Origin of the sequence: Rathayibacter tritici (genome assembly GCF_002932875.1) — a bacterium.
Taxonomy (GTDB): domain Bacteria; phylum Actinomycetota; class Actinomycetes; order Actinomycetales; family Microbacteriaceae; genus Rathayibacter; species Rathayibacter tritici.
In genome coordinates, this window is record NZ_PSWS01000053.1 from 1 (window position 1) to 115,343 (window position 115,343).

Here is a 115,343-nt window from a genome sequence, read left to right on the forward strand (position 1 = left end):
TCCGCCCTCGGCTTCCGCAACCTCACCAACTACATCGCCCGCAGCCTGCTCGAAACTGGCGGCTTCAGACCCCGACTACACCCTCAATTACGATGAGCCCCATAAGCGTCTGATGCCTTTCTTGGTGACAGTGTTGCGAGCACTTGCGGACACACATCCTCGAGGCAGCTCCTACGGTTACGTTTCGCAGTATTCGAGTCGTGAAGCACTGATGGAGCTCGTCACTGAGGATGGCCGCGACAGTATTCGATCACAGGTGCGTGGGCAGCGCGAGTTGCTCGCGACAGCTGCCTGGGATGAAAAGTACCAAAGGCAGCTCATCCATTCCCGATTGGCCTTCATTTTAGGACAGATGCTTGGAGATCCTGGGGCATGGGACGTTCCGGATGGAATATTCATTCCGGAAATGATCTCTCGCTTTCATGCATTCAAGGTCGTTCCTTCCTCAATATTGGCACGACGCCCTGGTTTCAGGCTTACAGAAAACTCAGTGATCTTGTCTACAACTATGTGTTCTGGCTCTGTGGGGTAAGTCTTGTCGAGAGGATAGCCATACTCGAGACGACCCTGTTTGCAGCGCATGAAGACGGTTGGAGGCTGGCTTCACTCATCGACGACAAGTCGGCGCCGCCTGCATGATTCGTTGAGCTGTTCGCCCATCGTGGAGGGTCAATGATAGAGGAATTCGAACGTATTGTGGTGCTTCGATGGAACCCCGTCCCACAGCGCTCGCTCGCAAGCCCCGAATGGAAAGCCAAGCTGAGGCGACGTGAAGCGAGTTGGTCGAGATTCCGCCGCCTGCGAGTCGACACCGCGTGTTTGCTAGAGGAAATGATCGGTGCGGACGCGGAGTCCACGAAGGGTGGGCGGTCGCGGGAGCTACTAAACATCGCACGGAAGGTTCGACGATCCCGGATGGCGGCGTTGAACGCCTATCACCAGTATCGGACCACTGAGCGTGGGTCCGTTTTCGCGGCATGGGATGGGGTAGTCGAGGCGCTGCAGGATCTCGGGGACGATCTCGCGCGATCCGAGGCGGATGAGCTTCGTCGGGAGAGGAGTGCTCTGCGAGATGTCCTGCGGCTTGACTGCGTGCAGTTGCACGTGTCTTTGAGATCTCCCGACCTGTATGACGGCATTTCCCGTCTTCTCGAGGAGGACCCGAGAGCCGGTTGCGCCGTGATCCCCAAGGATGAACGGCATTTCCTTGATCTCGCGTATCGAGCCATGTACCGAACCAGCCCGCTGGGGCGACTGACGGCTGTCACCATCGGTCTGGCTTCTGAGCGCGGTCTGGCCGCTGAGGACGGCCCGGTCGGATCGCTTTGTAGTCCCTCGTCTTTGATCACGTCCACTCCGTTGGTGGTGAGCGCACGCGTCTATGCCGATCTGTCCGCTCGATCCATCGACGCGTCATCGGGTGGTGACGTATCTAGCGCGCTGACTCTGAACCCGTCTCTGCGGCTGGCCGCGGAGAGAGTCGTCTTCGTGCGGAGCGTCGCCGGGGCGGCGGAGCGGGTGCCAGTCCGGGTCACACCCCTGCTGGACCACGTCGTCCAGCTCGTCCAGAATGTGAGCCTGACCCGCACCGAGCTGGCCGACGAACTCGCTGCGAGGTTCTACGACGGAAATTCGGAGGCATCCACGGCCTTTGTCGAATCAATGATCCGAGAGCGTCTTCTGGTCACGTCGCTTCCCGGACCGACGATCTTCGGAGAGAACCGTCTCGACACCTTTCCGGTGTCGGCGCTCGACACGTCTATCGAGGACCTCGCGACATCGGAGCCTCACAGACGACGTGTGCGCGTCGAGGGCATCAAGTCCGACCTGCGTCGTCGGCTCGCTCGCGAGGGGGTGGTCACCGAGCCGGTGCTCTACGAGGACCTCGGCGGCGTCGCTGCATTCGGGTCGGTAGAGCCTCTTCGGCGGGCGATCGCGCCGGGTCTCCGGCTGCTTGCTGCATTCGACACCAACCTCGACCTCGCGCTCATCTCGACGGACGTGTTCCACCGGCGCTTCGGGAACTCGACGCAGAATCTCATCGATTGCGGGGTGGCGCTCAACAGGGAGACGCGCGCCTCGTATGAGCATTTCCTCCAGCGACCGTCGCTCGATGTCGCGGAGCAGTTGGGCCTGCGTCGATTCGCACAGCTCGTTCGGGCGCGAGCTGAGGTGACGGACGCAGTCGACGCCATGTGGGAGAACAAGACGCTGGACTTCGACATCCGTTCGGATCAGCTGGCAGCGTTGAACGACTCTCTGATCGAGAGCGGCACGTCGAGATCGCCTCGTGCCTACTCCGTCTTCGCGCAGGGCCAAGGCGGTGACTGGGTCGTCAATGACGCGCTCGGGGGAGGGGGTGCCCTTTGGGCCCGGTACCTGCCGAGCCCGGACGCCGGTCGCTCGGGGTCGGACCTCTGGGACTATCTCCGCAAAGAAGCCGCGTCGCGTAAGATGGAATCGGTGCAGGATACCTCGTTGCACGGGGTCTCGATCTCGAATTCCCCGCTGATCTCTCCCCGATCGGCGCGATGGGAGGACTGGCGGGGCATCAGCGTGCACTTGGATCCCGCGTCGGGGGGGCTCCTGCGATTCAACAGCGCCTTCTCGGACAGGGATGTTCCCGACTACCTCGGCGCTGGGGCGCCATGGCTCTTGGGGCCCTTCACGGGCCTCCTTCACTGGCACCGTGCTGGTGGCCGGCTGGGCGCTTCGCGGTTGCTGCTGGATGCTTATGGGGAAAGCGCACCAGGATGCGGCAGGTTGCGGATGAACGGCATCATCTTCCACCGTCGAAGCTGGAGCGTCCCCGAACTGAGCGTCAAACTCGGCAACGCGATGACCCGCTCTTTTGTGGAGATGTTCGATTTCTGGGTCGATGAAGGGCTCCCCTTTCAGGGGTTCTTCAAGCATCGGGACGGCGGCCGGGGAGCGAAGCGCGCCAAGCCGGTGTACTTCGACGCGAGCAGTGTCGCCTCGATGGTGACGCTCGGGCGTCGCCTGGGTGAACTCGAACGATACGGACTCCTTCAGGAGGCGTTTCCGGTTCCGGTCGACGGCGAGCGCGCGATGGAAATCATGTTGAATGCGAAGGTGTAGGAGCAATCGTGGAGTATGTGATGCGGCCGGGTGCGACGATGGCTTTTCTACCGGAGAAGGGGGTCTATTTCGGTTCCTCTGAGAAGGCGGTGGTCATTCCGGGTGGAAGGCCGCTCTTCGAGTACTTATCTGATCGTGAGGAGGAGCTGCGCGAGGGCCTTCCCGTCAGCGAGCTGGCCAGTCGTTTTCCCCAGATATCCGCAGGGGCCTTATCTGGTCTGATGGACCGGCTCCTCGCTGCAGGTCTCGTCCGTCAGCGAACCTTCCCGGACCGTGACCTTCGAGAAGGGCTCTCCGAGCTCATCCGCTCTGTGCCCGGGCTGATGGCTGAAATCGAAGATCTCGTCGACCGTCCTGAGTACCTGTTGTCCCGATTCGTGTCCGATGAGAGACCAGTGATCTCGGGTTCCAGGGACCTGGTTGAGGCGGTCGAGAGCGAATTCGTGCGCATGCGAGTCCGTGCCTCGCGTGACGATCATGTCACCCGGATTCGCGAGGCAGTCGATTCGTCGGGCGGACTGGGGCACGCGCTCTGCCTCGTCCTTCGTTCCACGCGCATCGTCTCGTACGTCGTGTCCGGTGCGACCGGCGCGTTCTTGTTCAGTACGGATCGAAGCTCATCGGCTGTCGGCGAGTTGGCGGTACTCAGTCGATGTGTGGGTGAACCTGTGGAGGGTGGGCCGGAGGCGCATCTTTATGAACTACCGCTACGCAGAAGCTTACCGGGCATGACCGTGTCGAGTCACGTTCGTCAGTCGGTGCTCGACGCGGGTTTCGAGATATTCGAGTTGCGGTTCGAACCTCCTTTTCTTCGGCGTCGTGATGGGCGTCAAGAGTTCGCCCGCACGGGCAAGCCGAAGGGCACGTCCTCGGAATCCGAGGAGTCTCGCCTTTCGCGGGAATGGCTGAAGCCGTTCACCAGCGTCGGAATGACGATCATGCTGGTCGACCTCGACGAGGTTGACCAGCTGCCCACGTACTTCCAGGCCGCAGAGACCCGGTCGACCGCGCGGAGTCGTATTCTCGCCTGGAGCCCCAAGAGCCTAACGGATGCCTCCAAGTGCGCAGTTCTTGCCGCGTGCCGCGACTACGCGAGTTCTGTGGGCTCTCGTGGCTCGGGTCGGGGCGTCGGCGTGGCAGGAACGTCGGTCGACAGACGTTTCGTCGATGCCGCTCTGCGGCTGTCCGCGGTGGAGGAGCATTCCCTTGTGGCGTTGAGCGAGAGCGAATTGGACTTCTCTCCCGTGTCCGCCACGCTGGTCCGTGAGTTGGAGCAGTTTCTCGAGTTCTCCGTGCATCTCGGGAAGGTGTCGGGTACAGCTGTACACGTTGCCTGTGTTCTGACGGGTGGACGTACTTTCACCACGTACGAGGCGGATCCACAACTGGCCATCGTCCACTCCCTGGTGCGGCTCAAGGCGGTGACTCAGCTGAACAGAGGTGGCGACGTCTACCGGGTCGAGGAGATCGATACGTCCTTCCTCGAGCGTCTGGATAATCGCGCCCTCGGCGAACTCGTCGCGGGTCTCAGCCGGAAACCTCTTGTCGGTGATGTGGTGGAGGTGTCGAATCGGTTCGTCGATGCGGGGCAGTGCGTCATGGGGGTCTCGTACAGGGTCGGTGCGCGTTGAGCGCGGAGACGGCAGTGGCGATCGTCGAGGGGGTGTCTTACCGCGATCTGCATCAGAGGGCATCACTCGCTGCTCTCCGAGCGCCAGCCGTGGTTCCCATCTACACGCGCGGTGGCGATGTCCTCGTCGGACCGGTTTACGTAGCGGGGGCGTCCGACATGCCCTGTCTGGGCTGCCTCGAGTACCAGCTCACGAACTTCGACTCGCATGCGGGCCTTGCCGTCTCTCGCGCCGCTGCGGGCGCTCGCATCGGAGCATCGCACGGTCTCGACATCCGTGAGGCGCGCGACCTTCTCGTCGACGTCGTCTTCCGGTCTGGCGGGGACCGATCCGGTGGTCGGGCTGTCGTCGGGACACTGTCGGGCGAGTGCGTGGGCGTGGGGAATCTGACGATCTCTCCGCTCTGTCGCCTGGGCGGCCACGTCGCTACTTGTGTGGGCGTCGAAGGGCCACGAGCGGCCGGAGGCGATGCGGATCTGCTGGTGCCCGGATTGCGCGGAGGGCGCTTCGCGTCGGCGCAGAGCAGACGAGACATGATCGCCATGTCCTGCGATTCTCTTTTCGGGCCGGTCGTCGGACCACGGAGATTTGAATCGATCTCGCCAGGAGTGTTGTCGGGTTCCGTTGTTCCTCCGGTGAAGAACGCAGGCTGGGGCCGCAAGAGGACGTCGCTGGATGCGGATTTCGTGGGGGTCCTGGAGGCTCTGGAGAGAATGTCGAGCCTCCCGTACCATGACAACGCGGTGGTGCGTCAGATCGACGGTGACGAGCGGTGCCTCGGTCCTGCTGATCTCGGGGGCTATCACGAGGACCAGTACACGCATTCGTCGAGTCGGATCAGTGCGGATGCTCCCGAGGAGTGGGTAGCGGGATGGGGGATGGACGGCGCTCGTGTCTGGGTCCCGGCGGAAGTAGGCTTCTACAGCTACTTCCCTGAGTACGGTATCGCCGACATGGCTTCTGTGTTCGATGCGGAGCGCACTCCTCTTCGACGTTACGAGGAGTCGTCGAGTGGGAGTGCGACGGGTGCGACATACGGCGAGGCCTGTACGCACGCATTGCTGGAGGTGGTGGAACGGCATGCGTTCATGAGCTTCTGGTACTCCAGCGTCCTGTTGCCCCGTATTCCGAGTGAGGTCCTGTCGGGGTTCGCTCGCGAGGTGGAGCAGTGGATCTCGAACCGCGGGCACGAGGTGTCTCTCCTCTTGTTGTCGAGCCCGTATCCGATCATCTCGGTGGCCTGCGTTTCGTTCAACGCTCGTGGTGAGTATCCTGCGGTGATTCTGAGCGCAGCGAGCGGTCTGGACTTCGACGCGGTGTGCGAGACAGCCCTCTGGGAAATGACGAACATGGTCGGCGGAGAACGCACTCTCTCGGAGAGCGAGGCGCGCGCCAGATTGATCTCCAAGTGGGATGTTATGGAGGCGGAGGACCACATCGCTTTCTGGGCTCTGCCGGAGCGAGCTCCCTTCATCCGCGCGAAGTGCCGTGGCAGTCTTCTGTCCGAGGGCGAGGTCGAGAAGCTTCGTGGTCGTCGTGGGGCGGGGAGCCGTCTGGATGCGTTGTCGGCGCTCAGCTACTTAATATCGGAGTTCCCCTCCCATGATCTGGGCGCGCCGGTCTTCGTCGATCAGACCAACGTGACGATCGGCGCCCTGGGAGTCAGCTGCGTGAAGTGCATCGTCCCGGGCGCGCTCGGCGTGTCCTTCGGCTTCGCTCACCAGCGCGTGGCGGAACTGCGTGTCCTCGAACGGTTGGGTAGAAGCGACCTGTTGGCTTCCACAGACGACCTCCTGCCCCATCCTTTTCCGTAAAACCCGACTTCGAAGTGGATTCGCAGTGATGACTGAGGCATTCGACTATTTTACGTTATGGCAAGTCGGTCCGGGCAAGCGGCTGAGGGCGGACTACCGCGGGAACGATCTCGATGACGAGTCGGGTCGCGCGAGCGGGGCGATCGTTCGTCGTGCTGACGTCGCTTCCGCGTACGTGTTGTTCGATCAAGTATCGGTGCAGACGGATTCAGTGACGGAGGGGCCTCCGAATGTGGGGATTGCCGATCTGCTGGCGTGCGCCCTCGCCGTCATCAGAATCGAGCCGTCCAGCACCTACGCACTGCATCCGCCTTATCCCTCGGTTCGGGCGAAGATCCCGGTACGTCTGGTCGACGTGCAAGAGCGCACGTCCTTCGATCCATGGCGTTGGGTCTGGCGCAGTTGGACCGAGGCTCCGGCGGAGATCGGGCCGGTAGACCGGTCGATGTTCCGGCTCGAGATCATCCCCGAGTATCTGCCCACGTTCTACGGCGAGCTGCGCCCGATCATCTGCTGGACCGAAATCGGGCTCGTCCTGCGGGTGATGACCATCATTGCGAACAGCCTGGGATACCGCCTCACCGTGGAGTATGTGGCGTCAGAGGGAGTGCATTTTTCGGTGATGCGCGAGCATTCGGCGTATGAGAGTCCGCGAGGATCCAGCAGCGCAGACACCTCCCTCGGCATGCTCTTCCGCGAACGGCAGTCCGGGCGTTTGGGCGGGGGGCTGTTCGGCACATATCTGCGCGACCCTGTGGGTTTCGACGCGGACCCGTTCCTGTCGTGCTTCGACGCGAAGCAGGGTCTTCCGTTCGACGGCAAAGCTCATCTTGACGTGCGCACTCTGTATCTGACGCGAAGCGGGCGCTGGAAGTCGGGTGATGTTGAGATCGCTGGCGTCGACAAGGTGCTGAAGCCGCTGTCGGGTACGACGAGCCTACGCGGAGGAAATCGACGCGCACGCGCCGAGATGCTGTTCTTCGTTACTGCCGACCTCTCGGCGGTGGTCAGCGAGGAGGGCGAGGTCGGGGTCATCAAGAGTTTCATCGGCGCCGGCTGGCACGGCTACGAGCAGTGCGCGAGCGCCACGTTGGCAGGTCGTGTCCTGCGGCCCGTCCGGGAGTTCGATGACTTCGAGGTGGCCGAGCTGCTGGATCTGCCGCGCGCGACGCATGTCCTGCTCGCGGGATTCGGCGGCCTCGCTCGTGAGTTCGGAGCGGTTCACAACCTTGTCTGACGGGATCACCCGGGCGGTGATTAGATGCGGATGCGATTGCAGCCCTCGTCATCCGGCAGCCGGAGGTTCGCCCGCGAGAAATCCGCCTCTCGCAGGATCCGGAAATCATGCTTCAGTGTGCTCGACGTCGCCTCGTAGCCGGTCATCGAGCCTGTCATCGAGCCTGTCATCGAGCCTGTCAAGTTGTGTGTAAGCGCGTGGTCGTCGGGGGTTCAGAGGCAGTGGTGGACTCGTTCGGGGAATGCGATGGAGAGTTGCTCTACGGCCTTTCTCTAGTTCGTGAAAACTTGTCCTTCGACGAGGCGTCCCTCGGCTCCATGTTCCGCGGCGGGGCGTCCTCGGTCGCGGGTTCGTTTGTCTTCGATGTCGCGGATCGCGAGCCAGAGGAGCTTGATCACGGCGTCGTCGTTGGGGAAGTTTCCGCGGTTATTCGTGACTTCGCGGAGCTGAAGGTTCAGCGACTCGATCGCGTTGGTCGTGCAGATCACTCGGTGGGCGTCGGGCAGCAACGCGAGGAAATGGTGTGGGCCGCTCCCAGGCGCTCTCGGACGCCGCTGCCGCGTTGCGGGTTCTCGCGCCCCGACTCCGACGCCGTGAACGCCTCAATCGCCGTCCTGGCTGCGTCCGCGGTCGGTGCTTACTAGACCGGCTTCAGCGCGGCGGAGACGGCCTTGTGCTCCGCGCGGTTTTGCGAGCCGGGAGTGGTCGTGCGAGCAGGAGTGGCGGGGCGCCGACGACGCCGACGGAACGGCCCAGCCGGGGACCTGATGAAGCTATGGGCGTCCGTCACGATCGGCGACCCGAGCAAGTCCGGGGAACGAGCGTGTTGGCGTCCCTGGGAGCGGGACAGAGTGGATGAGAGACTCATTGCATGGAGCAAACGGTGCCGCTGATCCTCATCACTCGTCGCCTCGACATCACGCGCTTCGACCACGGCGACCTGGATGACCGTCTCGCATACCAGTCGCGTGAGGACGTCGCCCGCTACCTCTACCGCGAGCCGCTGAGCCGGGACGCCTGCGCGGCGGGCATCGAGCGGGCCATCGCGACGACGGCGCTCGAGGCCGACGGCGACACTCTGGTATTCGCGGTCCGGGTGCACGGGGAGCGGCGCGTCATCGGGGAGGTCGTCCTCACCCTGTCGGATCGTCGGGCCTCGCAGCTCGAGATCGGCTGGGTCTTCAATCCCGAGGACGCTGGCAGGGGATATGCCACCGAGGCTGCGCGGGCGATCGCCGAACTCGCGTTCTCGGAGTATGGCGCGCATCGGCTGTTCGCCCGGCTCGATGCTGAGAACGAGCGTTCGGTGCTCCTGTGTCGACGGCTGGGCTTCCGACCTGAGGCGCACCTCATCGAGAACGATCGACGCCTGTCGGGGGCGTGGGGGAGCGAGTTCGTCTATGCGGCGCTCAAAGGGGATCTCTTCCGTGACGACACACCGCGGCGATAGTTGCGCGGCCTCAGCCACTGATGTCGCCCGAGTACGGCTGACGCCTGCGCCGATCGGGGACGCCGTCCTCGGCCGGAGGGCGTTGGGTGCGACCAGGTGTTGTGTCACGCGGGCGGGGCACCTCTGTGTCGGCCGCGAAAGCGGAGCGGATCGATGAGCGTCGCAGCGAGCGCCTCCTCGTGCGATCAGAAGCGGCCGACCGGTACCGTGGGGCGCGGCGGGACGGCCATAAGCGGACAGCACGGGGAACAGGATGAGCAGTATCGACAGCGTGGACTTCACGAATTGGGATTGGCTTCCCCGTGCGGCGGAGGAGGTGGAGGGCTATGTGCAGCGGTTGCTCGCCGAGTCGAGTATTCAGCCGCATGCCGTGTCGGCGCGAGCGAAATCGATAGCGTCTTTTCAGCGGAAGCAGCGGGCGAAGAAGTACGCGGATCCGATGGGAGAGATTACCGACATCGTCGCGATCCGCATCATCACCTACTCGAATACGGATCGGGACCGGGTCGGCGAGCTGATCCGCTCCCGATTCGCGGTGCTGCCCGGGGAGGACCGGAACCCTGGAGAGGAGAAGCCGAAGCGCCTGCGCGGATACGACTGTCTGCACATCGTCGTGTCGGGAGAAGTCCACGGCCATGATTCAGACTGGGTCGTCTCCGGCGGAGAACTCGAGCGCTATTTCACGACGTTCGGAGGGCTGGAGATCCAGATCCGCACAGTGGCCGGACACGCGTGGGCCGAATTCGAGCATGCACGACGATACAAAGGCGCGCAGTACGAGGCGGTCGGCGAGCAGGACAGAGTCACGATTGACCAGCTCTTCGGAGCGGCATCCGACGCTCGTCGTGCGCTCGATGAGACGTTTGTGGCGATCGACCGGATTCTCGCGCGGCCGTCGTTCGACGAGGAAAGCCGGCGCGACCAGGTCCGTGTCGAGCGGGAGGCCGGTCCGGGGGACACCACCGCGTCGACTCCTCTGGACGTCCGGGCGCTCTGCGAGTTCCTGGAGTCGAGGTTCCCCGACGACACGGACGGCAGCGCGAAGGGGATCGAATTCGGAATCGAGCTTGCACGATGCTGCGGGATCGACACGGTCGACCAGCTGGAATCGGCCTTGGAGGACGTCGACAGCGAGCAGGTGCGGGCGCTGATGGAATCGGGTGGTCCGGTCACTCGGGTCCGGCGTCTCGACGACGAGCTGCTCGCGCGCTTCGGGCAGGACTACATCGAGAAAACCACGAACACGGGGACCGCTCGCCATCGCGGCCGGCAGCTCGAATGGCGTTACGACCGGTTGCGAGGAAAAACACGGTATCGGAGCTATCTCCTGCTGAGCCGTTCAGCTCGGACGGAGTTCGACGCCGGGCCGTACACGGCAATCGGTGCTCTGCGGGAAGTCGCGCGAATCATCGCGAGCAAATGCGGGAGGGAGGCCGTCGCTCTTCCGGGAGTCGTCTCCTTAGAACCCGATCTGCCCCCGAGGACGAGGGCCAAGAGGGTCTCGGTCGACGACGACTCGGACGTCTGGGTGATCTCGAATCTCGGTCGCGAGGCGGTGGAGGGCGTCATGGCGGACCTGCTCTCCCGGGTCTGCCCCTTCGACCTCCGGGTTGTGCGCGGCGATGTCGTGGTCGCCGACGGCCGGAGCGATCGCCCCGAGCGCGCGGCGGACGACACCGAGCGCGATCTGCGCCGGTGATGCGATCCGATCGACGGTGCTCTTGGTCGTGCCGATCCGCGCCTACGCACCCGTCTAGGCTCGCCACATGACTCGTCTCGACGGTGCCGTCGTCCTCGTTCTCGGAGCCTCGGGCGGCCTCGGCCGCCTCCTGGCGGATGCGCTGGACGCGCGCGGAGCCGTCGCAGTGCGCTCGGGGCGCACCCGGGCCGCCCTCGGCGACGCTCCGCTCGTCGCCGACCTGCGCGGGGAGGACGAGCCGCGCCGTCTGATCGCTGAGGTGCTGAAGCGGCACGGGCGCCTGGACGGCGTGGTCGTGGCGGCGGGCGTGGTGGCGTTCGGTCCGTCCGCCGAACTCGATCCGGCCGTGCTGGAGGAGCTGGTCGAGGTGAACGCGCTCGCGCCGATCCGCGTTCTGACCGCGGCCCTGCCGTCGCTCGTCACCTCGGCGGGCAAGGGGGGCGAGCCGTTCGCGCTGACCATCAGCGGAGTGGTGGCGGAGGCGCCGACCGCCGGTCTCGCGGCGTACTCCGCCTCGAAGGCAGCACTGCACGCCTTCGTGAAGGCCTCGGCGCGTGAGTACAAGCGGGCCGGCGTGCTGCTGCTTGACGCGCGGCCCGGGCACACCGAGACGGAGCTGTCCCGGCATCCGCTCGCGGGCGACGCTCCGCGCTTCGGTGCGGGGCTTGCTCCGCAGGCCGTCGTCGACCGTCTCGTCGCCGGCCTGGAGAGCGGTGAGGCCGACCTGCCTCCGGCCGTCTTCAGGGGCTGAGCACGTTCGCCCTCGAGGTCGAGAGCGCCGAGCGGGTGGCGACGGCCCCGTTCGGCGGGTCGATCGCAGCGCTGGTTCGCTGCCTTCAAGGGATGACGTCTGCACAACGAAGGTTGGGGCGCTCGAACGGGCGCCAGAGGGCCGCTGGTTGGCTTCCAGCCTTCGTTGTGCAGGCGCGGGCCCGCCGCCGGTCACCGCGCGTTCACCGGCGCGTCGCCCGGGCGCACTACGGTCCCTTCGTGCCCGACGACGCCCCCGAGACTGCCCACGACGCCCTCCGTCCCACTGCCGAGCTGCTCCGCTCGCTCGCACCCGACGACGCGCGGGACCTCGTCGTGCTCGACGAGGACGACGACGACCCGGTGCTGCTGCGCCGGGACGGCACGCAGATCGACACCTGGCGCGAGGGCTACCCGTACGACGAGCGGATATCGCGTGAGGAGTACGAGGCGGGCAAGCGGCTCCTCCAGATCGAGCTGCTGAAGCTGCAGAACTGGATCAAGAAGCACGGTCGGCGGCTCGTGGTCGTGTTCGAGGGGCGCGACGCGGCGGGCAAGGGCGGCACGATCAAGCGCTTCACCGAGCACCTCAACCCGCGCGGAGCCCGCGTCGTCGCGCTCGAGAAGCCGACCGAGCGCGAAGCCGGACAGTGGTACTTCCAGCGCTACGTCTCGCACCTGCCGGCCGCCGGTGAGATCGTCCTGTTCGACCGCTCCTGGTACAACCGGGCCGGCGTGGAGCGGGTGATGGGCTTCTGCACGCCCGCGCAGTACGACGAGTTCATCCGTCAGACGCCGCTGTTCGAGCGGATGCTGGTGGGCGAGGGCATCGATCTGGTGAAGCTGTGGTTCTCGGTGTCGGCGGAGGAGCAGCGCACGCGGTTCACGATGCGGATGATCGACCCCGTGCGGCAGTGGAAGCTCTCGCCGATGGATTTCGCCTCGCTCGACAAGTGGGGCGACTACACGGCGGCGAAGGAGGCGATGATGGCGGCGACCGACACCGACGATGCTCCGTGGACCATCGTGAAGAGCAACGACAAGAAGCGCGCGCGGCTCGAGGCCATGCGCTACGTGCTGAGCCTCTACGACTATGACGGACGGGACGAGGAGGTCGTCGGGCCGCGGGGTCCGGACCCCCTGATCGTCGGGTCGGCCGCCGACGTCTACGAGCGCGGCGAGCACGCCGCGACGAGCTGATCGGGGGACGGGAGATGAGGGAGTCGGGGATCGGCGCGGAGCTGCCGGGGGTGCATCTGCGCTGGCTGGCGCTGGACGAGCAAACCCTGGATGCGCGACGGCTGCTGCCGCTGCTGAGCGCGCCGGAGCGGGAGCGCTACGTCGGTACGGTCGCCGCAACGACGGCGGAGCGGTTCGTCTTCGGCCGAGTGCTGCTGCGGATGCTCGCCGCCGAACTCACGGGCACGCGCGCATCGGAGGTCCGGGTCGTCGCCCGCTGCGCGCGCTGCGGAGGAGCGCACGGCCGGCCTCGCCTGGAGGGGCGGGAGGGCGCGCTGGAGCTGCTCTCGGTGAGCATCGCGCACTGCGCGGGAGCGGTGGTCGTCGCGGCGAGCAGCGCCGGAGTGGTCGGTATCGACGTCGAGCCGTCCCTTGGGACACCGGAGCGCGATGAACGGATCACGCGGATTGCGGGGGCGCCGTTCGCAACGGGCGGCATACGCCCCGCAGACCCCGTCCTGCACTGGACCCGGATCGAGGCCGCGCTGAAGGCGGACGGCCGCGGGCTCGAGCTTGACCCGCGCCGCGTGCACGTGCACGAGTCGCGGCACGCGGCGGAGGCGCGGATCGACAAGGTCCGTTTCCGGCTGGCCGAGCCGCGGCTCGATCCGACGCTGCGGGTCAGCGTCGCTCTGGGGCCGATGGGGGACTCGGGTGCCGGGCCGATCATCGGCTGGCGGCGCGAGCACGGCGACGCGCTCGCGGACTCGTTGGTCTCAGCGGGCGGGCGGTAGCGGCGGCAGCTCCTCGTCGAGGAGCCAGGCGTCGAGCAGGTCGTCCACGCCGTCGCCGAGCAGCTCGGTGCAGAGGTCGCGGAACTCCTCGTCGGTGACGGCGGCGAAGGCGTAGCGGGAGGTCCAGGCGTGCAGAAGCCCGAGGAAGGGCTCGTCGCCGACGGTGAGCCGCAGCGCGTGCAGGGTGAGCGCGCCGCGTTTGTAGACGCGGTCATCGAACAGCGCGACCGGGCCGGGGTCGGCGAGCACCAGATCCTGCGCCGCAGCCCGGAGCACTGCATGGTGGCGGCGGGCGCAGGCGTCGGTGGAGGCGTGGCCCGACTCCTCGGACCACAACCACTCCGCGTAGCAGGCGAAGCCCTCGTTGAGCCAGATGTGCCGCCAGCGGGCGATACCGACGCTGTTGCCGAACCACTGGTGCGCGAGTTCGTGCGCGATCAGGCGCTCCGACCCGCCGCGGCCGTCGACGTGGTTCGCTCCGAAAATGGCCATCGCCTGCGCTTCAAGCGGGATCTCGAGCTCGTCCGCGGTGACGACCACGCAGTAGCGGGCGAAGGGATACGGCCCGAAGAGCCGCGTGAACAGGGCGAGCATGCGCTCGAGCGGAGCGAAGTCACGGGCAACCCGCGCGGCCAGGGCGGCGGGGCGGGCGAGGGTCACCGTGACTCCGGCGAGCACACGCTCCTCGAGCACGTACCGGCCGATCTGCACCGAGGCGAGATACGCGGCAGTGGGCTCGCGCTGCTCGTAGAGCCAGGTGCGGCGGCCCGAGCGGGCGCTCGAGTCGAGGAGTATCCCGTTCGCGAGCACGGCGTAGCCCTCCTCGGCCGTGATGCGGAAGCGGTAGGGCGCCTTGTCGGCGACGTCGTCGTTGCAGGGGAACCAGGTGGAGGAGCCGGAGGGCTGCGAGGCGACGAGCACGCCATCCTCCAACTCCTCCCAGCCCAACTCGCCCCAGTGGCTCGCGCGCGGGGCGGGGTAGCCGCTGTACTCGATCTCGACGACGATGCGCTCGCCGGTGACCAGGGGTTCGGCCGGGGTGACCCGCAGCTTGTGCGGTGCCTGCTCGTGGCGGGCGCGGCGCCCGTCGATGCGCACCCGGGCGACGCGGAGTCGGGAGAGGTCGAGGGAGAAGCGCCGCAGCGGCTGGAGGGCGACGATGCGCAGCACCGCCCGGCCGGTCAGCCGGTTCGAGGCGACGCGGTAGTCGAGGTCGAGGTCGTACGACTCGACGCGGTAGCCGGTATTCCCGATGCCGGGGACATCGGGGTCGCCGGCCGTCTCGAGTCCGGTCCGGGTCGGGCTCACGCGACGGGCGTGTGGTAGTCGGCGACGCGCACCTCGCGCCACGGGCCGATCGGGTTCCCGCTCCACCGGCTGCCCGCAGGCACCAGCTCGCCGCGCATGACGAGGGAGGCGGGGCCGACTGTGCCGTGCTCGGCGATTCGCGCGGCGGGAAGGATCACGCTGTGCGGGCCGAGGGTGGCGCCGGAATCCAGGCTCACGACATCCATGCTCATGATTCGATCATGGAACAGGTGAGTCTGCACGACGCAGCCCCGATTCACGGTCGCGCCGTCGCCGAGGGAGATCAGATCCGCCTCGGGGAGCCAGTAGCTCTCGCACCAGACGCCGCGGCCGATCCGGGCGCCGAGGCTCCGCAGCCACCAGATCAGAGCGGGGGTCCCTGTGGCCGCGTGGGCGAACCAGAAAGCGGCAACCATTTCGGTGAAGGTGTCGGCCAGTTCGCTCCGCCAGACGAAGGAGGACCACAGCGGCTGCTCGCTCGGCTCGACCCGCTGGATCAGGAGCCACTTCGCGGCGGTGGAGACGGTGGCGGCGACCGCCCCGGCCGCCAGCAGCACCACGCCTCCGATGAGCGCGGCGAGCACGGCGCCGAGCGCCAGGATCAGCGCCAGCAGGCCCACGACGACCCCGAGGCCGATCGCGACCGAGACGACCACCGGGACGAAGCGGCTGAGCTCCCAGGCGATGCGGGCCGCGCGGAGCCGTCGCGCCGGGCGGAAGGTGCGCGCCGACTCCGCCTCCACGACCGTGCGCCGCAGCCGAACCGGTGGCGACCCCAGCCAGGACGAGCCCGGTTTCGACGTCCGTGGCGCGGAGGAGAGCACGGCCACCAGTCCGCCGGCGGGCACCGTGTGGCCGGGAGCCGCCATGCCGGAGTTGCCGAGGAACGCGCGCTCGCCGATCTCGGCGCGGGCGAGCCGCATCCACCCGCCGCCGAGGGCGTAGGAGGCGACGAGTGTGTCGTCGGCGAGGAATGCGCCGTCGCGGATGGTCGTCATCGCGGGCAGGAGCAGCACGGTCGAGGCTTCGACGTCGCGACCGACCCTCGCGCCGAGCAGCCGCAGCCAGACCGGAGTGAACAGGCCGGAGTACAGCGGAAAGAGGAGGACCCGCGCGGAGTCCAGCAGCCGCTCCGTCGACCACACCTGCCAGCCGATCCGACCGTGCACCGGATGCGTGCCCGGCTCGACTCCCCGGCCGAGCAGGCGCACGAGGACGACCACCAGGGCGGCGAGGACGACTCCGGAGACGACGACGGCGGGCACGAGTGCCGCGAGAGCCGGCCCGAGTGCGGCGCCGAGGTCGGCCGAGCCCTGTGCAGCCGCGGCGACGACGGCGAGCCCGGCCGCGAGGGCGAGCACCGGGATCGCCGCGAGGCCAACCGCCGACACGGCGTAGGCCCAGACCCACCCCGGACTGCGTGCCGGACGCTCCGCAGGGAACCCGGTGTTCGCCCGGCCGAGCCGCTGGGCGGGGGAGCCGCCCCAGCGCTGCCCGGCCGGCACCCGCCCGAAGACGGCCGAACCGGGCTCGATCTGCGCATGCTTGCCGATCCGAGCGCCGGGGAGCAGTGTGCTGCGTGCTCCGACCGTGCTGCCGGCCCCGACCCGGACCGCGCCGACGCGCAGGACGTCGCCGTCGATCCAATACCCGGAGAGGTCGACCTCGGGCTCGATCGCGGCGCCGCGGCCGAGCGTGAGCATGCCGGTCAGCGGCGGGAGCGAGTGCAGGTCGACGTCGTCGGCGATGCGGGCGCCGAGCGCGCGGGCGTAGTAGGCGACCCAGGGCGCTCCGGCGAGGCTCACGGCCTTCAGCTGAAACGCGATCTGCTCGGCCAGCCACAGCCGCAGGTGCACGCTGCCGCCGCGCGGATGATCGCCCGCGCGGATCCCGCGCAGCAGCGTGCGCGCGGCGAGGACGGTGAGCCCCATCCGCCCGAAGGGCGTGAGGAAGAGCGCGAACGCGGGGATCAGGGCGGCGAGCGGAGCGGTGGGCAGCCAGCTGAAGCCGGGCACCAGGTCGAGCACGGCGGTGGCGGTGAGGATCGCCGTGACCCAGCGGGCGCTACCGAGCACGAGCAGCGGTGCGCCGAGGAGGGTCTGTAACACGCGCATCCGGAGGGGGACCGGGGCGATCCGGTGTGCGGAGACCGCCTGGGTGCCGGGTGCGCGGTTCTGGATCTCGGCGGACATCGCGGCCAGGCGCGGGTGGGCGTAGACGTCGGCCACCGTGAACTCGGGGTCGCGCTCGCGGATCCGCGCGACGAGCTGAGCGGCGGCGAGGGAGCCGCCGCCGAGGTCGAAGAAGTTCGCGCGCTCATCGACCGGCACGCCGAGCACGTCGCGCCAGAGACCGGCGAGCCAGGCCTCCTCGGGCTTCAGGGACGCGTCCTCGGTGACGCTGTCGGCGAGCGGCCAGGGGAGCGCGGCGCGGTCGACCTTGCCGGAGACGCGCGTCGGGAGTTCGTCGACGACGGCCAGCAGCGGCACCAGGGAGGCGGGCAGTTCCTCGCGCAGGCGCGTCAGCGCGACGTCGCGGTCGAGCGCGCGCCCGTCGGCCAGGGCGAGGTAGCCGACGAGGACCTGATGCCCCGCCGCGGTGGTGCGGACTGCGGCGGCCGCCCCCGAGACTCCGGGGAGCGCCTGGAGCGCTGCCTCGACCTCGCCGAGCTCGATCCTGCGTCCGCCGAGCTTCACCTGGTCGTCGGCGCGTCCCTGGAAAACGAGGCCGGCGCTCTCGAAGCGCACGAGGTCGCCGGAGCGGTAGGCGCGATCCCAGCCCAGGAGCGGCGCGGGCGCATACTTCTCGGCGTCCTTCACCGGGTCGAGGTAGCGTGCGAGCCCGACCCCGCCGATGACCAGCTCCCCGACCTCGCCCTCTCGGACGCGTCGTCCGTCCGCGTCGACGACGGCGAGTCTCCAGCCGTCCAGCGGCAAACCGATGCGCACCGGAGCGGGCCCGCCGAGCGGGGCGGCGCAGGCGACGACGGTGGCCTCGGTCGGGCCGTAGGTGTTCCACACCTCGCGGCCCTGGACAGCGAGGCGTTCGCCGAGTTCGGGCGGGCAGGCCTCGCCGCCGAAGATCAGCAGGCGGACGTTCTCGAGCGACTCCGCGGGCCAGAGCGCGGCGAGCGTCGGCACCGTCGAGACCACGGTGATGCCGTGCGTGGTCAGCCACGGGCCCAGGTCCATGCCGCTGCGCACGAGCGAGCGCGGCGCAGGGACGAGACAGGCGCCGTGCCGCCAGGCGAGCCACATCTCCTCGCAGGAAGCATCGAAGGCGACGGACAGACCGGCGAGTACCCGGTCGCCGGGGCCGAGCGGCTCCTCCTGGAGGAACAGGCGGGCTTCGGCGTCGACGAAGGCGGCGGCGGAGCGGTGGCTGACCGCCACGCCCTTCGGGGTGCCGGTGGAGCCGGACGTGAAGATGATCCAGGCGTCGTCCTCGAGCGAGGGCGGCTGCAGCAGCGGGATCGACGCGGTGCTCGGGTGCGGCGCGCTCGCGGTGAACAGGCGCGCGGCCGGCTCCTCGGCGCCGCTGCGCTCGAAGCGTCCGGGGCCGGTGATCACGCCGCGGACGGCGGCCTCGCCGAAGACGAGGCGGGCGCGCTCCTCGGGGTCGTCGGCGTCGACCGGGACGTAGGCGCCTCCCGCGGCGAGGACGGCCAGGATCGCGAGATACAGCTCCCGCGAGCCGCTGGGCATGCGGACCCCGACACGGTCGCCCCGACGGACGCCGGCGGCGGTGAGTTCCCCGGCGAGCTGCACCGTGCGGGCCAGCAGCTCTCGGTAGCTCAGCGCGCCGGCCGGGTCCTCGAGAGCGGAGGCGTCGGGGTGGCGCTCGGCGGTGTCGCGGAGGACGTCGACCAGCGTGCGCGCTGGAGTCGTCGCGGCTCCGGCGTCGAGCACGTCCTGCGCGCCGTCCGTCTCAGTCACGTCTCGTCTCCGTCCCGGCCGCGCGTCCCGGAGCGCGGCGGCCGGGGCGACACCGTAGGGAGGCGGGGTGTCGCGGAGGTGAACACGCGGGGCGGCTCGCCCTGCTCAGTGCGCCATCGGCAGCGGCGCGTCCGACTCGGCCGGGCGGCGGACGAAGAACGCGGCGACGATCGCAACGGTCGCGATGGAGGCGCCCCACAGGAAAGCGGAGTGGATGCCCCCGGCGTAGGAGGCCGCCTGGTCGGCGCCACCCTGCGCGAGTTCCGCCGAGCGAATCGAGAGGACGGTGACGAACAGCGCCGTTCCCGCCGCCCCGCCCAGCTGCTGCACCGTACCGATGATCGCGCTGCCGTGCGAGTAGAGGGAGGGGCGGACCGAGCCGAGTCCGGCCGTGAACAGCGGCGTGAAGACGAAGGCCAGCCCGAGGCTCAGGGTCACATGCAGCGAGAGCACGAACCAGGGCGACGAGTCCGCCGCGAGCAGGGTGTACCCCCAGAGCGCGCCGGCGACCACGATCGATCCGGGCACGAGCAGTACCCGCGGGCCGAAGCGGTCGTACCCGCGGCCGACGAACGGCGCGAGCAGACCCATGAGCAGCCCGCCCGGGAGCAGCAGCAGCCCGGTCTCGAGCGGCGTGAGCCCCAGCACGTTCTGCGTGTAGAGGGGCAGCAGGATCAGCGTGCCGAACAGCGCCGACATGCTCACGGCCATCATCGCGATGACGATGGTGAAGTTCGTGGAGGAGAAGGTGCGCAGATCGAGCAGGGCGCGGTCGGTGCGCTGAAGGAGCAGCTGGCGCGCGATGAAGCCCGCGAGGCCCAGCCCCGCGACGACGAAGGGGATCCACGGCCCGAGGACCGCGGCTCCGCCCTCGCCCAGGCTCGACAGGCCGTAGACCAGACCGCCGAAGCCGAACACCGAGAGGACCACCGAGAGCGAGTCGATCGGGATCGAGCGCGGCTCCGTGACGTTCTCGACCTTGCGCAGGCCCAGCAGCAGCGCGCCGATCGCGATCGGCAGCACGATCCAGAACATCCAGCGCCAGCCGAGGAAGTTGAGGATGACACCCGAGATCGTGGGCCCGACGGCCGGCGCCACGGAGATCACGATCGAGATGTTGCCCATCATCCGGCCGCGGATCGCCGGCGGCACCAGCGTCATCACGGTCGTCATCAGCAGCGGCATCATGATCGCCGTGCCGCCGGCCTGCACCACGCGGGCGGCGAGGAGGACGGCGAAGGTCGGTGCGAGCGCGGCGCTGAGCGTGCCGAGGCTGAACAGGACCATCGCGGCGGCGAAGAGCGTGCGGGTGTGCAGCCGCTGGATCAGGTATCCGGTAATCGGGATGACGACGGCCATCGTCAGCATGAACGCGGTCGAGAGCCACTGGCCGACGTGCGCCTCGACGCCGAAGTCGCGCATGAGGTCCGGCAGTGCCACGCTCATGATCGTCTCGTTGAGGATCACGACGAACGCCGAGACCAGCAGGAGGCTGATAACCAGGCGGCTGCGCGGCTCGAGGGTCGTGGCGGCGGCGGGCGTGGCGGGCCGTGTCGCGGGAAGGGTGCTGCGCTCGGTCACAGGGGTTCTCCGGTCGTCGGGGGGATCGGCGTGAGGGGCGCATCGACGGCTCGATTCGCGGTCGCGGATGCGGGGTACGGACGGGAGAACAGTGCCGGACACCTCCGACATTCCCGATCGGCGAGGATCCGCTGCGAAAGGACTCAGGCGAGGACTGCGGCGAACGCGGAGGAGGCGGCCTGCGCCTCCTGAAGCGTGGCGCCCTCGCCGAAGCTGAACCGCACGGCTGTCTGGGCGAGCTCGGGGGCGAGCCCCAGGGCGAGCAGCGCAGGCGAAGGCTCGTCGCGCCCGGCCGCGCAGGCCGAGCCGCTGGAGACCACCACGCCGCGCTCCTCCAGCGCGAGGAGGGTCGACTCACCGCTGCGTCCGGGCACGGCGAACGCGGCGATCGAGGGGAGTCGGTGCGTCGCAGAGCCCAGCGGAACGGCGCGCGGCGCGAGGGTGGCGACCTGCTGGTCGAAGGCGTCGCGCACCGCAGCGACCCGGGTGGCGCGCGCCGGATCGAGCAGGCGCACGGCGGTGCCGAGCGCGACCGCGAAGGCGACGTTCTCGGTACCCGAGCGCCGCTGGCGCTCCTGGCCGCCGCCGTGCAGCAGCGGCTCGAACGGCAGGCGGCTGCGCAGCAGCAGCGCCCCGACGCCCTTGGGCGCCCCGAGCTTGTGCCCCGAGACCGAGATCGCGTCGGCGCCCCAGCCCGCCACGTCCAGCCAGCCCGCTGCCTGCACGGCGTCCACGTGCAGCGGCACGCCCCCCGAGCGGCAGAGCGCCGCGATCGCCGGCACGTCCTGCACCGTCCCGATCTCGTTGCTCGCGGCGAGCATCGACACCAGCGCGGTGTCCGGTCGGATCAGCGCGGCGAGTGCCTCGAGATCGAGCAGACCGGAACCGTCGACGGGGGCCACCGACACCGTGAATCCGTGCAGCCGCCGCAGGTGGTCGGCCGACTCGACGCTCGCCTCGTGCTCCAGCGCCGAGAGCACCAGGTGTCGGCCGCGCGGCGCTCCGAGTGCGAGACCCTTGATCGCCGTATTGATCGACTCCGTGCCGCCCGAGGTGAAGAGCGTCTCGGAGGCGCGCCCGCCCAGGAACCGGGCCACCTGCCCGCGCGCCGCCTCCAGCGCGCGGGCAGCGGCGTCGCCGAGCGCATGGCTGCTCGACGGGTTGCCGTACTCGGCAGTCAGGAACGGCCACATGGCCTCCAGCACCTCACGGCGCACCGGCGAGGTCGCCGCATGATCGAGGTAGATCACTCGACCGCGATGTCCAGGCCGAGGTCGAGCGAGCGGACGCTGTGGGTCAGCGCGCCGACCGAGATCACGTCGACCCCCGCCTGGGCGATCGCGCGCACGGTCGAGAGGTCGACGCCTCCGCTGGCCTCGACCACGGCGCGCCCGTCGATGAGCGCGACGCCCTGCCGCAGGAGCTCGGGCGTGAAGTTGTCGAGCATGATCGTGTCCGCCCCACCGGCCAGTGCGGGCTCGATCTGGTCGAGCCGGTCGACCTCGACCTCGAGGTGCGCGGTGTGCGGGATCGAGGCGCGCGCCGCCCGCAGCGCGGCGGTCAGGTCGATCCCGCGGGCGGCGAGCACCGCGAGGTGGTTGTCCTTCGCGAGGACCGCATCCGAGAGCGAGAAGCGGTGATTGCGGCCGCCTCCGCTGCGCACCGCGTGCCGCTCCAGCGCGCGCAGGCCCGGCGTGGTCTTGCGGGTGTCGACGATGCGGGCACGCGTCCCCTCGACGGCGGCGACGTACTGCGCCGTCAGGGTGGCGATCCCGCTCATCCGCTGCACCAGGTTGAGCGCGACCCGCTCGCCGCGGAGCACTCCTGCAGCCGGGCCCTCGATGCTCGCCAGGGACTGCCCGGCCTCGAAGGCCGCGCCGTCCTCGACGAGCACCGAGCAGTGGATCCGGGAGTCGGCCTGCCGCATCGTGCCGACGAGCACGGCGCCGCCGCTGAAGACGCCCGGCTCGCGGGCGATGAGGGCAGCGTCCGCCGTGGCGTCCGGCGGGATCAGGGTGTCGGAGGTGAGGTCGCCCCAGGGCGCGTCCTCGTCGAGGGCGAGGGTGACGACGCGGTCGATGCTCTGGCGGGTCAGCACGGGAGGGCCGCCTCTCTGGTGGGGGCGGCGGTGCTCGCCGTCGCGGGGGAGTCGGTGCGGTAGTGGGCGGAGTCGGTGCGGTAGTGGGCGCCGACGGAGTCGGTGCGCTTGAGCGCCGCGTCGATCAGTGCGAGGGCGCAGGCCAGCAGGTTCGCGTCCTCGAGGGTCCGCAGCTCCAGCGGGGCGGGCGAGGCGGAGGCGACGAGGGCGTCGCGCGCGGCCTCGAGGCCCGCCGCGTCCCGGGCCAGGCCGGCTCCGGCCCACATCGCGTCCTGCAGGGCGGTGCGCTCCAGCGCCACAGGGACGAGGGCGGTCGAGGGGGCGACTGGAGCGCCGACAGAGGGAAGGGAGTCGAGAGCGGCCGCCGCGCGACGGGCGAACACGACGCCCTCGAGCAGGCTGTTCGAGGCCAGGCGGTTCGCGCCGTGGACGCCGGTGCGGGCGACTTCGCCGACCGCGAGCAGTCCGGGGAGGCTCGTGTGCCCGTCGAGGTCGGTGGCGATGCCGCCCATCCAGTAGTGCGCAGCCGGAGTCACGGGCAGGAGGTCATCGGCGAGGGAGAGCCCGTTCGCGCGGCAGACGGCCGAGATCGTCGGGAATCTCCGGGCTAGCACCTCGCGGTCGATACCCCGCGCGTCCAGGTGCACGGGCAGTCCGCCCTGGAGTCGCATCCGCTCAGCGATCGCCCGCGCCACGATGTCGCGAGGCGCCAGTTCCGCCTCGGGGTGCACGCCGACCAGGAACCGCTCGCCCGCCGCGTCGCGGAGCACCGCGCCCTCACCGCGCACCGCCTCCGAGACGAGGAACCCGCCCGGCAGGGCGAGCGTGGTGGGATGGAACTGGTAGAACTCCAGATCCGCCGTCGCCGCTCCGGCCCGCAGTGCCGCGGCGAGCCCGTCGCCGGTCGCCACGGTGGGGTTGGTGGTGTGCCGGTACAGCTGACCAGCGCCCCCGGTCGCCAGCACCACCGCATCGGCGGCCAGGCGCTCGGGCACCCCGTCGTGCAGGACGTCGACGCCCCTGATGGAGCCGCCCTCCCGCACCAGGTCGACCAGGGCGGTGTGCTCGCGCAGCTCGACGCCCGCCCTGCGCACCGCTGTGACCAGCGCCGCCTCGATCGCCGCACCCGTCGCGTCGCCACCCGCGTGCAGAATCCGCGGCCGCGAATGCGCGCCCTCGAGCCCGCGCGCCGTCTCGCCACCCTCGCGATCGAAGTCGACACCCCACTCCTGCAGCGCCGCGACCGCCGCCGGCCCCTCGGCGCAGAGCACCTCGACCGCCGAGCGCACAGCCACCCCCGCTCCGGCCGAGAGAGTGTCCTGCACGTGCAGCGACACGGAGTCGCCAGGCCCGGTGACCGCGGCGATCCCGCCCTGCGCGGCCCGGGTCGACGACTCCGCGAGCGTGCCCTTGGTGATGAGCAGCACCTCGTGGAGGAGGCAGGCCGTCAGGGCGGTGACCAGGCCGGCGATCCCGCTGCCGACGACGATGACGCGCGCCATGTCAGCGTGCCGGTCCGACGGGCGGCACCGCCGCGAGCATCCGCTCGAGCGCCACCCGCGCCTCAGCCTGCACCGACTCGGCGACCTCGATGCGGTTGAGCACGGTCCCGGCGACCAGGCCCTCCAGCACCCAGGCGAGGTAGCCCGGGTGGATGCGGTACATGGTCGAGCACGGGCAGACCACGTCGTCGAGGCAGAAGATGGTGTGCTGCGGGTACTGCGCGGCAAGGCGCTGAACCAGGTTGATCTCGGTGCCGATCGCGAAGGTCGAACCCGCGGGCGCCGCCTGGATCGCCTTCACGATGTAGTCGGTCGAGCCGTACTCGTCGGCCGCGTCCACGACCGCCATCGGGCACTCCGGGTGCACGATCACGCGCACGCCCGGTTGCTCGGTGCGCGCCTTCGCGATCTGGGCGGTCGTGAAGCGCTTGTGCACCGAGCAGAAGCCGTGCCAGAGGATCACCTGCGCGTCCAGGAGCGTCGCCGTGTCGGAGCCGCCCTGCGGCTTCCGCGGGTTCCACATCGGCATCCGCTCCAGCGGCACGCCCATCGCCTTCGCGGTGTTGCGGCCGAGGTGCTGGTCGGGGAAGAACAGCACCCGCTGCCCGCGTGCGAACGCGTCCTCGAGCACGGTCGCCGCGTTCGAGGAGGTGCAGACCACGCCGCCGTTGCGCCCGCAGAACGCCTTCAGTGCGGCGGAGGAGTTCATGTACGTCACCGGGACGAGCGGCACGCGGCCGTCCGCGTCCGGCTCGCTGCCGTAGAGGTCGGTCAGCTCGGCCCAGGCGTCCTCGACGGAGTCGATGTCGGCCATGTCGGCCATCGAGCAGCCGGCCGCAAGGTTCGGCAGGATCACGGCCTGCTGCGGCCCCGAGAGAATGTCGGCCGTCTCCGCCATGAAGTGCACTCCGCAGAAGACGATCGCCTCCGCGGTCGGTCGGCTGGTCGCCGCCTTCGCCAGCTGGAACGAGTCGCCCACGTAGTCGGCGTACTGCACCACTTCATCCCGCTGGTAGAAGTGGCCGAGCACGACCACCCGCTCGCCGAGAGTCTCCTTGGCGGCCAGGACGCGGTGGTGCAGCTCGTCGGCGCTCGCGGTCTGGTACTCCTCGGGCAGGCGGCCCTGAACCGGTGCGTCCGCGGGAATCGGGTCGGCCTGGGAGGCGCCGGGGCCGTAGGCGGGCAGGCCGAGGTCGAACGACCAGGGGGCCTCCGCGAGCTCGGGTGCGCAGGTGGCGCCGGGCGCGGATCCGCCCTCGATGAGCCGGATGGTGCTGTCGACGGATGTCACGGTGTTCTCCTCGTGAGGCGTGAGGCGTGCGGTGAGGCGGGCGGCGGGCTCAGACGGGCAGCGGGCCGTTGTCGACGAGCGCGGCCGACTCGTCGTAGCGGTACAGGCGCGGAGGGCGGTGACGGGTACCCGTCAGCCGCTGCCCGGTCGGCACCACGGTTCCGGAGCTCTCGATGGTGCGGCGGAAGTTGGCCGGGTCGAGCGGCTTCTGCAGGACGGCCTCGTGGACCTCGCGCAGCTGGGACAGGGTGAAGGTGTCGCCGAGGAAGGCGTGCGCGATGCGGGAGTACTCCATCTTGTTGCGCAGGCGCCAGAGGGCGTAGTCGATGATCAGGCCGTGGTCGAAGGCGAGGTCGAGCGGGAGGTCGGTGCAGAGCCAGGTGACGTTCTCTCCCACGATCGCCTCATCAGCCTCGGCGGAGCGCACGAGCGCCCAGTAGACGATCGACACGACGCGGTCCTCGCCCGGGGAGCGATCGGTGCCGCCCACGGCGTAAAGCTGCTCAAGGTAGCGCGGAGCGAGGCCCGTGGTCTCGTGGAGGGTGCGGCGGGCGGATTCGGCGAGGTCCTCGTCGGGATGCAGCGGTCCGCCGGGCAGGGCCCAGAGCCCCTCGAACGGCTCGCGGATGCGGCGGACGACGGGGATCCAGACAGTGCTCGCGCCGGTCTCGGGGTGTGGTCGCAGGGCGAAGATCACCGTCGAGACCGCGAGGTGCACATCCGGCATTCGAAGCTCCCAACTAAGAGTCGCTTTGACTCTAAGTGCTGAAGCAACCTTAGTGTCATCACCACCTGAACACCAAGCGCGGCCCGCGACACGCCGAGCGAGACCGGCCCCGCCCGCTAGGCTGACCGCACAACCGAATACCGGGCCGCAATACCCGACGCGGGAGAGCCGACTCCGGTCGGCACCGAAGGAGCAAGCCTCCCCGCCAATCTCTCAGGTCTTGTACCGCGTCGAACTGGCCACTCTGGAAAGCGATCCGCTTGGATCCGCCGACGGTGAAAGCGAAGGACCCCTCCGGTCGGCGCGAATCTCTCAGGCACCACGACAGAGGGGGAGTTCCCACGGCACTGCTGTGCTCTGCCGCATCGGCGGCGCGAGTCCAGCACTGCGACGAATTGGAGAACTCATGTCCGAGACCCCGGCGACCAGCCCCGACGTTCGCTACTCGCCCCTGCACGAGGTGCACGTCGCCGCCGGCGCGTCCTTCACCGACTTCGCAGGATGGCAGATGCCGGTCCGCTACTCCGGTGACCTCGCCGAGCACCACGCCGTGCGGACCGCCGCCGGACTGTTCGACCTCTCGCACATGGCCGAGATCCTCCTCGTCGGCCCCGAGGCGGTCGATGCCCTGGATTACGCCCTCGCGAGCGACCTCTCCGCCGTCGGCGTCGGCCGGGCGAAGTACACCCTCCTCCTGGAGCGCACCGGCGGAGTGATCGACGACCTGGTCGTCTACCGCACGGGCGAAGACCGCTTCATGGTCGTCGCGAACGCGGCCAACCGGCACATCGTCGTCGAGACCCTGCGCGACCGCACCGCGATGTTCGAGTGCGAGCTGTTCGACGAGAGCGACGACGTCGCGCTGATCGCCCTGCAGGGCCCGCGCTCGCTCGAGATCCTGCAGAACGTCCAGGGCCTGGCCGTCGAGACGGAGCGGGAAGCGGAGTCGGTGCTCGACACTGACGACGCCGCGCGCCTGCTCGCCGAGTTGCGCTACTACCGCGCCGTGCCCGCGAGCTTCGAGGCGCATCCGATCCTGATCGCGCGCACCGGCTACACCGGCGAGGACGGCTTCGAGATCTACGTCGCTCCGGAGACCGCCCCCGCCCTCTGGCAGGCCCTCGCCGAGACCGGCGCCGGAGCGGGACTTGTCCCCGCCGGCCTCGCCGCCCGCGACACCCTCCGGCTCGAGGCGGGCATGCCGCTCTACGGCCACGAACTCTCCCGCGACGTCTTCCCCGCGCAGGCCGGCCTCGGCCGCGTCGTCGCGCTCGGCAAGCCGATCGACTTCGTCGGCCGCGCCGCGAGCGAGGAGGGGCCCCCCGGCGAGGCACCCGTGCTCGTCGGGCTCGTCGGCGAGGGCCGCCGGGCCGCCCGCGCCGACTACTCCGTCTTCTCCGGCGACGACGAGGTCGGAGTGGTCACCAGCGGCGTGCTCTCGCCGACCCTCGGCGTGCCGATCGCGATGGCCTACGTCGCCCCCTCCTCCGCGCAGCCCGGGACGGCGCTCGCCGTCGACATCCGCGGCACGCGCCTCGCGATGACCGTCACCGAGCTCCCCTTCTATTCGAGAAAGAAGAACTGACATGGCCGTACCCTTCGAGCTGCAGTACACCTCCGATCACGAGTGGATCCGCGTCGACGGAGACAGTGCGACCGTCGGCATCACCGCCTACGCCGCGGACAAGCTGGGCGACGTCGTCTTCGTCGAGCTCCCCGAGGCGGGCTCCCGCGTCGAGGGCGGCAGTGTCGTCGGCGAGATCGAGTCGACGAAGTCGGTGGGCGAGCTGTTCGCGCCCGTCGACGGCGAGGTCCTCCAGGCCAACACGGCCGTCGTCGACAGCCCCGAACTCGTCAACTCCGACCCGTTCGGCGAGGGCTGGCTGATCCAGGTCCGCTTCGACGCTCTGCCGGACGGCCTCCTCGACGCCGCCGCCTACACCGAGCTGGTCGGCGAGTAGATGGCGGCCACCAGGACCCCCGGCGCCTTCGAGTCCCGCCACATCGGGACCGACGCCGACGCCCAGCGCACGATGCTCGCGGCCCTCGGCTACGACTGCGTCGAGGAACTCGTCACCGCGGCCGTCCCCGAGTCCATCCAGGTTGCCGGGTCGATCCCGGTCCACGACCTCGCTCGGGTGCTGCCCGCTCCGGCCACCGAGACGGAGGCGCTCGCCGAGCTGCGCGCCCTCGCGGCGCGGAACACGGTGCGTCGCCCGATGATCGGCCTCGGCTACTACGGCACGCACACCCCCGCCGTGATCAAGCGGAACGTGCTCGAGAACCCCAGCTGGTACACGGCCTATACGCCCTACCAGCCCGAGATCTCGCAGGGGCGCCTGGAGGCGCTGATCACCTTCCAGACGATGGTCTCCGACCTCACCGGCCTCGACACCGCGGGCGCGTCGATGCTCGATGAGGGCACCGCGGTCGTCGAGGCCATGCTGCTCGCCCGCCGCGCCTCGAAGGCGCGCACCGACGTCTTCGTCGTCGACTCCGACGCCCTCCCGCAGACACTCGCGCTGCTGCGCGGGCGAGCGGAGGCGGTCGGTATCCGCATCGTCGAGCTGCCGCTCTCGCGCACCGCTGCGGAGGAGGTGCCGGAGTCCTTCGGCGCCCTCGTGCAGTACCCGGGCGCCTCCGGGCACCTGTGGGACCCGTCGGCCGTGCTCGCCGCGGTCAAGGCTCACGGTGGCCTGGCCGTCGTCGCGGCCGACCTGCTCGCGCTCACCCTCGTCCGTTCGCCGGGCGAACTCGGCGCCGACGTCGCCGTCGGCACCACGCAGCGCTTCGGTGTGCCGCTGGGCTTCGGCGGGCCGCACGCGGGCTACCTCGCCGTTCGCACGGGGCTCGAGCGCCAGCTGCCCGGACGCCTCGTCGGCGTCAGCCAGGACGCGGACGGCCACCCCGCCTACCGCCTATCCCTGCAGGCCCGTGAGCAGCACATCCGCCGCGAGAAGGCGACCTCTAACATCTGCACCGCGCAAGTCCTGCTCGCCGTGATGGCGGCGATGTACGCGGTCTATCACGGGCCCGACGGACTCGCCGCCATCGCAGAGCGCGTGCACGGCCGGGCCGCGCTCCTCGCGCGCCTCCTCCTCGATCGCGGCCACTCCCTCCGGCACGCCGACTTCTTCGACACCGTCGCGGTCGTCGTGCCGGGAGGCGCGGAGGCGGCGGTCGCCCGCGCCCGCGAGGCCGGGTTCGACGTGCGGCTGGTCGACGCCGACACCGTCTCAGTGTCGCTCGACGAGACGGTCACCGACCTCGAGGTGATCGCCGTCGCGACCGCTATCGGGCAGCTGGACTCGTCCTTCGGCTTCATCGGCGGCTCGGCGCGGAGCATCCCCGCCGCACTCGACCGGCGGACGCCCTTCCTCGTGCACCCCGTCTTCAGCAGCCACCACAGCGAGACGTCGATGATGCGCTACCTCAAGCGCCTCGCCGACTCCGACTACGCCCTCGACCGCGGCATGATCCCGCTCGGCTCCTGCACCATGAAGCTCAACGCCGCCACCGAGATGGAGGCGGTCAGCTGGCCCGAGTTCGCGAACCTGCACCCGTTCGCTCCCGAGGCCGACGTGCAGGGCTCGCTTGCGCTGATCGACCAGCTGGAGGGGTGGCTGGCCCACCTCACCGGTTACGACTCGGTGTCGCTCCAGCCCAACGCCGGCTCGCAGGGGGAGCTCGCCGGGCTCCTGGCGATCCGCGGCTGGCACCGCTCGAACGGCGACGTCGATCGCACGGTCTGCCTGATCCCCTCCAGCGCACACGGCACCAACGCCGCCAGCGCGGTCCTCGCGGGCATGCGGGTGGTCGTGGTGGCCTGCGACGAGCTCGGCAACGTCGACCTCGACGATCTGCGCGCGAAGATCGCCGAGCACGCGGGCTCTCTCGCCGCGCTGATGATCACCTACCCGTCCACCCACGGCGTCTACGAGCACGAGGTCGCCGAGATCTGTCGCCTGGTCCACGAGGCCGGCGGCCAGGTCTATGTGGACGGCGCGAACCTCAACGCCCTCCTCGGCTTCGCCCGTTTCGGCGACTTCGGCGGCGACGTCTCGCACCTCAACCTGCACAAGACCTTCTGCATCCCGCACGGCGGAGGCGGCCCCGGGGTTGGCCCCGTTGCCGCGAAGGCGCACCTCGCCCCGTTCCTGCCCGGGCACCCGCTCGCGCAGCGGCTCGAGCACGGCGTTGGGCAGCAGGGCGAGCGGATCGTGCACGGCGGCGCCCCGGTGTCGGCGGCGCCCTACGGCAGCCCCGGCATCCTGCCGATCTCCTGGGCTTACGCCCGGATGATGGGCGAGGAGGGACTGCGGGCCGCGACCGGCGCCGCCGTCCTCTCAGCGAACTACGTGGCCGCGCGCCTCCGCGAGCACTACCCGGTCCTCTATACGGGCGAGAACGGCCTGGTCGCGCACGAGTGCATCCTCGACATCCGCCCGCTGACGGCGGCGACCGGAGTGAGCGTGGACGATATCGCCAAGCGCCTCGTCGACTACGGCTTCCACGCGCCGACCATGAGTTTCCCGGTCGCGGGGACCCTGATGGTCGAGCCGACCGAGAGCGAGGACCTCGCCGAGATCGACCGCTTCATCGACGCGATGATCGGGATCAGGGCGGAGGCCGACCGCGTCGGCGCAGGGGAGTGGCCGGTGGACGACAACCCGCTGCGCGGCGCCCCGCACACCGCCGAGTGCCTAGTGGCCGAGGAGTGGACGCATCCGTATACCCGCGAGGAGGCCGTCTACCCGGTCCGCTCGCTCGTGCGCGGCAAGTACTGGCCGCCGGTCCGCCGGATTGACCAGGCCTACGGCGACCGCAACCTCGTCTGCGCCTGCCCGCCGATCGAGGCCTTCGCCTGATTCGCCTGCACAACGAAGGCTGAGAGTTCTGATCCGCCGCCGGGAGGCGGCTGACGAGGTCTCAGCCTTCGTTGTGAGGGGGCTGCGTCGAGTCCTCCGTCGAGGAGTGGTCGCCGAGCGTCCCTCCACAGTCGACGGATGACGTCCGCTGTCCACAGACGCCGGACGATAGGCCCCGACGCGGTCGCCCGCCGGTCATCGTTGCCGGATGGAGAGACTTCTCGCCGTTCTCGCCGAGCTGGGCGGCTTCGCCTCCGCGGCTCAGCTCGCCGCAGCCGGCTGCACGCGCCACCACCTGCTGAGCGCCGTTCGCACCGGTGCGGTGCTCCGAGTCCGCCGCGGGTGGTTCGCGCTGCCCGGTGCGCCGGAGGCCGAAATCGCTGCCGTCGCCGCGGGCGGTGTGCTCACCTGCGCCTCGGCGCTCGTGGCGGCAGGGCTGTGGGTGCTCGCGGAGGGGCCGCTCCACGTCGCCGTGCCGCCGAACGCGACAGCGCGCCCGCGACCGGGGGTGCTGCTCCACTGGCGGCGCTGGCCCGGGTGCGGCACCGGGACGGCGTCGGTCGACGGCATTCGCTCGTCCGTCCTGCACGTTCTGACCTGCCTCCCCGCTGAGGAGGCGGTCATGGCCCTCGACTCCGCGGTGAACTCCGGCGTGATCGCCTACTCGGATCTCCTCGATCTGCGCGGCATCGCTCCGGTCGGCAAGCGCGCCCTGTTCGATCTCGTTGAACCGCTGTGCCAGTCCGGGCTGGAGACGAGGATCCGCCTCGCCGCCGTTCGGATCGGAGCCCCTGTCCGCGCGCAGGTCCACGTCCCCGGAGTCGGGCGGCTGGACAACCTGATCGGGGACCGGCTGTGCGTGGAGACCGACGGGCGCCGGTTCCACGCCGGCTCGGTGCAGCTCGAGGAGGACTACCGGCGCGGCCTCGCCCTCCACGCCAGGGGGTTCGTCGTCGTGCGTCTGTCTGCGCGCCAGGTGCTCCACGAGTGGCCCGCGACTGAGGCGGTCCTCGCGTCGATGGTCCGGCAGGGAGTCCACCGCTGGGGCACGAGGACTCGCCCACTCCTGCACAACGAAGGCCGGGAGCGCTGATGAGCCCGAGAACCCCCCGCTCCGCGTGCTCAGCCTTCGTTCTGTCGGGACGGAGGCGCGAACAGCTCGGGCCAGAGCGCCACCGCCAGGGGGTACCCGACGAACGAGACGGTGTCGATGATCGAGTGGGCGATCACCAGCGGCAGCGTCCGCCCGAAGCGCTGGTAGAACAGTCCGAACACCACGCCCATGATCACGTTCCCGATGAACGGGCCGATGCCCTGGTAGAGGTGGTAACTGCCCCGCAGCAGCGCGCTGGTCATCAGGATCCGCCACCGCCCCCAGCCCAGGTCGCCGAGTCGGGCGTAGAGGTAGCCGATCACGATCACCTCCTCCTGCACCCCTGCCCGGATCGCCGAGAGCACGAGCACCGGAACCGTGTACCACCGCCAGTCGTCCGGCGCCGCGCTGACCGCCACCGTGATGCCCAGCGCTCGCCCGAGCACGTAGAGCCCGATGCCCGGCGCGCCGATCGCCACCGCCAGGATCGTCCCGGTTCCCAGATCGGAGAGCGGACGGCGCAGATCGAGCCCCAGGCGCCCGAACGGACGGCCCGTGCCCTGCCAGAGCAGGAACGCGCACAGGGCGACGGGGACGAGATCGAAGAAGATCGCGAGGAGGTGGTAGATGAGATCGAAGCTCGGACGGTCGCTGAGCGCGCCGTTGATTGTCGCCGTCTGATCGCCGAGGGCCGTGGGGCGGGTCAGCCGATTCGTGATCGACACGATCGAATACACCGCGGAGGCGCCGAGCGAGAGCCCGAGCACGAGCACGATCTCGACATAATGTCGAGAAAAAGGCCATCGAGACCCTGACAAGTCGGTGGACACTTCGTGCGACTCCTCTGGGTTCGATGTGTTGCGCGGTACCCGGCTTTCGCGCACGTTTCGTGCAGACCGACGCAAGGATTCCACCTCCCTGTTACCGCTGTGTAACGGTTGCCACCTGCTTTTGTGCAGATAGCGCATGAATACATAGTCTCGATCACGGCATTCGCGCGACGGCCACCAGTCTCGTGCGCCGCCGCCGTCGCCACGCGCACGGCACTCCACGCGTCAGGGAAACCACTTCTCGCGCGCCCCCACATCACTGGAGGAATTAGTGAATATCAGACGTTACGGATTCGGGGCTCTGGCGCTCGTCGCCGCGAGCACGCTGGTCCTGGCCGGCTGCAGCAGCTCGGGCGACTCCGGCGGGGGTGCATCGGGAGGCGACGCCGCCGCGATCATCTCCACCAACGGCTCCGAGCCCCAGAACCCGCTGGTCCCGACGAACACCAACGAGGTGGGCGGCGGCAAGATCCTCGACGAGATCTTCGCGGGCCTGGTCTACTACGACGCCAAGGGTGCGCCCGAGAACGACGTCGCTGAGTCCATCGAGTCCAGCGACGCGCAGAACTACACGATCACGATCAAGTCGGGCCTGACCTTCACCAACGGCGATCCGGTCACAGCCAGCTCGTTCGTGGACGCCTGGAACTACGGCGCCAAGCTCTCGAACAACCAGATCAGCTCCTCGTTCTTCTCGAACATCGAGGGCTTCAGCGACACCGAGGACAGTGAGCTGACCGGTCTGAAGGTCGTCGACGACACCTCCTTCACGGTCGCGCTCAAGGCGCCGCAGTCCGACTTCCCGATCAGTCTCGGCTACTCGGCGTACTACCCCCTGCCGGCCGCAGCCTTCACCGACATGGCCGCTTTCGGCGAGAACCCGATCGGCAACGGACCGTACAAGCTGGCCGGTGACAACGCCTGGCAGCACGACGTCCAGATCGAGCTGGCCAAGAACGAGGACTACACCGGCCCCCGCGAGGCGCAGAACGGCGGGCTGAAGATCGTCTTCTACGCCACGCAGGACGCCTCCTACGCCGACCTTCTCGGCGGCAACGTCGACGTGATCGACCAGATCCCGGACTCGGCCTTCGGCACCTTCGAGAGCGACCTCGGCGACCGCGCCGTGAACCAGCCCTCGGCCGTGTTCCAGTCCTTCACCATCCCCAGCCGTCTCCCGCACTTCGACGGCGAGGAGGGCAAGCTCCGCCGCCAGGCCATCTCGATGGCCTTCGACCGCAAGGAGATCACCGACGTGATCTTCGAGGGCACCCGCACCCCGGCCTCCGACTTCACCTCCCCGGTGATCGACGGCTACAGCGACGCCCTCTCCGGCGCCGACGTGCTCTCGTACAACCCCGACGAGGCCAAGGCGCTGTGGGCGCAGGCCGACGCCATCAGCCCCTGGGACGGCACCTTCAAGATCGCGTACAACGCTGACGGCGGCCACCAGGGCTGGGTCGACGCGGTGACCAACTCGGTCAAGAACACGCTGGGTATCGACGCCGAGGGCGACGCGTACCCGACCTTCGCCGAGGCGCGGACCAAGATCGTCGACCGCTCGATCGAGACCGCGTTCCGCACCGGATGGCAGGCCGACTACCCGAGCCTGAACAACTTCCTCGGCCCGCTGTACGTGACCGGCGGCTCCTCGAACGACGGTGACTACTCGAACCCCGAGTTCGACTCCCTCGTTCAGCAGGGCCTGTCGGACGCCGACGCCAGTGCTGCGAACGCGACGTTCCAGCAGGCGCAGGAGATCCTGCTGCAGGATCTCCCCTCGCTGCCCCTGTGGTATGCGAACGTGACCGGCGGCTACGGCGAGGGTGTGTCGAATGTCGAGTTCGGCTGGAACTCGGTGCCGCTCTACTACGAGATCACCAAGAACTAAGCTCGAACCACTGGGGCGCTTCGCCCGTGCTGTCGGCCGCCCGGTCGCGGCACGGGCGAAGCGCCCTGTTTCGGTCACAATCGAATGAGGTCCCCATCCATGCGACTCCGGAACCGGCTGGGCTGACATGCTCGCCTACATCGTCCGACGCATCCTGCAAGCCGTCCCCGTGCTCATCGGCACCACGTTCCTCATCTACTTCATGGTCTTCTCCATGCCGGGGAACCCGCTCCTGTCGCTTTTCGGCGATAAGACGCCGAGCCCCGCGCTCCTGGCCCGCCTCGAGGAGCAGTACCACCTGAACGAGCCCTTCTTCGTGCAGTACCTGTACTACCTGGGAGGCGTCGTCCGCGGCGACTTCGGCATCTCGTTCTCCGGCCAGTCCGTCAACGAGATCCTCGCCCGCACCTTCCCGGTCACTCTGACGCTGGCGATGATGGCGATCATCATCGAGATCGTCGTCGCGCTGTCCATCGGCCTCATCAGCGGTCTGCGCAAGGGCAGTTTCTTCGACGCGAGCGCGCTGGTGGTCAGCCTTCTGCTCGTCTCGGTGCCGATCTTCGTGCTCTGCTTCATCGCGCAGTCGTTCTTCGCGATCCAGCTGGGGTGGTTCCCTCCGACCGTCGGAGCCGACGCGTCGTTCCAGAGGCTGCTACTGCCCGCGATCGTGCTGGCCCTCTTCGTGGTCGCCTCGGCCATCCGCCTCACGCGCGGCTCGGTCATCGAAACGGCCGGCTCGGACTTCGTGCGCACGGCGTACAGCAAGGGGCTCTCGCGACGCCGCGTCATCCCCGTGCACGTCCTGCGCAATTCGCTCATTCCGGTCACGACGCAGTTCGGGGCCGACTTCGGCCTCCTGATCGTCGGCGCGACTGTGACCGAGGGCATCTTCAACGTTCCCGGAGTCGGGAACACGCTCTACCAGGCGATCATCCGAGGGGAGCGACCGACCGTCGTCTCCTTCGTCACGGTCATGGTGCTGTTCTACCTCGTGGTGAACATCCTCGTCGACCTGCTCTACGCCGTACTCGACCCGAGGATCCGCTATGCCACATGAGTTCACCGGCGGCGCGCAGAAGCCCCGCCGCATCGACCACGTCGTGGCACCGCTCGAGGAGACGCCGATCGCGTCGATCGACGCGGTCAGCCTCGACGAGAAGCCCAGCAACCTCTGGACCGACGCGTGGCGGGATCTCCGCACGCGCCCGATGTTCTGGATCTCCGGGGTCCTGATCCTCGTCGTGATCGCGGTTGCGCTCTTCCCCGGCCTGTTCACGTCGGTGGACCCGCGGCAGTGCGCGCTCTCGTTCAGCAACCAGGGCCCGGGTGACGGCAGCCTGCTCGGCTACACCAAGCAGGGCTGCGACGTGTTCTCGCGGATCATTCACGGCACGTCGACCTCGCTGACGGTGGGGCTCATCGTGATCGTGATCACGACGGTCTCCGGAGTCATCGGCGGCGCCCTCGCCGGCTTCTTCGGCGGCTGGGTCGACACCGTCATCATGCGCCTGGGCGACATCTTCTTCTCGATCCCCTACATCCTCGCCGCGGTCGTCATTATGTCCGTCTTCTCGGCCTACCGGAACGTCTTCGTCATCGCCCTGGCGATCGGCGCGTTCGCGTGGCCGACGACGGCGCGCGTCCTGCGCTCCGAGGTCCTGCGCGTGAAGCAGTCCGACTTCGTCGGTGCCGCGACCGCGACCGGCCTCTCGCGCATGGCGATCCTGTTCCGGCACGTGCTGCCGAATTCGATCGCCCCCGTCATCGTCGTCACGACGATCTCGCTCGGCGCGGCGATCACCGCGGAGGCGACGCTGTCGTTCCTCGGCGTCGGCCTGCCCGGCTCGGTCATGTCGTGGGGCAACGACATCAGCCAGGCCCAGCGCGACCTGCGCACCAACCCGCAGACGCTGATCTATCCGTCGGTCGCCCTGACGGTGACGGTGCTGAGCTTCATCCTCCTCGGCGAGTCGCTCCGCGACGCGCTCGACCCGAAGGCGAGGGCCCTCCGATGACCGCGACGACACCGAACGCTCCGCAGGGGCACCTGCTCGAGGTCACCGATCTCGAGGTCGGCTTCCAGACCGGCAGCGGCCTGGTCCCCGCCCTGCGCGGCGTGAGCCTCACGATCGAGCACGGCCAGACCGTCGCGATCGTGGGGGAGTCGGGCTCCGGCAAGTCGACGACCGCCGCCGCGATCATCGGCCTGCTCCCCGGCACCGGCCGGGTTACCGCCGGCTCCGTGCTGTTCGACGGCAAGGACCTCGCCACGGCGACGAGGACCGAGCTGGAGGACATCCGCGGCCGACGCATCGGCTACGTGCCGCAGGACCCGATGTCCAACCTCAACCCGGTGTGGTCGGTCGGCTTCCAGGTGGAGGAGACCATCAAGGCCAACGGCCTCGCGAGCGGCCGCAAGGAGGTACGCGCCAAGGCGATCGAGGTCCTGCAGAACGCCGGTCTCGCGGACGCCGAGAAGCGACTCAAGCAGTTCCCGCACCAGTTCTCCGGAGGCATGCGCCAGCGCGTGCTGATCGGCATCGGCCTGGCCGCGGCTCCGCAGCTGCTGATCGCGGACGAGCCCACCTCGGCGCTCGACGTCACGGTCCAGCGCCGCATCCTCGACCACCTCGAGACGCTGACGAAGACCGACGGCACCGCCCTGCTCTTCATCACGCACGACCTGGGTCTGGCCGCCGAGCGGGCCGAGAAGCTCATCGTCATGTACAAGGGTCGCATCGTCGAGTCCGGCGCCTCGGTGGAGGTACTGCAGAACCCGCAGCACCCCTACACGCAGCGCCTGATCGCGGCGGCGCCGAGCCTCGCGTCGCGCCGGATCCAGTCGACGGCCGGTCGGGCCGTGGAGTCGGTGCGCGGCGAGTCCGAGGCCGTCCGCGAGGTCGACCTGGTCGGCGCGGGTGCCGCGCACCACGCCGGCGCGGTCGCTTCGGGCGCCCCGATGATCGAGGTCGACGGCCTCACCAAGGTCTTCAAGATCCGCCGCGGCGGGCTGAAGGCGGAGGACTTCACGGCCGTCGACTCCGTGTCGTTCTCGATCCCGAAGGGCACCACCACGGCGCTCGTCGGCGAATCCGGCTCGGGTAAGTCGACCATCGCGCGCCTCGTCCTGGGGCTCGAGACGGCCACGTCCGGAGCGATCTCGATCGCCGGACGCCGAACCGAGAAGCTCAAGGGCCGCGAGATGCTGGCACTGCGCCGCTCGATGCAGCCCGTGTTCCAGGATCCGTACGGCTCGCTCGACCCGCTGCACAACATCGGCAACACCATCTCGGAGCCGCTGCGGGTGCACAAGGTCGGGGACCGGACGTCGCAGCGCGAGCGGGTCCTCGAGCTGCTCGATCAGGTGTCCCTGCCGCGGGTGATCGCGAGCCGGTACCCGAACGAGCTCTCCGGCGGCCAGCGCCAGCGGGTCGCGATCGCTCGTGCGCTGGCGCTCAAGCCCGAGATCGTGGTGCTGGACGAGGCGGTGTCGGCCCTGGACGTCCTCGTCCAGGCGCAGATCCTGCGTCTTCTCGCCGATCTCCAGGCGGAGCTCGGGCTCACCTACCTGTTCATCACGCACGACCTGGCGGTGGTCCGCGTGATCGCCGACGACGTCTGCGTGATGCAGAAGGGCCGGATCGTCGAGCACGCCCCAACGGATACCGTGTTCGACTCCCCGCAGCAGGAGTACACCCGTGAGCTGCTCGACGCCATCCCGGGCGCGGGCATCGAGTTCGCGGTCTGATCGACGGATCCACGGGCCCCGGCCCCGCAAGGAACGCCCTGCACAGGGCTGTCCGGAGTGGGGATCCGGGGCCCTTCGCCGTGCGGACGCCTCGCTGCGGTACGATGGATGGTCCCCTTTTTGCACGAGAACACGAGACGAGTCCGTATCCATGGCAAGTGCCACCCGCTCCGACCTGCGTAACGTCGCGATCGTCGCCCACGTCGACCACGGCAAGACCACGCTGGTCGACGCCATGCTCAAGCAGACGAACTCCTTCGACGCGCACGCCCACGTCGATGAGCGCGCGATGGACTCGAACGAGCTCGAGCGCGAGAAGGGCATCACGATCCTCGCGAAGAACACCGCTGTCTCATACAGCGGCAAGCACGCGAGCGACGGCCCCATCACCATCAACGTCATCGACACCCCGGGTCACGCCGACTTCGGCGGTGAGGTCGAGCGCGGCCTGTCGATGGTCGACGGCGTCTGCCTCCTCGTCGACGCGTCGGAGGGCCCGCTGCCCCAGACCCGTTTCGTCCTGCGCAAGGCACTCGAGGCGAAGCTCCCCGTCATTCTCCTGGTCAACAAGACCGACCGCCCCGATGCGCGCATCGACGAGGTCGTCGCCGAGAGCCAGGACCTGCTCCTCGGCCTCGCCTCCGACCTCGCGGACGACGTGCCGGATCTCGACCTCGACGCGATCCTCGACGTCCCCGTCGTGTACGCCTCGGGCAAGGCCGGCCGCGCCTCGGCGAACAAGCCCGAGGACGGCTCGCTGCCCGACGCCGAAGACCTGGAGCCGCTGTTCGAGGCGATCCTCAAGCACATCCCGGCCCCGACCTACGACGACGACGCACCCCTTCAGGCGCACGTCACCAACCTCGACGCCTCGCCGTTCCTCGGTCGGCTCGCCCTCCTGCGCGTCTTCAACGGCACGATCAAGAAGGGCCAGACCGTCGCCTGGGTCCACCACGACGGCACCCACACGAACGCGCGCATCACCGAGCTGCTGATCACCAGGGCGCTCGATCGCTACCCCGCGGAGTCGGCCGGGCCCGGCGACATCGTCGCGATCGCGGGCTTCCCCGAGATCACGATCGGCGAGACCATCGCCGACCCCGAAGACATCCGCCCGCTGCCGGCCATCACGGTCGACGACCCGGCGATCTCGATGACGATCGGCACCAACACGTCACCGCTGGTCGGGAAGGTCAAGGGCCACAAGCTCACCGCGCGCATGGTCAAGGACCGTCTCGACCGCGAGTTGATCGGAAACGTGTCGCTCAAGATCGTCGACATCGGACGCCCGGACTCGTGGGAGGTCCAGGGCCGCGGGGAGCTCGCGCTGGCGATCCTCGTCGAGCAGATGCGCCGCGAGGGCTACGAGCTGACCGTGGGCAAGCCCCAGGTGGTGACCCGCCAGGTCGACGGCAAGACGCACGAGCCCTTCGAGCACCTCACGATCGATGCTCCGGAGGAGTACCTCGGCGCGATCACCCAGCTCCTCGCCGCCCGCAAGGGTCGGATGGACGGCATGTCGAACCACGGCACCGGCTGGGTGCGCATGGAGTTCATCGTCCCCTCGCGCGGGCTGATCGGCTTCCGCACCGAGTTCCTCACCACCACCCGCGGCACCGGCATCGCGAACGCGATCCTGCACGGGTACGAGCCATGGGCGGGCGCGATCGTCACCCGTAACAACGGCTCGATCGTCGCGGACCGCAACGGCGTGGTAACCCCGTTCGCCATCATCGCGCTCCAGGAGCGGATGACCTTCTTCGTGAACCCCACGGAGGAGGTCTACGAGGGCATGGTGATCGGCGAGAACTCGCGTAACGACGACATGGACGTCAACATCACCAAGGAGAAGAAGCTGACGAACATGCGTCAGTCCACCTCCGACACCTTCGAGTCGATGACCCCGTCGCGCCAGTTGACGCTCGAGGAGTGCCTCGAGTTCGCCCGCGAGGACGAGTGCGTCGAGGTGACCCCCGAGGTCGTCCGCATTCGCAAGGTCGAGCTCGACGCCAACGCCCGCGCGCGAATGACGAGCCGCCTCAAGAAGCAGGGCTGAGCCCCGGGCGCTCTGGCGCCCGCACACGACGAGACCGGCCGGGGAGCATCGCTCCGGCCGGTCTCGTCGTCTCCCCACCCGCGTAGCGCGGGGTCAGCCCGCCGGAGTGGGTGACGGAGTACCAGACTCCGCGTCGAGCGTCGAGGTGACGAAGGAGACGAACGCCGACGCGTCATCGGGCTTCCCCGTGTACTGCTTCCCGTTCACGAGCACGGTCGGAGTCGACGCGAGCTTCGCGAGTGACGAGTTGGCCACCGGTCGGGTCGTCGCCCGGTCGGTGGCGGCTTTCACCCACGGGCGGAACTCTCCGCTGGTCATGCAGGCGAGGACGTTGTCGTTCGTCGCTCCCGCCCCGACCACGAGCGTTCGCAGCGCGTCGTCGCTCAGGCCCGTCGTCCCCTCGGCCGGCTGCTGCGCGAACAGCGCTGCGTTCACGGCGAGGAAGTGGTCGGGATCCTCATCGGCAACGCAGGCCGCCGCGTTCGCCGCGCGACTGGAGTACTCCGAGCCGGCCGAGGACGAGTCGAGGATCGCGACCGGGTGGATCTCGAGCGTGATCGCGCCCTTCGTCAGCCAGGACTGCAACTGTTCGGCGTTCGTCTTCTCGAACTGACTGCAGTAGGGGCAGAGGTAATCGACGTAGAGGTCGACCGCCACCACTCCGCCCGCCCGGGTCGCACTCTCGTCGGTCGGCACGGGCGAGGCCTCCGGAGCGATCGCGGCCGTCGTCTTCACCGTCACGGCAGAGCCGTCGCCCGCGAGGACGATGCCGTCGCTGAGCATGTTGGCGGGGCCGGCGGTCGCGATCTCCTGCTGCGACCAGACGTTCCAGCACACCAGCGCGACCACGGCGAGCAGCCCGACCCCGAGGCCGCCGTAGCCGAGCAGACGATTCCGGCGCCGTCTGCGCCTCTCCGTCTCACGGCGCTCCCGCGCCTCGGCTCGGGCGAGCTCCTGGCGCTCGCGTTTGGTCAGACCGTTTCTCGCACTGTTCCCGGACATCGCCGCCGACGCTACGAGAGCGCGCTATGGGCCACCGAGGAGCGCGCCCGCTGACGCCTGGGACGGCGTGCGGATGCTCTCAGGATCGTCCGAAGAGGGGATTGTCCGAAGAGGGGGTCAGCCGAAGAGGGGGGGTCAGCCGAAGAGGCCCGAGCCGAGGAAGTCGCTCTCGTCCCGAGCGCCGGGCGGTACCGCGAACACGGCGGAGCCCACGTGCTTGACGTACTCGTTCAGCGCGTCCGTCGCGAGGTTCCGCTGAACGGCGATGAACTGGTCCGGTGAGCGCTGGAAGGAGAGGAAGAACAGTCCCGCGTTCAGGCGGCCGAGCTCGTCGTTGCCGTCGACGAAGTTGTAGCCGCGGCGCAGGAGCCGTATGCCGTTGTTCCCGCTCGGATGCGCGAGGCGCACGTGCGAGTCCTTATCGATCAGGGGAGCGCCGGTCGCTCCGGCCGCGGTGAAGTCGGGCTCGGCGAACTCCGCGCCGCCCGAGAGCGGAGCGCCGGAGCCCTTGCTGCGTCCGATGACCCGCTCCTGCTCGCCGAGCTGGCTGCGGTCCCAGGTCTCGATGATCATCCGGATCTTCCGCGCCACCAGATAGCTCCCGCCGACCATCCACTCCGGGCCGTCGGAGGAAGACACCCAGACGTGCTCCTGCACGGCGTCGGCCTCCTCGGACTTCACGTTCGCGGTGCCGTCCTTGAAGCCGAACAGGTTCCGCGGGGTCGCTTGGGCGGTCGACGTCGAAGAGGTGCGGCCGAAGCCGAGCTGCGACCAGCGGAGCGAGGCGCGCCCGAACGCGATCCGGCTCAGATTGCGGATGGCGTGCACAGCGACCTGCGGGTCGTCGGCGCAGGCCTGGATGCAGAGGTCGCCACCACCGGCCGCGGGCACGAGCGCGTCGCCGCGGAAGCGAGGCAGGGCCTGCAGCTGGGCAGGGCGGCGGTCGGCGAGGCCGAAGCGGTCGACGCCGGACTCGTCGGTGAAGAGCGTGGGGCCGAAGCCGACGGTGATGGTCAGCGAGGCGGCGTCGAGCCCGAGGGCCTCCCCGGTGTCCTCGGGCGGTGCGGTGTCCGGTCCGTCCACCGCGCCGGTCTCGCCGACCTCGAGCCCCTGGGTCATCCGCGAAGCGGCGAGCGTCCAGTCCTGCAACAGCTCGATCAGATCCTCGCGGGTACTACCCGCCGCGAGGTCGAAGGCGGCGAAGTGCAGACGGTCCTGCGCCGCGGTGGTGATCCCCGCCTGGTTGGCGCCGAAGAATGGCACGGTGCGCGCGGCGGAGGGTGCGGTTGCGCCGGCGGAGGAGGTCACGGCGAGCGTCCCGCCGACTCCGGCGGCCAGCCCCGCGGTACCCGCCGAGACGAGGCCGAGCAGCCCGCGCCGCGAGAGGCGGTGGGGCTGCTCGGCGGGCTGCACCTCCGGGTGGTCGGCGGAGCGCTCGGGCGCGGGATCGGGGTGCTGCTCGGCGTTCACTCCGCGGTCGGCTCCTGGACACCGAGGACCGTGTGGGTCAGCTGCGAGAGCGGCTCGGAGAGGGCGTTCACCTGGTCCGAGAGTTCCTTCTTCTGCTCGGCGGTCAGGGTCGAGTAGGCGACGAAGCCGGAGTCGATCGAGCCGTACTGCGCGAGGCGGGCGTCCAGCTCCGAGAAGCGCTGCGTGATCTGCGCGGTGAGGTTCGCCCCGTCGTCACCGCTGGCGGTCGCGATCGGTTCCACGTTGCCGAAGGCCACCTGCGCTCCCTGCACGTTGGCGGCGAAGTCGGTCAGGTCGGTGCTCGACCACCAGTCCTCCTCGCCCGTGATCTTTCCGGCGGCGACCTCGTCGAGCAGGCCGATGGCGCCGTTCGAGATGTCGCCCACCGAGACGGTGAAGTCCGGGGAGTTGACGAGGTCGGCGAGGCTCTGCACATCCGCGACGAGCCCCTGGCCGAACTGGGCACGCTGCTCGGCCGTGGAGGGCGCCCAGTCGAGGAGGGCACTCGTCCCGTCCGAGTTGAGCGCGCCGTCCGCGGGGACCCAGAGATCCTTCTCGATGCGGTGGAACCCGGTCCAGTCCAGGCCTTCGGCGACTGCGTCGACCTCGCGGTAGTCGATGCGCGGATCGAGATCGCCGAACGCCTCAGCGGTCGGCTCGATGCGCTCGTAGAAGACGCGGGTGGAGGCGAAGAGGCTGCGCGCCTTCTCGTCCTCGCCCGCCTCGTAGGCCTGCGCGAACTCGGTGACCGCGGGAAGCAGCTCGCCAACCTGCGACTTCACGTACGAGACGTAGTTGGTGACCGCCGCTTGCGTCGCCGCTTTCTCGTCGGCCGACTGCGCGGTCGCCTGACCGGTGACGGTGAGGGCGCTGAGGCCGATCGGGGCGCCGACCTGCTGGAACTTGCAGGCGGTGTAGTAGGTGCCCGGTTCGAGCTGCGCGACGTAGGAGACGCTCTGCCCGGGGGTCAGGTTCTCCTTCTCGCCGACGATCCGCAGCTTGTCCTCTGCGAGGATCTCGAACTCGTTGACGTCCGATCCGCCGTTGGTCAGCGTGAACGTCACGGCTCCCGCTTCGGCGGTGGCCGCCGAGACCTCGCACGCGTCATCTCCGATCGCGACGTGGAGCGCAGCGGAGGAGGAGGCGGAGGAGGTGTTCGGCACGCACCCCGTCAGCACGAGCGCCAGAGCGCCCGCTCCGGCGAGGCCGAGAGTGACGCGGGGGAGGGTGGGACGAGCGCGCGAGGACATGCTTCTCCTGGGATCGGGGTGGATGCGTCGGCGGGGCCGAAGCGGGTCGGACGGACTGCGGAAGCGGGTCAGACGGAGCGGGAAGCGGGAGCGGTGACCGGGGCCGCGCTGCCTCGTCGCGGACCGCGTCGGCGGATCTGGCGGACGAAGAGGCCGCCGACGACGACGAGGTACAGCAGCCAGACCGCGAACTGCAGGGCGGTCGGCTCTGGCGTGTAGTTGAACAGACCACCGACCACGGCGGTCACGGACGGCGGGAGGATCGGACCGAGCGAGAACAGCGGGGCGCCCCAGCCGGGCAGGAGCGCTGCCTCCTGCAGGTCGCCGACTCCGTACGAGAGCACGCCGGCGGCCACCAGGATGAGGAAGGCGCCCGTCCAGGTGAAGAAGCGGCCGAGGTCGATCCGGACGAAGCCGTGGAAGATCAGGTACGAGACCACGACCGAGCTGAGAATGCCCATCAGTGCGCCGATCGTGCCGACCCAGGCGCTGGAGCCGGACCCCGCGCTACTCGAGGACACGCTCGCCCAGACGAACAGTGCCGTCTCGATGCCTTCGCGTCCGACGCTGATGAACGCGATGGCGACAATCCCCAGCGCCGAGCCGGAGACCGCGCCGTCGAGCTTGGACTCGAGCTCGCCCTTCAGGCTGCGGGCGTTGGCGCCCATCCAGAAGATCATCCAGGTGACCAGGCCGACCGCAAGGATCGAGAGGCCGCCTCCGATCAGCTCCTGCGCCTGGAAGGAGAGAGTCGAGGGCCCCCAGGTGAGGATCGCGCCGCTCGTGAGGGAGATCACGACGGCTGCGCCGATCCCGATCCAGAGCCGCGGCAGCACGTCGCGCCGGCCGAGCTTGGTCAGGTAGGCCACGAGGATGCCGACGACGAGGCCGGCTTCGAGGCCTTCGCGGAGGCCGATGAGGTAGTTTGCGAGCACGCGTGTTCTCTTGGTCGAAGGTGGACGAGGAGGGGGCGACTCCGCCCCGGGTCGATTCGGTCGGCGGGGCTACTTATTCGGTAAGCCTTGCCTAACCCGGGTCGACTGTAGTCCGCTGCCCGATCGCTGTCCAGAAGCGCGGCGCGGCGGAGGCCGCGTGGGACGAGAGGCGGAGAGTGGACGCAGGCCGGGACACAGTAGCGGAGCGCGTGGTGGCGGTGCACGCCCACCCCGACGACGAGACGATCACGATGGGCGGGACACTGGCGCGATTGGCGGCGCAGGGCGCCTGGGTCACCGTCGTGACCGCCACTCGGGGGGAGTGCGGCGAGGTCATTCCCGAGGATCTCGCGCCACTCGAGGGCTCGGCCGAACTGGCCGCGCACCGCACGACCGAGCTTGTCGTTGCACTGACCGCGCTCGGCGTCGCCGACCACCGCTTCCTCGGCGAGGCGGGCGCCCGCGCGCCCGGGCTCGCGCCGCGCATCTACCGGGACTCCGGCATGCAGTGGGGGCCGGGCCGCGTGCCCGTTCCGCTCGAACCCGTGCACCCCGACTCCTTCACCGCCGCAGCTGAGGACGAGGAGGTGGCCGACCTCGTCGCCGTCCTCCGCGAGGTCGACGCGGGCGTTGTGCTCTCGTACGACGCGGGCGGCGGCTACGGCCACCCCGACCACGTCCGCACCGCCCGGGTCGCCGAGCGCGCTGCGGAGCTGCTCGGCCTGCGTCTGCTCGCCGTCCTGCCCGATGCGGCCCCGCCCCTGCCCGGCGATGTCGCGATCGAACTCACCGCCGAGGACTTCGCCCGCAAACGCGCCGCATTCGAGGCGCACGCCACACAGCTGGTGGTCGAGGGTGAGCAGGCCCGGCTCTCCAGCGGTCCGTCGTTCCCGATCGGCCGCGTCGAGCGCTTCCGCCCGAGCGCGCAGCCGACCGCGCCTGCTGTGCCGGTGCCGGAGCGGCCGACGCTCGCCTCGCGCGCGCTGTCCGGAGTCGTCGGCGTCCTGGTCGGGGCAGTCGTTGGAGCGATCACCACCGTGGCGCACCAGAGCACCGTCTCCCTCGGATCAGTCGTCGTCCCGCTCGGCCTCGCCGCCTCCCTCACCGGCGTGCTGCTGCTCCTGCTCGGGCTTCGGCTCGTGCTGATCGACCGCTTCGTCGCGTTCTGCACCGCGATGGGGCTGCTCGGGATGATCGGGCTGCTCGCTCTGCGCAGCGCCGGCGGCTCCGTGCTCGTCCCCGCCAACGGCCTCGGCGTGGCCTGGACCTTCCTCCCCGCCCTGATCGCCCTGGTCGTGATCGCGTGGCCGCGGTTGCGCGCCGCCGCGCCCGCCGCCGAGCAGCCCGCGGACGCCGACCCCCCGTCGGCCCCCGTACGATAGACACACTATTCGAAGGGATCTGGAGCACCGTGACCTACGTGATCGCACTTCCGTGCGTCGATGTCAAAGACCGCGCCTGCATCGACGAGTGCCCGGTCGACTGCATCTACGAAGGCGAGCGCTCGCTCTACATCCACCCCGACGAGTGCGTCGACTGCGGTGCCTGCGAGCCGGTCTGTCCCGTCGAGGCGATCTACTACGAGGACGACCTCCCGGAGCAGTGGTCGGACTACTACAAGGCCAACGTCGAGTTCTTCGATGAGCTCGGCTCCCCGGGTGGAGCCGCCAAGGTCGGCGTGATCGCGAAGGACCATCCGGTCATCGCGGCGCTCCCTCCGCAGAACCACTGAGGCGGCTCCCGTGGCCCTCGGCGCGCTGCCCGATTACCCCTGGGATCTGATGGCGCCCTTCGCCCGCACGGCGGCGGAGCACCCCGGCGGAATCGTCGACCTCTCGATCGGCTCGCCGGTCGATCCGACACCCGGTCCGATCCGTGACGCACTGGCCCGCGCCACCGACTCCCACGCCTACCCCACGACGGTGGGCACACCCGCCCTGCGCGAGGCGATCGCGGCCTGGTACGCGCGGCGACGGGGGGTCACGGGTCTTCGCGTCGACGAGGTGCTGCCGACGATCGGCTCGAAGGAGCTCGTCGCCTGGCTGCCCTTCCTGCTCGGCCTCGGCGAGGGCGACGTGGTCGTGCATCCGCGTGCCGCCTATCCGACCTACGCGATGGGCGCGGCGATCGCGGGAGCCGGGGCCATCGCCTCCGACGACCCCGACGAGTGGCCGGAGGCGACCCGTCTTATCTGGCTGAACTCTCCCGGGAACCCCGACGGTGCTGTGCTCGACGTCCCCGCGCTGCGGCGGGCGGTGGTCAGGGCGCGGGAGCTGGGCGCCGTCATTGCCGGCGACGAGTGCTACGCCGAGCTCGGCTGGGACGGTCGCTGGGCCGAGGAATCGATCCCCAGCGTCCTCGATCCGCGCGTCGTGGGGGAGGACCGCGCGGGCGTCCTCGGCGTGTACTCGCTGAGCAAGCAGTCGAACCTCGCCGGCTATCGCGCCGCGTTCGTAGCCGGCGACGCAGCATTGATCGCGCGCCTGGTCACCGTCCGCAAGCACGCCGGCATGATCGTCCCCGGTCCGCTCCAGGAGGCGATGGTGGTCGCCCTCGCCGACGACGAGCACGTCGCCGCACAGAAGCAGCGCTATCGCTCACGGCGCGACCGGCTCCGGCCCGCCCTCGAGTCCGCGGGCTTCCGGATCGATCGCAGCGAGGCCGGTCTGTATTTATGGGCCACCGAGGGGCGTCCTGCCTGGGAGTCCATCGAACGACTCGCGCGGGTCGGCGTGCTGGCCGGCCCCGGCGTGTTCTACGGCGACGGCTTCCCCGAGCACGTGCGCCTGTCGCTGACGGCGTCCGACGAGCGGATCGACGCGGCCGTAAAGCGCCTGGCGGACGGTCTCTGAGCGCTCGTCGTCTCGATCCTGGCGGGATTCCACAAAGCCGTCACCCGAGTGCTGGGCAATGTCACAGTGCCCGAACTTTGCCCATAGGCTGTATGCGGTTCGGTCGACGGCGCCACGCGAGGCCCCGGCTGCACCACGATCCAGACCCGGCGCCGCCGCTCCGTGCGAGCGCTTCCGGGGTGCGACCGCGACGACCTGGGAGGCGTTGTGACCGAATCCGGCACGCAGAGCGACGGAACCGCGACGGTGAGTTCCGCTGAGCCCGCTACCGGGAGCGCCACCACGCAGCCTCCCGTACCGGCGGAGCAGCAGCTCCCCGAGAAGGTTACTCTCACCTTCGGCGACCGGAGCGCGGAGTTCCCGGTCCTGCGCAGCGTCGACGGCTCCTCCAGCATCGATTTCTCGACCCTGTCGAAGCAGACCGGCTTCATGTCGCTCGACTACGGCTTCGTGAACACAGCGGCGACGAAGTCGCAGATCACCTACATCGACGGCGACCAGGGGATCCTGCGCTATCGCGGCTACCCGATCGAAGAGGTCGCCACCAACGCGACCTACCTCGAGGTGGCCTGGCTCCTCATTTACGGCGAGCTGCCGACTGCCGACGAACTCGCGAGCTTCGACGAGCGGATCCGTCGCCACACGCTGCTGCACGAGGACCTCAAGCGCTTTTTCGATGCGCTCCCGCACAGCGCGCACCCGATGTCGGTCCTCTCGGCCGGAGTCTCGGCTCTGTCGACGTATTACGAGGACAGCTCCAATCCGAAGGACCCGGAGGCGGTCGAGCTGTCCACCATCCGGCTGCTCGCGAAGCTGCCGGTCATGGCGGCCTACGCGCACAAGAAGAGCATCGGCCAGGCGTTCCTCTACCCGGACAACTCGCTGAGCTTCGTCGACAACTTCCTCCGCTTGAACTTCGGCACGATGGCCGAGCAGTACGAGGTCGATCCGGTGCTCTCGAAGGCGCTCGATCGCCTCCTGATCCTGCACGAGGACCACGAGCAGAATGCGTCGACCTCGACCGTCCGCCTCGTCGGCTCGACGGAGGCGAACCTGTACGCCTCCGTCTCGGCCGGCATCAACGCTCTTTTCGGCCCGCTGCACGGCGGAGCGAATGAGGCCGTGCTGACCATGCTCGGTCGGATCCGGGAGTCGGGTGAGAGCGTGTCGACGTTCGTCGAGCGGGTGAAGAACAAGGAGGAGGGCGTGCGCCTGATGGGCTTCGGCCACCGGGTCTACAAGAACTACGACCCGCGCGCCAAGCTCGTCAAGGAGAGCGCCTCCGAAGTGCTGCAGTCGCTCGGCGTGAAGGACCCGCTGCTCGATATCGCGATGGAGCTCGAGGCCCTCGCGCTCGAGGACGACTACTTCAAGGAGCGCCGGCTCTACCCGAACGTCGACTTCTACACCGGCGTCATCTACAAGGCGATGGGCTTCCCGACCCGCATGTTCACCGTGCTTTTCGCGATCGGTCGCCTGCCCGGCTGGGTCGCGCATTGGCGCGAGATGAACATCGACAAGCAGACCAAGATCGGCCGCCCCCAGCAGCTGTACATGGGCTCGCCGGAGCGCCACTGGCCCACTGACCGCTGACTCGACCGCCGAGAGCCCGCCCCCGTCTGGGGTGGGCTCTCGCCGCATCGGCCCGAGGACGCGCGGCGTCGAGCGGAGAGGCCATCTTTGAGGACATGCCCTCCGTCTGCCTCCTCGAATGCTGCCAGCGACTCCGCTGGCGGTACTCGGACGCCCGCCCGCCCGTGTCGAGCCGCGCCGAGCGGGAAGCGCTGGTGCACAGCGATGACTCCGCGTTGCGGTGCGCGTCGAGAAGCAGGTCGGGGCCCGCCTGCCGGTTGATCGGGCGGAGTGAGCGCCGTGCGGCAGGGGTGGGTCTCGAGGGGCCGGGTGCGGCGCCTCCTCGACCCGCAGGGACAGGGGTGTGGTCAGGCGTGCAGGGCGGTGTTCAGCTCGATGCCGGCGCCGGTGCGGGGGAGGACTTCGACGGCACCGGTGAGCGAGTTGCGGCGGAACAGCAGGTTCGGGACTCCGGACAAGTGCACCGCCTTCATGGTCTGCGGGGTCCCGTCGGTGCGTGGCGCACCGCCGACCACGACGACCTTGGTCCCGGCGGTCACGTAGAGGCCCGCCTCGACCACGGTGTCGTCGCCGATCGGGATGCCGACGCCCGAGTTCGCGCCCAGCAGTGCCCGCGCGCCGATCGAGACACGCTGAACTCCTCCGCCCGAGAGCGTCCCCATGATCGAGGCGCCGCCGCCGATGTCCGAGCCATCGCCGACCACGACGCCCTGCGAGATCCGCCCCTCGACCATCGAGCTACCGAGAGTCCCGGCGTTGAAGTTCACGAAGCCCTCGTGCATCACGGTCGTGCCCGGAGCGAGGTGCGCCCCGAGGCGCACGCGCGACGTATCCGCGATCCGCACCTTCTCCGGCGTGACGTAGTCGGTCAGCCGCGGGAACTTGTCGATGCCGGTGGCCTGGATGCCGTGCCGCCGCAGCGACGGGCGCAGGCGCGTGAACGACTCGGGCGAGACCGGCCCGGCGTTGGTCCAGACCACGTTCGGCAGGTGCGCGAAGATGCCGTCCAGATTGACCTCGTTCGGCCGGACCAGGAGGTGGGAGAGCAGGTGCAGGCGCAGGTACGCGTCCGAGGTGGACGCGGGGGGCGCCTGCACGTCGATCTGAAGCGTGACCACGTCGATCCGGACCTCACGGCGCGGGTCCTCCCCGGCCTGCTCCTCGAACTCCGAGGGCACGATCCACGGGTCGCGTCCCGCGGGGATCGTGCCGAGCCGCGGCTCCGGGAACCAGGTGTCCAGGACGGTGCCGTCGGAGGCGATGGTGGCGAGCCCGTAACCCCAGGCGGAGGAGGGCACGGGGGAGTCTGCGGAGTGCTCGAGGGTCATGCCGTTCAGGGTCATGCCGTTCAGGGTAGCGCGGAGCCGGCTGCCGCTACCCTGGGGCGCATGTCCGACGTGACCGCTGCCCCTCCACTCGATCTGCGCACCGATCCGGTCGCTCTCACCCAGGTCCTCTGCGACATCCCATCCGTCTCGGGCGACGAACGTGAGATCGCGGACGCGGTGCAGTGGGCGCTCGAGCAGTACGAGCATCTCGAGGTGATCCGCGATGGGAACACGGTCGTCGCGCGGACGAACCTCGGCCTGACGCAGCGTGTCGTGATCGCTGGGCACCTCGACACGGTGCCGGTCAACGGAAATCTCCCGGTCGTCGCCGAGACGATCGACGGCGTCGAGCACCTCGTGGGCCGCGGCACGGTCGACATGAAGGCGGGGGTCGCCGTGCAGCTCGTGCTCGCCGCCGAGCTCACCGACCCCGCTGTCGACATCACCTGGATGTGGTATGACAACGAGGAGGTCGCCTCCGACCTCAACGGTCTCGGTCGGCTCTCCCGGCACCGCCCCGACCTCTTCTCCGCCGACTTCGCCGTGCTGAGCGAGCCGACCAGCGGAGCCGTGGAGGGCGGCTGCAACGGCACACTCCGTGTCGATGTCGTCGCCCGGGGGATCCGCGCGCATTCTGCCCGCAGCTGGGTCGGCGAGAACGCCATCCACGCCGCCGCGCCGATCCTGGCGCGCCTCGCCGCGTACGAGCCGCGCGAGGTGGAGGTCGAAGGCCTGGTCTATCGCGAGGGAGTCAACGCGGTGCGCATCAACGGCGGAGTCGCGGGAAACGTGATCCCGGACCTCTGCACGGTGCAGGTCAACTATCGTTTCGCCCCTGACCGTTCCGGTGAGGAGGCGCTCGCGCACCTGCGGGAACTCTTCGAGGGCTTCGAGGTGACGGTGGACGATCTGGCCGAGGGTGCCCGGCCGGGCCTGGACGCGCCCCTGGCCCAAGGCTTCCTCGCAGCGGTCGACGCGCCGGCGAGACCCAAGTACGGCTGGACCGACGTCGCCCGCTTCTGGGGGATGGGGATCCCCGCCGTGAACTACGGGCCGGGCGATCCGCTCCGGGCCCACGCCGACGACGAGCGCGTGGCGGTGCACGAGATCACGGAGTGCGCCGAGGGTCTGCGCCGTTGGCTCACCGCGGCCTCATGAGCGCGACTACTGCACCCGAGCCGGTCCGCCTGCGCCTGATCCCCTGGTGGGCCCGGGTGCTCGCGGTGTATGTCGCGACCCGAGTGGTCACGACGGTGATCCTCCTGCAGTTCGCGGCGGAGCAGCTCGCCAACCCGTGGACCGGGCCCTCGCCCTCCTACTCCGCGTTCGCCTCGCTGTGGGACGGGCGCTGGTACGAGGTCATCGCGGCAGGTGGCTACCCGACGTCGCTGCCGATCACCCAGACCGGCCATGTGGGGGAGAGCGCCTGGGCCTTCATGCCGCTGTATCCGGGTGTGGTGAAGGTGGTGACGGCCGTCACCGGCCTCGCCTGGGCTCCGGCCGCCGTCGCCGTCTCGGTGCTCTTCGGGGCCGGCACCTGCCTCGTCCTCTACCGCCTGTTCCGCCACTCCCTCAGTGAGTCGCAGTCCCTCGTGGGGGTGCTGCTGTTCTGCGTGGCACCGACCTCCCCGCTCCTTCAGCTCGCCTATGCGGAGTCGATGGCGATGCTGCTGACGGCCGTCGTGCTCCTGCTCCTGGTGCGCCGTCGCTGGCTGGCGGTCGTGCCGGTCGTGCTGCTGCTGGGTCTGACCCGGCCGAGCGGACTCGCTTTCGCTGCGGCGCTGGGCCTCTACATCGTTTTCCGCTTCGTTCGGCGCCGCTCCGAGCCGTTTCCGCGGTCGGAGTGGCTGCCCGCCCTGGGCCTGACCGCGTGGGGTCTCGTCGTCGGCTTCCTCTGGCCCGCGATCGCCTGGGCGGTGACCGGGTCGATGACGGCCTACACCGACACCGAGCTGGCCTGGCGCTCCGTCTACATCGGGTACCAGGAGCTGCTGCCGCTGACGCCGTGGTTCCAGGGCGGCGCGTGGTGGGGCTCGTGGTGGTTCGGCGCTCCGGGAATCGGCATCGCTCTGGTGGTGCTCCTGCTGGCGGCCTTCGTCGGGATACTCGCGGCCCCGTGGACGCGCAGACTCGACGTGTTCAGCCGGGCGTGGGTCGCCGGCTACGGCCTGTATCTGGTGGCGTTCTTCTTCCCGCAGTCCAGCACATTCCGGCTGCTCGGCCCGATGTTCCCGCTCGTCGGGGCGCTCGCCGTCCCGCGCTCACCGATCTTCCGCGTCGCGCTGGTCCTGATCGGGATCGGCGGCCAGATTGTCTGGATCTCGATCTGCTGGGCGGTGACCGGTTCCGACTGGACCCCGCCGTGATCGCCGCAGCGCTTGCCAGCGAGCGCGGTTCATCGCGACCCCGCGGATGCACGATAATAGAGGGATACGTCACGAAAGGGGAACTCTATGGCGGCCATGAAGCCGAGGACCGGAGACGGACCAATGGAGGCTGTTAAGGAGGGTCGACTCATCGTCGTGCGTGTTCCGCTCGAAGGAGGCGGACGCCTCGTCGTCTCGGTCAACGATGCAGAGGCGAAAGAGCTGCACGACGCGCTCGCGTCGGTGGTGTCTCCCGACTGATCCGCACCGTCGAGAACGCCCGTCGCACACCGTGCGACGGGCGTTCCCTCTGTGCCGACGCGCCGCAGAGGCCCGTGAGCGGGAGCCTCCCGGTGCTCGCCCGCGGGCGCAACGGCGGAGGGGGCCCGTCAGGCGCGCCGCTTATTGGCCTGGAGCAGGCCGTCGCCGATCGGCGAGAGCACGCTGACGACGGCGGGGGAGGCGCACACCTCGGCTACCAGCGTGCGGAACGCGGTCGCGATCTCGTCGCGCTGCGCGGGGTTGGCCACCCGACCGCGCCAGAGTGCGTGCGGCACCAACACCGTGCCGCCCGGGCGCACGAGCCGCAGGGCGTGCTCGACGTTCTCGATGACCTGCAGCGGGTCGCCGTCGACGAAGACGATGTCGTAGGAGTTCTCGTTCATCCGCGGCAGCACCTCGAGGGCGCGGCCCGGGATCAGCCGGAGCCGGTTGGGTGAGATGCCGGCCTCGTGGAACTGAGCGCGCGCATGCTGGTGGTGCACGGCCTCCGAATCGATGGAGGTGAGCATCGCCTCGGGTGCGCCGTCCAGGAGCCACAGCCCGCTGACTCCGGTGCCGGTGCCGATCTCGATGATGGACGTGGCGCGCGCGGCCGCTGCGACGAGCGCGGCCTGCGCACCGATCGAGGGGGAGACGGCGTCGATGCCCAACTCGACCGAGAGCCGGCGAGCCGAGGCGATCGCCTCCGACTCGAGGATCGCGTCCTCGGCGTATTTCCAGTTGGCATCCTTATCGGACACGGGTGGGCTCCTCTGATCGGTGCACCGCGCGGATCGCGCCCGGGCATCGTCAGGGTACGGTGGCGCGCGGGCTCCACCGCGCAGGCGCGGCGGGTTAGTGTTGTCCTCGTGTTCGGTCTGACGTTCGACAAGCTCCTCATCATCGGGGTCATCGCTGTCTTCGTGCTGGGTCCCGACCGCCTCCCGCACTACGCCGCCCAGCTCGGGCAGCTCGTGCGGAAGGTGCGTGGATTCGCCACTCAAGCGCGGGAGCGCGTCAAGGACGAGATGGGCGACGAGTTCGACGAGGTCGACTGGAAGAAGCTCGACCCGCGCCAGTACGACCCCCGCCGCATCATCCGTGACGCCCTGCTCGATGACGACCCGGTCCCCACCGTGAAGCCGCCCTCCGCCGTCGCCGCTCCCGTCGTCCCGGGCGGCACCGGATCCGCTCAGGACAGCTATTACACGACCATGCAGCGTTCCGTCGGGTCGGGCACGCTCGCAAGCGTCGCGCCGCCGCCCATCGACTCCGAGGCCACCTGAGTTCTGCTCCCGCGGGAGCGGGCCGATGGCGCGTCAGCCGACAGCGAGTGGTAGCCGTCGCCCCGTGAGCCCTCGGGGTCGTGACGCGAGGGTCGCCGCCAGGGCATCAATCGCCCGCGCCGCCGGATCCTCGGGGTCGCCGACGACGACGGGTACCCCGTCGTCGCCCCCGGCTCGCAGGGACACGCTGATCGGCAGCGACGCGAGCAGCGGCACTGCATCTCCTGCGGCGGAGAGTCGGCGGGCCACCTCGGCTCCGCCTCCGCTGCCGAAGAGTTCCAACACCGAGCCGTCGGCCTGAGGGAGCCCCGACATGTTCTCGACGACGCCGATAATGCGCTGACCCGACTGCCGGGCCAGCGCACCGCTGCGCTCGGCCACGTCGGCCGCCGCGGGCTGCGGAGTCGTGACGATCAGCACCTCCGCGTGGGGGAGCAGCTGACCGATCGAGATCGCCACGTCGCCGGTACCGGGGGGCAAGTCGAGCAGCAGGACGTCGAGGTCGCCGAAGTAGACGTCGGTGAGGAACTGCGAGATGGTGCGGTGCAGCATCGGGCCGCGCCACGAGACCGCGGCGCCGCGCGTATCCCCCTCGAGGAACATCCCGATCGAAATGACCTTCACGCCGTGCGCCACCGGAGGCAGCATCAGCTCGCCGACGCGGGTCGGACCGGCGACGCGTCCGTCTCGCATCAGCCCGAGCAGGCCCGGGATCGAGAAACCGTGCACGTCCGCGTCGACCAGACCGACCGCGAGCCCCCGCTGAGCCAGCGCGACCGCGAGGTTGGCGGTGACGGTTGACTTGCCGACGCCGCCCTTGCCGCTGGTCACCGCGTAGACGCGAGTGAGCGACTCCGGACCGAAGGGCATGCTCCGCCGCCCGCCCTGCAGGCGCTCGGTGAGCGCTGTGCGCTGCGCTGGCGTCATGACTCCGACCGCGACCTCCACTGCCGTGACCCCGGGTACCGACGCCACGGCCTCGCGCACGGTGCGCTCGATCGTCGAGGCGGCCGGGCAGCCGACGATGGTCAGCCGGATCGCGACGCGGACCGCACCGTCGGCCGCCGCCCGGACCGATTCGACCATGTCGAGCTCGGTGATCGGCTTGCGGATCTCCGGATCGAGGACGCGGGCCAGCGCCGCCCGCACCGCCGCGTCGAGAGCGGCGGCGTCAGGCATCGCGCCGCTCGGGAGCCTGCGCCCGGTCCTTCTCGAGCTCCTCGAGCAGGCCGCGCAGCTCTGAGCGAATGAAGTCTTTGCTCGCCATATCGCGGATCGCGAGGCGGAGGGCGACGACCTCGCGCGCCAGGTACTCGGTGTCGGCGAGATTGCGCTCAGCCCGCTGGCGGTCCTGCTCGATCTGCACCCGGTCGCGGTCGTCCTGCCGGTTCTGCGCGAGCAGCAGCAGGGGCGCGGCGTACGAGGCCTGGAGCGAGAGGATCAGCGTCAGCACTGTGAAGCCCAGTGCCTGAGAGTCAAAGCGCGAGTCCGCGGGCCCGTAGGTGTTGAACATCAGCCAGAAGACGCAGAAGATCGTCATGCCGACCAGGAACCAGGGTGTTCCCATGCCGCGGGCGAACGACTCGGTCAGACGTCCGAACCGGTCGCTGCTCGGGCGGTTGCGCCGCGAGAGCACGCGGGTGCGCAATCCCTTCGGGGCGTCGAGCCGGCGGTCCTGCTTGCTGTCCCTAGCCACGCGCACCCCTCCGTCCTCGTCGTGCCCTGCCGGTCGACACGGGTGCCGGCGGTAGGAGCGGGACGCCCTGCGTCGCCGTGCTCACCGGCGTCCTCGGTTCGTCGTCGTCGCCGTGGCTGCGCCAGTCGTCGGGGAGGAGGTAGTCGAGGACGTCATCGATGGTCACCACACCGACGAGGCGGTGGGAGGCGTCCACGACGGGCACCGAGACGAGGTTGTAGCTCGCCAGGATGCGGGCGACCTCGGCGGCCGAGGTCTCGGGCGTGATCGGGTCCATGCTCGCATCCAGCAGGGTGCCGAGGCGCTCGTGCGGCGGGTACCGGAGCATCCGCTGGAAGTGCACCATCCCGAGGAAGCGGCCGGTCGGTGGCTCGTAGGGCGGCAGGGTGACGCACACGGCGGCTCCCAGCGCGGGCGCGAGCTCGTGGCGTCGGATGAGGGCGAGGCCCTCGGCGACGGTCGCCTCCGAGGAGACGATGATCGGCTCCGTCGTCATCAATCCGCCGGCCGATTCCGGGGCGTAGGTGAGGAGCATGCGGACGTCCTCCGCCTCCTCCGGCTCCATCAGCTCGAGCAGCGCCTCGCCGCGCTCCTCGGAGAGCTGCGCGATCAGATCGGCCGCGTCGTCGGGCTGCATCTGATCGAGCACATCGGCGGCGCGGTCGTCGTTGAGTCGGCCGAGGATCTCGACCTGCTCGCTCTCGGGCATCTCCTCGAGCACGTCGGCGAGACGCTCGTCCGAGAGTTCGCCGGCCACCTCCAGCATCCGCTGCTGGGGAAGGTCGAGGAGCGTGCTGGCGAGGTCGGCGGGCTTGAGCTCGGAGAGGCTGGCGACGTAGTGCTCGGCGGACTGCGCCTCGGTCGAGACGCTCTCGCGGACCTCGCGCCAGGCGGCGAACGCGGTCGCGCCCTTGGCGAAGGGGGAGGGGCTGGTCTTGGGGCGCCGAACGAAGAGCTGCGCGAGTTCCCACTCGCCAGGGGCAGCCTCCTCGATCGCGACGTCCTCGACGGTCGCGTCTCCGGAGCCGTCGATGAAGCTCACCCGGCGGCCGAGGAGCTCGGCGATGACGCGGACCTCGCCGCCGCGCTGCTCGAAGCGACGCACGTTGATGAGCCCGGTGGTGATGATCTGGCCGCTGCCGATGCTGGTGACCCGCCCGATCGAGACGAAGACGCGTCGGCGCCCGGGGATCTCCACCACCAGTCCGACCACCCGCGGGGCGTCGTTCTGCCGGTAGACCAGGAGCACGTCGCGGACCTTGCCGACGCGATCGCCGGCGGGGTCGAAGACACTGCATCCGGCCAAGCGCGCGACGAAGACTCTGGCGGAACTCACGGCTACAAACCTAGACCCGCGCGCCCGGGCGGACGCCGAGGGTGCCCGGTTCGGTATCGATCGGTTCTCCTGAACCGTACAGAATGCTTCAAGTCCGCTGTGCCAGTCTGTGGAGGTGACTCAGCAGACGCCGTTCAGCGGCCGAGGGCCGGCCTTTCCCACGATCCCGCGCGGGGAGATCCTCGCCACCTTCGACACTTACCAGGAGGCGCAGGCCGCGGTGGACGTCCTCGCCCGAGCCGACTTCCCGGTGCGCCAGCTGGCCATCATCGGCAACGAGCTCAAGAGCGTCGAGCGGGTAACGGGCAAACTGACCTGGGGCCGAGTCGCCCTCGCCGGTGCGGCCTCCGGCGCGTGGCTGGGTGTGTTCCTGGGGCTTCTGCTCATCATCTTCTCGCCGACGACGGAGTTCTCGTTCCTGATCGCGGCCGTGCTCCTCGGCGCGGGATTCGGCATGCTCTTCGGGCTCGCGTCCTACGCCGTCAACCGCCGCCGACGCGACTTCACCTCGACCATGCAGGTGATTGCAACCAGCTACTCGGTGCTCGTGGACCCCGAGGTCGTCAACCGCGCTCGCAACCTGCTCGACGGGAGCGCTGTCCCCGCCGAGACGCCGCAGACAGCCTGGGCGCCGCCGCCCGCCGCGGCCGGCGACCCGCAGCCCGTCCGTCCCGAGGACGACCAGCGCTGACGATCCTCCACGAAGGCCCCCGGTCCGCCGGGGGCCTTCGATGCTCCCGGGGAGGCTGCTCAGGCGGAGCCGACGGGCGGCAGGACGATGTCGACGGCGAGACCGCGGGGGGAGCGGTTGACGAGGGCGACCGTCCCGCCGGCGGACAGCACCGTCGTGTGCACCAGGGCGAGCCCGAGTCCACTGCCGCCCGAGGCCAGTGCCCGGGAGTCATCCGGTCGGGAGAAGCGGTCGAAGGCGACGGGGATGAAGGCGGCGGGCATGCCGGGGCCGTCGTCCGAGACGGTGAGGAGCAGGCGTCCGTCCTGCTGTGCGAGGCAGGCGACGATCATGCCGCCGCCGTCCATCGCCTGGATCGCGTTCCTGACCAGATTGTCGATCACGCGCCCGAAGTCCTGGGTCGCCACGGCGTACAGGCGGGCCGGCTCGCGCTCGTCGATCTCATAGTCGATCTCGACCCCCGACTCCGAGGCGAGTAGGCGCGTGCGGTCGACCGCGCCGACCAGCTCCTCGACCAGCTCGGCGAAGGGAGCTGTCGGCCGGACGGTGCGGCTCTCGATGCGCGAGATGTCGAGCAGGGCGGAGGCGAGCCGCACGAGGCGGTCGACGCTCTTCTGCGCATCGAGGATGACCCGGTCCACCGCGGCGGGGTCCTCGACGCGGTGGTGGGCGATCTCGAGCTGCGCCGAGAGCGCGGCGAGCGGCGTACGCAATTCGTGACTCGCATCCGACACCATCTGCTTCTCGCGAGCGAGCGAGGCGGTCTGCTTGGTCAGGAACGCGTTCAGCGTTACCGCGAGCTCGTCGATCTCGTCGCGCGAGCCCACGACGGGGAGCTGATCGCCGTGGCCGGGCTCGGCGGCGATCTGATCCGCGCGCGCCCGCATGCGACGCACCGGCGCGAGCGCGGCTCCGGTCAGGATCCACGAGGCGAGACCGAAGGTGACCACGAGGAAGATCGCCGCGTAGACGAGGACGTGCGCGAAATCGTCGAGTACCAGCTGCGAGGCCGCCTGGTCGCGCGCGGTGACAACCTGCCAGACGCCCTTATCGGTGGTGATCGCAGTGAACCGGACCAGGTAATTGCCACTCGCAGTGGTCACCTGGGAGTACCGGGGCGAGGTGTCCGCCGGTTCGGCCGCGAGGGCGGTCAGGACGTCGCCGCTGAGGCGCGAGGGCATGGTGGACGTACTGACGATCCCGTCCGGCGCGAGGGCCAGGAACAGCTGCCCGATCGAGGAGCCCTGGGTGCGAGGCACGGTGCCCGCCGAGATGTCGCGACGCACCTCGTCCTCGATCGACATCAGGATCGTCCGCTCGCTGCGCTCGACGATGCCGGTGACCACCTGGTAGAAGAGCATCGCCGAGAGCGCGAACAGGGCGGTTGCGACAGCGACGGTCCCGATGGTGATCCTCGCGCGGATCGAGAGCGCGCCGGCCCGGCGGCGTGCAGTGCCCATCCGCGGCACGGACTACTCGACCGGGCGGAGGAAGTAGCCCTTGCCGCGGACGGTCACGATGGCGACGCCGGTGTCCTCGGTCGGCAGTTTCTTGCGCAGGTAGCTGACGTACTGGTCGACGATGTTGTTGTCGACGATCTCGCCGCCGCCCCAGATCTCCGAGAGGATCCGCTGGCGGGTCACGACGGAGCCGACGGGGGTGATCAGCAGCTTGAGGAGCTCCAACTCCTTGGGGCTGACATGGATGCGCGAGCCGTCAGCCGTGCGCCGGATGCTCGAGCCGTCCACCGTGATCCGGCCGACGTCGATCGACGTCGACATCAGCGAGGGACTACGGCGCAACAGGGCGCGGAGGCGGGCGTTGAGTTCGGTGAAGGCGAACGGCTTGGTGAGGTAGTCGTCGGCACCGGCGTCGAGCCCGAACACGCGGTCCTCGATCGCGTCGCGCGCCGTCAGGAGCATGATCGGCGTCGGACGTCCGAGCTCGCGGATCCGCCGACAGATCTCGAAGCCGGACATCGCCGGCAGCATGACGTCCACGATCGCGGCTGAGAACTCGGCGTTGCTGAACGCGACGAGCGCGTCGATGCCGTTCGTGGTCAGCACGGATTCGTAGCCGGCGTCTTCGAGGCCGCCCACGAGAGCCTCACCCATAGCCGGATCATCTTCGACGAGAAGGATATTCACGTGCTTACCCTACGGCCCGGCTCTTGGGAAGATCCGCTACGCCGGCCGTGTATCCAACCAGGTGAGAGCGGACCCCTCTGATGGGCGCCAGGCGGCGAAAAACGGCATGTCCGGCCCGGGATAGCGGCGGAGGTGGCGCGATTCGGTGGCGCGATTTTACTCTTCTGCCCAGGTGAGGCCGATGATACTGTTCGCCGAGTTCACCCCCACCGTCACCCGAAGGCGGCACAAAAATGCTCACCACCCTCTCCATCTGGGCGCGTCTTGCGCTGTCGATTCTTCTCTGGATCGTCTTCCTGCCCGTCATGCTGATCCTGCTCCCGTTCCGTACCGGCCGAAGCGCCTCGCGCTCCACTCGCCCGCCCGTGACGGCACCGACGGTGGCGGTTGACTCGCGGGGCGCCTACTGACCCCCTTTTCGAAGGCGGGCGCCTCCCGTCTCCTGCTGACGAGCGCGCCTGGGTTGTCAGTCGGCGACGCGTCCGGAGTTCCCACTCCGACAGGCGTCACTCTCGGGTACTACCGACCACGATCTCCGTCAAGCCCTTCGTGGGTTCTCAGAAAGCCGCAATACGGTGCTTCCACACGGTTCACCGATCAGAAGGAACACGGATGCCCCGCGCCGCGCCCGACACCGCTGGGATCCCGCTCGACCCGACCGCGGACGCTCCCGTGCGCTCGGATCCGCCGGTCTCGGTCGTCGCGTCGGGACCCCGGAGCCTGCTGTCGCGGATGCTCGGACGCCGCCGCTGCGAGGCGTGCGGCGCCGCCCTGGCCCGCCGCCGCGACGGATTCTGTTCGGACGCCTGCGCAGGCACCTTCCACCTCTACGAGTGAGGCCGGTCGGCCGAGCTGCGGCGAGGGTCCTCCCGAAGGTCCGTGATCAGCGATCGCGGGCCTTTGCGCTGTGCGCGCGGGGCGGTACGGCCGTGCACGGCTGCCCCGGAGCAGCTGGAGGAGACGAGTCGACGGGCCGCTCGACCGAGGGGTGCTCCGTCGGAACGGGGAAGGAGTGGGGCGCCGCGGTCGTGTGCGCAGAGGGAGTGCCCGCTCAACCGTGCCTCAGAAGACAGTCGTGCCTCAGAAGACGTGCCCCCAGTAGGATTCGAACCTACGCCCCTGCCTCCGGAGGGCAGTGCTCTATCCCCTGAGCTATGGGGGCCAGGAGTGCCTGACAACATTAGCACCCGGGCGGAGCGGGCCCCGACGCGGGGAGCGCGCCTGCTGCGTGCCACGATGGAGTCATGCTGCGCACCGTCTCCGCCTCGCTGGATCTGCGTCTGAACGGTCCGACCGACCTGATCTTCCTCGTGGCTGCGACGCCCACGGGCGACTCCTTCGAGGACTCCTTCACCGTCCACCTCGACGGCGAGCCGGTCCCGGTACGGGAGTTCCCGGGCCGGCACGGGGCGCGGGTGCACCGCGTTGCCGGCATCCGGGGTGAGCTGCGGGTCGAGTACCGGGCGCGGGTCCTCGGACACGGTGCCCCGGACGAGCCGAGCGAACTCGAGCTGGTCGAATACTTGCGGCCGAGCCGGTATGCGGAGGCGGACGTGCTCGGCGGTATCGCCCGCCGCGAGTTCGGCCGGGCTCGCGGCTTCGAGGCGCTGACGGCGGTCGAGGAGTGGGTGCACGGGCACCTCTCCTACGTCTACGGCTCGACGATCGGCACCGGGGGAGCGGCGCAGGTGGTCGAGAGCGGGCAGGGCGTCTGCCGCGACTTCGCGCATACCGTCGCCGGCTTCCTCCGCGCCCTCGACATCCCCGCCCGGGTCACGGCGGTCTATGCACCGGGCCTGGCACCGCGTGACTTCCATGCGGTGACGGAGGCCTGGGTGGGCGGCGCCTGGCACGCGGTGGACGCGACGCGGTTGGCTCCGCGCGGGTCGATGCTCCGCATCTCGTCGGGTCGGGACACGGCCGACACGGCGTTCCTCAGCAGTTACCTGACCGATCTGAGCTTGACGGGCATGGACGTTGACGCCGACTGCGACGCCGCGCTCGTCGACGACCACGTGTCGCCGGTGCGGCTGGGCTGACGGGCGGGCTCAGTATCGACTCGCCGGCTGGGCCCACTGCCGCCTCACCCTGTGCTCAGGCGGCGAGCGCTCCGAGCGCCGACCGAATGATCGGCTCGGGGTCGCCGGGCTCGATGAAGGAGGCGCTGGAGGACTCGATCCAGTACTCGCCGACGAAAGCGTCCGCGACTCCGCGCCCCTCCGTCACCTGGTAGTAACCCTCGACCTGCGACGGCTCGCCGTAGGTGGGGACGGCCTTGCTCGTGGTGAAGAACTCGTTCTTGAGCGCCTCGATCACGTCGGGGTCGAGGTGCGCGACGGCGAGCTGCAGCTGGGCCCCCGAGTCGTCGGACCAGCCGCAGACCAGGCCGTTGTACTGCGCGATCTCCTGCGAGACGGCGGTCCGCTCGACGTCGTCGGTCGGCAAGAAACCACTCCACAGCCCGCTCAGCGCCGAGGCGGGCACCAGCTGCTCGCAGGAGAGGGGGATCGGAGTTCCGCTGACAGCGCCGCTCGCGCTCGGCTCCGGGTCGGCGGCGGGGGAGCAGCCGGCGAGGGTCGTCGCGGTGAGCGCGACGAGGAGGAGGGTGAGGGGACGGCGCATGCGTGGCACCCTAGCAACGCCTCCCGGCCGAGCGGCCGCGCGGTGTCGGGAGGCGGAGGGCGCGGGCGCGACGGCCGGTAGAATCGGGCCCCGTGACTCCTGAACAACTCGCATCCTCCCTGCACGCTCTCGTCCTCGACGCCGTGCAGCGACGAGGGAGCGACGCGGGCGTGGAGCTCCCTGACGTGGTGCTGGAGCGGCCGAAGAACCGCGATCACGGTGACTGGTCCTCGAACATCGCGATGAAGCTTGCGAAGCGGGTCGGCGCTAACCCGCGCGAGCTCGCGGCAGAGCTGGCCGAGGGCCTGGGCGCTGTCGACGGCGTGGCCACGGTCGAGGTCGCCGGGCCCGGCTTCCTCAATGTGCGGGTCGAGGCCGCGGCGGCGGGGGCCCTCGCGGGCGTGATCGTCGAGGCGGGCGAGGCGTACGGCACCGGGTCCGCCTACTCCGGGGTGCGGATGAACCTCGAGTTCGTCTCGGCCAACCCCACCGGACCGATACACATCGGCGGTACCCGATGGGCGGCGGTCGGCGACAGCCTGGCCCGGATGCTGCTCGCCCAGGGCGCCGACGTGACCCGGGAGTACTACTTCAACGACCACGGCGCGCAGATCGACCGCTTCACCCGGAGCCTCCTCGCGGCGCACCGGGGCGAGCCGACTCCCGAGGACGGCTACGGCGGCGCGTACATCGGGGACATCGCCGAGCGGGTGGTCGCCGCCTACCCGGGCGACCTCTCGGTTGTGCCCGAGGAGGAGCTGGCCGAGACCTTCCGCTCGATCGGCGTCGAGCTGATGTTCGGTGAGATCAAGCAGAGCCTGCACGAGTTCGGCGTCGACTTCGACGTCTACTTCCACGAGAACTCGCTGCACGAGTCGCGTGCTGTCGACCGCGCGATCCAGCGCCTGCGCGAGCTTGGCCACCTCTTCGAGGCGGACGGAGCGACGTGGCTGCGCACCACGTCCTTCGGCGACGACCGCGACCGCGTCGTGATCAAGAGCGACGGCGAGGCGGCCTACATCGCGGGCGACCTCGCCTACTACCTCGACAAGCGCGAGCGCGGCTTCGACCGGGCCATCATCATGCTCGGTGCCGACCACCACGGCTACCTCGGCCGGATGATGGCGATGTGCGCCGCGTTCGGCGACACTCCGGGCGTGAACCTCGAGATCCTGATCGGCCAGCTGGTCAACCTGATCCGCGACGGCCAGGCAGTCCGGATGTCCAAGCGCGCCGGGACCGTCGTGACGATGGAGGACCTCACGGAGGCCGTCGGCGTCGACGCCGCGCGCTACTCGCTGGTGCGCTCCTCCGCCGACTCGACCCTCGACATCGACCTCGACCTGCTGACCAAGCGCAGCAACGACAACCCCGTCTACTACGTGCAGTACGCGCATGCGCGCACCCGTCAGGTCGCCGCGAAGGCCGCGGGATCGGGCGTGCCCGTCGAACCGTTCGCGCCCGAGACGCTGGTGCACCCGACCGAGTCGGCGTTGCTGGGCGGTCTGCAGGAGTTCCCGCGGATCGTGGCGCACGCGGCCGAGCTGCGCGAGCCGCACCGCGTCGCGCGCTACCTGGAGGAGATCGCCGGTCTTTACCACCGCTGGTACGACACCTGCCGCGTCGTGCCGCAGGGCGAGGACCCGGTCGAAGCGGTGCACTCGACCCGGCTCCGCCTGAACGAGGCGACTGGGCAGGTGCTCCGCAACGGACTCTCGCTCCTGGGCGTCGGCGCCCCGGACCGGATGTGAGCGCGGTGGCGCCCCGGCGCGGGCGAGGGCGGCGCGCGGCGCTGGTGGTCGTCGTCACGCTGGTGCTGCTCGTGATCGCGGCGGTGGTCGGCGACTCGGTCGCCCGCCGGGCCGTCGCCGATCGCGCCGCCGCGAGCCTGCGCGAGGCGCTGGCGCTACCCGCTGACCGGACCGTGGACGTCGACGTGGCCGGATGGGCCGTGCTCCCGCAGCTGATCGCGGGGCGGCTGGACCGGCTGGACCTGCGCAGCTCCGACGTCGTGTTCGGCGAGCTCGACGGCGATGTCGCCGCGACCCTGATCGGCGTGCCGGTCAGCGCAGCGGGTGCCATCGACTCCGGCAGCACGACGGTCGCGATCGAGGCGGCGTCCGTCGCGCGGCTGGTCACCGAGCGCAGCACCGTGCCGGTCGACGACGTGACCCTCGATCCTCCGCTCGTGCGCGTGAGCGCTTCGGTGGACGTGCTCGGAGTGACGCTCGGCGCGGGTGTCGGCATGCAGCTGGCCGCTGTGGCCGGCGCGATCCAGCTGACTCCGGCCGAGATCTCGGCGGCGGGTGCGACCTTCTCGGCGACCGACTTTCGCGACCGCTTCGGTGCCGTCTCGGGCGACCTGCTCGCCCCGACCTCGCTCTGCATCGCGGATTCCGTACCGCGCGGGCTGACTCTCACCGGGGTCGAGGTCGCGGAAGAATCGCTGAACGCGACCTTCGCGCTCTCCCCGATGGTCCTCAGCGACCCGGAGCAGCAGGAGCCGGGCAGCTGCTCGTGAGCTGTAGCGAACCGCGAGAGCAGGGGCAGCGCACCCCCTGAGCCCGTGCGGGGCTCCCGGCGGCGACCGGTAGGATCGGAGCCCTGTGCCGGCGTTTCCCGCGGGCCGAACACTGACATCGCTGGCTTCAGGGGTCAATCCGGACCCGCTCGCCACGCAGTGACGCTCCCACTCTCTCTTGTGAGGTCTCACCCGTGGACACTGTCGACTCCCGCGCCCCGCGGCATCCGCTCGCTCCGGACTGGCTGCACACTCCCGAGGACGCCGACGCGCTCGTGGAGGGTGTCTGGTCGGACAACACCGTGCGCGATTCCACCGGCGCCGTCCGCATCGCCGGAGTGCCGGTCGCCGAGCTGGTGCGCGAATACGGCACTCCTCTCTATGTGATCGATGAGGCCGACGCCCGGCGACGAGCGGTCGAGATGCGCGAGGTCTTCTCGCGGGAGTTCGCCCGCGTCGGCACCGGCGTCACCGTCTATTACGCGAGCAAGGCCTTCCTCTCGGCGGACGTCGCCCGTTGGATGCGCGACGAGGGGCTGAATCTCGACCTCTCCAGCGGCGGCGAGCTGGCCGTGGCGCTGGCCGCGGGCATCGAGCCGGAGCGCTTCGGCCTGCACGGCAACAACAAGTCGCTCGCCGAGATCGACCGGGCCGTCGGGGTGGGCGTGGGGACGATCGTGCTGGACAGCCTGATCGAGATCGAGCGCGTCGCGGCGGCGGCGGAGCGGCACGGCCGGGTGCAGGCGGTGCGCCTGCGCGTGAACAGTGGAGTGCACGCGCACACCCACGAGTTCCTCGCCACCGCCCACGAGGACCAGAAGTTCGGTCTCGCGCTCGCCGACTGCCCGGCCGCCGTCGCGCGCATCCGCTCCCTCCCGTCGCTGCGCTTCCTCGGCCTGCACTGCCACATCGGCTCCCAGATTTTCGGCTCGGATGGCTTCGCCGAGTCGGCGTCGCGCCTGCTCGACGTGCACGCGTCCCTGCTCACCGACGGACCGGTTCCCGAGCTCAACCTCGGCGGCGGGTTCGGCATCGCCTACACCAGCGCGGACGATCCCACTCCGATCACCGCGATCGCGGCCGCCGTCGCGGACGCCGTCGCCGAGCAGTGCGCGGCGCGCGGGATCCCGGTGCCGCACATCGCGATCGAGCCGGGCAGGGCGCTGATCGGGCCCGCCGGGCTCACGCTCTACGAGGTCGGTACGGTCAAGGACGTGGTGGTCGGCACCGAAGGAGCGACCGCTGTCCGCCGCTACGTCAGCGTCGACGGCGGGATGAGCGACAACGCGCGTCCGGCCCTGTACGGGGCGGACTACACGGCGCGGATCGCCGGCCGCTCCTCCGCCGCGGAGCCCGCCCTCGTGCGTGTGGCCGGGAAGCACTGCGAGTCGGGCGACATCGTCGTCCACGACGACTTCCTGCCCGCGGACGTGCAGCCCGGCGACCTGCTCGCCGTCGCCGCGACCGGCGCCTATTGCTGGTCGCTCGCCAGCAACTACAACTATCTCGGGCGACCCCCGGTGGTCGCCGTGCGAGACGGGCGCTCGCGCGTCCTCGTGCGCGGCGAGACCGAGGAGGACCTCCTCCGCCGCGACGTCGGCATCGAACGAAAGGCCACCTCCCGATGATCGAGTACCGCAGCCTCCGCGTCGCCCTGCTGGGCGCCGGGTCCGTCGGTGCCCAGGTGGCGCGCCTCCTGCTCGACCACGGCGACGAGCTCGCCCAGCGCGTCGGGGCGCCGCTGGAGCTCGTGGGCGTGGCCGTCAGGGACGTCGATGCGCCCCGCACGGCAGATATCCCGCAGCACCTGCTCACCACCGACGCCGAGTCGCTGATCCTCGGCGCGGACATCGTCGTCGAGCTGATCGGCGGTCTGGAGCCTGCGCGCAGCCACATCCTTGCCGCGATCTCCTCCGGCGCAGACGTGATCACGGCGAACAAGGCACTGCTCGCCGCGCACGGCAACGAGCTGTTCGAGGCGGCCGACCAGGTGGGCGCACAGCTGAACTACGAAGCGGCCGTCGCCGGGGCGATCCCGATCATCCGGCCGCTGCGCGACAGCCTCGCCGGCGACCGGGTGCACCGAATCCTCGGCATCGTCAACGGCACGACCAACTACATCCTCGACCGGATGGACACCGAGCACTCCAGCCTTGAGGACGCGCTGGCCCGCGCGACGCAGCTCGGCTACGCGGAGGCGGATCCGACCGCAGACATCGAGGGCTACGACGCGGCCCAGAAGGCCGCGATCCTCGCTCGCCTGGCGTTCCACACCGACGTCCCGGTGACCCTGGTGCACCGCGAGGGCATTACCGGCATCACCACGGCGCAGGTCGACCGGGCCCGCGACTCCGGCTACGTGATCAAGTTGCTCGCGATCTGCGAGCGCCTGACCGATGCGAAGACGGGGGAGGAGGGTGTGTCGGCCCGCGTCTATCCCGCGCTGGTGCACCGCTCCCACCCGCTCGCCGCCGTCCACGGCGCCAACAACGCGGTGTTCGTCGAGGCGGAGGCGGCGGGCGACCTGATGTTCTACGGCGCCGGCGCCGGTGGGATCGAGACGGCCTCCGCCGTGCTCGGGGACGTCGTCTCAGCCGCCCGCCGTCACATCGTCGGTGGTCCCGGCCTCGTGACCAGTGCGAGCTCCGGCCTCGCTGTGCTGCCGATCGGCCACGTCACGACGCGCTACCAAGTGACCCTCGAGGTGCTTGACCGCCCCGGCGTGCTCGCGCAGATCGCCGGCGTCTTCGCCGACCACGGCGTCTCGGTCGAGACGCTGGTGCAGACCCCGCCAGGAGTCGACCCGTCGGTGGCGCAGGGCGGTGCGGAGCGGCGCGACCCGACCGCTACCCTGGTCATCGGCACGCACGCCGCGGCGGAATCCGATCTGGCAGCCACCGTCACCGCTCTCCATTCGCATGGTTTCGTCGGCGCCGTGACGTCCGTTCTACGAGTTGAAGGAGCCTGAGATGGCCAAGCAGTGGCGCGGAGTCCTGCACGAGTACGCGGACCGCCTCGATGTCACCGAGGCGACCCCGGTCATCACTCTCGGCGAGGGCGGCACGCCGCTCATCCCCGCCGCGGCCCTCTCGGCACGCACGGGCGCGAAGGTGTGGGTCAAGTACGAGGGCATGAACCCGACGGGATCCTTCAAGGACCGCGGCATGACGATGGCGATCTCGAAGGCCGTCGAGCACGGCGCTAAGGCCGTCATCTGCGCCTCGACCGGCAATACCTCGGCCTCGGCCGCGGCCTACGCCACGCACGCCGGCATCACCGCGGCCGTGCTTGTGCCGGAGGGCAAGATCGCCCTCGGTAAGCTCAGCCAGGCCATCGCGCATAACGCGCAGCTGCTGCAGGTGCAGGGCAACTTCGACGACTGCCTCGACATCGCCCGCGATCTTGCTAAGAACTACCCGGTGCACCTGGTGAACTCGGTCAACCCCGACCGCATCGCCGGCCAGAAGACCGCGGCCTTCGAGGTCGTCGAGGTCCTGGGCGACGCGCCGGACTTCCACATCGTGCCGGTGGGTAACGCGGGCAACTACACCGCGTACTTCCGCGGGTACTCGGAGGAGCTGGAGCGCGGAGAATCGACGCGCCTCCCGCGCATGTTCGGCTTCCAGGCCGAGGGCTCCGCTCCGATCGTGCACGGTGCCCCGGTCCGCCACCCCGAGACGATCGCCAGTGCGATCCGGATCGGCAACCCGGCCTCGTGGGAGCTCGCTCTGAACGCGCGCAGCGTCAGCGACGGCTACTTCGGGGCGATCAGTGACGAGAAGATTCTGGAGGCGTACCGCATCCTCGCGGGCGAGGTAGGCGTCTTCGTCGAGCCGGCGTCGGCGATCAGCGTCGCGGGGCTGCTCGAGCGCGCCGAGGCCGGAGCGATCCCGAAGGACGCGACCGTCGTTCTGACGGTCACCGGTCACGGCCTCAAGGACCCGCAGTGGGCATTGCGCACAGCCGATGGCGCGGACATCACGCCCACCGTCGTCCCGGTCGACACCGCCGCGATCGCGGAGGTGCTGGGGTTGGCCGGCGCATGACCTCGGCCGTTCCCGTCGGCCGCACCGTCCATGTGAAGGTCCCCGCCACCTCGGCGAATCTGGGCCCCGGGTTCGACACGCTCGGCCTCGCCCTCTCGTTCTACGACGAGCTCGATGTGACGGCCGTCGCAGCGACGGGCGCACGGGTCACTGTGCACGGCGTCGGCGAGGGCGAGGTAGCGACCGATGAGACGAACCTCGTCGTGCAGGCGATCGCGTACACCTTCGCCGACCAGCGGCAGGAGATGCCCGGCATCGAGGTCATCGCGCGCAACATCATCCCGCATGGCCGCGGGATGGGGTCTTCCGGGGCCGCGATCGTGTCGGGGATCATGGCGGCGAAGGGGCTGCTCGAGGGCATCGTCGAGCTCGACTCGGACGACCTGCTCCGTATCGCCACCGAGATGGAGGGGCACCCCGACAACGTCGCACCCGCGCTCTTCGGTGGGCTGACCATCGCCTGGGTGGAACCGCACGCCTCCGGTACCGACAATTCGCCGCTCCGCCCGCGCTCGAAGAAGCTGATGGTGCACCGGGGAGTGTCCCCGGTCGTCTTCGTGCCCGAGCACACCATGTCGACGCGGCTCGCCCGCTCGCTCCAGCCGCAGAGCGTCCCGCACGAGGACGCGGTGTTCAACGTCTCGCGCTCCTCGCTCCTGATCGCGGCCCTCATTCAGAGCCCCGAGCTGCTGTTCGCGGCGACCGAGGACAAGCTGCACCAGAATTACCGCGCGGCGGCGATGCCGGAGACCTCCGCCCTGATCGCGCTCCTGCGCTCGCACGGCTACGCGGCCGTCGTCTCGGGCGCCGGACCGAGCGTCCTGGTGCTGTGCAGCGACCCCGCGCAGCGCCTCGCTGCCGCGGATCTGGTGGAGAAGCAGGCCCCCACGCCGTGGCGCGCGCACATGCTGGCCGTCGACTTCAAGGGTGCTACAGTGGGGACCGCATCCCGAGGAACCGCGTAACGAGCGGAATCTGTCCGACGGATCGTCCCGACAACCACGGCCATCACATCGTGTGAAGGGCGCCCCTGCTCCTCTTGCAGACCGGCGCCTGGTCTCCGGGCCCTTTCTGCGCTTTCTTCGGCAGTCGGCCTCGGCGGCCGAGAGCATCGCGTGGATCAGAACACGCGATGGCACCGCACGGTCGATGAGCTCTCCCGGTGAGCACTCGTTCCCGGGGGGAAGGAACCCTCTCCAGTGACAGACGTCAACACCCACGGCTCGACCGTGGATCTCACCGCCGACCTCTCGGCCCTGCGGGTCGCCGAGCTCCAGGCTCTTGCGACGCGCCTCGGCCTCGGCGGTGCCTCCAAGCTCCGCAAGGGCGAGCTCGTCCAGGCGATCTCGGACCTCCGCGCCGCCACCGCGGAGGACACGCCGGCCGCCGATGTGGTCGCTCCGGACGATGCCGCGCTCACCCTCGATGTCGCAGCGGTCGCGCTGGACGTCGAGGCAACCGGCGTCGCTCCCGATGTCGACGCCACCGGCATCGAGGCGGAGCCGGCCGACGTGGCCGAGCAGTCCGCTCCCGAGCCCGAGGCGCCGGCGGAGCTGCCGACGGCCGTCGAGAGCACCGAGGCCGACACAGCCGATGTGCTCGAGCAGGTCGCGCCCACTGTGGAGGAGCCGGCCGTGACCGTCGCCGAATCTGCCCCGCTCGAACTCCAGCTTCCCGCCGCCGCCGAGCAGGTCGCGGAGCCCGCCGAGCGCACCCCGCGCCGCCGCAGCTCGCGACGCGCCTCCAGCGGCACGGTCGCCGCCGGCGAGCACGTCAACATTCCCGGCGGGAGCGGCGTCGAGTCGCTGATCCCCGATCTGCCCGTCATCGAGCAGGATCGCGACGCCGACCAGGCCGCGAAGTCCGTGATCGACATCGAGCTGCCCAACGGGCCGGAGCCGGAGGACTCCTCCCGAGAGGGCGGCCAGCGCGAGCGTCGTGGACGCCGTCGCAGCCGCGGCGGCAGCGCTGAGCAGAACGACCAGGCCGAGCAGGCGCCCGCCGAGAACGACGCCGACTCCTCCGACTCCGGCGACCAGCAGGAGCAGCAGAACGGCGACCAGCAGCAGAACGGCGACCAGCAGGGCACGGGCCGCGGTCGCAATCGCCGTAACCGCAACCGCAACCGCGGGGAGGACCGTCAGAACGACGCTCAGCAGAGCCCCGCCGCGCAGTCCCAGCCGCAGAACGGCCAGGGCTCGCGCGCCGCACAGGCCGAGGGTCAGCAGGCTCCGCAGCAGCAGAACGGCTCCGGCCAGCAGCAGAACGGCCAGCAAGCCGAGGGCGAGGACGGGCGCCGAAGCCGCTACCGCGACCGCAAGCGCCGTGGCGGAGCGGTCGGCGACGACATCGAGCCCGAGATCGGTGAGGACGACGTCCTGATCCCGGTCGCCGGCATCCTGGACGTCCTCGACAACTACGCCTTCGTGCGCACCACCGGCTACCTGCCCGGCGTCAGCGATGTCTACGTCTCGCTCGGCCAGGTCAAGAAGTACAACCTGCGCAAGGGCGACGCGGTCGTCGGCGCCATCCGCCAACCCCGCGAGGGCGAGGGCGGCGGACGCCAGAAGTACAACGCAATCGTCAAGGTCGATTCGATCAACGGCCAGAGCGTCGAGGAGGCCGCGGCGCGGGTGGAGTTCCAGAAGCTCACCCCGCTCTACCCGACCGAGCGCCTGCGCCTCGAGACGGAGCCGGGCAAGCTGACCCAGCGGATCATCGACCTGGTCGCCCCGATCGGCAAGGGCCAGCGCGGCCTGATCGTCGCACCGCCCAAGGCCGGGAAGACCATCGTCCTGCAGCAGATCGCCAACGCGATCGTGCAGAACAACCCCGAGGTCCACCTCATGGTCGTCCTGGTCGATGAGCGTCCGGAGGAGGTCACCGACATGCAGCGCACCGTCCGCGGCGAGGTGGTCGCCTCCACCTTCGACCGCCCGGCCGAGGACCACACGACCGTCGCCGAGCTCGCGATCGAGCGCGCCAAGCGCCTGGTCGAGCTGGGCCACGACGTCGTCGTGCTGCTCGACTCCATCACCCGCCTCGGCCGTGCCTACAACGTGACCGCGCCGGCCTCGGGTCGCGTGCTCTCGGGCGGCGTGGACGCCTCGGCGCTGTACCCGCCGAAGAAGTTCTTCGGAGCGGCGCGCAACATCGAGAACGGCGGCTCGCTGACCATCCTCGCAACGGCGCTCATCGAGACCGGATCGAAGATGGACGAGGTGATCTTCGAGGAGTTCAAGGGCACGGGCAATATGGAGCTGCGGCTCTCGCGCCACCTCGCCGACAAGCGGATCTTCCCCGCCGTCGACGTGAACGCGTCCGGCACCCGCCGCGAGGAGATGCTGCTCAGCGCCGACGAGGTCAAGATCACCTGGAAGCTGCGCCGCGCCCTCGCCGGGCTCGACCAGCAGCAGGCGCTGGAGATCATCCTGTCGCGCTTGAAGGAGACGACGTCGAACGTCGAGTTCCTGATGCAGGTCTCGAAGTCGGCGGTCGGCCCGGCCACCGCCGGCCACGGCAACGGCCACCACTAGCGCCCCGACGTCCGCGGTCGCCCCTGTCATCGGGGGCGGCCGCGGACGTTTTCGCGTCCCCGGGGCGAGCAGCCCCACCCCCGAACCACACCCGGAAGCCAGGACCCCATGTTCGAATCCGTCAGCGTCCTCCTCGCCGAGCACGAGGATCTCCAGACGCAGCTTTCCGATCCGGCTCTGCACGCCGATGCCGCGCGCGCCAAGAAGGTCAACCGGCGTTACGCGGAGCTGAGTCGGATCGCGGCGGCGCACTCCGCGTGGATTCAGGCGGGCGAGGACCTGGAGGCGGCGCGCGAGCTCGCCCGCGAGGACGAGGCGTTCGCCGAGGAGATCCCCGAGCTCGAGGAGTCGCTGCGAGTGGCCCAGGAGAAGCTGCGGCGCCTCCTCATCCCGCGCGATCCGGACGACGGCCGCGACGTGATCATGGAGATCAAGGGCGGCGAGGGTGGGGCCGAGAGCGCGCTGTTCGCGGCCGACCTGCTCCGGATGTACCTGCACTACGCCGAGGCGAAGGGCTGGAAGACCGAGATGCTCGACCGCGACGAGTCCGACCTCGGCGGCTACAAGAACGTGCAGGTCGCGATCAAGAGCACCGCCACCGACCCCTCGCAGGGCGTCTGGGCCCATCTGAAGTACGAGGGCGGCGTGCACCGCGTGCAGCGCGTCCCCGTGACGGAGTCGCAGGGCCGCATCCACACCTCGACCACCGGCGTGCTGGTGTTTCCCGAGGTGGACGCGCCCGAGGAGGTCGCGATCAACCAGAACGATCTGAAAATCGATGTGTATCGCTCGTCCGGCCCCGGCGGGCAGTCGGTCAACACCACCGACTCCGCGGTGCGGATCACCCACCTTCCGACCGGCATCGTGGTTTCGATGCAGAACGAGAAGAGCCAACTGCAGAACCGGGAGGCCGGTATGCGCGTGCTGCGGGCCCGCATCCTGGCGCGCCAGCAGGAGGAGATCGCCGCGGCCGCCTCCGACGCGCGCAAGACGCAGATCCGCACGATGGACCGCTCCGAGCGGATTCGCACCTACAACTTCCCCGAGAATCGCATCGCCGATCACCGCACCGGCTACAAGGCCTACAACCTCGACGGCGTGATGAACGGGGCGCTCGACCCGGTGGTCGAGAGCGCCATTCAGGCCGACGAGGAGGCCCGCCTGGCCGACATCGGCTCCGAGGAGGCATGAGCCTCGAGACCGCCGGCGTCGATGCGCGCGCCCTGCTCGCGGACGCGGTCGGCCGCCTCACCGCCGCGCGCGTCCCCACTCCGGACGTCGATGCCGAACTGCTCCTCGGGCACCTGCTCGGGCTCGGCCGCGGCCAGCTGCAGGCGCGCCTCATCACGGGGCTGACCGTCGACGAGGAGCACGGCCGGGCCTTCTCGAGCGCGATCGAGCGCCGAGCGGCACGCGAGCCGCTCCAGCACATCACCGGAGTCGCGCCGTTCCGATCGCTCGAGCTAGCGGTGGGTCCCGGAGTGTTCGTTCCGCGCCCCGAGACCGAGGGCGTCGCGCAGATCGCGATCGATGCCCTGCGCGCCGTCGTGGATCCGGAGCCGGTCGCCGTCGACCTCGGCACGGGCAGCGGAGCGCTGGCGCTCGCGCTCGCGCATGAGGTGCCGCACGCCCGCGTGATCGGCGTGGAGAACGCCCCCGAGGCGTTCATCTGGGCCCGGGGCAACCGCGAGCGGCTCGGGCTCGAGAACGCCCGGATCGTCTTCGACGACCTCGCCCGGGCCCTGCCCGAGCTCGACGGCACCGTCTCGGTGGTCGTCTCGAACCCGCCCTACATCCCGGCCGCCGCACTCCCGCGCGACCCGGAGGTGCGTGTGTACGATCCGCCCGCGGCCCTCTACGGCGGTGAGGACGGGCTCGACGTGATCCGCTCGCTCTCGCGGACCGCGCTGCGCCTGCTTCGTCCCGGGGGAGTGCTCGTGATCGAGCACGGCGAGCTGCAGGGCGCCGAGATCCGGGCGCTTCTCACCGCCGACGGCTGGCGCGGGGCAACGACGCAGCGTGATCTGACGGGACGCGACCGCGCGACGCTGGCGGTGCGCTGAAGCATCGTCAGGCTCTGCTAATGTCATCGGCGGTCCGGCGGCAGTGCCGGGTTGACACGCTCAGGAGGCTCGCATCGTCGCTGCACGCGAACCGCGCGATCGTCCACGCCGTCGGCTGCGCTCGGCCCTGCTGATCGGCGTGGCCGTCCTGCTGGTGCCGGCGCTGGTGATCGTCGCCGGGCGGCTCCTCGAGCCCGGCACACGCAGTGCCCCCGTCGCCTGCGGGCCGTCGTCCGCGACGACCGTTGATTCGGAATCCGTCGTCGCCTCCCCTGTCGTCACTCCCTCCGGCGACGACTACCTGGGCAAGCACGCCTTCCTCCGCGGTGTGAACGTGTTCGACCTGCAGGCGCGCGTTGACGTCGGCGTCGACTGCACCGCCGCCAACCCGGTCGAGAGCTACGACTATCTCGCCGGCCGCGGGCTCTCACTGGTGCGGCTCGCGGTGCCGTGGTCGCTCCTCCAGCCGCAGGCCGACGGCGAGAGCACCGACGACGCGCTGGCGAAGGAACTCGATCCGGACGCCGTCGCCCTGCTCCGCTCCGAGATCGAGGCGATCGGCGCCGCCGGCATGCGGGTGGTGCTTGATCTGCACAACAACGGCACGTATCCGGCGAGCCAGGGCGAGCTGCCCGAGGGGACAGTCTGGTTCGGCTCGGGGATCTCGGTGGCGCAGGCGCAACGGGTCTGGACCCTGCTCGCGACGCAGTTCTTGGCCGACGGACGGATCGCCGCGTACGACCTCTTCAACGAGGTCAAGCGGGCGCTGGTCCCCGTCGCGACGTACAAGGCTTACATGCAGGCCGTGGTGACGGCGATCCGTGACACCGGCGACCGGCACACGATCTGGGTCGAGGGGATGCGCGAGGGGGCGACCGGAACGCTCGCCGCGATCGCGCCCGACGGTCCGTGGATCCAGGATCCGCTGAAGAGGATCGTCTACTCGCAGCACTTCTACCCCGGCGGCACCGGCACGACGCTCCGCTCGGTCAAGCAGGGTGGGGTGGAGGAGGACCTGTTCGTCGGCTCGTTGACCATCTTCGGGCGGTGGTGTCAGCGGTACACAGTGCACTGCTCCGTCGGCGAGGTCGGCTGGCCGAGCGACGAGAGCCTCGTGCTCGCCACGGGCGGCGTCGGTTCCTGGACAGACCTCGGCGAAGCTTTCTACGCGGTCGCTGACGTCTACGGCCTCGACGTCACCTACTTCGGCTCCACTCGTAAGCCGGACTGCGGCTGGCTGATGGCGTACTGCGGGGACGACCATGAGATCAACGACGCACGCTCGCAGAGCGCGGTGATCGAAGAGCATCTCTCGCGCTGAGCGCCCATGTCCCCCTCGCGGGAGGGGGTACCCCCGAATAAGGCTCAGTCGCGCGTCCCGCCCGCGGGCCTTCCTGAGAATGGGGAGGCGTGGGGCTCTCCCACGACCCACGTCCGGGAGGCGCACCGATGATCGGCGACCCATATACACGCGAGACCGCGGGACACCCCGCTTCAGCGCTGCGACGCGGGATACTCGCCGCCGGGGCGATCGGAGCAGTCGGCGCCTGGAGTGCGGCCGCCGCACCGGCGGCCGAAGCGGCCGTCACCATCTCTCAGGGCGAGCTCGACCGAATCGCGGTTGTCGCCTCCGTCACCCGCTTCACGGGCATCGACGCGACCGGCGCGGCGGACTCGAGCGCCGGGCTGCAGAAGGCGATCAACGCCGTCCCCGAGGGGGGCCTGCTGGTGATCCCGGCCGGTACCTACCTCGTCGGCACCTCGCTCTACCCGCGGCTGGCCAAATCGATACGCGTCAGCGCGCACGGGGCGACGCTGGTCGCAACCTCATCGAAGCCGATCTTCTCGGTGTCCGGGGCGTACGGCACTGTCCTCGCGGTCTCCGCTCTCGTCGTCGCCGCGCCCGCTGGGGCGACGGCCGTCTCGCAGCTGAGCGTCGCGGGCACTCCGGACTGGGCGCCGGGCACGATCGTCAAGATCGTTTCGGACGACCCGATCCCGGAGCGCCGCCCGGGCGACGGGGTTATGGAGTCCCGGCTGGGCGAGTTCGCGGTGGTGCGCTCCTCATCAGGATCGACGGTGGTGCTCGGCGGCGTGCTGCGCGAGACCTACAGCACGAACATCCGCGTCGCGCCAATCTCGAACCAGACGTTCTCGATCGAGGGCGGCACGCTGATGGTGGCGGCCGCGCGGGCGAGCGCCTCGAATGAGCCGCTGGTGTACTTCTCGCGCCTGCGCTACCCGCAGCTTCGCTCGGTGACGGTGACTCGCGCCTCGGGGCCGGTGTTCCGCTTCACCTCCTGCTACGGCTATCTGGTCGAGGACGCGATCGTGGGCTTCGCGACTGACGACGCCGGCTCGTCGATCCTCGGCTACGGCGTCTCGGACGTCAGCAGCAGCTTCGGGCAGGTCGACCGCGGTGTGTACTCGCACGTGCGGCACTCCTACTCCGACGACACCAATCGCGTCGCGGAGAACAGCGACCTCTCCGGCTACGGCCGCACCTACGGCACAGTCGTCTCGGGCGTGAATGCGCTGATGACCACCTCCAGTGCCTTCGACACGCACCACTGCTCGGAGGGAGTGACCTTCATCGGCTGCACGGCGACCTCCGGCATCGGTCAGGGCAGCCAGGGGCAGTCCGGCTACCAGCTGCGCGGGATCGGGCACCGGGTGGTGGACTGCTCGGCCCGCTTCGTCGAGAACGGGGTGATCGTGCAGGACGAGGCCAAAGGTGGCGACTCGCGCTCGCATCAGATCAACGGCTTCCGGGTCTTCGACGCCCGCGGAGCAGCGGTGCGGGTGGTCCGCAGACCCAGCGGGCACCCGAGGGCCGGTGTCTTCGACTCCTCGCCCACCGTGACCGCCTCCGACGTCTACGCGGAGCGCGCCGGCGCGCTCGTGGTCAGCTACAACGCCTCGGTCGTGCTCGTCGGCGGCGTGTTCCGGGCCGGTGCGAGCAACCCCGGCACCGGGGATTACCACGGCATCTACTCCGAGAACAGCCTGCTGCGGATCCGGGACACGATTCTGGACTTCGAGGCCAACACGTCCGGCATTCCCCGGCCCGTCGGCTCCGGCAGTACCGCCGGCGCCGTACCGGGGCAGCAGCGGACCGAGATCGACGGGCTGGAGGTGCGCAGCACGCCCGACGTGGTCGCGCGCACCTGGGGCGTCTTCAGCGGCACCGACCACCTGGTGCGCGCCCGCAACGTGCGCTTCAGCTACCCATTCCGCTACATGCCCGGCGAGAACCTGTCACCGCAGTCGTCGATCGAGTGGCGCTGCGACGTGCCCATCGACGGAGCGACCGAGGTCGCCACGTCTAGTGCCTTCGTCTGGGGCAACAACGAGGTCACCGCGGTGCAGAAGCGACTGCCGCTCTCGCCGGATCCGGTGATCATGGTCCGGATCGTGTCGACGAACACGCTGACGATGGCCGCTCTGCCGGCGAGCAGCGTCTTCGGTCAGCGGCTGCACCTTCTGCACGCGGGGGCGCGACCGGTCACCGTGCGGCACGGAGCCGCGGGGGGCACCGCGCTCACCGGGGGCCAGGACGTCGCGATCGACCCGGGTGGGCAGCTGATGCTGTTCTGGGACGGCGGGGTCTGGCGCCAGTCGGTGTAGCGGGCCGACCAGCGGTGCTCCGGCCGCTCAGGGGTGGACACAGTGCCGCCCCCGCGTCGGATCCTCGGCCGGCGGCTGCGTCTTCATCCGCTGGGCGGCGACGGCGACGGCGAACACCAGCGGCCAGAGCGCGAGCGGGACGCCGGGGTTGGAGAAGTGGCTGTGGATGGTGGAGATCACCACGAGCACCACCAGCAGAATGCTCACCGGGAAGACGACCGCTGCTCCGAGCGCTCGGCGAGAGCGCAGCACGACGGCGAACGCGACCAGCAGCAGCAGGATCTCGGCGAGGAGGCCGACCACTCCGCCCGCGATCACCGTGCGTAGCCACTCCGACTCGGGCGAGCCCCACACCAGCGACAGCGGTCGCACCGGCCAGTCCTTCTCGGCGGCCGCATAGACCTGCGCTCCCCAGCCGGTGAAGGGACGCTCGGCGATGGCGGGGAGCGTCTCGGTGACCCAGATATTGACGCGGTAGCCGATCGTCTGCGGCAGCCAGGAGTACTGGGCGATCACGTACTGCGACTGCCCGGACTGCTGCTCCAGCCGCGCGGCGATGCTCTGCCCGAACGCGAGCCAGCCGCCCACCAGCACGGCGACCCCCGAGAGCACGAGCACAGGCCGGGCCTTCAGCCGTAGTGCCGTCAGCGCGAGGATGACCGCCGCAGCGCCGATGGTCGCGAAGGTCAGCGTCGTGACGGCTCCCGCGAAGAGCACGGTGAGGGTGATGATCGGCCAGGCGGCGAGCTTCGTGCCGGCCGAGCTGACGACCAGGTCGACGCAGGACGCGGCGATGATGCAGGCGAAGTAGCCGCCGAGCGCGGTCCAGTGGCCGATGGTCGAGGTTCCGCGGATGTCCCAGCCGCTCGAGAGCCGCTCGGTGAGTCCGTCGGAGCTCGTGACCTGCACCAGGACCTCGTTGACGCCCGGCACGCGGAGCAGCTGGGCGATCGCGATCCCCGCGACGAGGACACCCGGGGCACTGAAGCCGCGGAGGAATGGAGCGAGATCCGAGGGTGCGCGCACGACCATGCGGACAGGGAAGGTGGCCGCATAAGCAACACCGACAGTGAGCAGGACGCCGATGAAAGGAGAGTGTCGCATCTCGTTCGCATTCAGCAGCTCGATCAGTCCCCAGGCGAGGAGGAGAAGGAGGAAGGAATAGTCGAGAGGAGTCAGTCTGACTCGGGCGAGAGGAGCCTTGTCCTTCCAGAGGAGTGCGAGCAGGAAAGAGAGTACGACGAGCAGGATGGTGACTCCCTGGAAAGGACCGAGAGCGTTGATCTGCACTCCCACGAGTCCCGCGGCAGAACCCAGAAAGAGGCCGACCGCGAGGGGTCTTCTCGCCCGACGAGGATCGCTCGGAGGCATTCCACGATGCGCTGCTTTGTGTGGCCCGTTCGGGGGGTCAAGCACTGATCGATTGTTCGAGATGAGATCGTCTTCCGTCGAAAGCGTGGTCCTCGCTGTGGAGCGGGGATATCACGCGGTGAGAAGGGGGTGTCAGGGGCCATTAGTCTAGGTCCGCGTCGTGATTCTTGCATGCCGCAGGACGAGGAGAGCATACTTCCGTGCCGAAGATCGACGTAGTCCACTGGAACCCCGCACAGCCACTCAGTCGCGCCCCCTGGGCACGACTCGTTCCACTCCGTAGGAGAGTCGACAACTTCGGTGATCTGCTCGGACCGATGATCGTGGAGCGGATGCTGCAGCGCGAGGGGATCTCGGCCGACGACGCTCGGGAACCGCGCCGCCTGCTCGCCGTGGGGTCGATTCTCAAACTCGCCCGGGAGGGGGACACGCTCTGGGGGATCGGCGCGAACGGCAAGTCCCTCGATGCACGGTTCGACTTCACCGACCTCGACGTCCGCGCCGTCCGAGGCCCCCTGACCCGCGAGTTCCTCCGGGCTCGGGGCATCGCCGTCCCCGAGGTCTACGGCGACCCCGGGTTGCTCGTCGGCACCCTCTGGAGTCGCGAGGAGCTGCGCCGCGGCACCCCTGACCGCGGGCTGAGCGTGCTGCCCAACCTCAACGATCTCCGCCGGATGCGCGAGGACGGCACCGCCCCGCGCGCCGAGGACGGCCTGATCGAGCCGACCCGGCCCGTGCGCGAGGTGCTGGGCGCGATTGCCGCCAGCGAGTTCGTCGTCGGCTCGTCGCTGCACGCGATCGTGGTGGCGGAGTCGCTGGGGATCCCGGCCCGGCTAGTCGCCTCGGCGAGCGAGCCCGACTTCAAGTACCGCGACTACTACGAGGGCTCCGGCCGCTCCGGCTTCACGCCGGCCGCCACCGTGGACGAGGCAATCGCTGCGGGTGGCGAGCCGCCCCTGCAGTGGCGTCCGGACGCGCTGCTCGAGGCCTTCCCGCGCGATCTCTGGACCGTGCCGCGCGATCTCCGGGGAAGCGGCGTCGGGGCCTCACGGTGACCATCGCCGGCGACGCCGCGCGCGGCGCCGCGGCCACGCTCGGGGGGCAGTGGATCCGCTTCGTCCTGCAGCTCGGAGCGCTCGCGGTCCTCGCGCGCATCCTGAACCCGGACGACTATGGAGTGGTCTCGATGGTCCTCGCCATCGCCGGAGTCGCGACGCTCCTCGGCGACTTCGGGCTCTCGATGGCCTCGATCCAGTCGAGCGAGGTCACCGAAGCGCAGCGCACCAACCTGCTCTGGATCAATGTCGTGCTCGGCCTGGTGCTCGGCGGGATCGTCTTCCTGCTCGCGGTGCCGATTGCGGCGTTCTACGGGCGCGCCGAGCTCATCCCGGTCTGCCAGGTGCTCTCGCTGGTGTTCGTGGTCACCTCCGTCACCGCGCAGTTCAAGGCGGAGGTCTCGCGCCGCTTCCGCTTCCGCTGGCTCGCCGGCTCGGACGTGCTCGCGCAGCTGGTGGCCTCGACGGGCGCGGTCCTGCTCGCCCTCGCCGGGGCCGGATACTGGGCCTTGGTCGCGCAGCAGCTGCTGGTGGCGGTCACGACGCTGGTCGTTGTGGTGATCGGCGCCGGTTGGCTCCCCGGCCTTCCCTCGCGGACCGGGGGCATCCGCTCCTTCCTGGGTTTCGGCGCGAACACCGTCGGCGTGCAGCTGGTCAACTACATCAGCGGCAACGCGGACAGCGTCCTGATCGGCCGGGTCTGGGGTGCGGGGGCCCTGGGTGTCTACGACCGGGCCTATCAGATCTTCCGGATGCCGCTGCAGCAGATCGCCGCGCCGATGACCCGGGTGGCGTTTCCGGTGCTCTCGCGGATGAAGGACAGTCCCGAGTTCGAGCGCTACGTGCAGCGGGCCCAGCTCGTGCTCGCGTACGTGATGGGCGGGGTCTTTTTCGCCGCCGCCGCGCTGGCCGACCCGATCATCGAGATCGCCCTCGGCCCCGGCTGGGACGACTCGAAGACGATCTTTCGGATTCTCGCGATCGGTGGCGTGTTCCAGGCGCTGGGTTTCGTCTACTACTGGGTGTTCCTGGCCAAGGCGCTCACCGGCCTGCAGCTGCGCTTCAGCATCGTCTCGCGCTCGCTGATGGTCGTCTTCATGGCGGTCGGAGTGGTGTGGGGACCGGTCGGAGTCGCCGTCGGCAGCACGGTCGGCCTCGTCCTGAACTGGGTGGTGCTCTCCTTCTTCGCCGTGCCGCGCGCCGGGATCGAGGTGCGGGCGCTGCTGGTCCAGGCCGCCCGTCCGCTCGCGCTCGGTGTCGTGATCGTGATCCTCTCGCTGCCGGCACTGGGGCTGTCGGCGGGGCTCGGCGCCGTCGGGCAGCTGCTGATTGTGGGCGCGATCGACCTCGTGATCGCCGCGCTGGCGGTCCTGCTGATCCGCGCGTACCGCGAGGACGCCCGCCTGCTGCAGCACACGATCCTCGCGATTCGCCGTCGCTGAGGGTCGGCGGAGCGATCGTTCTCCGAGCGTCCGGCCGCGTCAGAGCGCGAGGGAGGCACGCAGCCCGGCCAGGCGCTCGCGGCCGGTGGCGAGGTCGGCCAGCAGGTGCTCGCGCTGCCCGAGCAGGGCCTGGGCCCGCCGCAGCGCGTCCGCCTGGTCGGCGACGTCCTTCTCGGCGAAGGCGACGGGGAGGGGCGTCAGCGCGGCGAACGTGCGGCGCACCTTCTCGGGGTCGCCCGTGGTGAAGCCGAGGGGGACGGCACCCTCGGTCATCCCCAGAATGAGGGCGTGGATCCGGTCGCTGACGACGGCGGCGCAGTCGCGGTAGAGCGCTCGGACCCGCTCCTCGTGGTCGGCGTGCGACACGGAGGCGTCCCAGTCGAGGATGGTGCCGTCGAGGTCCCGGGCGAGCTCGGCGCAGCGCTGCTCGTCCTCCTGCATCTGGTTGACGACGACGACGGTGGCGTCGAGCGAGCGGGCGAGGGCGCGGACAGTTCCGAGCCAGATCGGCCCGGGAGCGGGCCGGTCGCCGCGCAGGGTGACGGCGATGGTGCGCCGCCGGTCCGCGGGCAGGAACCGCTCGGCCGCGCTGCCCAGAGCGAAGGCCCAGTCCGGAGCGAGCGTCCCGACGCCCAGGTCGTCGCGGCTGTCCGGGTCGCGCCAGCTGGTCGTCCCGGTCAGGGCGAGCATGCGGCGGAACCAGCGCCGGGCGAGAGCGCCCTGGTCCCGCCGCAGGGCGATCCCGAGGGCGACCGGTCGGCCACCGCCCAGGCGCGAGCGGGTCAGCAATGCCGTCTGCCAGGTGGAGTTGATCAGGAAGCGGCGGTCGAGCACCCACTCGCCGGCGTTCAGCGCGAACCCCATCCGGGAGCCGCGCGGGCCGGCCGCGAGGGCGGCGCGCAGCCAGCTCGAGCGGGAGTGGTAGACGATGTCCTCCGCTACGAGGCCCAGGCCGGAGATGTACGCGGAGTGCGTGCCCGCGTAGACGTGCAGTTGCCCGCGATCGCGCAGGGCGTCGAGGTAGGCGCGGCGGAGCACCGAGTCGCCCAGGTTCTCCTTCTGGCCGCTCGGGTTGACGAAAATGCGGGTGCTCATGAAGTCTCTCCGGGTCGACGTGCACGAGCGACGGGGGCGTCGAGTGCGAGGTGGTAGGCGCGGGCGTACGACGCGCCGACGGCGCTCCACTCGCGCCCGGCGAGGGCGGGCCCGGAGGCGGGCAGGTCGGCGGTCGCGCGGGCGGCGGCGCGCAGGTCGTCTTGGCCGATCTCTCCGTCGAACATCCGCACCCACTCCTGGCCGACCTCCTGGGCGAGGAGGACGTTCGCGGGCGTGCGCGGGACGAGGACGGGACGGCCCAGCGAGAGCGCGACCAGGAGGATCCCCGAGTTGTGCATCTCGGTGTAGGGGAGGACGACCAGCTGCGCCGCCGTCATCTCGGCGACCATCTCCTCGTCCGGGACGAAGCCGAAGCGCGTCGTGACCCGGGGATCGAGAGCGGCGGCTGCTGCGATCCGCTCGGCGAGCTCCTGCGGCGCCTTGCCGACGACCCCGAGCGTGAGGTCCGGATCGTCGAGGCCGCGGAAAACCTCGACCAGTCGCTCGATGTTCTTGTACGGCTCGATCCGGCCGAAGGAGAGCAGGCGGCCGGGCTGGACCGGACGGCGGTGCTCGAGCGGGAGCACGTCGCGGTAGTGGCCGTGCGGGATGAGCATGGAGGGGGCGTTCCGCGGCACAGGCGTCACCCCCGTCAGGGTCACGAACAGGGTCGTCCTCCGCTCCAGCGCGGCCAGCAGCGCCGTCTCCAGGCGACCCCCGGGGGAGTGCGGCTCGAGGTTGTGCAGGGTGCGCACCACCTTTCCCCTGGTGATCGATAAGCGCACGAGAAAAAGGAGGAAAAGGAAGGTCCGCACCGCGGCGATCGGCGCCGATCGACCCCTCAGGAGGAATTCTGGCCAGTGTACGTGGAACGCATCCCACCGTCCCGCGATCGCCTTTCTCCAGGAGAAGAAGCAGAAGTCGATATCGCGCGGGGCGAAGCGCGTCACCTGGTCGACGAAGCGGGTCGTCCCATCCGGCGCAGCGACGGAGAGGAGAACGCGAATCGTGTTCCTCTTCTGAGCGGTACTTATCACGGTGGGGGAGTGCCTCTCGACGTGGCTGAAATATGACGTTTCTTCTTGGCGACCAGCGATCGGGGGTCGGGCGAACGGGTGTCGTGCGATTATCGCGCACTGTCTGGAATGCTCGACAAGCACAGGGTAGAGCTGATCGAACAGGGTGGCGAGGTGAACGTTTCTCCCCTCGTTGTCCCCCCAACGGGTAGCACGATCGGGTTCGGCCGTGAATACCTCGGTGTTAGCGTCAAGTGATCAGTCTGGAGAGCGTTGCCCTGTGAAAGCACTGCCCGTGAAAGCACTCTACTTATCCGGCGCTCCACGCCTGTCGACCAAACCCTCGACGGAGAGTCTGGGTCCGCGGTCGCACATTCTCGGCGTGATCAACGGGCTCGAGCACAGCGGCGTCGACGTCGAGCGCTTCATCGTCGGCGACGCGATGCCCGAGGCCGTGCACGGTCAGGGCTCCGAGAGCCGGATGTCCGGGTCGCGGCTGTCCATCGTCGCGACCGACCTGTTCCGCCTGGTCTCCCGGGTCCGCTCGCGGTTCCAGCTCCAGCGCCGAGTCGCCGGCTCCCGCGCCGACTTCGCCTACGAGCGCTACGCACTGTTCCAGGAGCTGGGTTCCCTCGCCCGCCGCGTCACCGGAGCCGTCTGGGTGCTCGAGGTCAACGCACTCCTCGCCGTCGAGGCCACCAGCGAGCGTCGGGCGACCACCAGCCGTGCGCTCGCGGAGTGGATGGAGGGGCGCACCCTCCGCCGGGCAGACCTGATCGTCGCCGTCACCGACGCGCTCGCCGAGCAGCTCATCGCCCGCTACGGCATCCCGCGCGAGCGGATCCTCGTCGTCGCCAACGGCGTCGACCACACCGTGCACCGGCCGGCCGAGGTCGTGGCGGGGAGTGGCACCCCGCGGATCGGCTTCCTCGGCACGCTCTACCCGTGGCAGAACGTGTCCGCCCTGATCGAGCTCCTCGCGTCCGAGGAGCTGGGGGAGGTCCACCTCGACATCGCCGGGGACGGACCGGTGCGCGCGGACCTCGAGCGGCAGGTCCGCGAACTCGGCCTCGCCGACCGCGTCACGTTCCGCGGAAGGGTGCACCCCGACGACGTCCCCGCGTTCCTCGCCGACGTCGACCTCTGCTTTGCCGGTCACTCCAGCGCCAACGGCAGCTACTTCTCCCCCCTGAAGCTCTGGGAGTACCTCGCCGCAGGCAAGCCCGTCGTGGCGAGCCGCCATGACGTGACGGCCGACCTCCAGCGCGGGGGCTACCCCGTGGTCTGCTACGACTCCTCGGGCGAGGAGGACCTGCGCAGCGTCCTCACCCACAGCGTCCGCTCACTCCCCGAGCTCTCCCGGCTCGCCGCAGACCGCCAGCGCGATGTCTGGGCCGAGCACTCCTGGGCCCGGCGCGTCGAGACGATCGTCACCTCCGTGAAGGAGACCGTATGACAACCGCCGCGCGCACCGCGCTCCCCTTCGACCTCGGTCACGTGGACGCTCGGACGGCACCGGAGGTGATCGCCGAGATCCTCGCCGGAGAGCACCGCGGCCGGATCATCGGGAACCTCAACCTGCACGGCCTCTACATGGCGCAGACCGACGAGCACTTCCACCGGTTCTGCGAGCAGGCCGACACCGTGCTGATCGACGGTTGGCCGATCCTGGCGCTCGCCCGCGGCACGTCGACCACGTCGCCGCTGACCCCGGAGCACCGCATCGGCAGCACCGACTGGCTGTTCCCGCTGATCGAGAACGACGAGCCGCTCGTCGTCGTCGCCGTCGGCGGCACGGCGGAGTCGTCGGCCGCGGCCGCGGAGGACGTCGGCGCCCGCACCACGCGGATGACGTGGCTGGCCTACGACGGCTTCGACCAGCGGTGGCGCGGCTGCGGCGAGGAGCAGCCGCTCACCGAATCGCTCGCGCGCGCCGACCTCGTCCTCGTCGGAATGGGGATGCCTCGACAGGAGCGCTGGATCCTCGAGCACCGCGCGCTGGCTCCACGAGCCGCCTTCGCGAACGTCGGCGGCTGCCTGGATTACCTCGCCGGCACCCAGACCCTCGCTCCGCGCTGGATGGGAGCGCTCGGTGTGGAGTGGCTCTTCCGTCTCGCGCGCGATCCGCGCCGCCTCGCCGCGCGGTACCTCCTCGAGCCGCTGCAGCTCCTCCGGATCGTCCTGAGCGGGCGGAAGCGCTCGAAGCGGGCGCCCGACCCCTGTGACACGGCTCGGTCCACGGGCCGGCTCTCGACCGGGGCGACCCCCCGCTGAGCCGCCTCAGCCCTGGGCTGAGTACTTCGCCTCCGTGGCCGCCTTCGCCGGTCGCCACCACGCCTCGTTCGCCCGATACCAGTGGATCGTGGCCTCGAGTCCCGCCTCGACGTCGGTGTAGTGGGGACGCCAGCCGAGCTCGGTGCGCAGGCGAGTGGAGTCGATCGCGTAGCGCAGGTCGTGCCCAGCGCGGTCGGCGACGTGGTCGAAGGCGTCCTCCGGTGCTCCGAAGGCGGTGAGGATGCTCCTGACGATGTCGAGATTGCTCCTCTCGCCGTCGGCACCGATGAGGTAGGTCTCGCCGATCTCACCGCGGTCGATGATCGCCCACACCCCGGCGTTGTGGTCGTCGACGTGGATCCAGTCACGGACGTTCGCGCCGGCCCCGTAGAGCTGGGGGCGGACGCCGTCGATGATGTTGGTGATCTGGCGGGGGATGAACTTCTCGACGTGCTGGTAGGGACCGTAGTTGTTCGAGCAGTTCGAGATCGTGGCGCGAACGCCGAACGAGCGCACCCAGGCGCGCACGAGCAGGTCGCTGGCCGCCTTCGTCGAGGAGTACGGGCTCGACGGGTTGTAGGGGGTGCGCTCGGTGAAGCGGGCGGGATCGGTGAGCTCCAGGTCGCCGTACACCTCGTCGGTGGAGATGTGGTGGTAGCGGACGTCGTGCGCGCGGACCGCCTGGAGCAACGTGAAAGTGCCGAGCACGTTCGTCTCGAGGAACGGCGTCGGGTCGTGCAGAGAGTTGTCGTTGTGCGACTCGGCCGCGAAGTGCACCACGAGGTCGGAGTCGGCGACCAGCCGGTCCACCAGCTCGGCGTCGGCGACGTCGCCCTCGACCAGCCGCACACGGTCGGCCACGGGGGAGAGGGAGGCGCGGCTGCCCGCGTAGGTGAGCTTGTCGAGCACGGTGATCCGCGCGTCGGGCCGCTCGCGCAGGGTCAGCTGGACGAAATTGCTGCCGATGAAGCCGGCGCCGCCGGTGACGAGGATCCGCACGGGTTCTCCTGGGGTTCGGGGAGGTCGGGGTAGCCGGGCTCAGCGGCCGGCGTTCGCGCCTTCGAGGCGCAGCAGGTGGTGCAGGTAGGCGCCGTAGCCGCTCTTGATCAGTGGCGCGGCGAGCTCCGCGAGCCGGGTGTCGTCGATCCAGGAGTTGCGCCAGGCGATCTCCTCGATGCAGCCGATCTTGAAGCCCTGCCGCTGCTCGATCACGCGGACGAACTCCGTCGCCTCGATCATCGAGTCGAAGGTCCCGGTGTCGAGCCAGGCCGTACCGCGATCAAGCACCTGCACGTGCAGGCGCCCCGCCTCGAGGTAGCGCTCGTTGATCGTCGAGATCTCCAACTCACCGCGAGCGGAGGGGGTGATCGTCTTCGCGATCGCCACCACGTCGTTGTCGTAGAAGTAGAGCCCCGGCACCGCGTAGTTGCTGCGCGGCTGCGCCGGCTTCTCCTGGATCGAGACGGCCCGGAACTGCTCGTCGAACTCGACGACTCCGTAGGCGCGGGGATCGGCGACCTGGTACGCGAAGATCACCGCGCCCTCGATCGTGGTGTTCGCCGCGAGGGCGGTGCCGAGCGCGGTGCCGTGAAAGATGTTGTCGCCCAGGACGAGGGCCACGGACTCGTCGCCGATGAACTCCTCGCCGATCAGGAACGCCTGCGCGAGGCCGTCGGGGGAGGCCTGAACGGCGTACTCGATCCGCATACCCAGGCTCGACCCGTCACCCAGCAGCGCGCGGAACTGCTCGTTGTACTCCGGGGTCGTGATCACCAGGACCTCGTCGATGCCCGCCATCATCAGGGTCGACAGCGGGTAGTAGATCATCGGCTTGTCGTAGATCGGCATCAGCTGCTTCGAGATGCCCTTGGTGATCGGCCACAGGCGCGATCCGGTGCCGCCCGCGAGGACGATGCCCCTCATCCGAGCCACCCGGCGCAGGAGGCCGGGGCCCGGCGGGCCGCCTGGGGGAGCGTGAAGGTCTGCGAGGCGAGGGTCACGGAGCCGACTCTATCGGCCGTGCCGCGGTGCTTGCGCAGGTCGCGGCGGCGGTCCCGACGCTTGTGGCGGGGACTGACGCACGCCGCGCCGCTCGCGTCGGGAGGCGGCGAGGGGGCCGCTGCGCACGACGCCGCCGGCTCTGTTTCGCGCCGCTGTCTCGGGCGTGGCCGAGCCTCGGGATACCTTCTCGGACGTCCGTGGCTCCGCCTGCCGGGACGGAGAGAGGTACCGCCCTGTGTACGAGGTCATCGACCGTCGAGACGCTGCGCTCCTGCCGACCCCTCCCGGCTCGGGCCTGGACCCCCTGACGGAGAGGAACCGCTCGTGCTGACCATCGGGATCGTCGCCCTCGACGCCTGGCACGCGGCTGCGCTCGAGCGCGCCTGGCGCCGCGAGGGCCACCGCGTGATCGTCGTGACCGCCGACCCCGAAGGATTCAGCGGGGCCGAGCTGCGCGCCAGCCTCCTCGGCCGCCTGGTCGAGCCGGCCGGGCGGATCGGCATGGGGCCCGTCGGGCTCGCGGTCTTCACGCGCCGCGCCCGGCAGCTGCTCGCGCCCGAGCGACCAGACCTCGTCGTCGCGCTCCCCGGGACGACGCTGGAGCTGCTCGGGCTCGCTCCTACGACGGTGCTCCTGGCCGATTGCGCTCCCGAGCCCGGTGTGCCGCTGCGCCCCGCTGGACGCTCCGACCTTTCTGCTCGCTACGACGAGGAGCGCCGCCGCGCGGTCGTCATCGCTCCGACCGACCTGCTCGCGTCGCGGCTGTCGGGCGCTCCGGTCGTGCTGCAACTCGGCCTGCCGAGCGCGTCCTTCCCGACGCCGCCCGCGCCGGACGGACCGGTCCGCTTCACCGCGGTCGGGGGCGCCTGCCGCGATCACGGTGCCGACCGGCTCGATCTGCTCGCCCGGCTCGCTGACACGGAGTACGTGAGTGTCGTCGACGACGGGTCCGGGATCGCCGACGACCTGGCTCCCGGAGTGCGCTGCGTCGGAGAGCAGGACCGCGCCGGTGTCGCGGAGGTGCTGCGGGGTTCGCACGCGTTCGCACTCCTGGCCCGCTCGACGAGCGGTGCGGCCGCAGGGCTCGACGCGCTGGCCAGCGGCCTGCCCGTGCTCACGACGGAGTCGAGCGTCCTCGCCGGCCTGTGCGCGGCGGGTGCGGGCGTCGTCGTTCCCGACGACGGGCGGCGCCGCGACTACGAGGACGCTGTGCTGCGCCTGCGACGCGACTGGTCCGCGCTCTCACAGGGTGCCCTCGAGCTCGCTCGGGAGCGGCCGTGGTCGGTCGCGGCCGAGGAACTCCTCGACCTGGCGGAGGGACGCGCCCGTGTCGCCTGATTCGACCCCGACTCCCGAGACCTCCGTCGTCGCCGCGCTCCCCAGCGCTGTGGCCCTGCGCCTGGCGGCCGTGCTCGTGCAGTACACCCTGCGCGATCACGACATCCGCAGCCTGATCGTCAAGGGCGAGGGGTTGCACCGACAGGGCATCCGGGCGCCCATGACGTCGGCCGACGTCGACCTGTGGGTCGACCCCGATCGCTTCGACGACGCGATCTCCCTGCTCGCCGAGATGGGCTGGCACCGGCGTGCCGAGGCCCTGAGCTGGACGCTCTTCGTCGACCACTCGATCACACTTGTGCATCCTTCCTGGCCGTGCGACGTCGACGTGCACCGCTCCTTCCCCGGTGCCTTCGAGGCGGACCGGGTCGTCTTCGACCGGCTCTGGGCCTCCAAGGAGGAGCTGCCGCTCAGCGACGAGGTCCTGCTCATCCCGGACTCCGCCCACCACCTGGTCCTGCACGCGTTGCACCAGTTGCGGAGCGCGCGCTCGGCGTCCTCGGCGACGATCCTCGCCGCCCTGGAGGTTCACGGCGCAAGCCTGCCGCAGAAGGGCAGGGAAGCGATCCGCGCCGCCGCCGTAGAACTCGGAGCGCAGACGCCGATGGCCGCGCTGCTCACTGCCTGGGGCGTGCCCGCTCCGGCCGAGGAGCGCTACCGCCGTGCACAGGCGCTCTGGGACGTCCGCCGCCGCTCCGACCGGCACACCTTCAACTGGCTGCACGCTATCGCCTCTGCGCCCTGGCACCTCAAGGGGACGCTCCTGCTGCGCGCCGCCTTCCCCACCCGGGCCGATCTGGAGGCCAGCCACCCCGGTACGACCACGACACGTCGCCGCATGCGCCTGCGGTGGGAGCGGACCGTCCGCGCCGTCCGCGGCCTGCCCTCCGCCCTGTCCGGCTTCATCCGGGTGGCGCGGTCCGGAGCCGACGTCGAGCCGGAGCCGACCGCTCCCGCCCCGGAGATCGCCGAGGTCGCGGCGCCGATGGACGAGACTCCCGCCGTCGTCGAGGCGAGTGCGGGCACAGCCGCGGCGGTTCCTTCACCGGTTGACGACGCCGCTCCTCAACCGCGTCCGCGCGAACGCTTCGCCGTGGAGCACACCGAGGAGCAGGCCTACGTACTCGACCTCTCCCGCCCGGCGTCGCCCCCCGTCGTCCTCTCGCTCAGCGCGGACACCGTCTTCGAGGCCGTGATTCGGCAGCGACGAGCGCGCGACGAGGTCGTCGCCCTGCTCTCCGAGCGCTACAGCGTCGATCCGGAGACGATGGGCCGCGACGTCGACGCCGTCCTCGCAGTACTCGACGACTTCTTCCCCGACGCCGCCTCGGCCGGGGCGAGCACATGAGGGCTTGGGGCTCGTCATCGCTCCGGGTCCTCCACATCCTGGACTCGTTCGAGGACGGTGGAGCTCAGCGCGTCGCCCTCTCGCTCGGCTCGTGGAGCAGGGAACACGGTTGCGCCACCGCCTACTGGGGCCGGCCCGGACCGCTCAGCGGCCGTGCGGCCCGGGACTCGGCGGTCTTCGTCGTCCGCGCCGCCGAGCAGAGCTTCGCCGCTGACCTGCGCGATCTCGCGCTGGCCGTCCGGCGCTTCCGACCGCACGTCCTCCACGCCCATCAGCGCCGCGAAGCGCTGCTGGCGCTCCTCGTCGGCTCCGCACTGCGCGTGCCCGTCGTCGAGCATGCGCATACGGAGCTACCCGCCATCGACCGGCGCGCGCTCTCGTTCCGCTCGCGACAGGTGTTCGCCGTCTCCGCCTCCGTGGGACGGATGGTCGTCGACGGCTACGGCCGCCCCTCGGCGCGCGTGGTGGTCACCGGCAATGCGCCGGCGAACGTGACCGCCGAGCCCGCGCAGGAGTCTGCGCTCGCCGAGCCGGTCGTGCGGGTCCTCGGCATCGGACGGCTCGCGGAGCAGAAGGATCCGGCGCGCTTCCTCGCGGCGATCGAGGCGCTGGCCCGGATCCGCCCCGTCGCGGCCACCTGGCTCGGTGATGGGCCGATGCTGCCGGTGCTGCGCGAGCGCGCGCGGGCGGCCGGAGTGGTCGATTTCGCCGGGCCGTCGAGCGACGTGACCGGCGCACTCGACGCGGCGCACCTGCTCCTGTCGACGTCGCGCTGGGAGGGGACGCCCCTCGTCATGCTTGAGTCGATGGCCCGGCGCCGCCCCGTGGTGGCGACCGAGGTGGGCGGGGTGGGCGAGCTCCTCGCCGACGGCAGAGGCCTGCTCCTGCCCGCCGACGCGGGAGCCGACGCGATCGCTGCGGCGCTGGCCGCGGCGCTGGAACGTCCGGACGAGCTGCTGCGGCATGCCGATCGGGCGAAGGCCTGGGTCGACGCGGTCGCGTCGCCGGACGCCGTCTTCGGACCCGTCCTCGCTGCCTATCGCCGACTCGGAGCCCGGCGGTGACCGCGCCGGCGCAGTCGGTGACCGTCATTGCACCCTGCTACAACGCGATCTCCCGGCTCGACGGCTTCCTCGCCGCGCTCGGTACGACCCTCGGGCCCGGCATGCGCGTCCTGCTCGTCGACGACGCCTCCTCCGACGGTTCAGCGGAGGTGCTCGAGCGCTGGGCCGCGGGGCGCGATGATGCGCAGGTCCTTCGCATCGACCAGAACGGTGGAGTCGCGGCGGCCCGCAATCGGGCGCTCGTGGAGGCCGACTCGGAGTTCGTCTGGTTCGTGGACGTCGACGACGAGTGGGATCCGGCGATCCTGCGCACCCTGACCGCCGAGGCCGAGCGGACGGCCGCCGACATCGTCGTCTGCCGTGCGCTGTACCGGACTCGGCAATCCGCCTCCGGCCGCGTGATCGACGGCCTCGACCGGCGCGAGCTGGTGTCGTCCGAGCACGCCCTCGAGCGGATGGCGTCCGGGCAGCTGCACGGCTTCCTGTGGAACAAGCTCTTCCGCCGGAGCGTTCTGCAGCAGGACCTCTTCCCGCGGCTGAGCTCCCAGTCCGACTTCATCGGCGTCCTCCGGGCGGTTCAGGCGTCGGAGCGGGTGCTCTTCGTCCCGGAGATCCTCTACTCCTACGTCTACACCGCCGCCTCGATCACCCGCCGTCGGGACCCGGATCTCGGTAACCTCCTCGTCTGTGCGGAGGAGATGCGCGCGGCACTCGCCCGGACGTTCGGGGAGGTGCCGAGGCCGCTGTCCGACTGGTTCACAACCTGGTTCTACGCGGTCCCCGTCGCCCTCACTCCGATCCGGCAGAACGCCGACCGCGCGCTGGTGAACTCGGGAGTCCGGCTCGGCTCCGCCGCGCTCCAGACCGTCGACCTGTTCCGTTCCGCCAGGAGACCGCGGATGCTCGCCCTGGGCCTGGTGCTCAAGCACCTACCCGCCGCTTTCACCGTCGTCAGCCGGATCCTCTACGCCGTGCACGACACCCACCGCCGACTCGCCAACCGCAGGAGCACCCGATGAACGGCCTGACCGTCTGCATCACCGCCCGGAACGCCGAGGGGACCATCGGTGCCTCGGTCCGCAGCGCCCTGGCCGCCCTGCCGCCCTCCGGCCGCGTCCTCGTCCGCGACGACGGGAGCGAGGACGGGACCGCGGCGGTCGTCGGCCGGATCGCCGATCGCCGACTGCGCGTCCTCGACGACGCCTCGCCGCAGGGGATCCCCGCCTCGCGCAACGCCCTCCTCGAGCAGGTCGAGACGCCCTACCTGGCGATCCTGGACGGCGACGACCGCGCTCTGCCGTGGCGCTTCCGCCGTCAGGGCCGGCTCCTGGCGCGCGGCGCCGACCTCGTCTTCTCGACCGTCATCATCCGCAAGCCGCCGATCCCGCTGCTCAAACCCCAGCTGCTCCCGCGCCTGTCGAGCCGCGCGATCGCCCTCGCCCTGCTCCTCGAGAACCCGCTGATGCATCCGACCATGACGGGCCGCACGAGCGTGGTCAGGGCGCTCGGGGGCTACCGCTCGGTCGCCGCGGAGGACTTCGACCTCTACCTCCGCGCAGTCACCGCCGGGCACCGCCTGCTGCGCGACACGGTGCCCACCGTCCTCTACCTCCGGCATGCGGGTCAGACGACGATCGATCCCGCGTGGATCCGTTCGAAGAGCGACAGCACTCTGGTGGCCGAGGCGTTCGCCGACCTGGGGCGCCGCGAACTCGGCTTCGCACCCGGCTGGTTCGCCTGGCGCCGCGAGGGCTTCCCGCCGGGGCGGGCGCCCGCCGACCTCCAGGTACAGCTCGGTGCCCTCCTGGACGCCGCCGAGTCGCTTCGGCCGTCGGAGCGCCGTCACCTGGCCGGCCTCGTCGCCTCCTTCCGCGCGCACGCCGCGCGGTGACCTCCCCCGCCCGCCCCCACTCCCGAGGAGTCCCGGCATGACGTCCTACATCACCGGCCGCATCGAGCGTATGCCCGCCAGCATCACCACGCTCGACGAGGCGGCGGATGCGGTGCTCGAGCTGTCCCGGAGCGGCCGCGACGAACTCGTCGTCACTCCGAACACCGACCACTTCGTTCGGTGGAAGCACTCGGGGGCGTTCCGCCGGTACTACGGCCGCGCGTCGCTCGTCGTGCTCGATGGAACGCCCCTGGTCTGGCTCGCGCGCTGGTACGGGCACCGCTCCGCAAGCCGCGTCACGGGGATCGACCTTTTCACCGAGGTCTGTCGGCGTGCGGCGCTCGAGGGTGCGCCGGTGGCACTGATCGGCGGACGCCCGGGCGTCGGCGATCGCGCGGCGGCCGAGTTGCAGCACCGCTTCCCCGGCCTCCAGCTGCCGGTTGTCGTCGCTCCCGAACCCGACGAGCTCGCCGACGATGCCTACCTGGCGCGACTCTCCGCGACCCTGCGCGCGGCCGAGGTCCGCATCGTCGCGCTCTGCCTCGGCTCCCCGAAGCAGGAGGAGGTGCGCGAGCGCCTGCTCGAGGTCGGCGGCACCGGAGCGGTGTGCCTGGGCGTCGGCGCCGCCATCGACTTCCTCGCCGGTGAGATCCCGCGGGCGCCGCTGCTGGTGCAGCGGCTCGGCCTCGAGTGGGCGCACCGGCTCAGCCGCGAGCCCGGCCGCCTCTGGCGCCGTTACCTCGGCGACGCCCTGCGGGTGCTGCCGAGCGTGGTCGCGGCGCTGCGCTACCGGTTGCGTCATGCCTCCCGCTGAGCCCGAGCGCGACGGGACGTCGGAGCTCCCCCTGGTCCTCGTCTGGAAGCGCGCCTGGCTGCAGGACTCGGAGACCTTCGTCCGCAATCAGATGCGGGGTCTTCAGCGCTGGCGCGCCCTCGGTGTCGGCCTCGAACTCACCGGTTCCGGCGTCCTGCGCGACAGCACGGACCTCGTCCTGCACGACCCGATCACCTCGCTGCGGCGCCGGGCTATCCTGCTCCGCTGGTTCGGAGTGTCGCGGCGGCTCGACGCGATCGTCGCGGAGCACCGGCCCGCGCTGATCCACGCCCACTTCCTCGTCGACGCCGCGTACATCGCGCGCTATGCGCGACGCAGGGGTCTCCCGTTGGTCGTGACCGGCCACGGCTATGACGTGACCAGTTGGCCCCTCGTGAGCGGAGCGCCTCGCCTTCTCCGGCCGCTCGCCCGCCGTCAGCGTGCGCGCGCGGCTCGCGCCGTGTTCCGCACGGCGCACACCGTGATCGGCGTCTCCCGGTTCATCGCCGACGGGCTGATCCGCTTGGGCGCCGATCCCGCGCGCACCGTCGTCAGCCACATCGGGATTCCGACCTCGGTCGACGGGGCCGCCCCGGACGCAGCCCGCGAGGGGATCGTCTTCGTCGGCCGACTCTCCGATAAGAAGGGCGTCGCCGACCTGCTCACGGCGGTGGCGGCCCTGCCCGCCCCGCTGCGCGAGGTCCCTCTCACCGTCGTCGGTGACGGCCATCTGCGCGCCACCCTCGTCGAGCAGGCGGCACGCCTCGGCCTGCGGGTGACGTTCGCTGGTTCCCTGCCGCCGTCCGAGGTCGCCCGGGTCCTCTCCGGCGCGGCCGTTTTCTGCGCCCCGTCGCTCACCGCGGCGAACGGTGACGCTGAGGGCTTCGGCATGGTCTTCCTCGAGGCCGCGCTCGCCGGAGCACCCGTGGTGTCGTACCGCCACGGTGGCGTTCCGGAGGCGGTGCAGGACGGCGTCACCGGGCTTCTCGTCCCGGAGGGCGACGTGCCCGCCCTCACGCGGGCACTCGCGGCCCTGCTCGGAGATCCGGAGCGTGCCGTACGGATGGGCCGGGCGGGCCGCGAGCGTGTGCTCGCCTCCTTCGACCTCGCCGAGCGCGTTCGCGACCTCGAAGACCTTTACGACCGGGCGGCCCGCCGGCTCCCGGTGACGACGAACGGAGACCGAGAATGAGCTTCGCCAAGCACGCCGTGGCTGAACACCGCCGCCGCCAGGGGGCCGCTGTCCCCGTCTACAGCCGTTCGACGGCTCCACTCCCGAGCACACGCACGGGCCGGCCGACCTTCTCCGAGGAGACGGCCGCGTCGGAGCGGGACGCCCACGACACCCGCCGGCGCCGCCTCCACTTCGCCGTCGTCCTCCTGCTCACCTTCACCATGACCTCGGGCGGCAAGATCGTCGACCTGTTCGTCGCGGGACGCGCGGCCTCCGACGGCTACTCGACCGGAGCGGTGAACCCGAGCTCCCTCGGCGCCGCCGTCGATGAGTGGGCGCCGACGCTCTTCCTCCTTGGCGTCGCTGTCATCGTCTTCCTCAACCTCAGGCGCAAACGGGCCAACCTGATCGGCCTGGTGGGCGCGGGCGTATACCTCGTCACGGCACAGCTGACCAACACGATCGCCGTCGGCGCTGTCAATCCGACGCCGAAGTACTGGGTGATCCTCGCGCTCGTCATCGCGCTCTGGTCGATCGCGCCGCGCTGGGACGACCTGCGGGTGATCGGTGTCGCCGTCGTCCTCATCGGTCTCGCCAGCCTGCTCACCGGACTCACCGACCAGGGTTGGATGCGCGAGGACGCCCTCCTCGCCGGTGAGACCAAGGCCCTGATCGGCACGCGCCTGCTCGCCGGCATCTTCCCGCAGATGAACGTGCTGGGCATGACGATGGCGCTGGGGCTGCCCTTCGTCCTGCTGCTGCGCACACGCAGGGCGCGCTACTCGGGGCTCGCGATCGTCCTGGCGAACCTGGTGCTCAGCGCGTCGCGGACCTCGTTGATCGCCGCGGGCATCACGATCCTCGTGGCGGTCGTTCTGCGCCTGGTGCGTCACCCCGGTACCCGTCGCGTTCTCGCGGTCGGTGCCGTCGTGACGGCCGCCACCGCCGTCGTGCTGCTCCCGATGCTGGTGCACGACCGTTCGGCCCTCACCAGCCGCGGCGCGATCTGGATGTCGTCGATGAGCGTGATCCCCGACCACCTGGTCTTCGGGCTCTCCACGAACGCCTTCACCAAGGAGGGGATCCTGCCCCGCCTGATCGGCCACACGCCGTGGCACGGACACAACCTCTTCGCCTCGACGATGGTCTGGGGCGGGCTCGTCCTGCTCGCCGCCCTCGTCGTGTTCCTCGTCAGCGTCCTGGTGCGCTCGCTCACCTACTTCGACCGCTCGATGGTCAGCTACCTCTTCGTCCTGATGCTGCTCGCGTGCTCGCTGGCCGAGATGCCCCTGCGAATCGACGACTTCGACGGCGTCTCGTGGCTGACCTGGATCGCGGTCCTCGCGGTGCTGATGGTGCCGGGCCCGCCCGCCTCCTCCGGGCAGGTCTGGCGGAGGCGACGCCCCTCGACGGTGGAGGAGGAAGCTCCGATCGTCCCGCGGTCCTCCGGCACCGGGCGGGTCCGGTGAGCCTGCGACGGACGACCGTCGATGCCACCACCTGGACCGCGATCTCGTTCGCCGTCGCCCTCGTCGTGCAGCTGGGGCAGTTCGCGCTGCTCGCGCGCCTCCTGGACGCCTCCGAGATGGGCATCATCGCGATCGTCGGCTTGCTGAACGCCTTCGTCGACATCTTCCTCGGCATGGGGGTCGCCCAGGCGATCATCCAGCGCCGTCGCGCGACCAGCTTCGAGCTCTCCTCGGTGTTCTGGCTCAACCTGTCGGTGGGCCTGGCGGTCACCGGGGTCGTGTTCCTGACAGCCGGGCCGATCGCCGCACTGCTCGGGTCCGCCGTGGCAGCACCGGTCCTCTCCGTCGCCTCGCTCGTCTTCGTCGGCAGCGCCGCCGGACAGGTCCCGCGGGCGGTGCTCGAGAAGGGCATCCGGTTCAAAGCGGTCGCCGTGTCCGAGACGGTCTCACTCATGGGCGGCTTCGCCGTCACGATCCTCCTCGCGTTCTCGGGCTCCGGCGCCCTCTCGTACGCCTGGGGCCTCGTCGCGACGGCGGCACTGCGCTCGGCGCTCGCCCTGCTGCAGGCGCGGCGCTGGTTCCGCCTGCGCCTACGGTTCCGGATCCGCGAGACCACGCGCTTTCTCTCCTTCGGCGTCTTTCAGACCCTTGACGGCATCGTGAACTATCTCGGCTCGAACGCCAGCTCGCTCGCGATCGGCCGCCTGCTGGGTCCGGCGCAGCTGGGTGGATACACGCTCGGCTACAACCTCGCGGTGAACCTGCCCGCGCGCGTCAACCCGATCGTGACGCGCGTGATGTTCCCGGTCTTCTCCTCCATCCAGCACGACCGCGACCGCGTCGCACGGAACTACCTCAGCGTCACCGCCGTGCTCAGCATGGCCAGCATCCCGCCCCTGACCCTGGTGGCGCTGCGTTCCGAGGACATCGTGCGCCTGTTCTACGGTCCGGACTGGGGCTGGATTGCCGGCATGACCAGCGCCCTCACCGTGGTGGGAGCGGTGCGGGCGATCGGTAACCCCGTCGGCTTCATCCTGATGGCGATGGACCGGGTGCGCTTTGGTCTGGTCGTGAACATCGCGAAGACGGCGATCACGATTCCCTTGATCGTCGGCGGGGGAGTGCTGTTCGGACTCGATGGGCTGATCGGCGGTCTTCTGGTCTCGAGCGCCATCGGCTTCCTCGTCACCTACGGCGTGCTGCGGGTCGTCCTCGGAGTGCGCCCCGGCGCTTTCCTGCGCGCCTGCGTGGCGGGCCCGCTGCTCGCGGCGCCGATGGCCGCCGTCCTGGTCCTGCTCCGGCTGCTCCCCGAGGGATCCCTCCTCCGCCTGTTCCCGGTGGAGCTGGCGCTCGCCGGACTGGTCCTGGCGGCGACCGTGCTGCTGGCTCCTGGCCGGGATCTCGCCGACGCGCGCTCCCTCGTCCTCTCGCGCCTGCCCGCCCGGTTCCGTCCCCGCTCCACCGACCCGGTCGACGTCGCCGTGGTGCTGGCGGCGGAGGAGCGCTTCGACGGTAGCGGCGGAGCCGTAGCGACGTGGGTCCGCGAGACGGTCTCACGGTCGCAGCTGCGGATCGTCGTGCACGCGCCGTGGTCGACGCCGACGCCGGGCATCGATGTCGCTCAGCACCGTCTCTACCGCCGGGTCTACTCCGCCCAGCGGCGCGCGGCCCTGCTCCTGGCCCGTCGACGCGACAGTGATCCCGCCGCGCAGCTGCGCCGACTGTCCCTCGGTGGGCGCCCCTGGTTGCTCCACCTCGCCCCGGCGCTGCGCCGCGTCCCGACTGTCTGGATCCACAACCGTCCCCGGTACGCCGTGCGGCTGCGCCGACTCGGTTACCGCGGGCGGATCGTGGCGCACCAGCACAACGACCTGCTCGACCACCTCCCGCCGGATCCGATCGCCGCCCGTCCCTACCTCGACGCCGTGGACGAGTGGATCTTCTGCAGCGAGTTCCTCCGGGAGCGCGCGGTCGAGCGCTACGGACTGCTGGCGACGGCCGTGCTGCACAACGGCGTCGTACCGGCGGTCGATTCCGCGCCGCGTCCGTTCGGCCCCGTGCTGGAGGCGGTCTTCGCCGGGCGGCTGGTCCCCGAGAAGGGGGCGCGCGAGGCGGTCGAGATCGTGCAGAAACTGAATGCGTGCGGTCGGGACGAGCTTCGCCTCGTGATCGCGGGCGCCTCGGGCCTCGGCGACGACGCGACACCGACCGCCTACGTCCGAGCGCTCGACGAGGCGGTCTCCGCCCTGCCCGAGACGGTGCGCCGCCTGCCCTTCCTCCGCCACGAGGACCTGCTGGAGCTCTTCGCCTCCTCGGCGCTGCTGCTCTACCCCTGCCGGTGGGACGAGCCGTTCGGGATGGTCGTGGTGGAGGCGCTCTCCCGGGGGATCCCGGTCCTGACGGTCGAGCGCGGAGGCATCCCCGAGATTCTCCGCACTCCCGCGGGAGTGATCGACGGGTCGGTGCTCGTCGCGGCCGGCACCGAGGAGGAGGTCGCGGCCGCGATGATCCAGGCCCTTCCGCGCCTGCTCGCAGACCTCCGCGATCCGATCCGCCGCGAGGAGATTGCGGCGGCGTCACGCCGGCGCGCGGCCGTATTCGGCTGGCCGGACATCGCGCGTCGGGCCGATGAGCTGCTGAGCTCTCCGAGGGTCTGACCACTCCGACCGACGGGGCCGGATCGGTCATCCGGCCAATCCGGTCGTCGGGGCGCCCCGGCCGTCTGGGCGCCCCGGTCCTCTGAGCGCCCCGGTCCTCTGAGCGCTCCGGCCGTCTGAGGCGGGCTGATTGCTTGGGCGCCCCGGTCGTCTGAGCCGGTTCGATCCGGCCGTCCGATGGCGCGAACCTTTATTCCGCGCCATACGGTGAGGATATGTCCGCCGCAGGTAATGTCGGCGCGCTATGGCATCCCGACCCTTCCTCATCTCCGAGTCCGTCCACCGTGACGGCTCGTGCTCCCGCCTCTCCCGCCTCTCCCGCGCGCTCGCGAACGGTCCCCGACCCGTTCCCCAGCACGTCTACGCCCTCCGATCCCTCTCCCTGAGCGGGCAGCGTCCCCAGGGGTGCTCGAGCGCCCCGAAGTCCCCCGTCCAGGCGCCGGGCTCCCCGGCGTCGACGCAGGCCGCAACGACTCCGAGAATCGGGGTCAACCTGCATCTCGCGCCAATCATGACGATCCTTCGCGGAATGCCCGCCGGTTCGTCACGGCGGGCCCCGGCCGCGAGCGCCCGCTCGTCCGCGACGGCGTCGGGGAGGGCCTGATATGGGCCGCCACGCCGATTCCATCACCGACACCGCGGTCCACGCCGCCGGCCGTCCGTCCACCGTCTCACCCTCTCGGCGAACCGGAACACCGGCCCCGCGCAGCGGTTCCTCGGCGCGGGCGAGACCGTCTCGCCCACTCGTCGATCCCGCTCAGCAGCGCCACGAGAAGGCGCTCTTGGTGTTCCTGGCCGTACTCGTGGCCCTGAGCGTCCTCCAGCTGTACACGCTCGGCCCGTTCACCGCTCCGGTCTCGTGGAGTCTGCTCTTCCTCCCGTACCTTCTGACCCGGCTCCGGGGCGCTCACGTCGACCGCGTCGTCGTCCTCGTCGCCTTCCTCCTCGTCGCGACGCTCTTCGCCCTGACCTACTCCCGGACCGCTGCGGTGGGCCTGCGCGAGTCCGTGTCCGTCCTCTCGTTCTTGAGCCCCTACCTCGCCGTCCGACAGCTCGGACAGAGCGCCTGGCGGATCGTCGGGCGCGCGCTCGCCTGGGCGACGCCCGTTTTCCTCGTCCAGGTCGCTCTCACCGTCCTCTTCCAGATCGACCCGGTCCAGGAGGCGGCGTACCTGCACTGGCCCAGCGCCGTGCTCTTCTCCGACGTGTACGTGCGCGACATCTACACGACCGCCTTCAATAACGTGCTCCAGGACAAGTCCGGTGGCTTCTTCCTCAACGGCAACATCGCTTCGATGTACATGGCCACCACCGCGATGCTCGCCTTCGCCGCCCGGCGCAAGGGCGGTCCGCGCGTGCTCGGGCTGACCGCCGTCGCGGGACTGGCCGGCGCCCTCTTCACCCTCTCGAAAACGGCGATCGTGCTCGCGATCGTCCTGCCGCTCGCCGTCGCCGCGGTTCGCGGCCTGAAGGGCAGGAGCCTGGGTCCGGTGGCGTGGATGATCGCCCTGCCCGCTAGTGCGGCCGCCGTCTACAGCGTCGCCGAGTTCTTCCCGCAGCTCGCGGAAGCAGGTCTGCTCACCCTCGGCGCACGAGGCGACTTCCTCCGGCTCGCGGCGAGCGCCTTCCCGGAGCACTGGCTCCTGGGGCTCGGCTACGGCGGCTGGGAAGATCTGTGGCACCTGCGAGCTTCCCAGTTCACGGCCCACAGCGAGGTGCGGCCCCCGCACAACCTGCTGATCGGGGCCTGGGCAAACGGTGGACTCCTCATCGCCGTGCCCGTCCTGATACTGCTCGTGACGGCGACGTGGCGGGCTCTGCGCCTGGTGCTCCGCGTCGAGAAGGGGCAGGCGTGGGCAGCAGGAGCCCTGGCGGTGGGGATCCTGTGGACCTTCCTGCACGGGATGGCCGACAACACCACGTGGTTCGGCGACCAGCATTCCCTCGCGACGCTCGCGATCGCTCTCGCGCTCCTCTCCGCGACCGAAGCGGAGACGGGGGAGCCGACCGCGGCGCGGATCCCCGCATCCAGCGCCGCACCGAGGGTGCCTGGCCGTGTTCCCACGAGGGTTCCGGGCCGTATCCCCACGCGGGTTCCGGGCCGTGCTCTGGCCCGATCCGGGACGATGCGCGGGCGGCCGGAGGCGCGATTGCGCGGCCACTGAGCGCGCCGCCGCGCCGCAACCGGTCGGGACACGGAGCGCGCCGGTATCATCGACGCGTTATGGCACGCATCTACGACTGCTCCGTCGACACGGACCTCCTGACCGGCACCCGTCTCGCGCGGACGGCCATCGGCCGTGGCGAGCTCGTGGTGATCCCCACCGACACCGTCTACGGCGTCGCGGCGAACGCCTTCGACGCCGCCGCGGTCCAGCGCCTGCTCGACGCGAAGGGACGGACGCGGCAGTCGCCGCCGCCGGTGTTGATCGGGGACGTGGCCGCGCTCGACGCCCTCGCCGAGAACGTGCCGGAGGCTGTGCGCGATCTCGCGCGCGAGTTCTGGCCCGGCGGGCTCACCATCGTCCTGCACGCGCAGCCCTCCCTGGTCTGGGATCTGGGGGAGACTCGCGGCACCGTGGCGCTGCGGATGCCCGACAATCCCGTCACCATCGAACTCCTCGCCGAGACCGGACCGCTCGCGGTCTCCTCCGCGAACCGGACCGGTCAGCCCTCGGCCACGACAGCACAGGAGGCGTTCGATCAACTGGGCGACTCCGTCGACGTCTACCTCGACGCCGGTGCCGCGGGGTCGCAATACAGCGGCCGCCCGGCGGGAGCCAGCGAGTCCTCGACCATTGTCGACGCGACGGCCCTGAGCTTCGAGGGCGGCACACTGCGCATCCTGCGCCAGGGAGTCGTGTCGGCCGAGCGGATCCGAGAGGTCGTGGGCGATCTCCTCCCGGATCCGCAGGCGCAGCAGTCCGCGCCCGAGCCGATCACCACCGAGCCGGGGGCCGAGGCCGCCGGCACCGACGGAGCCGCGCCGGGGACCGACCCCTACGCGTTCGATCGCGGTCCCTCCGCCCGACCCGCCTGGGCTTCCGGCGCGCGACTCCAGGACGAAGCGGTAGCGGAGGAGGCGGCGCCCGACGCTGCGGCACCGGGCGAGGCGACGTCGGACGAGGCGACGTCGGGCGAGGGAGCTTCCTCCGGGAGTCCCGGCGCCGGTCCCACACGCAACGACCCCGCCGCGGGTGAGTAGCCGGTGATCACCTTCGCCCTCGTCTCGCTCGCGGTCGCGCTCGTGACCGGAGCGCTGTCGTGGGTCATCTGGCGGCTGAGCCTGAAGTATCGGCTGTACCCGAAGATCCGCGTCCGCGATATGCACACCCGGCCGACGCCGCGCCTGGGCGGCATCGCGATGTTCCTCGGGATCCTGGTCGGCTTCGGCGTCGCCTCGCAGCTGCCCTACTTCCGGCTGGTGTTCGCCAATCCCGAGCCGATCCTCGCCATCCTCGGCGCGAGCCTGCTCATCGTCCTGATCGGCGTGGCCGATGACATCTGGGACCTGGACTGGACGACGAAGCTCGCCGGCCAGCTGATCGCGGCAGGCCTGATCGCCTGGAAGGGCGTACAGATCGTCTCGCTGCCGATCGGCGGGCTGACGGTCGGTTCGCCGTGGATGTCGCTGATCATCACGGTGCTCGCGATCGTCCTCGTCACCAACGCCCTCAACTTCATCGACGGTCTGGACGGGCTCGTCGCCGGCGTCGCTCTGATCGCCAACGGCGTCTTCTTCCTCTACAGCTATCTGCTGGTCCAGCAGACCTCGCCGACCGACTACTTCAACCTCGCCTCGCTGATCGCCGTGGTGCTGGTCGGCGCGTGCGCGGGATTCCTCCCGATCAACTGGCGGCCCGCCCGGATGTTCATGGGCGACAGCGGGGCGCTCCTGGTCGGGATGCTGATGGCCACCTCCGCCATCGCGGTCACCGGGCAGATCGACCCCGCGCAGCTCGCGGCGAAGGAGCTGTTGCCTGCGTTCATCCCGATCATCCTGCCGTTCGCCATCCTCGTGGTGCCGCTGATGGACTTCGGCCTCGCCGTGATCCGCCGCCTGCGCGCCGGCAAGTCCCCGTTCAGCGCCGACAGGAAGCACCTCCACCACCGCTTGCTCGATATGGGGCACTCGCACCTGCATGCCGTCCTGATCTTCTACGGCTGGACCGCCGTCGTCGCCGTCAGCTGCCTCTTGATGTTCGTCGTCGATGTGCTCTGGGTCCCGCTCGTCTTCCTCAGCATCGGACTGCTGGCGTGCACGGTCGTCACGCTCGCGCCGCTCAGCCGCCGCAAGCGCTTGGAGGCGGCTGCGCAGTCGGCTGAAGCCTCGCCCGTCCTCGATCCCCTCGACCGCGCGTCCTCGACGGAGCAGCTCCGTCCGCCGGCCGGACTCCCGATCGATCGGGACACGACAGCGCCGATCGTGGCGCAGAAGGAAGCATCATGACCGGAGCCTCGCCGGCCACCCCCCGCCCCCAGCCCGCCTCTGTCCACGTCCTGCGCCGAGCGCTCGTCGTCGGTGGCCTCTTCGTGCTCGCCCTCGCGGTGCTCGGTACCATCGTCGGCGGGATCGCCGCCGGGGGAGAGGGCGCGATCGGCGCCCTGCTGGGCGCGATCGTCGGCGGAGTGATGGTCCTGCTCACGGCCGCGAGCATCCTCGTCGCCAACCGGCTCGACATCGGCGGCTTCTTCGCCGTCGTGCTGGGCACGTGGCTCGCCAAGTTCGTCCTGTTCGTGATCGCGGCCCTGGTGCTGCGCGGCCAGCCCTGGCTGGACAGCACAGCGATGTTCGTCACGATCATCGTCGCCGTGCTCGGCTCGCTGGTGATCGACGTGCTCGTCGTCTCGCGCTCGCGCATGCCGAATGTGAGCGACATCGCCCGATGAGGATGCGCCGGACGCTTCCTGAGAGGACCACGATTCGGCTCTCGCTGCGTTCTGTTGCTACAGTAGGGACGAATCCCGCAGGCGAACGTGTCCTCAGATCGTCTCATCGTTGATGGCGGTCGTCGAGTACGCGCGCCGTCCGAGCGGAAAACCCCACCTTTCGTCGTCGCGAGAGCGTTGCGTCCGAATGATTCGATTCGGTCGGCTGCAACGTGCCACGCCCCGAATTCCAGGAGCTAGCGCTGTTTGCTAACGCTGTGACCCTGTTGGTCTCGTCCTCGACCGGTGAGAGTGACTTCCACACCCCGTCGATCTCCGAGTTCTTCCCGCCCGGTTTCCTCTTCGAGGGAACCCCTTTCGAGATCAACCGCGTCATGCTGGTCCGCTTCATCGCGGTCATCGCCCTGATGCTGTTCTTCTGGCTCGGGACGCGCAAGCTGCGCCTCGTCCCTGGCCGTTTCCAGAACGTCGTCGAGCTCGCGTTCGACTTCGTCCGCGTCACCATCGCGAAGGACATCCTCGGCGAGAAGGACGCCCGCCGCTTCCTCCCGATCCTCGTGACGATCTTCTTCGCGATCATCTCGATGAACCTGACCGGCATCGTCCCGTTCCTCAACATCGCGGGAACCTCCGTGGTGGGCATGCCGCTCTTCCTCGGCCTGGTCGCCTACGTGACCTTCATCTACGCGGGCATCAAGGACCGGGGGATGGGCTTCTTCAAGAACGCGCTGTTCCCGCCCGGAGCGCCGTTCCTGATCTACTTCATCCTCACGCCGATCGAGCTGCTGCAGACGTTCATCATCCGTCCGCTCTCGCTCGCGCTGCGGCTCGTGATGAACATGATCGTCGGCCACCTCCTGCTGGTCCTCTGCTTCTCCGCCACGCAGTTCTTCCTCTTCAGCTCCCAGATCGACCCGGGCTTCAAGCTCTTCGGCGTCGTGACCTTCGCCTTCGGCGGGGCGTTCACACTCTTCGAGCTTCTCGTCGCCGTGCTCCAGGCCTACATTTTCACCCTCCTCGCTGCGGTCTACATCCAGTTGGCCGTCGCCGAGGAGCACTGACCCCACTACGGCGGGCTCCCGCTCGCGCACACGATCACCACCTCCGTGTTCCTATGACCACCCCCGTGTTCCTATGACCACCCCCGTGTTCCTATGACCACCCACTGAAAGGACCCACTCGTGGACTCAGTCACCGTTCTCGCCGAACTCACCGGCAACATCGCGACGGTCGGTTACGGCCTCGCAGCGATCGGCCCCGGCATCGGTGTCGGCATCGTCGCGGGCAAGACCGTCGAGGCGATGGCACGCCAGCCCGAGATGGCCGGCCGCCTCCAGACCACGATGTTCCTCGGCATCGCGTTCACCGAGGTGCTCGCGCTCATCGGCCTCGCCACCTACTTCATCTTCGCGGCGTAGTCGTGGTCGGCACCGCTGTGAACATCGCTGCGGAAGAAGGTGACGTCCCCGCGGTCATTCTGATCCCGGAGTTCTACGACTTCTTCTGGTCGGGGGTGATCTTCCTCATCCTGCTGTTCTTCTTCTGGAGGCTGGTCCTGCCGCGCCTGCAGAAGATGCTGGATGCGCGCTCCGCCGCCATCGAGGGCACTATCGCGAGGGCCGACGAGGCTCAGCGACAGGCCGAGGCCGCCCTCGAGAAGTACACCGCTCAGCTGGCCGAGGCACGCGCCGAGGCCGGAGCGATCCGCGAGAAGGCGAACGTCGACGGCACCGCGATCGTGGCGGCGAAGAAGGAGCAGGCGCAGGTCGAGGCCGAGCGCATCCTCCACAACGCGCACGCCCAGATCGAGGCGGACCGTCAGGCCGCTGTGGTCTCGCTCCGCTCCGAAGTCGGAACCCTCGCCATCGACCTCGCCTCCGGCGTGATCGGCGAGAGCCTCAACGATGACGCGAAGGCGTCCGCAATCGTGGACCGCTTCCTCGCCGACCTCGAGGCCTCGGAGAAGGCGAACAACTGATGGGCAGCGCGTCACGACAGGCTCTGGCCGCCGCGAAGGCGGAGCTGTCCGCCTTCAGCGGCCACGTGTCGCTCGGGGCGGCTCAGCAGCTCTTCGAAGCGGCCCGTGTCATCGACTCGCAGGCTCAATTGCGCTCGGCCCTCTCGGACCCGAGCGTCGAAGCAGCGAGCAAGCGCGCCCTCGTGGCCCGCGTGTTCGCTCCCTTCGACGCCAACGCGAAGCGTCTGCTCACCGTCATCGCCGGTCACCGCTGGTCGAGCCCGAGCGACCTGGTCGCCGGCATCGAGGAGGTCGGAGTCCGCGCGATCGCCTCCTCCGCCCCCGCGGGGGTGTCGATCGAGCGCGAACTCCAGATGTTCGGTGCGGTCGTCTCGTCCGATGCCGGCCTGGAGCTGGCCCTGGGCAGCAAGCTCGCCGCGGCCGACTCCAAGGTGTCACTCGTGCAGCGCCTCCTCGAGGGCAAGGCCTCGGCCGAGACGCTCGCGATCCTCCGGCAGCTGGTCGCGCACCCGCGCGGTCGCCGCATCCCGGAGCTCGTCCGCTTCGCCGCAGGCGTAGTAGCCGACCAGGGTGGTTTCACCATCGCCACGATCTCTGTTGCTTCGCCGCTCGCGCCGCATCAGCTCGACCGGCTCCGGTCGGCACTGTCGCGCCAGTACGACCGCCCCGTCTCCGTCAACATGCTGGTCGACCCCTCCCTTCTGGGCGGGATGCGCCTGCAGGTAGGCGACGAGGTCATCGACGGCACCGTTTCCGCACGGTTGTCCGACCTGAAGCTCCAGCTCGCGTCCTGACGGGCGCACGTATCCTGAGAGGGCACCGCCCTCGACCCCCGCACCATCCAGGTCAGGCCCCGACGACCTCTTCGGCTCGCACGGACCCAACGAATAGGAATTCCCATGGCAGATATCACCATCAGCCCGGATGAGATCCGCGACGCGCTGAAGGACTTCGTCTCGTCGTACGAGCCGGGCAAGGCCTCCACCACCGAGGTCGGCTACGTCATCGACGCCGCCGACGGCATCGCCCACGTCGAGGGCCTCCCCGGCGTCATGGCCAATGAACTCATCCGCTTCTCCAACGGCGTCCTGGGCCTGGCTCAGAACCTCGACGAGAACGAGATCGGCGTCGTCGTGCTCGGCGAGTTCTCCGGCATCGAGGAGGGCATGGAGGTCACCCGCACCGGCGAGGTCCTCTCCGTCCCGGTCGGCGACGGCTACCTCGGCCGCGTCGTCGACCCGCTCGGCAACCCGATCGACGGCCTCGGCGACATCGCCTCCGAGGGTCGTCGTGCGCTTGAACTCCAGGCCCCCGGCGTGATGTCGCGCAAGTCGGTCCACGAGCCGCTGCAGACCGGCATCAAGGCGATCGACGCGATGATCCCGGTCGGCCGTGGGCAGCGCCAGCTCATCATCGGCGACCGCCAGACCGGTAAGACGGCGATCGCGATCGACACGATCATCAATCAGAAGGCCAACTGGGAGTCGGGCGACGCGAACAAGCAGGTTCGCTGCATCTACGTCGCTATCGGCCAGAAGGGCTCGACCATCGCCTCGGTGAAGGGCGCGCTCGAGGACGCCGGAGCGATGGAGTACACGACGATCGTCGCGTCCCCCGCATCCGACCCCGCCGGTTTCAAGTACCTCGCCCCGTACACCGGCTCGGCCATCGGCCAGCACTGGATGTACGGCGGCAAGCACGTCCTGATCATCTTCGATGACCTGTCGAAGCAGGCCGAGGCCTACCGCGCCGTGTCGCTCCTGCTGCGCCGTCCGCCGGGACGCGAGGCGTACCCGGGTGACGTCTTCTACCTGCACTCCCGCCTGTTGGAGCGTTGCGCGAAGCTGTCGGACGAGCTCGGTGCCGGATCGATGACGGGCCTGCCGATCATCGAGACCAAGGCGAACGACGTTTCCGCGTATATCCCGACCAACGTGATCTCGATCACCGACGGCCAGATCTTCCTCCAGTCCGATCTCTTCAACGCCAACCAGCGTCCGGCGGTCGACGTGGGCATTTCGGTCTCGCGGGTCGGCGGCGATGCACAGGTCAAGTCGATCAAGAAGGTCTCCGGCACGCTCAAGCTCGAGCTGGCGCAGTACCGCTCGCTCGAGGCGTTCGCAATGTTCGCCTCCGACCTCGATGCAGCCTCGCGTCGTCAGCTCGCCCGCGGTGCCCGCCTCACTGAGTTGCTCAAGCAGCCGCAGTACTCGCCGTACCCGGTCGAGGAGCAGGTCGTCTCGATCTGGGCCGGCACGAACGGCAAGCTCGACGAGGTGCCGGTGCCGGACGTGCTGCGGTTCGAGCGCGAGCTCCTGGATTACCTGGGCCGCAATACTCAGGTCCTCAGTACCCTGCGCGACACGAACGTGCTCTCCGACGACACCGTCGCCGAGCTGAACCGTGCCGTCGATGGCTTCAAGCTCGAGTTCCAGACCGGTGAGGGCAAGCCGCTCGCCTCGGTCGGACGCGAAGAGCATCAGGCGATCGCGGCCGACGAGGTCGGCCAGGAAAAGATCGTCAAGGGCCGTCGCTGACCAGCGGCACCCCGACGATTCGCCACTTTTAGGACAACAGGAGACACATGGGAGCGCAACTCCGGGTCTACCGGTCGAAGATCCGCTCGGCCCAGACGACCAAAAAGATCACTCGGGCCATGGAGCTGATCTCGGCCTCGCGCATCCAGAAGGCGCAGAACCGCGTCGCTGCCGCGGCGCCGTACTCGAACGCGATTACCCGTGCGGTGTCCGCTGTCGCGACCTACTCGAACGTCGAGCACCCGCTGACGACTGAGCGCGAGAAGTTGGACACGGCCGCGATCGTGATCTTCACCTCCGACCGCGGCCTCGCCGGCGCCTTCTCCTCGAGCGTGCTCAAAGAGGCCGAGGAGCTGGCCGCTCTGCTGCGCAGCGAGGGCAAAGAGGTCGTCTTCTACCTGGTCGGGCGCAAGGCGAACGCGTACTTCTCGTTCCGGAAGCGGGCGAGTGTCCGCGTCTGGACGGGTGGCACCGACCAGCCCGTGTTCGAGACGGCGAAGGAGATCGCGGACGCGGTCGTCGAGTCGTACAACCTCGATGACGAGGAGGGCGGTGTGGACGAGATCCACCTCGTCTACAACCGTTTCGTCAGCATGGTCACCCAGCAGCCGACCGTCGTCCGGCTTCTGCCGCTCGAGGTCGTCGAGGGCGTCGAGGAGCAGAACAGCGAGCTCTACCCGCTGTACGAGTTCGAGCCCGATCCCGAGACGGTGCTCGACCGCCTCCTGCCTGTGTACGTCGAGAGCCGCATCTTCAACGCGATGTTGCAGTCGGCGGCCTCGGAGCACGCGGCGCGCCAGAAGGCGATGAAGTCGGCGAGCGACAACGCGGACACGCTGATCAAGACGTACACCCGCCTCGCCAATAACGCCCGCCAGACCGAGATCACGCAGCAGATCGCCGAGATCGTCGGCGGCGCCGACGCCCTGTCCTCCTCCAAGTAGGACGACTCCCCGCAGTTTCGACTCCGCCCTCCGGGTGCGGTGAGACCACAGAAGGAAGAAGCAATGACACTGACCGCACCTGAGGCGGCGACCGGGACGTCGGGCGGGGCCATCGGCCGCATCGCTCGCGTCACCGGCCCCGTCGTTGACATCGAGTTCCCCCACGACGCGATCCCCGAGGTCTACAACGCGCTCTACACGCACGTCGAGGTCGAGGGCGTCTCGAGCAAGCTGACCTTCGAGGTCGCGCAGCACCTGGGCGACGACCTCGTCCGCGCCATTTCACTCAACCCCACCGACGGACTCGTCCGCGGCCAGGAGGTCCACGACACCGGCCTGCCGATCTCGGTTCCGGTCGGCGATGTGACCAAGGGCAAGGTCTTCAACGTGATCGGCGAGGTGCTCAACGCCGACGCCGACGGGAAGATCAACGGCGAGTCGTTCGAGATCACCGAGCGCTGGCCCATCCACCGCAAGCCGCCGGCGTTCGACCAGCTCGAGTCCAAGACCGAGCTGTTCGAGACCGGCATCAAGGTCATCGACCTGCTCACCCCGTACGTCCAGGGCGGCAAGATCGGTCTGTTCGGTGGGGCGGGCGTGGGCAAGACCGTCCTCATCCAGGAGATGATTCAGCGCGTCGCGCAGGATCACGGCGGAGTGTCGGTGTTCGCCGGAGTCGGCGAGCGCACCCGTGAGGGCAACGACCTCATCGCCGAGATGGAGGAGGCGGGCGTCTTCGACAAGACCGCCCTCGTCTTCGGCCAGATGGACGAGCCGCCGGGAACGCGTCTGCGGGTCGCCCTGTCCGCCCTGACCATGGCGGAATACTTCCGCGATGTGCAGAAGCAGGACGTGCTGCTCTTCATCGACAACATCTTCCGCTTCACGCAGGCCGGTTCGGAGGTGTCGACCCTCCTTGGCCGCATGCCCTCCGCGGTGGGCTACCAGCCGAACCTCGCCGACGAGATGGGCGTGCTCCAGGAGCGCATCACCTCGACGCGCGGACACTCGATCACCTCCCTGCAGGCGATCTACGTCCCCGCCGACGACTACACCGACCCGGCGCCGGCGACCACCTTCGCCCACCTCGATGCCACCACCGAGCTCTCGCGCGAGATCGCGTCGAAGGGCCTCTACCCGGCCGTCGACCCGCTGACGTCCACCTCGCGCATCCTGGACCCCCGTTACCTGGGTGCCGACCACTACCGCGTGGCGACGAACGTGAAGCAGATCCTGCAGAAGAACAAGGAGCTGCAGGAGATCATCGCGATCCTCGGTGTTGACGAGCTCTCGGAGGAGGACAAGATCACGGTGTCGCGTGCGCGCCGGATCCAGCAGTTCCTCTCGCAGAACACCTACATGGCCAAGAAGTTCACCGGCGTCGAGGGGTCGACGGTTCCGCTGAAGGACACGATCGAGTCGTTCGACGCGATCACCAAGGGCGACTTCGACCACGTGGCCGAGCAGGCGTTCTTCAACGTCGGCTCGATCTCGGACGTCGAGGAGAAGTGGACGCAGATCCAGAAGGAGAACGGCTGATCATGGCCGGGACCCTGAAGGTCAGCGTCGTCTCCGCGAACGCCGAGGTGTGGTCCGGGGAGGCGAAGCAGCTCACGGCTCGCACGGTCGAGGGCGAGATCGGCATCCTCGCCGGCCATGAGCCGATGCTCGCGATCCTCGCTACGGGCGAGGTGCGGGTCACGGCCGTGGACGGCACGCGTCTCATCGCGCAGGCCGACGACGGCTTCCTGTCCGTCGAGAACGACGTAGTGACCGTGGTCGCGCGTCAGGCGTCGCTGGTCTGACACACCGCCGCGTGTCGCGGCACCGAAGGGGCTGGACGATCATCGCGATCGCTCGGCCCTTTCGTCGTGCGATCCCTGTCCCCGAGTGCTCGAAGGAGTTCCGTGCACGTCCTACTCCCACCGTCCGAGACCAAGCGGGACGGTGGCACCGAGGCATTCGCGCTCGAGTCGCTCGCTTTCCCGGAGCTTCAGGCGAAGCGGCGCGCACTCGCGGATGCGGTGATCGCTCTGGCTTCGGACCGCGAGCTCTCGGCCAGGGCTTTGAAGCTCGGACCGCGTCAGCTCGGCGAGATCGACCGTAATGCCGCGCTCGCCAGGGCCCCCGGGCTCCCTGCGGTAGACCGGTTCGACGGTGTGCTCTTCGACGCTCTCGACGCGCGCAGCCTCGAGAGGGGAGCTCGGGAGGCGCTGGGACGGACCGTCATCGTGCAGTCCGCCCTCTGGGGGCCTGTCCGCGCGCTCGACGCGATCCCTGCTTATCGCCTGTCGCACGACTCTCGCGTCCCCGGGTTCCCGCTCAAGCGCTGGTGGGCGGCGGAGGCGGGACGGGTGCTCTCCACTCTCGACGGTCTTGTGCTGGACCTGCGCAGCGAGGCCTATGCTGCGCTCGGGCCGGTTCCGCCGGGCGAGGGGCGCTTCTTCGTGCGGGTGCGCTCGCGCGGCGCGCAGGGGGAGCTGCGCTCGCTGAACCACTTCAACAAGCAGGGCAAGGGCCGCTTCGTGCGCGCGCTGGCGGAGGACGGGCTGGCGACGGACTCGCTGGATGTGCTCGCGACGTGGGCGGAGGGTCGAGGCTTCTCTCTCTCCGAGAACCGCGAGACCGGCGAGCTCGACCTGGTGGTGCCGGAGGCGTAGTGCTCACGGTCGACGCCAACAGCCCGTGAGGTGGTCGTCGACGACTCCTGCCGACTGCATCAGCGCGTAGGCCGTGGTCGGCCCGACGAAGCGGAGCCCGATGCCCTTGAGCGCGCGCGCCAGGGCCACCGACTCGGGCGTCGAGGCCGGCACGTCTTTCACCTCGAGGACGCGGTGCGCCTGTGCCGGGTCGTGGAACGACCAGACCAGCCGGTCGAGCGCTCCCTCGCCCTCCTGATCGATGAACGCGAGGACGGAGCGGGCGTTGTCCCGCGTAGCGGTGATCTTCGCCCGGTTACGAATGATGCCGGTGTCCTCCATCAAGCGCTCGACATCGTCGTCATCGAATCGGGCGACGAGCGCCGGATCGAAGCCGGCGAACGCCTCGCGGAACTGCGGGCGCTTGCGGAGGATCGTGATCCACGAGAGCCCGGACTGGAATGCCTCGAGCGAGATCTTCTCGAAGAGCAAGCGGTCGCCGTGCAGCGGAGTACCCCACTCCTCGTCGTGGTAACGGCGGTACTGCGCGTCCGCCCCACTCCATGCGCAGCGGAGGAGGCCGTCGTCGCCTCGGGTCAGCCCGTCGCCGACGCTCATCGGTGCGGGATCCCCTCGTGCTCCAGCAACCACGCCTTGGTGGTGATGCCCTCGCCCGCGCTGAAACCGGTGATGCGGCCGTCGCTGGCAAGCACCCGGTGGCAGCCGATGATGATCGGTACCGGATTCGCTCCGACTGCGCTGCCGATCGGTCGTCCCGCACGCGGACGACCGGTGGCTGCACCTAAAGCCCCGTAGGACGTGATCTCGCCGAAGGAGAGCGCCTGGAGGCGCCCCCAGACCTCGAGCTGGAACGGTGTGCCGTGAAGAGCGACGGGCAGGTCGAAGCAGCGGCGTGCTCCGCCGAAGTACTCGTTGAGCTGCTCGACCGCCCGCTCGAGCACCGGCAGCTCCGACTCCGGGAGGTGCTCGTGCGGGAGCCGGCCGGCCTTCTCGATGGCCAGCGAGACGATCGAGGCGCCGTCGGTGCCGACCTCGATGCGGCCGAGTGGGCTGGTGGTGCGTCGCACCTGGAGGGGAGTCGTTCTCATGGGTCGAGAGTATCCGCGCGGCCGGGGC

The 115,343-nt window shown here is 69.9% G+C and carries 97 protein-coding genes, 1 tRNA gene, 1 pseudogene and 2 riboswitches; of the genes and pseudogenes, 68 read left to right on the top strand and 31 right to left on the bottom strand.

Annotated elements, in window-relative coordinates; all coding sequences use genetic code 11:
• The first annotated feature begins 372 nt into the window (after window positions 1–372).
• The 5 genes from C5D07_RS15350 to C5D07_RS08565 all read left to right on the top strand — a co-directional run bounded on the left by C5D07_RS15350 (window position 373) and on the right by C5D07_RS08565 (window position 7,781).
• Complete coding sequence (locus C5D07_RS15350) at window positions 373–639, top strand: hypothetical protein (RefSeq protein ID WP_146079791.1); 267 nt, start codon at window positions 373–375, stop codon at window positions 637–639.
• A gap of 276 nt (window positions 640–915) precedes the next feature.
• The gene (locus C5D07_RS08545; protein WP_104259140.1) at window positions 916–3,099 is read left to right on the top strand and encodes a lantibiotic dehydratase family protein; all 2,184 of its coding nucleotides are present in this window, start codon (window positions 916–918) and stop codon (window positions 3,097–3,099) included.
• Window positions 3,100–3,107: 8 nt separating this feature from the next.
• Window positions 3,108–4,730, top strand: coding sequence for a helix-turn-helix domain-containing protein (locus tag C5D07_RS15355; RefSeq protein WP_104308597.1), 1,623 nt, complete (start codon window positions 3,108–3,110; stop codon window positions 4,728–4,730).
• An 89-nt stretch (window positions 4,731–4,819) separates the two neighbouring features.
• Window positions 4,820–6,544, top strand: coding sequence for a YcaO-like family protein (locus tag C5D07_RS08560; RefSeq protein ID WP_146076665.1), 1,725 nt, complete (start codon window positions 4,820–4,822; stop codon window positions 6,542–6,544).
• Window positions 6,545–6,572: 28 nt separating this feature from the next.
• Window positions 6,573–7,781, top strand: coding sequence for a hypothetical protein (locus tag C5D07_RS08565; RefSeq protein ID WP_146076664.1), 1,209 nt, complete (start codon window positions 6,573–6,575; stop codon window positions 7,779–7,781).
• 20 nt (window positions 7,782–7,801) lie between these two features.
• On the opposite strand, the gene C5D07_RS15765 is transcribed toward C5D07_RS08565, so the two are convergent.
• Window positions 7,802–7,951: a hypothetical protein gene (locus tag C5D07_RS15765; RefSeq protein WP_170063532.1), complete on the bottom strand. Its 150-nt coding sequence runs from the start codon at window positions 7,949–7,951 to the stop codon at window positions 7,802–7,804.
• Window positions 7,952–8,053: 102 nt separating this feature from the next.
• A pseudogene (locus C5D07_RS08570) lies at window positions 8,054–8,418 on the bottom strand (transposase); the annotation flags it as partial.
• A gap of 234 nt (window positions 8,419–8,652) precedes the next feature.
• Between C5D07_RS08570 and C5D07_RS08575 the strand changes: the two are divergent.
• The 5 genes from C5D07_RS08575 (at window position 8,653) to C5D07_RS08595 (ending at window position 13,653) form a co-directional block, all read left to right on the top strand.
• The gene (locus tag C5D07_RS08575) at window positions 8,653–9,231 is read left to right on the top strand and encodes a GNAT family N-acetyltransferase (protein WP_104259145.1); all 579 of its coding nucleotides are present in this window, start codon (window positions 8,653–8,655) and stop codon (window positions 9,229–9,231) included.
• Between the two features lie 253 nt (window positions 9,232–9,484).
• Window positions 9,485–10,930, top strand: coding sequence for a GTP pyrophosphokinase (locus tag C5D07_RS08580; protein WP_104259146.1), 1,446 nt, complete (start codon window positions 9,485–9,487; stop codon window positions 10,928–10,930).
• Window positions 10,931–10,997: 67 nt separating this feature from the next.
• Window positions 10,998–11,681 (top strand): SDR family NAD(P)-dependent oxidoreductase, encoded by a 684-nt coding sequence (locus tag C5D07_RS08585; RefSeq protein ID WP_068254190.1) that lies wholly within the window; start codon window positions 10,998–11,000, stop codon window positions 11,679–11,681.
• 293 nt (window positions 11,682–11,974) lie between these two features.
• On the top strand, window positions 11,975–12,880 hold the full coding sequence (gene ppk2 / locus C5D07_RS08590; protein WP_373408351.1) for a polyphosphate kinase 2: 906 nt from the start codon (window positions 11,975–11,977) through the stop codon (window positions 12,878–12,880).
• A 14-nt stretch (window positions 12,881–12,894) separates the two neighbouring features.
• A complete protein-coding gene (locus C5D07_RS08595; RefSeq protein WP_104259148.1) occupies window positions 12,895–13,653 on the top strand; it encodes a 4'-phosphopantetheinyl transferase family protein in 759 nt (252 codons plus the stop codon).
• Here C5D07_RS08595 and C5D07_RS08600 read toward each other — a convergent pair.
• The 8 genes from C5D07_RS08600 to C5D07_RS08635 form a co-directional block, all read right to left on the bottom strand.
• Window positions 13,636–14,961: a M1 family metallopeptidase gene (locus C5D07_RS08600; RefSeq protein ID WP_104259149.1), complete on the bottom strand. Its 1,326-nt coding sequence runs from the start codon at window positions 14,959–14,961 to the stop codon at window positions 13,636–13,638. The two genes, C5D07_RS08595 and C5D07_RS08600, sit on opposite strands and share 18 nt — an antisense overlap.
• On the bottom strand, window positions 14,958–18,896 hold the full coding sequence (locus C5D07_RS08605; protein ID WP_104259150.1) for a Pls/PosA family non-ribosomal peptide synthetase: 3,939 nt from the start codon (window positions 18,894–18,896) through the stop codon (window positions 14,958–14,960). Before C5D07_RS08605 ends, C5D07_RS08600 begins: the two co-directional genes overlap by 4 nt.
• Before the next feature lie 105 nt (window positions 18,897–19,001).
• Window positions 19,002–20,477 (bottom strand): DHA2 family efflux MFS transporter permease subunit, encoded by a 1,476-nt coding sequence (locus C5D07_RS08610; protein ID WP_249028209.1) that lies wholly within the window; start codon window positions 20,475–20,477, stop codon window positions 19,002–19,004.
• A 143-nt stretch (window positions 20,478–20,620) separates the two neighbouring features.
• Window positions 20,621–21,727 carry a cysteine desulfurase family protein gene (locus tag C5D07_RS08615; protein WP_104259152.1) on the bottom strand — a complete coding sequence of 369 codons (1,107 nt, stop codon included), beginning with the start codon at window positions 21,725–21,727 and terminating at the stop codon, window positions 20,621–20,623.
• Window positions 21,724–22,575, bottom strand: a complete 852-nt coding sequence (nadC, locus tag C5D07_RS08620; RefSeq protein WP_104259153.1) for a carboxylating nicotinate-nucleotide diphosphorylase — start codon at window positions 22,573–22,575, stop codon at window positions 21,724–21,726. Before nadC ends, C5D07_RS08615 begins: the two co-directional genes overlap by 4 nt.
• The gene (nadB, locus tag C5D07_RS08625; protein ID WP_104259154.1) at window positions 22,569–24,077 is read right to left on the bottom strand and encodes an L-aspartate oxidase; all 1,509 of its coding nucleotides are present in this window, start codon (window positions 24,075–24,077) and stop codon (window positions 22,569–22,571) included. The genes nadC and nadB overlap by 7 nt, the downstream gene beginning before the upstream one ends.
• A 1-nt stretch (window position 24,078) precedes the next feature.
• The gene (gene nadA / locus C5D07_RS08630; protein WP_104259155.1) at window positions 24,079–25,368 is read right to left on the bottom strand and encodes a quinolinate synthase NadA; all 1,290 of its coding nucleotides are present in this window, start codon (window positions 25,366–25,368) and stop codon (window positions 24,079–24,081) included.
• Between the two features lie 49 nt (window positions 25,369–25,417).
• Window positions 25,418–26,095 (bottom strand): NUDIX hydrolase, encoded by a 678-nt coding sequence (locus tag C5D07_RS08635; RefSeq protein ID WP_068254167.1) that lies wholly within the window; start codon window positions 26,093–26,095, stop codon window positions 25,418–25,420.
• A 150-nt stretch (window positions 26,096–26,245) separates the two neighbouring features.
• A riboswitch (glycine riboswitch) is annotated at window positions 26,246–26,333 on the top strand.
• 1 nt (window position 26,334) lies between these two features.
• Window positions 26,335–26,430: riboswitch (glycine riboswitch) on the top strand.
• Between the two features lie 71 nt (window positions 26,431–26,501).
• Here C5D07_RS08635 and gcvT point away from each other — a divergent pair.
• The 4 genes from gcvT to C5D07_RS08655 all read left to right on the top strand — a co-directional run bounded on the left by gcvT (window position 26,502) and on the right by C5D07_RS08655 (window position 32,056).
• Window positions 26,502–27,680, top strand: coding sequence for a glycine cleavage system aminomethyltransferase GcvT (gcvT, locus tag C5D07_RS08640; protein WP_068254164.1), 1,179 nt, complete (start codon window positions 26,502–26,504; stop codon window positions 27,678–27,680).
• A gap of 1 nt (window position 27,681) precedes the next feature.
• A complete protein-coding gene (gene gcvH / locus C5D07_RS08645) occupies window positions 27,682–28,056 on the top strand; it encodes a glycine cleavage system protein GcvH (protein WP_068254161.1) in 375 nt (124 codons plus the stop codon).
• Window positions 28,057–30,963, top strand: coding sequence for an aminomethyl-transferring glycine dehydrogenase (gene gcvP, locus C5D07_RS08650; protein WP_104259156.1), 2,907 nt, complete (start codon window positions 28,057–28,059; stop codon window positions 30,961–30,963). It abuts the gene before it with no gap.
• Window positions 30,964–31,171: 208 nt separating this feature from the next.
• Window positions 31,172–32,056 (top strand): type IV toxin-antitoxin system AbiEi family antitoxin domain-containing protein, encoded by an 885-nt coding sequence (locus C5D07_RS08655; protein WP_084415927.1) that lies wholly within the window; start codon window positions 31,172–31,174, stop codon window positions 32,054–32,056.
• 29 nt (window positions 32,057–32,085) lie between these two features.
• Here C5D07_RS08655 and C5D07_RS08660 read toward each other — a convergent pair whose 3' ends face one another.
• Window positions 32,086–32,829: a CPBP family intramembrane glutamic endopeptidase gene (locus tag C5D07_RS08660; RefSeq protein ID WP_258061843.1), complete on the bottom strand. Its 744-nt coding sequence runs from the start codon at window positions 32,827–32,829 to the stop codon at window positions 32,086–32,088.
• Window positions 32,830–33,157: 328 nt separating this feature from the next.
• Here C5D07_RS08660 and C5D07_RS08665 point away from each other — a divergent pair, with 328 nt between their 5' ends.
• The 5 genes from C5D07_RS08665 (at window position 33,158) to typA (ending at window position 40,581) form a co-directional block, all read left to right on the top strand.
• Window positions 33,158–34,777: a peptide ABC transporter substrate-binding protein gene (locus tag C5D07_RS08665; protein ID WP_068254155.1), complete on the top strand. Its 1,620-nt coding sequence runs from the start codon at window positions 33,158–33,160 to the stop codon at window positions 34,775–34,777.
• Window positions 34,778–34,904: 127 nt separating this feature from the next.
• Entirely contained in the window at window positions 34,905–35,834 is a 930-nt protein-coding gene (locus C5D07_RS08670) for an ABC transporter permease (RefSeq protein ID WP_068254152.1), read from the top strand.
• Window positions 35,824–36,792 carry an ABC transporter permease gene (locus C5D07_RS08675; protein WP_068254149.1) on the top strand — a complete coding sequence of 323 codons (969 nt, stop codon included), beginning with the start codon at window positions 35,824–35,826 and terminating at the stop codon, window positions 36,790–36,792. Before C5D07_RS08670 ends, C5D07_RS08675 begins: the two co-directional genes overlap by 11 nt.
• On the top strand, window positions 36,789–38,525 hold the full coding sequence (locus C5D07_RS08680) for a dipeptide ABC transporter ATP-binding protein (RefSeq protein WP_068254148.1): 1,737 nt from the start codon (window positions 36,789–36,791) through the stop codon (window positions 38,523–38,525). The genes C5D07_RS08675 and C5D07_RS08680 overlap by 4 nt, the downstream gene beginning before the upstream one ends.
• Before the next feature lie 151 nt (window positions 38,526–38,676).
• Window positions 38,677–40,581 (top strand): translational GTPase TypA, encoded by a 1,905-nt coding sequence (gene typA / locus C5D07_RS08685; protein ID WP_068254145.1) that lies wholly within the window; start codon window positions 38,677–38,679, stop codon window positions 40,579–40,581.
• Window positions 40,582–40,674: 93 nt separating this feature from the next.
• Here the strand turns inward: typA and C5D07_RS08690 are convergent, their stop codons facing one another.
• From C5D07_RS08690 to efeU, 4 genes are all read right to left on the bottom strand, one after another.
• Window positions 40,675–41,583, bottom strand: coding sequence for a DsbA family protein (locus C5D07_RS08690; protein ID WP_068254141.1), 909 nt, complete (start codon window positions 41,581–41,583; stop codon window positions 40,675–40,677).
• 135 nt (window positions 41,584–41,718) lie between these two features.
• Window positions 41,719–43,053, bottom strand: a complete 1,335-nt coding sequence (gene efeB / locus C5D07_RS08695; protein ID WP_373408350.1) for an iron uptake transporter deferrochelatase/peroxidase subunit — start codon at window positions 43,051–43,053, stop codon at window positions 41,719–41,721.
• The gene (efeO, locus tag C5D07_RS08700; protein ID WP_104259158.1) at window positions 43,050–44,303 is read right to left on the bottom strand and encodes an iron uptake system protein EfeO; all 1,254 of its coding nucleotides are present in this window, start codon (window positions 44,301–44,303) and stop codon (window positions 43,050–43,052) included. The genes efeB and efeO overlap by 4 nt, the downstream gene beginning before the upstream one ends.
• A gap of 68 nt (window positions 44,304–44,371) precedes the next feature.
• Window positions 44,372–45,238, bottom strand: a complete 867-nt coding sequence (efeU, locus tag C5D07_RS08705; protein WP_068254138.1) for an iron uptake transporter permease EfeU — start codon at window positions 45,236–45,238, stop codon at window positions 44,372–44,374.
• A 209-nt stretch (window positions 45,239–45,447) separates the two neighbouring features.
• On the opposite strand from efeU, the gene C5D07_RS08710 reads away from it, so the two are divergent.
• The 4 genes from C5D07_RS08710 (at window position 45,448) to C5D07_RS08725 (ending at window position 49,683) form a co-directional block, all read left to right on the top strand.
• Window positions 45,448–46,620, top strand: coding sequence for a PIG-L family deacetylase (locus C5D07_RS08710; protein WP_170063533.1), 1,173 nt, complete (start codon window positions 45,448–45,450; stop codon window positions 46,618–46,620).
• A gap of 29 nt (window positions 46,621–46,649) precedes the next feature.
• Window positions 46,650–46,970, top strand: coding sequence for a ferredoxin (gene fdxA / locus C5D07_RS08715; protein WP_068254134.1), 321 nt, complete (start codon window positions 46,650–46,652; stop codon window positions 46,968–46,970).
• A 10-nt stretch (window positions 46,971–46,980) separates the two neighbouring features.
• Window positions 46,981–48,090 carry a succinyldiaminopimelate transaminase gene (gene dapC / locus C5D07_RS08720; RefSeq protein ID WP_104259160.1) on the top strand — a complete coding sequence of 370 codons (1,110 nt, stop codon included), beginning with the start codon at window positions 46,981–46,983 and terminating at the stop codon, window positions 48,088–48,090.
• A gap of 207 nt (window positions 48,091–48,297) precedes the next feature.
• Window positions 48,298–49,683: a citrate synthase gene (locus C5D07_RS08725; RefSeq protein ID WP_104259161.1), complete on the top strand. Its 1,386-nt coding sequence runs from the start codon at window positions 48,298–48,300 to the stop codon at window positions 49,681–49,683.
• 347 nt (window positions 49,684–50,030) lie between these two features.
• Here C5D07_RS08725 and dapD read toward each other — a convergent pair whose 3' ends face one another.
• Window positions 50,031–51,026 carry a 2,3,4,5-tetrahydropyridine-2,6-dicarboxylate N-succinyltransferase gene (gene dapD / locus C5D07_RS08730; protein WP_068254126.1) on the bottom strand — a complete coding sequence of 332 codons (996 nt, stop codon included), beginning with the start codon at window positions 51,024–51,026 and terminating at the stop codon, window positions 50,031–50,033.
• Between the two features lie 45 nt (window positions 51,027–51,071).
• Here dapD and dapE point away from each other — a divergent pair, with 45 nt between their 5' ends.
• The 3 genes from dapE (at window position 51,072) to C5D07_RS08745 (ending at window position 53,638) form a co-directional block, all read left to right on the top strand.
• The gene (gene dapE, locus C5D07_RS08735) at window positions 51,072–52,169 is read left to right on the top strand and encodes a succinyl-diaminopimelate desuccinylase (protein WP_104259162.1); all 1,098 of its coding nucleotides are present in this window, start codon (window positions 51,072–51,074) and stop codon (window positions 52,167–52,169) included.
• The gene (locus tag C5D07_RS08740; RefSeq protein WP_104259163.1) at window positions 52,166–53,377 is read left to right on the top strand and encodes a hypothetical protein; all 1,212 of its coding nucleotides are present in this window, start codon (window positions 52,166–52,168) and stop codon (window positions 53,375–53,377) included. Before dapE ends, C5D07_RS08740 begins: the two co-directional genes overlap by 4 nt.
• 87 nt (window positions 53,378–53,464) lie before the next feature.
• Window positions 53,465–53,638, top strand: coding sequence for a DUF3117 domain-containing protein (locus tag C5D07_RS08745; protein ID WP_084415923.1), 174 nt, complete (start codon window positions 53,465–53,467; stop codon window positions 53,636–53,638).
• Window positions 53,639–53,766: 128 nt separating this feature from the next.
• Here C5D07_RS08745 and C5D07_RS08750 read toward each other — a convergent pair whose 3' ends face one another.
• Window positions 53,767–54,399, bottom strand: a complete 633-nt coding sequence (locus tag C5D07_RS08750; RefSeq protein ID WP_068254111.1) for an O-methyltransferase — start codon at window positions 54,397–54,399, stop codon at window positions 53,767–53,769.
• Between the two features lie 108 nt (window positions 54,400–54,507).
• Between C5D07_RS08750 and C5D07_RS08755 the strand changes: the two genes are divergently transcribed.
• Window positions 54,508–54,924, top strand: a complete 417-nt coding sequence (locus C5D07_RS08755; protein ID WP_084415922.1) for a twin-arginine translocase TatA/TatE family subunit — start codon at window positions 54,508–54,510, stop codon at window positions 54,922–54,924.
• 33 nt (window positions 54,925–54,957) lie between these two features.
• Here the strand turns inward: C5D07_RS08755 and C5D07_RS08760 are convergent, their stop codons facing one another.
• From C5D07_RS08760 to C5D07_RS08770, 3 genes are read right to left on the bottom strand one after another with little or no spacing between them, the layout of a single operon-like run.
• Window positions 54,958–56,103, bottom strand: a complete 1,146-nt coding sequence (locus C5D07_RS08760; protein ID WP_104259164.1) for a P-loop NTPase — start codon at window positions 56,101–56,103, stop codon at window positions 54,958–54,960.
• Entirely contained in the window at window positions 56,096–56,620 is a 525-nt protein-coding gene (locus C5D07_RS08765) for a DUF1003 domain-containing protein (RefSeq protein ID WP_068257393.1), read from the bottom strand. Before C5D07_RS08765 ends, C5D07_RS08760 begins: the two co-directional genes overlap by 8 nt.
• Window positions 56,613–57,956, bottom strand: a complete 1,344-nt coding sequence (locus tag C5D07_RS08770; RefSeq protein ID WP_104259165.1) for a magnesium transporter MgtE N-terminal domain-containing protein — start codon at window positions 57,954–57,956, stop codon at window positions 56,613–56,615. Before C5D07_RS08770 ends, C5D07_RS08765 begins: the two co-directional genes overlap by 8 nt.
• A gap of 115 nt (window positions 57,957–58,071) precedes the next feature.
• On the opposite strand from C5D07_RS08770, the gene C5D07_RS08775 reads away from it, so the two are divergent.
• Window positions 58,072–58,647: a YflT domain-containing protein gene (locus tag C5D07_RS08775; protein WP_104259216.1), complete on the top strand. Its 576-nt coding sequence runs from the start codon at window positions 58,072–58,074 to the stop codon at window positions 58,645–58,647.
• Between the two features lie 59 nt (window positions 58,648–58,706).
• Here the strand turns inward: C5D07_RS08775 and C5D07_RS08780 are convergent, their stop codons facing one another.
• Both C5D07_RS08780 and C5D07_RS08785 read right to left on the bottom strand, forming a co-directional pair.
• Window positions 58,707–60,107, bottom strand: coding sequence for a sensor histidine kinase (locus C5D07_RS08780; protein ID WP_104259166.1), 1,401 nt, complete (start codon window positions 60,105–60,107; stop codon window positions 58,707–58,709).
• 12 nt (window positions 60,108–60,119) lie between these two features.
• On the bottom strand, window positions 60,120–60,794 hold the full coding sequence (locus C5D07_RS08785; RefSeq protein ID WP_258061842.1) for a response regulator transcription factor: 675 nt from the start codon (window positions 60,792–60,794) through the stop codon (window positions 60,120–60,122).
• Window positions 60,795–61,027: 233 nt separating this feature from the next.
• Here C5D07_RS08785 and C5D07_RS15770 point away from each other — a divergent pair, with 233 nt between their 5' ends.
• Together C5D07_RS15770 and C5D07_RS08790 are read left to right on the top strand one after the other, a co-directional pair.
• Entirely contained in the window at window positions 61,028–61,204 is a 177-nt protein-coding gene (locus tag C5D07_RS15770; RefSeq protein ID WP_170063534.1) for a hypothetical protein, read from the top strand.
• A gap of 202 nt (window positions 61,205–61,406) precedes the next feature.
• Window positions 61,407–61,631, top strand: a complete 225-nt coding sequence (locus C5D07_RS08790) for a hypothetical protein (RefSeq protein ID WP_104259168.1) — start codon at window positions 61,407–61,409, stop codon at window positions 61,629–61,631.
• 253 nt (window positions 61,632–61,884) lie between these two features.
• On the opposite strand, the gene C5D07_RS08795 is transcribed toward C5D07_RS08790, so the two are convergent.
• Window positions 61,885–61,956: transfer RNA gene (locus C5D07_RS08795), tRNA-Arg, on the bottom strand.
• An 82-nt stretch (window positions 61,957–62,038) separates the two neighbouring features.
• Here C5D07_RS08795 and C5D07_RS08800 point away from each other — a divergent pair.
• Entirely contained in the window at window positions 62,039–62,833 is a 795-nt protein-coding gene (locus C5D07_RS08800; protein ID WP_104259169.1) for a transglutaminase-like domain-containing protein, read from the top strand.
• A gap of 55 nt (window positions 62,834–62,888) precedes the next feature.
• On the opposite strand, the gene C5D07_RS08805 is transcribed toward C5D07_RS08800, so the two are convergent.
• On the bottom strand, window positions 62,889–63,416 hold the full coding sequence (locus tag C5D07_RS08805) for a hypothetical protein (RefSeq protein ID WP_104259170.1): 528 nt from the start codon (window positions 63,414–63,416) through the stop codon (window positions 62,889–62,891).
• Between the two features lie 92 nt (window positions 63,417–63,508).
• On the opposite strand from C5D07_RS08805, the gene argS reads away from it, so the two are divergent.
• The 11 genes from argS (at window position 63,509) to C5D07_RS08860 (ending at window position 79,209) form a co-directional block, all read left to right on the top strand.
• Complete coding sequence (gene argS / locus C5D07_RS08810) at window positions 63,509–65,167, top strand: arginine--tRNA ligase (protein WP_104259171.1); 1,659 nt, start codon at window positions 63,509–63,511, stop codon at window positions 65,165–65,167.
• A gap of 5 nt (window positions 65,168–65,172) precedes the next feature.
• Window positions 65,173–65,937: an LmeA family phospholipid-binding protein gene (locus tag C5D07_RS08815; protein ID WP_146076662.1), complete on the top strand. Its 765-nt coding sequence runs from the start codon at window positions 65,173–65,175 to the stop codon at window positions 65,935–65,937.
• Between the two features lie 194 nt (window positions 65,938–66,131).
• Complete coding sequence (gene lysA, locus C5D07_RS08820) at window positions 66,132–67,565, top strand: diaminopimelate decarboxylase (RefSeq protein ID WP_068254085.1); 1,434 nt, start codon at window positions 66,132–66,134, stop codon at window positions 67,563–67,565.
• Complete coding sequence (locus tag C5D07_RS08825; RefSeq protein ID WP_104259173.1) at window positions 67,562–68,905, top strand: homoserine dehydrogenase; 1,344 nt, start codon at window positions 67,562–67,564, stop codon at window positions 68,903–68,905. The genes lysA and C5D07_RS08825 overlap by 4 nt, the downstream gene beginning before the upstream one ends.
• A gap of 1 nt (window position 68,906) precedes the next feature.
• On the top strand, window positions 68,907–69,983 hold the full coding sequence (gene thrC, locus C5D07_RS08830) for a threonine synthase (protein WP_068254080.1): 1,077 nt from the start codon (window positions 68,907–68,909) through the stop codon (window positions 69,981–69,983).
• Window positions 69,980–70,948, top strand: coding sequence for a homoserine kinase (gene thrB, locus C5D07_RS08835; protein WP_104259174.1), 969 nt, complete (start codon window positions 69,980–69,982; stop codon window positions 70,946–70,948). Before thrC ends, thrB begins: the two co-directional genes overlap by 4 nt.
• Window positions 70,949–71,182: 234 nt before the next feature.
• Entirely contained in the window at window positions 71,183–73,519 is a 2,337-nt protein-coding gene (rho, locus tag C5D07_RS08840) for a transcription termination factor Rho (protein ID WP_104259175.1), read from the top strand.
• A gap of 108 nt (window positions 73,520–73,627) precedes the next feature.
• A complete protein-coding gene (gene prfA / locus C5D07_RS08845; protein ID WP_104259176.1) occupies window positions 73,628–74,710 on the top strand; it encodes a peptide chain release factor 1 in 1,083 nt (360 codons plus the stop codon).
• A complete protein-coding gene (gene prmC / locus C5D07_RS08850) occupies window positions 74,707–75,582 on the top strand; it encodes a peptide chain release factor N(5)-glutamine methyltransferase (RefSeq protein ID WP_068254065.1) in 876 nt (291 codons plus the stop codon). Before prfA ends, prmC begins: the two co-directional genes overlap by 4 nt.
• A gap of 139 nt (window positions 75,583–75,721) precedes the next feature.
• Complete coding sequence (locus C5D07_RS08855; protein WP_068254064.1) at window positions 75,722–76,903, top strand: glycoside hydrolase family 5 protein; 1,182 nt, start codon at window positions 75,722–75,724, stop codon at window positions 76,901–76,903.
• A 128-nt stretch (window positions 76,904–77,031) separates the two neighbouring features.
• Complete coding sequence (locus C5D07_RS08860) at window positions 77,032–79,209, top strand: hypothetical protein (protein WP_068254063.1); 2,178 nt, start codon at window positions 77,032–77,034, stop codon at window positions 79,207–79,209.
• Window positions 79,210–79,236: 27 nt separating this feature from the next.
• Here C5D07_RS08860 and C5D07_RS08865 read toward each other — a convergent pair whose 3' ends face one another.
• Window positions 79,237–80,580 carry an O-antigen ligase family protein gene (locus C5D07_RS08865; RefSeq protein ID WP_084415921.1) on the bottom strand — a complete coding sequence of 448 codons (1,344 nt, stop codon included), beginning with the start codon at window positions 80,578–80,580 and terminating at the stop codon, window positions 79,237–79,239.
• A gap of 200 nt (window positions 80,581–80,780) precedes the next feature.
• Here C5D07_RS08865 and C5D07_RS08870 point away from each other — a divergent pair, with 200 nt between their 5' ends.
• Together C5D07_RS08870 and C5D07_RS08875 are read left to right on the top strand one after the other, a co-directional pair.
• Window positions 80,781–81,635: a polysaccharide pyruvyl transferase family protein gene (locus tag C5D07_RS08870; protein WP_068254058.1), complete on the top strand. Its 855-nt coding sequence runs from the start codon at window positions 80,781–80,783 to the stop codon at window positions 81,633–81,635.
• Window positions 81,632–83,077 carry a lipopolysaccharide biosynthesis protein gene (locus C5D07_RS08875; protein ID WP_170063535.1) on the top strand — a complete coding sequence of 482 codons (1,446 nt, stop codon included), beginning with the start codon at window positions 81,632–81,634 and terminating at the stop codon, window positions 83,075–83,077. The genes C5D07_RS08870 and C5D07_RS08875 overlap by 4 nt, the downstream gene beginning before the upstream one ends.
• Window positions 83,078–83,116: 39 nt before the next feature.
• Here C5D07_RS08875 and C5D07_RS08880 read toward each other — a convergent pair whose 3' ends face one another.
• Complete coding sequence (locus C5D07_RS08880; RefSeq protein ID WP_104259179.1) at window positions 83,117–84,172, bottom strand: hypothetical protein; 1,056 nt, start codon at window positions 84,170–84,172, stop codon at window positions 83,117–83,119.
• Window positions 84,169–84,927, bottom strand: a complete 759-nt coding sequence (locus tag C5D07_RS08885; protein ID WP_146076661.1) for a glycosyltransferase — start codon at window positions 84,925–84,927, stop codon at window positions 84,169–84,171. Before C5D07_RS08885 ends, C5D07_RS08880 begins: the two co-directional genes overlap by 4 nt.
• Window positions 84,928–85,483: 556 nt before the next feature.
• Between C5D07_RS08885 and C5D07_RS08890 the strand changes: the two genes are divergently transcribed.
• Window positions 85,484–86,644, top strand: coding sequence for a glycosyltransferase (locus C5D07_RS08890; RefSeq protein WP_257722296.1), 1,161 nt, complete (start codon window positions 85,484–85,486; stop codon window positions 86,642–86,644).
• Window positions 86,641–87,462, top strand: coding sequence for a WecB/TagA/CpsF family glycosyltransferase (locus tag C5D07_RS08895; protein ID WP_068254049.1), 822 nt, complete (start codon window positions 86,641–86,643; stop codon window positions 87,460–87,462). The genes C5D07_RS08890 and C5D07_RS08895 overlap by 4 nt, the downstream gene beginning before the upstream one ends.
• A gap of 6 nt (window positions 87,463–87,468) precedes the next feature.
• On the opposite strand, the gene rfbB is transcribed toward C5D07_RS08895, so the two are convergent.
• Window positions 87,469–88,461: a dTDP-glucose 4,6-dehydratase gene (gene rfbB, locus C5D07_RS08900; protein ID WP_104259182.1), complete on the bottom strand. Its 993-nt coding sequence runs from the start codon at window positions 88,459–88,461 to the stop codon at window positions 87,469–87,471.
• A 39-nt stretch (window positions 88,462–88,500) separates the two neighbouring features.
• Window positions 88,501–89,385 carry a glucose-1-phosphate thymidylyltransferase RfbA gene (gene rfbA / locus C5D07_RS08905; RefSeq protein WP_068254047.1) on the bottom strand — a complete coding sequence of 295 codons (885 nt, stop codon included), beginning with the start codon at window positions 89,383–89,385 and terminating at the stop codon, window positions 88,501–88,503.
• 402 nt (window positions 89,386–89,787) lie between these two features.
• On the opposite strand from rfbA, the gene C5D07_RS15775 reads away from it, so the two are divergent.
• From C5D07_RS15775 to C5D07_RS09005, 22 genes are all read left to right on the top strand, one after another.
• The gene (locus C5D07_RS15775; protein WP_170063536.1) at window positions 89,788–90,801 is read left to right on the top strand and encodes a glycosyltransferase family protein; all 1,014 of its coding nucleotides are present in this window, start codon (window positions 89,788–89,790) and stop codon (window positions 90,799–90,801) included.
• The gene (locus C5D07_RS08910) at window positions 90,791–92,149 is read left to right on the top strand and encodes a nucleotidyltransferase family protein (RefSeq protein ID WP_068254043.1); all 1,359 of its coding nucleotides are present in this window, start codon (window positions 90,791–90,793) and stop codon (window positions 92,147–92,149) included. Before C5D07_RS15775 ends, C5D07_RS08910 begins: the two co-directional genes overlap by 11 nt.
• A complete protein-coding gene (locus C5D07_RS08915) occupies window positions 92,146–93,213 on the top strand; it encodes a glycosyltransferase (RefSeq protein WP_104259183.1) in 1,068 nt (355 codons plus the stop codon). Before C5D07_RS08910 ends, C5D07_RS08915 begins: the two co-directional genes overlap by 4 nt.
• Complete coding sequence (locus C5D07_RS08920; RefSeq protein ID WP_068254038.1) at window positions 93,210–94,232, top strand: glycosyltransferase family 2 protein; 1,023 nt, start codon at window positions 93,210–93,212, stop codon at window positions 94,230–94,232. The genes C5D07_RS08915 and C5D07_RS08920 overlap by 4 nt, the downstream gene beginning before the upstream one ends.
• Window positions 94,229–95,104, top strand: a complete 876-nt coding sequence (locus C5D07_RS08925; RefSeq protein WP_068254036.1) for a glycosyltransferase family 2 protein — start codon at window positions 94,229–94,231, stop codon at window positions 95,102–95,104. Before C5D07_RS08920 ends, C5D07_RS08925 begins: the two co-directional genes overlap by 4 nt.
• Before the next feature lie 37 nt (window positions 95,105–95,141).
• Window positions 95,142–95,918: a WecB/TagA/CpsF family glycosyltransferase gene (locus C5D07_RS08930; protein ID WP_068254033.1), complete on the top strand. Its 777-nt coding sequence runs from the start codon at window positions 95,142–95,144 to the stop codon at window positions 95,916–95,918.
• A complete protein-coding gene (locus tag C5D07_RS08935; RefSeq protein ID WP_068254031.1) occupies window positions 95,905–97,110 on the top strand; it encodes a glycosyltransferase in 1,206 nt (401 codons plus the stop codon). Before C5D07_RS08930 ends, C5D07_RS08935 begins: the two co-directional genes overlap by 14 nt.
• Complete coding sequence (locus C5D07_RS15360; protein WP_068254028.1) at window positions 97,107–98,561, top strand: O-antigen ligase family protein; 1,455 nt, start codon at window positions 97,107–97,109, stop codon at window positions 98,559–98,561. Before C5D07_RS08935 ends, C5D07_RS15360 begins: the two co-directional genes overlap by 4 nt.
• Window positions 98,558–101,218, top strand: coding sequence for an MOP flippase family protein (locus tag C5D07_RS08940; protein ID WP_146076660.1), 2,661 nt, complete (start codon window positions 98,558–98,560; stop codon window positions 101,216–101,218). The genes C5D07_RS15360 and C5D07_RS08940 overlap by 4 nt, the downstream gene beginning before the upstream one ends.
• A 785-nt stretch (window positions 101,219–102,003) precedes the next feature.
• Entirely contained in the window at window positions 102,004–103,383 is a 1,380-nt protein-coding gene (locus C5D07_RS08945) for an O-antigen ligase family protein (RefSeq protein ID WP_104273966.1), read from the top strand.
• Between the two features lie 59 nt (window positions 103,384–103,442).
• Window positions 103,443–104,423 (top strand): L-threonylcarbamoyladenylate synthase, encoded by a 981-nt coding sequence (locus C5D07_RS08950; RefSeq protein WP_104259186.1) that lies wholly within the window; start codon window positions 103,443–103,445, stop codon window positions 104,421–104,423.
• 3 nt (window positions 104,424–104,426) lie between these two features.
• Window positions 104,427–105,668, top strand: coding sequence for an MraY family glycosyltransferase (locus C5D07_RS08955; RefSeq protein ID WP_068254021.1), 1,242 nt, complete (start codon window positions 104,427–104,429; stop codon window positions 105,666–105,668).
• A complete protein-coding gene (locus tag C5D07_RS08960) occupies window positions 105,665–106,108 on the top strand; it encodes a Cg1360 family ATP-synthase-associated protein (protein ID WP_104259187.1) in 444 nt (147 codons plus the stop codon). Before C5D07_RS08955 ends, C5D07_RS08960 begins: the two co-directional genes overlap by 4 nt.
• A 257-nt stretch (window positions 106,109–106,365) precedes the next feature.
• Window positions 106,366–107,169, top strand: a complete 804-nt coding sequence (gene atpB, locus C5D07_RS08965; RefSeq protein ID WP_068254016.1) for a F0F1 ATP synthase subunit A — start codon at window positions 106,366–106,368, stop codon at window positions 107,167–107,169.
• A 120-nt stretch (window positions 107,170–107,289) separates the two neighbouring features.
• On the top strand, window positions 107,290–107,526 hold the full coding sequence (locus C5D07_RS08970; RefSeq protein WP_055794702.1) for an ATP synthase F0 subunit C: 237 nt from the start codon (window positions 107,290–107,292) through the stop codon (window positions 107,524–107,526).
• Between the two features lie 2 nt (window positions 107,527–107,528).
• Entirely contained in the window at window positions 107,529–108,086 is a 558-nt protein-coding gene (locus tag C5D07_RS08975) for a F0F1 ATP synthase subunit B (protein WP_249028211.1), read from the top strand.
• Window positions 108,086–108,880, top strand: coding sequence for a F0F1 ATP synthase subunit delta (locus tag C5D07_RS08980; RefSeq protein ID WP_104259188.1), 795 nt, complete (start codon window positions 108,086–108,088; stop codon window positions 108,878–108,880). Before C5D07_RS08975 ends, C5D07_RS08980 begins: the two co-directional genes overlap by 1 nt.
• 105 nt (window positions 108,881–108,985) lie before the next feature.
• Window positions 108,986–110,623, top strand: coding sequence for a F0F1 ATP synthase subunit alpha (gene atpA, locus C5D07_RS08985; RefSeq protein WP_068254008.1), 1,638 nt, complete (start codon window positions 108,986–108,988; stop codon window positions 110,621–110,623).
• A 47-nt stretch (window positions 110,624–110,670) separates the two neighbouring features.
• Window positions 110,671–111,567: a F0F1 ATP synthase subunit gamma gene (locus tag C5D07_RS08990; RefSeq protein WP_104259189.1), complete on the top strand. Its 897-nt coding sequence runs from the start codon at window positions 110,671–110,673 to the stop codon at window positions 111,565–111,567.
• 63 nt (window positions 111,568–111,630) lie between these two features.
• Complete coding sequence (gene atpD, locus C5D07_RS08995) at window positions 111,631–113,106, top strand: F0F1 ATP synthase subunit beta (RefSeq protein ID WP_068254002.1); 1,476 nt, start codon at window positions 111,631–111,633, stop codon at window positions 113,104–113,106.
• Between the two features lie 2 nt (window positions 113,107–113,108).
• Complete coding sequence (locus tag C5D07_RS09000; RefSeq protein WP_068253998.1) at window positions 113,109–113,372, top strand: F0F1 ATP synthase subunit epsilon; 264 nt, start codon at window positions 113,109–113,111, stop codon at window positions 113,370–113,372.
• Window positions 113,373–113,474: 102 nt separating this feature from the next.
• Entirely contained in the window at window positions 113,475–114,227 is a 753-nt protein-coding gene (locus C5D07_RS09005) for a YaaA family protein (RefSeq protein WP_104259190.1), read from the top strand.
• Between the two features lie 3 nt (window positions 114,228–114,230).
• Here the strand turns inward: C5D07_RS09005 and C5D07_RS09010 are convergent, their stop codons facing one another.
• The gene (locus C5D07_RS09010; protein ID WP_068253993.1) at window positions 114,231–114,824 is read right to left on the bottom strand and encodes a DNA-3-methyladenine glycosylase I; all 594 of its coding nucleotides are present in this window, start codon (window positions 114,822–114,824) and stop codon (window positions 114,231–114,233) included.
• Window positions 114,821–115,315 carry a methylated-DNA--[protein]-cysteine S-methyltransferase gene (locus C5D07_RS09015; RefSeq protein WP_104259191.1) on the bottom strand — a complete coding sequence of 165 codons (495 nt, stop codon included), beginning with the start codon at window positions 115,313–115,315 and terminating at the stop codon, window positions 114,821–114,823. Before C5D07_RS09015 ends, C5D07_RS09010 begins: the two co-directional genes overlap by 4 nt.
• Window positions 115,316–115,343: the final 28 nt, after the last annotated feature.

What these genes read in the sequence shown, in the direction of transcription:
- C5D07_RS15350 (WP_146079791.1), top strand. Translation starts at nt 373, where the DNA reads ATGGGACGTTCCGGATGGAATATTCATTCCGGAAATGATCTCTCGCTT.
- C5D07_RS08545 (WP_104259140.1), top strand. Translation starts at nt 916, where the DNA reads ATGGCGGCGTTGAACGCCTATCACCAGTATCGGACCACTGAGCGTGGG.
- C5D07_RS08565 (WP_146076664.1), top strand. Translation starts at nt 6,573, where the DNA reads ATGACTGAGGCATTCGACTATTTTACGTTATGGCAAGTCGGTCCGGGC.
- C5D07_RS15765 (WP_170063532.1), bottom strand. Translation starts at nt 7,951, where the DNA reads ATGACAGGCTCGATGACAGGCTCGATGACCGGCTACGAGGCGACGTCG.
- C5D07_RS08575 (WP_104259145.1), top strand. Translation starts at nt 8,653, where the DNA reads ATGGAGCAAACGGTGCCGCTGATCCTCATCACTCGTCGCCTCGACATC.
- C5D07_RS08580 (WP_104259146.1), top strand. Translation starts at nt 9,485, where the DNA reads ATGAGCAGTATCGACAGCGTGGACTTCACGAATTGGGATTGGCTTCCC.
- C5D07_RS08585 (WP_068254190.1), top strand. Translation starts at nt 10,998, where the DNA reads ATGACTCGTCTCGACGGTGCCGTCGTCCTCGTTCTCGGAGCCTCGGGC.
- C5D07_RS08595 (WP_104259148.1), top strand. Translation starts at nt 12,895, where the DNA reads ATGAGGGAGTCGGGGATCGGCGCGGAGCTGCCGGGGGTGCATCTGCGC.
- nadB (WP_104259154.1), bottom strand. Translation starts at nt 24,077, where the DNA reads ATGGCGCGCGTCATCGTCGTCGGCAGCGGGATCGCCGGCCTGGTCACC.
- C5D07_RS08635 (WP_068254167.1), bottom strand. Translation starts at nt 26,095, where the DNA reads ATGCCGGATGTGCACCTCGCGGTCTCGACGGTGATCTTCGCCCTGCGA.
- gcvT (WP_068254164.1), top strand. Translation starts at nt 26,502, where the DNA reads ATGTCCGAGACCCCGGCGACCAGCCCCGACGTTCGCTACTCGCCCCTG.
- gcvH (WP_068254161.1), top strand. Translation starts at nt 27,682, where the DNA reads ATGGCCGTACCCTTCGAGCTGCAGTACACCTCCGATCACGAGTGGATC.
- gcvP (WP_104259156.1), top strand. Translation starts at nt 28,057, where the DNA reads ATGGCGGCCACCAGGACCCCCGGCGCCTTCGAGTCCCGCCACATCGGG.
- C5D07_RS08655 (WP_084415927.1), top strand. Translation starts at nt 31,172, where the DNA reads ATGGAGAGACTTCTCGCCGTTCTCGCCGAGCTGGGCGGCTTCGCCTCC.
- C5D07_RS08670 (WP_068254152.1), top strand. Translation starts at nt 34,905, where the DNA reads ATGCTCGCCTACATCGTCCGACGCATCCTGCAAGCCGTCCCCGTGCTC.
- C5D07_RS08675 (WP_068254149.1), top strand. Translation starts at nt 35,824, where the DNA reads ATGCCACATGAGTTCACCGGCGGCGCGCAGAAGCCCCGCCGCATCGAC.
- C5D07_RS08680 (WP_068254148.1), top strand. Translation starts at nt 36,789, where the DNA reads ATGACCGCGACGACACCGAACGCTCCGCAGGGGCACCTGCTCGAGGTC.
- typA (WP_068254145.1), top strand. Translation starts at nt 38,677, where the DNA reads ATGGCAAGTGCCACCCGCTCCGACCTGCGTAACGTCGCGATCGTCGCC.
- C5D07_RS08690 (WP_068254141.1), bottom strand. Translation starts at nt 41,583, where the DNA reads ATGTCCGGGAACAGTGCGAGAAACGGTCTGACCAAACGCGAGCGCCAG.
- efeO (WP_104259158.1), bottom strand. Translation starts at nt 44,303, where the DNA reads ATGTCCTCGCGCGCTCGTCCCACCCTCCCCCGCGTCACTCTCGGCCTC.
- dapD (WP_068254126.1), bottom strand. Translation starts at nt 51,026, where the DNA reads ATGACCCTGAACGGCATGACCCTCGAGCACTCCGCAGACTCCCCCGTG.
- dapE (WP_104259162.1), top strand. Translation starts at nt 51,072, where the DNA reads ATGTCCGACGTGACCGCTGCCCCTCCACTCGATCTGCGCACCGATCCG.
- C5D07_RS08740 (WP_104259163.1), top strand. Translation starts at nt 52,166, where the DNA reads ATGAGCGCGACTACTGCACCCGAGCCGGTCCGCCTGCGCCTGATCCCC.
- C5D07_RS08745 (WP_084415923.1), top strand. Translation starts at nt 53,465, where the DNA reads ATGGCGGCCATGAAGCCGAGGACCGGAGACGGACCAATGGAGGCTGTT.
- C5D07_RS08760 (WP_104259164.1), bottom strand. Translation starts at nt 56,103, where the DNA reads ATGCCTGACGCCGCCGCTCTCGACGCGGCGGTGCGGGCGGCGCTGGCC.
- C5D07_RS08780 (WP_104259166.1), bottom strand. Translation starts at nt 60,107, where the DNA reads ATGGGCACTGCACGCCGCCGGGCCGGCGCGCTCTCGATCCGCGCGAGG.
- C5D07_RS15770 (WP_170063534.1), top strand. Translation starts at nt 61,028, where the DNA reads ATGCTCACCACCCTCTCCATCTGGGCGCGTCTTGCGCTGTCGATTCTT.
- C5D07_RS08790 (WP_104259168.1), top strand. Translation starts at nt 61,407, where the DNA reads ATGCCCCGCGCCGCGCCCGACACCGCTGGGATCCCGCTCGACCCGACC.
- C5D07_RS08800 (WP_104259169.1), top strand. Translation starts at nt 62,039, where the DNA reads ATGCTGCGCACCGTCTCCGCCTCGCTGGATCTGCGTCTGAACGGTCCG.
- C5D07_RS08805 (WP_104259170.1), bottom strand. Translation starts at nt 63,416, where the DNA reads ATGCGCCGTCCCCTCACCCTCCTCCTCGTCGCGCTCACCGCGACGACC.
- C5D07_RS08825 (WP_104259173.1), top strand. Translation starts at nt 67,562, where the DNA reads ATGATCGAGTACCGCAGCCTCCGCGTCGCCCTGCTGGGCGCCGGGTCC.
- thrC (WP_068254080.1), top strand. Translation starts at nt 68,907, where the DNA reads ATGGCCAAGCAGTGGCGCGGAGTCCTGCACGAGTACGCGGACCGCCTC.
- thrB (WP_104259174.1), top strand. Translation starts at nt 69,980, where the DNA reads ATGACCTCGGCCGTTCCCGTCGGCCGCACCGTCCATGTGAAGGTCCCC.
- prfA (WP_104259176.1), top strand. Translation starts at nt 73,628, where the DNA reads ATGTTCGAATCCGTCAGCGTCCTCCTCGCCGAGCACGAGGATCTCCAG.
- prmC (WP_068254065.1), top strand. Translation starts at nt 74,707, where the DNA reads ATGAGCCTCGAGACCGCCGGCGTCGATGCGCGCGCCCTGCTCGCGGAC.
- C5D07_RS08860 (WP_068254063.1), top strand. Translation starts at nt 77,032, where the DNA reads ATGATCGGCGACCCATATACACGCGAGACCGCGGGACACCCCGCTTCA.
- C5D07_RS08865 (WP_084415921.1), bottom strand. Translation starts at nt 80,580, where the DNA reads ATGCCTCCGAGCGATCCTCGTCGGGCGAGAAGACCCCTCGCGGTCGGC.
- C5D07_RS08880 (WP_104259179.1), bottom strand. Translation starts at nt 84,172, where the DNA reads ATGAGCACCCGCATTTTCGTCAACCCGAGCGGCCAGAAGGAGAACCTG.
- C5D07_RS08895 (WP_068254049.1), top strand. Translation starts at nt 86,641, where the DNA reads ATGACAACCGCCGCGCGCACCGCGCTCCCCTTCGACCTCGGTCACGTG.
- rfbA (WP_068254047.1), bottom strand. Translation starts at nt 89,385, where the DNA reads ATGAGGGGCATCGTCCTCGCGGGCGGCACCGGATCGCGCCTGTGGCCG.
- C5D07_RS08915 (WP_104259183.1), top strand. Translation starts at nt 92,146, where the DNA reads ATGAGGGCTTGGGGCTCGTCATCGCTCCGGGTCCTCCACATCCTGGAC.
- C5D07_RS08925 (WP_068254036.1), top strand. Translation starts at nt 94,229, where the DNA reads ATGAACGGCCTGACCGTCTGCATCACCGCCCGGAACGCCGAGGGGACC.
- C5D07_RS08930 (WP_068254033.1), top strand. Translation starts at nt 95,142, where the DNA reads ATGACGTCCTACATCACCGGCCGCATCGAGCGTATGCCCGCCAGCATC.
- C5D07_RS08935 (WP_068254031.1), top strand. Translation starts at nt 95,905, where the DNA reads ATGCCTCCCGCTGAGCCCGAGCGCGACGGGACGTCGGAGCTCCCCCTG.
- C5D07_RS15360 (WP_068254028.1), top strand. Translation starts at nt 97,107, where the DNA reads ATGAGCTTCGCCAAGCACGCCGTGGCTGAACACCGCCGCCGCCAGGGG.
- C5D07_RS08950 (WP_104259186.1), top strand. Translation starts at nt 103,443, where the DNA reads ATGGCACGCATCTACGACTGCTCCGTCGACACGGACCTCCTGACCGGC.
- C5D07_RS08960 (WP_104259187.1), top strand. Translation starts at nt 105,665, where the DNA reads ATGACCGGAGCCTCGCCGGCCACCCCCCGCCCCCAGCCCGCCTCTGTC.
- C5D07_RS08980 (WP_104259188.1), top strand. Translation starts at nt 108,086, where the DNA reads ATGGGCAGCGCGTCACGACAGGCTCTGGCCGCCGCGAAGGCGGAGCTG.
- atpA (WP_068254008.1), top strand. Translation starts at nt 108,986, where the DNA reads ATGGCAGATATCACCATCAGCCCGGATGAGATCCGCGACGCGCTGAAG.
- C5D07_RS08990 (WP_104259189.1), top strand. Translation starts at nt 110,671, where the DNA reads ATGGGAGCGCAACTCCGGGTCTACCGGTCGAAGATCCGCTCGGCCCAG.
- atpD (WP_068254002.1), top strand. Translation starts at nt 111,631, where the DNA reads ATGACACTGACCGCACCTGAGGCGGCGACCGGGACGTCGGGCGGGGCC.
- C5D07_RS09000 (WP_068253998.1), top strand. Translation starts at nt 113,109, where the DNA reads ATGGCCGGGACCCTGAAGGTCAGCGTCGTCTCCGCGAACGCCGAGGTG.
- C5D07_RS09010 (WP_068253993.1), bottom strand. Translation starts at nt 114,824, where the DNA reads ATGAGCGTCGGCGACGGGCTGACCCGAGGCGACGACGGCCTCCTCCGC.
- C5D07_RS09015 (WP_104259191.1), bottom strand. Translation starts at nt 115,315, where the DNA reads ATGAGAACGACTCCCCTCCAGGTGCGACGCACCACCAGCCCACTCGGC.